Origin of the sequence: Paucibacter sp. DJ2R-2, from assembly GCF_025717675.1 — a bacterium.
Taxonomy (GTDB): Bacteria; Pseudomonadota; Gammaproteobacteria; order Burkholderiales; family Burkholderiaceae_C; genus Paucibacter_A.
Map to the genome: position 1 here is coordinate 57672 of NZ_JAJIRT010000013.1, position 104637 is coordinate 162308.

Annotated in this window: 80 protein-coding genes and 2 tRNA genes (1 of these 82 cut by a window edge); 42 read left to right on the plus strand and 40 right to left on the minus strand. The window is 64.9% G+C overall.

The window, feature by feature from the left end:
• The 3 genes from LNV28_RS22580 to LNV28_RS22590 all read right to left on the minus strand — a co-directional run.
• Positions 1 to 8348, minus strand: the 5' portion of a protein-coding gene (locus LNV28_RS22580; RefSeq protein ID WP_263519972.1) for a YDG domain-containing protein. The gene continues 460 nt to the left of window position 1, outside the view; the window shows 8348 of its 8808 coding nt (coding positions 1-8348); its start codon is at positions 8346 to 8348; its stop codon lies beyond the left edge, outside the window.
• Between the two features lie 29 nt (positions 8349 to 8377).
• Complete coding sequence (locus LNV28_RS22585) at positions 8378 to 10042, minus strand: ShlB/FhaC/HecB family hemolysin secretion/activation protein (protein WP_263519971.1); 1665 nt, start codon at positions 10040 to 10042, stop codon at positions 8378 to 8380.
• A 64-nt stretch (positions 10043 to 10106) separates the two neighbouring features.
• Entirely contained in the window at positions 10107 to 10601 is a 495-nt protein-coding gene (locus LNV28_RS22590; protein ID WP_263519970.1) for a hypothetical protein, read from the minus strand.
• 266 nt (positions 10602 to 10867) lie between these two features.
• On the opposite strand from LNV28_RS22590, the gene LNV28_RS22595 reads away from it, so the two are divergent.
• The 5 genes from LNV28_RS22595 (at position 10868) to clsB (ending at position 15801) form a co-directional block, all read left to right on the plus strand.
• Positions 10868 to 12274 (plus strand): CHASE2 domain-containing protein, encoded by a 1407-nt coding sequence (locus LNV28_RS22595; RefSeq protein WP_263519969.1) that lies wholly within the window; start codon positions 10868 to 10870, stop codon positions 12272 to 12274.
• A 242-nt stretch (positions 12275 to 12516) separates the two neighbouring features.
• The gene (locus tag LNV28_RS22600; RefSeq protein ID WP_263519968.1) at positions 12517 to 13041 is read left to right on the plus strand and encodes a hypothetical protein; all 525 of its coding nucleotides are present in this window, start codon (positions 12517 to 12519) and stop codon (positions 13039 to 13041) included.
• 122 nt (positions 13042 to 13163) lie between these two features.
• Positions 13164 to 13652: a dihydroneopterin triphosphate diphosphatase gene (gene nudB, locus LNV28_RS22605; RefSeq protein WP_263519967.1), complete on the plus strand. Its 489-nt coding sequence runs from the start codon at positions 13164 to 13166 to the stop codon at positions 13650 to 13652.
• Positions 13649 to 14467 (plus strand): endonuclease/exonuclease/phosphatase family protein, encoded by an 819-nt coding sequence (locus tag LNV28_RS22610; protein ID WP_411970015.1) that lies wholly within the window; start codon positions 13649 to 13651, stop codon positions 14465 to 14467. The genes nudB and LNV28_RS22610 overlap by 4 nt, the downstream gene beginning before the upstream one ends.
• The gene (clsB, locus tag LNV28_RS22615; protein WP_263519966.1) at positions 14464 to 15801 is read left to right on the plus strand and encodes a cardiolipin synthase ClsB; all 1338 of its coding nucleotides are present in this window, start codon (positions 14464 to 14466) and stop codon (positions 15799 to 15801) included. The genes LNV28_RS22610 and clsB overlap by 4 nt, the downstream gene beginning before the upstream one ends.
• Positions 15802 to 15841: 40 nt before the next feature.
• Here clsB and LNV28_RS22620 read toward each other — a convergent pair whose 3' ends face one another.
• From LNV28_RS22620 to LNV28_RS22655, 8 genes are all read right to left on the minus strand, one after another.
• Positions 15842 to 16960: an ABC transporter substrate-binding protein gene (locus LNV28_RS22620; protein ID WP_263519965.1), complete on the minus strand. Its 1119-nt coding sequence runs from the start codon at positions 16958 to 16960 to the stop codon at positions 15842 to 15844.
• A 102-nt stretch (positions 16961 to 17062) separates the two neighbouring features.
• Positions 17063 to 18106, minus strand: a complete 1044-nt coding sequence (locus LNV28_RS22625) for an ABC transporter ATP-binding protein (RefSeq protein WP_263519964.1) — start codon at positions 18104 to 18106, stop codon at positions 17063 to 17065.
• A complete protein-coding gene (locus LNV28_RS22630; protein WP_263519963.1) occupies positions 18103 to 19074 on the minus strand; it encodes a family 1 glycosylhydrolase in 972 nt (323 codons plus the stop codon). Before LNV28_RS22630 ends, LNV28_RS22625 begins: the two co-directional genes overlap by 4 nt.
• Positions 19075 to 19223: 149 nt before the next feature.
• On the minus strand, positions 19224 to 20141 hold the full coding sequence (locus LNV28_RS22635) for a glycoside hydrolase family 16 protein (RefSeq protein WP_263519962.1): 918 nt from the start codon (positions 20139 to 20141) through the stop codon (positions 19224 to 19226).
• A gap of 17 nt (positions 20142 to 20158) precedes the next feature.
• Positions 20159 to 21529 carry a GH1 family beta-glucosidase gene (locus tag LNV28_RS22640; protein WP_263519961.1) on the minus strand — a complete coding sequence of 457 codons (1371 nt, stop codon included), beginning with the start codon at positions 21527 to 21529 and terminating at the stop codon, positions 20159 to 20161.
• Positions 21529 to 22362 (minus strand): carbohydrate ABC transporter permease, encoded by an 834-nt coding sequence (locus tag LNV28_RS22645; RefSeq protein WP_263519960.1) that lies wholly within the window; start codon positions 22360 to 22362, stop codon positions 21529 to 21531. Before LNV28_RS22645 ends, LNV28_RS22640 begins: the two co-directional genes overlap by 1 nt.
• Positions 22359 to 23270: a carbohydrate ABC transporter permease gene (locus tag LNV28_RS22650; RefSeq protein ID WP_263519959.1), complete on the minus strand. Its 912-nt coding sequence runs from the start codon at positions 23268 to 23270 to the stop codon at positions 22359 to 22361. The genes LNV28_RS22645 and LNV28_RS22650 overlap by 4 nt, the downstream gene beginning before the upstream one ends.
• Complete coding sequence (locus LNV28_RS22655; RefSeq protein WP_263519958.1) at positions 23267 to 24553, minus strand: extracellular solute-binding protein; 1287 nt, start codon at positions 24551 to 24553, stop codon at positions 23267 to 23269. Before LNV28_RS22655 ends, LNV28_RS22650 begins: the two co-directional genes overlap by 4 nt.
• Positions 24554 to 24713: 160 nt before the next feature.
• On the opposite strand from LNV28_RS22655, the gene LNV28_RS22660 reads away from it, so the two are divergent.
• The 6 genes from LNV28_RS22660 to glk all read left to right on the plus strand — a co-directional run bounded on the left by LNV28_RS22660 (position 24714) and on the right by glk (position 33308).
• Positions 24714 to 25760, plus strand: coding sequence for a LacI family DNA-binding transcriptional regulator (locus LNV28_RS22660; protein WP_263519957.1), 1047 nt, complete (start codon positions 24714 to 24716; stop codon positions 25758 to 25760).
• Positions 25761 to 25974: 214 nt separating this feature from the next.
• Positions 25975 to 28962 carry a TonB-dependent receptor gene (locus LNV28_RS22665; protein WP_263519956.1) on the plus strand — a complete coding sequence of 996 codons (2988 nt, stop codon included), beginning with the start codon at positions 25975 to 25977 and terminating at the stop codon, positions 28960 to 28962.
• Positions 28963 to 28979: 17 nt separating this feature from the next.
• Positions 28980 to 29687, plus strand: a complete 708-nt coding sequence (locus LNV28_RS22670; protein ID WP_263519955.1) for a SapC family protein — start codon at positions 28980 to 28982, stop codon at positions 29685 to 29687.
• Positions 29680 to 30675 (plus strand): cupin-like domain-containing protein, encoded by a 996-nt coding sequence (locus tag LNV28_RS22675; protein WP_263569042.1) that lies wholly within the window; start codon positions 29680 to 29682, stop codon positions 30673 to 30675. Before LNV28_RS22670 ends, LNV28_RS22675 begins: the two co-directional genes overlap by 8 nt.
• A gap of 81 nt (positions 30676 to 30756) precedes the next feature.
• A complete protein-coding gene (locus LNV28_RS22680) occupies positions 30757 to 32289 on the plus strand; it encodes a tryptophan halogenase family protein (protein WP_263519953.1) in 1533 nt (510 codons plus the stop codon).
• 35 nt (positions 32290 to 32324) lie between these two features.
• Positions 32325 to 33308 (plus strand): glucokinase, encoded by a 984-nt coding sequence (glk, locus tag LNV28_RS22685; protein ID WP_263519952.1) that lies wholly within the window; start codon positions 32325 to 32327, stop codon positions 33306 to 33308.
• Positions 33309 to 33407: 99 nt separating this feature from the next.
• Here the strand turns inward: glk and hutH are convergent, their stop codons facing one another.
• Together hutH and hutU are read right to left on the minus strand one after the other, a co-directional pair.
• Positions 33408 to 34952, minus strand: a complete 1545-nt coding sequence (gene hutH / locus LNV28_RS22690; RefSeq protein WP_263519951.1) for a histidine ammonia-lyase — start codon at positions 34950 to 34952, stop codon at positions 33408 to 33410.
• Between the two features lie 122 nt (positions 34953 to 35074).
• Positions 35075 to 36787 carry a urocanate hydratase gene (gene hutU / locus LNV28_RS22695; protein ID WP_263519950.1) on the minus strand — a complete coding sequence of 571 codons (1713 nt, stop codon included), beginning with the start codon at positions 36785 to 36787 and terminating at the stop codon, positions 35075 to 35077.
• Between the two features lie 75 nt (positions 36788 to 36862).
• Between hutU and hutC the strand changes: the two genes are divergently transcribed.
• The 8 genes from hutC to LNV28_RS22740 all read left to right on the plus strand — a co-directional run bounded on the left by hutC (position 36863) and on the right by LNV28_RS22740 (position 46084).
• On the plus strand, positions 36863 to 37585 hold the full coding sequence (gene hutC, locus LNV28_RS22700; RefSeq protein WP_263519949.1) for a histidine utilization transcriptional repressor HutC: 723 nt from the start codon (positions 36863 to 36865) through the stop codon (positions 37583 to 37585).
• A 73-nt stretch (positions 37586 to 37658) separates the two neighbouring features.
• Positions 37659 to 38225 carry a HutD/Ves family protein gene (locus LNV28_RS22705; protein WP_263519948.1) on the plus strand — a complete coding sequence of 189 codons (567 nt, stop codon included), beginning with the start codon at positions 37659 to 37661 and terminating at the stop codon, positions 38223 to 38225.
• A 20-nt stretch (positions 38226 to 38245) separates the two neighbouring features.
• On the plus strand, positions 38246 to 39454 hold the full coding sequence (gene hutI, locus LNV28_RS22710) for an imidazolonepropionase (RefSeq protein ID WP_263519947.1): 1209 nt from the start codon (positions 38246 to 38248) through the stop codon (positions 39452 to 39454).
• A gap of 26 nt (positions 39455 to 39480) precedes the next feature.
• Complete coding sequence (gene hutG / locus LNV28_RS22715) at positions 39481 to 40290, plus strand: N-formylglutamate deformylase (protein ID WP_263519946.1); 810 nt, start codon at positions 39481 to 39483, stop codon at positions 40288 to 40290.
• Positions 40291 to 40292: 2 nt separating this feature from the next.
• Complete coding sequence (hutF, locus tag LNV28_RS22720; RefSeq protein ID WP_263519945.1) at positions 40293 to 41681, plus strand: formimidoylglutamate deiminase; 1389 nt, start codon at positions 40293 to 40295, stop codon at positions 41679 to 41681.
• 133 nt (positions 41682 to 41814) lie between these two features.
• On the plus strand, positions 41815 to 43368 hold the full coding sequence (locus LNV28_RS25120) for a methyl-accepting chemotaxis protein (protein WP_318013893.1): 1554 nt from the start codon (positions 41815 to 41817) through the stop codon (positions 43366 to 43368).
• 55 nt (positions 43369 to 43423) lie between these two features.
• A complete protein-coding gene (locus LNV28_RS22735) occupies positions 43424 to 44887 on the plus strand; it encodes a sensor histidine kinase (protein ID WP_263519944.1) in 1464 nt (487 codons plus the stop codon).
• 33 nt (positions 44888 to 44920) lie between these two features.
• The gene (locus LNV28_RS22740) at positions 44921 to 46084 is read left to right on the plus strand and encodes a DUF3369 domain-containing protein (protein WP_263519943.1); all 1164 of its coding nucleotides are present in this window, start codon (positions 44921 to 44923) and stop codon (positions 46082 to 46084) included.
• A gap of 15 nt (positions 46085 to 46099) precedes the next feature.
• Here the strand turns inward: LNV28_RS22740 and LNV28_RS22745 are convergent, their stop codons facing one another.
• Positions 46100 to 47644 carry a S10 family peptidase gene (locus LNV28_RS22745; protein ID WP_263569043.1) on the minus strand — a complete coding sequence of 515 codons (1545 nt, stop codon included), beginning with the start codon at positions 47642 to 47644 and terminating at the stop codon, positions 46100 to 46102.
• A gap of 37 nt (positions 47645 to 47681) precedes the next feature.
• Between LNV28_RS22745 and LNV28_RS22750 the strand changes: the two genes are divergently transcribed.
• Positions 47682 to 48518: a DUF429 domain-containing protein gene (locus LNV28_RS22750; protein ID WP_263519941.1), complete on the plus strand. Its 837-nt coding sequence runs from the start codon at positions 47682 to 47684 to the stop codon at positions 48516 to 48518.
• Positions 48519 to 48580: 62 nt separating this feature from the next.
• On the opposite strand, the gene rocF is transcribed toward LNV28_RS22750, so the two are convergent.
• The 5 genes from rocF to LNV28_RS22775 all read right to left on the minus strand — a co-directional run bounded on the left by rocF (position 48581) and on the right by LNV28_RS22775 (position 54250).
• Positions 48581 to 49501 (minus strand): arginase, encoded by a 921-nt coding sequence (gene rocF, locus LNV28_RS22755; RefSeq protein WP_263519940.1) that lies wholly within the window; start codon positions 49499 to 49501, stop codon positions 48581 to 48583.
• A 49-nt stretch (positions 49502 to 49550) separates the two neighbouring features.
• Positions 49551 to 50456 (minus strand): LOG family protein, encoded by a 906-nt coding sequence (locus LNV28_RS22760; protein WP_263519939.1) that lies wholly within the window; start codon positions 50454 to 50456, stop codon positions 49551 to 49553.
• A gap of 138 nt (positions 50457 to 50594) precedes the next feature.
• The gene (locus LNV28_RS22765) at positions 50595 to 51347 is read right to left on the minus strand and encodes a HesA/MoeB/ThiF family protein (protein WP_263519938.1); all 753 of its coding nucleotides are present in this window, start codon (positions 51345 to 51347) and stop codon (positions 50595 to 50597) included.
• Positions 51348 to 51431: 84 nt separating this feature from the next.
• Positions 51432 to 52868 carry a S41 family peptidase gene (locus LNV28_RS22770; protein ID WP_263519937.1) on the minus strand — a complete coding sequence of 479 codons (1437 nt, stop codon included), beginning with the start codon at positions 52866 to 52868 and terminating at the stop codon, positions 51432 to 51434.
• Between the two features lie 218 nt (positions 52869 to 53086).
• Positions 53087 to 54250 carry an ABC transporter ATP-binding protein gene (locus LNV28_RS22775; RefSeq protein ID WP_263519936.1) on the minus strand — a complete coding sequence of 388 codons (1164 nt, stop codon included), beginning with the start codon at positions 54248 to 54250 and terminating at the stop codon, positions 53087 to 53089.
• 188 nt (positions 54251 to 54438) lie between these two features.
• Here LNV28_RS22775 and LNV28_RS22780 point away from each other — a divergent pair, with 188 nt between their 5' ends.
• The 5 genes from LNV28_RS22780 (at position 54439) to LNV28_RS22800 (ending at position 60375) form a co-directional block, all read left to right on the plus strand.
• A complete protein-coding gene (locus tag LNV28_RS22780; RefSeq protein WP_263520022.1) occupies positions 54439 to 56070 on the plus strand; it encodes an ABC transporter permease in 1632 nt (543 codons plus the stop codon).
• Positions 56071 to 56329: 259 nt separating this feature from the next.
• The gene (locus tag LNV28_RS22785; RefSeq protein WP_263519935.1) at positions 56330 to 56701 is read left to right on the plus strand and encodes a hypothetical protein; all 372 of its coding nucleotides are present in this window, start codon (positions 56330 to 56332) and stop codon (positions 56699 to 56701) included.
• Between the two features lie 71 nt (positions 56702 to 56772).
• Positions 56773 to 57816: a TolB family protein gene (locus tag LNV28_RS22790; protein WP_263519934.1), complete on the plus strand. Its 1044-nt coding sequence runs from the start codon at positions 56773 to 56775 to the stop codon at positions 57814 to 57816.
• A gap of 63 nt (positions 57817 to 57879) precedes the next feature.
• Complete coding sequence (locus LNV28_RS22795; protein WP_263519933.1) at positions 57880 to 59649, plus strand: hypothetical protein; 1770 nt, start codon at positions 57880 to 57882, stop codon at positions 59647 to 59649.
• 60 nt (positions 59650 to 59709) lie between these two features.
• Positions 59710 to 60375 (plus strand): cohesin domain-containing protein, encoded by a 666-nt coding sequence (locus LNV28_RS22800; protein WP_263569044.1) that lies wholly within the window; start codon positions 59710 to 59712, stop codon positions 60373 to 60375.
• 191 nt (positions 60376 to 60566) lie between these two features.
• On the opposite strand, the gene LNV28_RS22805 is transcribed toward LNV28_RS22800, so the two are convergent.
• The 7 genes from LNV28_RS22805 to LNV28_RS22835 form a co-directional block, all read right to left on the minus strand.
• Positions 60567 to 60641 (minus strand) — tRNA-Arg (locus tag LNV28_RS22805).
• Positions 60642 to 60840: 199 nt separating this feature from the next.
• Complete coding sequence (locus LNV28_RS22810; RefSeq protein WP_263519931.1) at positions 60841 to 65271, minus strand: translocation/assembly module TamB domain-containing protein; 4431 nt, start codon at positions 65269 to 65271, stop codon at positions 60841 to 60843.
• Positions 65272 to 65311: 40 nt separating this feature from the next.
• Entirely contained in the window at positions 65312 to 67183 is a 1872-nt protein-coding gene (locus LNV28_RS22815; protein ID WP_263519930.1) for an autotransporter assembly complex protein TamA, read from the minus strand.
• The gene (locus tag LNV28_RS22820) at positions 67180 to 68361 is read right to left on the minus strand and encodes a vWA domain-containing protein (RefSeq protein ID WP_263519929.1); all 1182 of its coding nucleotides are present in this window, start codon (positions 68359 to 68361) and stop codon (positions 67180 to 67182) included. Before LNV28_RS22820 ends, LNV28_RS22815 begins: the two co-directional genes overlap by 4 nt.
• Before the next feature lie 64 nt (positions 68362 to 68425).
• On the minus strand, positions 68426 to 70489 hold the full coding sequence (locus tag LNV28_RS22825; RefSeq protein WP_263519928.1) for a S9 family peptidase: 2064 nt from the start codon (positions 70487 to 70489) through the stop codon (positions 68426 to 68428).
• A gap of 43 nt (positions 70490 to 70532) precedes the next feature.
• Entirely contained in the window at positions 70533 to 70769 is a 237-nt protein-coding gene (locus tag LNV28_RS22830; protein WP_263519927.1) for a hypothetical protein, read from the minus strand.
• 7 nt (positions 70770 to 70776) lie between these two features.
• Positions 70777 to 71631 (minus strand): AAA family ATPase, encoded by an 855-nt coding sequence (locus tag LNV28_RS22835; RefSeq protein WP_263519926.1) that lies wholly within the window; start codon positions 71629 to 71631, stop codon positions 70777 to 70779.
• Positions 71632 to 71719: 88 nt separating this feature from the next.
• Between LNV28_RS22835 and LNV28_RS22840 the strand changes: the two genes are divergently transcribed.
• From LNV28_RS22840 to LNV28_RS22855, 4 genes are all read left to right on the plus strand, one after another.
• Positions 71720 to 72379, plus strand: a complete 660-nt coding sequence (locus LNV28_RS22840) for a c-type cytochrome (RefSeq protein WP_263519925.1) — start codon at positions 71720 to 71722, stop codon at positions 72377 to 72379.
• Between the two features lie 141 nt (positions 72380 to 72520).
• Positions 72521 to 73768 (plus strand): HD-GYP domain-containing protein, encoded by a 1248-nt coding sequence (locus LNV28_RS22845; RefSeq protein WP_263519924.1) that lies wholly within the window; start codon positions 72521 to 72523, stop codon positions 73766 to 73768.
• 118 nt (positions 73769 to 73886) lie between these two features.
• On the plus strand, positions 73887 to 75473 hold the full coding sequence (locus LNV28_RS22850; RefSeq protein ID WP_263519923.1) for an ABC transporter substrate-binding protein: 1587 nt from the start codon (positions 73887 to 73889) through the stop codon (positions 75471 to 75473).
• A gap of 109 nt (positions 75474 to 75582) precedes the next feature.
• Positions 75583 to 77589 carry a hypothetical protein gene (locus LNV28_RS22855; protein WP_263519922.1) on the plus strand — a complete coding sequence of 669 codons (2007 nt, stop codon included), beginning with the start codon at positions 75583 to 75585 and terminating at the stop codon, positions 77587 to 77589.
• A 65-nt stretch (positions 77590 to 77654) separates the two neighbouring features.
• Here LNV28_RS22855 and LNV28_RS22860 read toward each other — a convergent pair.
• Together LNV28_RS22860 and LNV28_RS22865 are read right to left on the minus strand one after the other, a co-directional pair.
• Positions 77655 to 77744, minus strand: a tRNA-Ser gene (locus LNV28_RS22860).
• Positions 77745 to 77797: 53 nt separating this feature from the next.
• Positions 77798 to 78622: a symmetrical bis(5'-nucleosyl)-tetraphosphatase gene (locus LNV28_RS22865; protein WP_263519899.1), complete on the minus strand. Its 825-nt coding sequence runs from the start codon at positions 78620 to 78622 to the stop codon at positions 77798 to 77800.
• 105 nt (positions 78623 to 78727) lie between these two features.
• On the opposite strand from LNV28_RS22865, the gene LNV28_RS22870 reads away from it, so the two are divergent.
• The 4 genes from LNV28_RS22870 (at position 78728) to LNV28_RS22885 (ending at position 83343) form a co-directional block, all read left to right on the plus strand.
• On the plus strand, positions 78728 to 80026 hold the full coding sequence (locus tag LNV28_RS22870) for a hemolysin family protein (protein WP_263519898.1): 1299 nt from the start codon (positions 78728 to 78730) through the stop codon (positions 80024 to 80026).
• Positions 80027 to 80791 (plus strand): SapC family protein, encoded by a 765-nt coding sequence (locus LNV28_RS22875; protein ID WP_263519897.1) that lies wholly within the window; start codon positions 80027 to 80029, stop codon positions 80789 to 80791.
• A gap of 147 nt (positions 80792 to 80938) precedes the next feature.
• Positions 80939 to 82366 (plus strand): lyase family protein, encoded by a 1428-nt coding sequence (locus LNV28_RS22880; RefSeq protein WP_263519896.1) that lies wholly within the window; start codon positions 80939 to 80941, stop codon positions 82364 to 82366.
• 302 nt (positions 82367 to 82668) lie between these two features.
• Positions 82669 to 83343 (plus strand): N-acyl amino acid synthase FeeM domain-containing protein, encoded by a 675-nt coding sequence (locus tag LNV28_RS22885; RefSeq protein ID WP_263519895.1) that lies wholly within the window; start codon positions 82669 to 82671, stop codon positions 83341 to 83343.
• 26 nt (positions 83344 to 83369) lie between these two features.
• Here LNV28_RS22885 and LNV28_RS22890 read toward each other — a convergent pair whose 3' ends face one another.
• Positions 83370 to 84185 (minus strand): EAL domain-containing protein, encoded by an 816-nt coding sequence (locus tag LNV28_RS22890; protein ID WP_263519894.1) that lies wholly within the window; start codon positions 84183 to 84185, stop codon positions 83370 to 83372.
• Between the two features lie 58 nt (positions 84186 to 84243).
• Complete coding sequence (locus tag LNV28_RS22895; RefSeq protein WP_263519893.1) at positions 84244 to 85065, minus strand: IclR family transcriptional regulator; 822 nt, start codon at positions 85063 to 85065, stop codon at positions 84244 to 84246.
• Between the two features lie 821 nt (positions 85066 to 85886).
• Here LNV28_RS22895 and LNV28_RS22900 point away from each other — a divergent pair.
• The 6 genes from LNV28_RS22900 to LNV28_RS22925 all read left to right on the plus strand — a co-directional run bounded on the left by LNV28_RS22900 (position 85887) and on the right by LNV28_RS22925 (position 96073).
• Positions 85887 to 86873, plus strand: coding sequence for an MBL fold metallo-hydrolase (locus LNV28_RS22900; protein ID WP_263519892.1), 987 nt, complete (start codon positions 85887 to 85889; stop codon positions 86871 to 86873).
• A 22-nt stretch (positions 86874 to 86895) separates the two neighbouring features.
• Positions 86896 to 88800 carry an FAD-dependent monooxygenase gene (locus LNV28_RS22905; RefSeq protein WP_263519891.1) on the plus strand — a complete coding sequence of 635 codons (1905 nt, stop codon included), beginning with the start codon at positions 86896 to 86898 and terminating at the stop codon, positions 88798 to 88800.
• The gene (gene hmgA / locus LNV28_RS22910; protein ID WP_263519890.1) at positions 88797 to 90086 is read left to right on the plus strand and encodes a homogentisate 1,2-dioxygenase; all 1290 of its coding nucleotides are present in this window, start codon (positions 88797 to 88799) and stop codon (positions 90084 to 90086) included. Before LNV28_RS22905 ends, hmgA begins: the two co-directional genes overlap by 4 nt.
• Before the next feature lie 39 nt (positions 90087 to 90125).
• On the plus strand, positions 90126 to 91457 hold the full coding sequence (gene fahA, locus LNV28_RS22915) for a fumarylacetoacetase (protein ID WP_263519889.1): 1332 nt from the start codon (positions 90126 to 90128) through the stop codon (positions 91455 to 91457).
• A gap of 489 nt (positions 91458 to 91946) precedes the next feature.
• Positions 91947 to 94541, plus strand: coding sequence for a TonB-dependent receptor (locus tag LNV28_RS22920; protein ID WP_263519888.1), 2595 nt, complete (start codon positions 91947 to 91949; stop codon positions 94539 to 94541).
• Between the two features lie 182 nt (positions 94542 to 94723).
• Entirely contained in the window at positions 94724 to 96073 is a 1350-nt protein-coding gene (locus LNV28_RS22925) for a sugar MFS transporter (RefSeq protein ID WP_263519887.1), read from the plus strand.
• 78 nt (positions 96074 to 96151) lie between these two features.
• On the opposite strand, the gene LNV28_RS22930 is transcribed toward LNV28_RS22925, so the two are convergent.
• Positions 96152 to 96493 (minus strand): YciI family protein, encoded by a 342-nt coding sequence (locus LNV28_RS22930; RefSeq protein ID WP_263519885.1) that lies wholly within the window; start codon positions 96491 to 96493, stop codon positions 96152 to 96154.
• A gap of 378 nt (positions 96494 to 96871) precedes the next feature.
• On the opposite strand from LNV28_RS22930, the gene LNV28_RS22935 reads away from it, so the two are divergent.
• On the plus strand, positions 96872 to 97543 hold the full coding sequence (locus tag LNV28_RS22935; protein WP_263519883.1) for an EF-hand domain-containing protein: 672 nt from the start codon (positions 96872 to 96874) through the stop codon (positions 97541 to 97543).
• Here the strand turns inward: LNV28_RS22935 and LNV28_RS22940 are convergent.
• The 5 genes from LNV28_RS22940 to LNV28_RS22960 all read right to left on the minus strand — a co-directional run bounded on the left by LNV28_RS22940 (position 97540) and on the right by LNV28_RS22960 (position 100549).
• A complete protein-coding gene (locus LNV28_RS22940; RefSeq protein WP_263569045.1) occupies positions 97540 to 98190 on the minus strand; it encodes a LysE family translocator in 651 nt (216 codons plus the stop codon). The genes LNV28_RS22935 and LNV28_RS22940 overlap by 4 nt on opposite strands.
• Before the next feature lie 141 nt (positions 98191 to 98331).
• On the minus strand, positions 98332 to 98868 hold the full coding sequence (locus tag LNV28_RS22945; RefSeq protein WP_263519881.1) for a GNAT family N-acetyltransferase: 537 nt from the start codon (positions 98866 to 98868) through the stop codon (positions 98332 to 98334).
• Positions 98869 to 99049: 181 nt separating this feature from the next.
• A complete protein-coding gene (gene frp / locus LNV28_RS22950) occupies positions 99050 to 99367 on the minus strand; it encodes a fluorescence recovery protein (protein ID WP_263519880.1) in 318 nt (105 codons plus the stop codon).
• Between the two features lie 136 nt (positions 99368 to 99503).
• On the minus strand, positions 99504 to 99938 hold the full coding sequence (locus tag LNV28_RS22955) for a cupin domain-containing protein (protein WP_263519879.1): 435 nt from the start codon (positions 99936 to 99938) through the stop codon (positions 99504 to 99506).
• Positions 99939 to 100027: 89 nt separating this feature from the next.
• The gene (locus LNV28_RS22960; protein ID WP_263519878.1) at positions 100028 to 100549 is read right to left on the minus strand and encodes a DUF2867 domain-containing protein; all 522 of its coding nucleotides are present in this window, start codon (positions 100547 to 100549) and stop codon (positions 100028 to 100030) included.
• 428 nt (positions 100550 to 100977) lie between these two features.
• On the opposite strand from LNV28_RS22960, the gene LNV28_RS22965 reads away from it, so the two are divergent.
• Together LNV28_RS22965 and LNV28_RS22970 are read left to right on the plus strand one after the other, a co-directional pair.
• Complete coding sequence (locus LNV28_RS22965; RefSeq protein ID WP_263519876.1) at positions 100978 to 101640, plus strand: PEP-CTERM sorting domain-containing protein; 663 nt, start codon at positions 100978 to 100980, stop codon at positions 101638 to 101640.
• Positions 101641 to 101704: 64 nt separating this feature from the next.
• A complete protein-coding gene (locus LNV28_RS22970; RefSeq protein ID WP_263519874.1) occupies positions 101705 to 102496 on the plus strand; it encodes a right-handed parallel beta-helix repeat-containing protein in 792 nt (263 codons plus the stop codon).
• A 246-nt stretch (positions 102497 to 102742) separates the two neighbouring features.
• On the opposite strand, the gene LNV28_RS22975 is transcribed toward LNV28_RS22970, so the two are convergent.
• Genes LNV28_RS22975 through LNV28_RS22990 form a run of 4 tightly spaced genes read right to left on the minus strand, consistent with a single transcriptional unit; the run spans position 102743 to position 104544 of the window.
• On the minus strand, positions 102743 to 103168 hold the full coding sequence (locus LNV28_RS22975; RefSeq protein WP_263569046.1) for a GNAT family N-acetyltransferase: 426 nt from the start codon (positions 103166 to 103168) through the stop codon (positions 102743 to 102745).
• Positions 103169 to 103193: 25 nt separating this feature from the next.
• Positions 103194 to 103547 (minus strand): hypothetical protein, encoded by a 354-nt coding sequence (locus LNV28_RS22980; protein ID WP_263519871.1) that lies wholly within the window; start codon positions 103545 to 103547, stop codon positions 103194 to 103196.
• 16 nt (positions 103548 to 103563) lie between these two features.
• Positions 103564 to 104070, minus strand: a complete 507-nt coding sequence (locus LNV28_RS22985) for a DUF6714 family protein (protein ID WP_263519870.1) — start codon at positions 104068 to 104070, stop codon at positions 103564 to 103566.
• Positions 104071 to 104100: 30 nt separating this feature from the next.
• The gene (locus LNV28_RS22990; RefSeq protein ID WP_263519868.1) at positions 104101 to 104544 is read right to left on the minus strand and encodes a hypothetical protein; all 444 of its coding nucleotides are present in this window, start codon (positions 104542 to 104544) and stop codon (positions 104101 to 104103) included.
• Positions 104545 to 104637 lie beyond the last annotated feature (93 nt).

A 104637-nucleotide genomic window follows, 5' to 3' on the forward strand; every position in this document is an offset into this window, starting at 1 on the left:
CCCATGCCGCTCGTGGGCAGGACTTCGCCATGGCCGGCGTAGTAAATCATCACCGAGTCGTTGGGCCCCGCCTCCAGCGCGATCTTGTTAAGCGCTGTGATGATGCTTTGTTTGCTGGCGTTTTCCAGAACCACGGCCTCGTAGCCCAGCTGCTGCTCGATCAGCTCATGGATGGCGCGGGCATCCGGCACTGCGCTTTCCAGGCCGGGTACACGCTTGTCGCTGTAATCGTTGATACCGATCACCAGGGCCACCTTGCGCTCGATGGAGGGCAGTTCGGCCTGGCGCACCTTGCGTGCCTTGCTGCGCTGCAGGGATTCCAGCGCCTGCGCCGCGCGGATCTCGCGTTTGAGCGACTCGGTCAGCAAGCAATCGCCTGCACTCAACTCAGCGATATTGGCGCAGGCGCGCACATCAGCCAAGCTGGGATCGAGCTGCAGCTTATGCAGGGTGTCGGCAAACAGTTTCTTCTTATAGGCCGCCCGGGCGGCCAGCAGGGTGATGAGTTCGGCGCGACTCATGCTGCTGGTGTTGATGGAGCCGAACGAGGGCTTGCTCTCGTCCAGGCTATGTCCCAAAGCGGGGATGGCGTCCAGCACCCGACCCTCAAAGGGCGTGGACATGAGGGTGGGAATGCTGACGGCTTGTGTGGCCGAGTTCGTCACCACCTGGGTACTTTGGGTGGTAGGGTCCTGCGTGGCCGGAACGGACACGGTGAGGGCCGAGGTGTTCCCCGGGGCCTGGGCGAAGCGGTAGTTTTGGCTGCTCAGGCCGCTGCCGGTGATGGCGTAGCTGCCGGGCACGGCTGCGGCATTGGCGGGTGCAGACCACAGCAGCTGGCCGGTGCTGGCATTGGCCAGAGAGTCGCCGCCGAGCCAACCGCTGACGCTGCCGCTCAAGCCTGGCAGGGCCTGGCCGGCGACCATCTGGGCGGCATCGGCCACATAGAGCAGCTGGGCCGGGGTGATGCTGGCTCGGGTATTGCCCGGGGCGGCCCATACATAGTTGTGGGCGTCGACGCCGCTGAGCTGGGCGCTGACCGTCACGGCCTTGGCCTGGCCGACGTTCTTGTCTGCAAAGTTGCCGCTGAGGGTGGCGCTGACCTGGTCACCGGCAAAGGCTCCGCTGAGGCTGCCGGTAACGATGGCGGCGGTGCCGGCGTCGTACACCTTGCCCTGCGCCTGCACACCGCTCAGGTTCAGTGTGGCGGGGGTGATGCTGGCACTGCTGTTGCCGAGGGCGCTCAGCACATAGTTGCTGGCGTCGCTGCCGCCGAGCTGTGCGCTGACGGTCACGGGCTTGACCTGGCCGACGTTCTTGTCGGCAAAGCTGCCGCTGAGGGTGGCTCTGACCTGGTCACCGGCAAAGGCTCCGCTGAGGCTGCCGGTGACGATGGCGGCGGTGCCGCCGTTGTACACCTTGTCCTGCGCCTGCACACCGCTCAGGTTCAGCGTGGCGGGGGTGATGTCGGCTGTGAACACCGGGGCTTCGTAGCCAAACACGGGCTTGCCGGCGGCGTCAGAAACCTTGAACTGGCTGGCGGGGCTGAGTGTCACGGCCTTGTTCTGGCCCACGTTCTTGTCCGCTATGGTGGCGGTGGTGCTGCCGTTGAGCTGCAAGGTGTGGCCGCTGATCAGGCCCAGGGTGGTCCAGTTCAGCGGATCCAGCGTCAACGTGGTGCTGGCGTCGTAGACCTTGCTCTGGTGGCCCTGCAGCGCGGCGCCGCTGACCGAGGCCGCACTGGTCGTGAAGATCAGTCCATGGCCGGCGGCGGGGGTCAGGTAGTTGCCATTGCTGTCCTGCCCGATCGGGTGCTGACCCGCGTTGAAGACCGTGAAGTCCTGTGCCAAGCCACCGGGTTGGCTGCTCGCCCGGCTGTTGCTCATCACCAGCCAGCGGCCGTTCGGGGTCTGCAAGGCGTCGCTGCCGCTCTGGTTGACAAAGGCCTGCATGCCCGGAGCGCTGAAGCCTTTGAGCACGACAGCATCGCCACTGGCGGTGGACTGGATGCTGCCCTGGCTGCCCAGAGTGAGGGTGTCGATGGCGAATTCCAGCCGAGACGGGGCGGTGATGGCGCCGTCCACCACCACGGCATTGGTGCTGCCCAGTTTCAGAGATGTCACGGCCGTTGAGGGCATGCCCGCAATCACGGCACTGAAGTCCGCCGCCTCCGTTGCGGACACGGTGCCACCTGGATCGTTGCTGACTTCGAGCTGCAGCCGCTTGCCGGCCACATAGCTGGGAATGGGCAGCCCTTGCTGTGCATTCGTTGCTGTCAGGGTCAGGCCGTTTGTCGCGGTAATGGCAAGGGTGTCTCCTGCGCGCAGCTGCCAGTCACCGCCGGCCCGGAAGCCATCGACCAGATTGGTGGCATCCTGTCCTTCAATGTTGAGCGCAGTGCCCGCCTCGAGCTTGCCGCCCAGATCCTGCAGGATCACGCCGGACTCACCTCGGCCTGTGCCCTTGAGGGTGATGGTGTCGCCCTGCACGGTCATGCCCTGGCCCATGCGGATGCCGAAGGCCTTGCTCGGGTCGCTGCCGCCCAGCGCCGTCATGCTGACCGTGCTGCCGCCCAGGATCTGGGCCCGCTGGCTGTCGATCTGCTCGGCCGAGCTGATGCTGATGGTGGGGGCTTTGAGAATGAGGCCGCCGAACTCCAGTCCGCCGGCATCGGTGCTGATGCTCAGCTGGTTGCTGGCCTCCCAGGTGCCGGTGGAATAGAGGCTCATGCCCAGCGAGGCCACGTTCTCGGTGGCGTTGTAAGCAGCGCCCGTGCCCGACACGGTGATGTTGCGGGCTTTCATGTTCAGGGGGGTGAATGTGTTGGTGGCGAATTCACCGACCATGACGCCACTGGTCACAGAATTTGCCGGCATATCGGCATGCCGCTTGCCCTGGATATTGATAGCGTCCGCGAGCAGGGTGATCGGTGCAGCGCCACTGAATACCACGCCCCATGATCCTGATCCGACAAGGTCTAGGCGCCCCTGTCCGGCGTTGATGGAACTACCCCCATCCAGATAAAGCCCGCTCCCGCCGTTGAGTACGAGCGATGGATTCGGGTCGCTGCCATGGGTGCCAACGCCTTGTGCTTTGAAGTCGCCACCGCCCGTATTGATTTGGGCGTTATTCAAGCGTACGCGACCCAGCTGATTGCCGTCTGTATCGGCCAGGAAGGACACGGAGGTTCCTGTTCCCGTGCTGAAGTCAAACGTCGAGTTTTGAGAGCGCATCGAGTCGCCACTCGACATGGTCCAAGCCGAGGCGTCCCCACTGACGGTGGTGTTGCGCAGGAAAACACTGTCCCCGCTCACCGTCGAGGCCTTGTGGCCGGTCAGTTGGACGGTGGCCCCTTCTAGAAAATAGACACCCGCCTTGCGGTCTGATGTTGCCGCAGCATCGCTGCGCCCGTCCACGGTCAGCTGCTGTGTCGTGATGCGAGTGGGGGTGTTCAGCCCATCGGTCGAAGCGGCTGCAACCACGCCGAAGGCGTTGTAGACGTCACCGGCATCGGCCACGCCTTGGCCCGTGATCTGCACCGCGCCCGCCTGCAGCTGGGCGCCGTTCAGGGTCACGCCCACACCGCCATTGGCGCCTCCCTTGCCGTTGATGACGATCTGGCTACCGGTACCCGGCGCCTCTAGTACCGCGCCGTTACGCAGCCAAATTCCCGTGCCCTTGCCATCGCCTTGCGTGCCACGCTGGGCTGGCGCACCGTTCAGGCCTTCGAGTCGGATCTGGTCGCCCGCGCCACTGCTACGCAGTGCGGATTTCTCCAAATAGATCGCCTCCCAGCCAGATGTGCCCGCCTGAAGTGCAATACCGCCGACCGTGGAGATGCTGCTGTCGATCATCGACAGAGATGCGCTTTGCAGTTTGACCGGCGAGGCAATGCTGGAGCCGTAGTTGATCTGGCTGTTGCGGAAATCCAGCCAGCCCGAAATGTTCAGATCGAAACTGACCGGATCGCCCGTCATTTGGGTCCGGTCCATACTGATCGAACCACCGCGGATCGTTACATACCCCTGGCCCACGGTTTCAATTCCTGTACTTGAGTTGCCAGCAAAGGCAATTCCAGTGCGCCCCCCTTGTCCAAGCATCGCCAGATCGGTGCTCTTGATGCTCGTGGAGCTGCCATCCGAAAGCAAGATACCGTCCCCTGTCACGCTGCCCTGGCCTATCAAATCGACCGACCGTGCCACCAAGTTGGCGCCGGTGATGGACACGCCATCTCCACTGTTACCGGCCTTGCCCTCGATGACGATGCTTCCCGCGGCAGTAAGGTTGCTACCGCGCTTGATGAGCACGGCGGTGTCCGTGACACTGCGGCCGTCCAGATGGATGTCCTTCGCGGAACTCAGCGTGGAATCCTGAATGAACAAGCCGCGGCTGCTTTGGGCCGAGGCTGTATTGCTGCTCATGCCGAGGTTCAGGTGTCCGCTCGTGGTCCGGATGTCGCTGCCCTCAACAACGACACTCGCCATGGCACCGGCAGGGGTCGGTCCACCGCCGCTGGTGCCAGTGAAGTCCTGACTCACGAATCGGCTCTGGTAGAGGGACAGGCCGTCTGTGCCGCTCAGCAGGACATGCGGCGCGGTGATGTTCATCAAGCTAAAAGCCGCACGCGAGTCTTGCGCAGTGACTGTTAACTGGTCTGAAATCGTCCAGGCCGCTCCTGGCGACTCAATGTAGACACCTGCCCAATTCTGGGCTGCCGTATTGCTGGCCTTGCCGACAAAACTGACCTGGTCCGCCGTGATATTGAGCGGGGCGTTGGCGGCGGTGATGATCAGCAGACCATTGCCTTCATCACCTGCGGTTGCGTTGATATTGAACTGCTTAGCCTTGATGCTGCCGCCGTTGAAGAGCGGCATCGCCGAGACCGCAGCGTTGTTGCCAGTGCGCCCGTCTTTGGCGCCCTGGGCGTTGAACGTCACGGCGCCCTGGCCGGCATCCAGTGCGAAGTTCGAGATGACAATTCCCGAAGTAGAGTCCACCGAAGGGTTGTAGCTGCCGTCTGCACTGCCGTCAGGCTTGGTGCTGTAAATGCCCGTTGCCGCGCCGGCCCCGCCGGTCACGGTGAAGTCTCCACCACCGGTTTTTGCGGTCAGAGGAATCAAGCTGACACTCCCTTTGCCATTGGCGTCCGAGTCTGAAGTCAGTTTGATGTGCGTGCCACTGCCAGTGCTGAAGTCGAAACTGCTGCTGCGTGCCTGAATCGAGCCGGTCGTCGTGATGTTGAAATGGCTCGCATCGCCCGTCACCGAGGTACCGGTGAGTAGAGCGCTGTCGCCATTGATGTCCGCTGATCCGCGGCCATTTAATCCAATCGTCGTATCAGTGCGGAGGTTCACGCCCGTAAAGCCCGCACCGGCCGTGCTGGTGCCGCCGATTGAAAGATCGGTGGTCAGCAAAGTCGCACCTTGCTGAGTTTCAAATCCGTTGCCGACGCTGGATTTGGCGTCAAAAACTGCAGAGCCGGCTTTCAATCTTGCGTTGCCCCATAGCATGATGCCTCGTGCAGCATTGCTATTGCCCCGCATACTGATGGCGCCTGAACCAGCATCGAGTTCAGAGTTGTAGACATTCACGGCCGCTACTGAATCGTTAGCGACCAAGCCACTGCCGAGGTCGATCGCGCCCCCACCCGACTTCAGAGTCGACCCTGTAACGAAAACTCCCAGCGGATTGTTGCCGCTTGTAGTGGCCGTGATTGTGAGCGGATTGCTGCCATTGACCACTTGGCTCTGTTCCAGCCAGACGGCTTGTCCACTCATTCTTAAGGCGCCTGATGCACTCACTTGTGAGTTGAGAAGACTGACTTTTCCGACGCCCCCAACACCGAACGCACTCAATTGCAATGCCGCGCCATTTCCGGTGGGGCCCAGCACGCTGGCGGAACTCAATCGAATGGCGTTGCCTGTCCCTTGAACAGTGCCGAACACGTTGGCGGCCGTACTGCCCGATAGATCCAATGTCGGTGAGCCGAGAACTCCTGTGACACGCACGCCAGCCCGGTTGCCTGTCGCCGATGTACTGGTACCTGTAATGTTGACCGCATTGGAGTTCAATGTCAGCACTGGGCTCACTTGACCAGCCGCCGACTCGATCCAAACGCCGTCGCTGGCATTTCCATCCCCTCGAATGTTGACCTGGGTGGCGGGAGTCAGGCTGCTACCCACCAAAAAAGTGGAGCCGCCCGTAATGTGCAAGCCATAACCGCGCCCGAATGCCGAGATGTCGACCTTGTCAGAAATGCTGAAGCGGGACTGAGCGAAGACGTTGCCGCCACCATTGGGCGCGCCCACGCCGCCCGTGGCTGACGCCACCATTTCAAGGCTCTTTGCTTCAATGGTCGATCTCCTCACATCGACCCCGCCAAGCGGCCCTACACCGTACGCGGTCAATCGTCCGGAGCCCAGCCGCAACTGAGAGTCCACCACGATTACTCCAGCCGTGCCTATGTCCGGCATATTCATCCGAGGCAAGTCGGCGTTAGTTGCATCAAAGTCACGTGCAGCAGCGTAGGTGTTTGCCGTGAATCCGGAGCCCGGTATCGGCAACTGGATGGCGAGCGTTCCGCCAAGGAAGAGATCGCCGCCCAATGAATTGAAAGCTACGTTTGAAACGTTGACGGCGCCCTTGCCAGACCCCGCAGCCTGCAAGCTAAGGCTTAGCGGGGACCCGTTCGCGGTGATGGTGCTGTCGTGCAGCCAGATGTCCCGGTGGCCGCGCAAGGTCAAACTGACCGCTGAAGGTGGCGTGACAATCAGAGACATCGACGCATCAATGTCGCCTGCCTGGTTGCTCGTGCCGGCCACTCCCGTGCTGATCGTCACCGAGTTGCCTGCGTTGAGCGCAGCGGCAATGGTGGCAGTGTTGATGACCGAGTTGTCGTTGGTCGACGTGAACGTCGGCCCGGCGCTGATATTGGTGTCCGGAACACCATCACTGATGGTGATGTTGTTCGGATCCAGCAACCAGGTCCCCGCTCTGCCATTTGGGGCCTGCAGGCTCATGCCGGCCGGCCGGGCATCCAGCCAGCCGCCGGAGGTCTCCACCAGGCCGCCATCGCCTCCTTGGGCGCCGCCCTTGGCGCTGAAGCGGCCATAGGCGCGCGTGGCCTCGTTGGACCAGAGCACGATGTTGCCGCCCTGGCCCTGCTTGAGCGCATCGGCGCTCAGGCTGGCCTGCTCACCCACATAGACCGCACGGGCATTGGGCACGGAGGCGTCCTTGCCCTCGGCTCCGCCGCCCACCAGCAGCGTGCCGCCGCCGGACTGGCCGCTGACATTGAGTTGTGCGCCGTCCAGTACGCCGATTTGCTGGCCCAGCAGCTTGAGCTCACCGCCCTGGCCCTGGCTACCCTGGGCGCTGACTTGCCCCCGCACCCAGGCCGTGCCTTGGCTTGCATCGAGCTGGATGGTGCCGCCCGTGAGTCCGTCGGCACGGATCTGGCTGCTGTCCGCCAGATTCAGCACCTCGCTGGCCTTGAGCACGATACGGCCTTGTGCGTCCGTGCTCAAGGTGTCGGCCTTGACCAGGCCCTGCTGATTGACCGTGGCGGCATGCACATCGATGCGGCCCCCATGGGCCTGCAACTGCCCCAGGTTCAGCACCTCACCGGCCGGCACATCGACCTGCACCCGCAGGTTCGGCGCCCCTGTGTCCACCAGTTCCACCTGGCGCGCCGCGGCCAACGCCACCTGCCCCTGGGGTGCCTCGATGCTGCCCGCGTTCTCGACCCGGCTGCCCAGCAACACGACGTGGCCGCCCAGGCTGGAACGGATGACGCCCTCGTTGCGCAGCACGCCGGCATCACCGGTTTGGCTCTCAAAGCGGTAGCGACCCGCCAGGAAATCGTTGTCATTGATCCGCAGCGTGGAGGTGACCAGGCTGGCCACATCGACGCGGGCATCGCGGCCGAACAGCACGCCATTGGGGTTGAGCAGCCAGACCTGGCCGTTGGAGCTGAGCTGGCCCAGGATCTGCGAAGGGTCGTTGCCCAGCACGCGGTTGAGCACCTTGGAGCTGCTGTTGCTCTGGTCAAAGTAGACGCTGGCGCCGCTGCCGATCGAGAAGTTTTGCCAGTTCAGGATCGCACCCTGGCTGTTGCGCACCGTCATCTGATGGCCCTGGGTCATGACCGAGGCCTGGCCGTTTTGCACCTGCATGCCGCTGGGCAGGGTGTTGGCGTTGAGGGTAGGCCCAGCAAAGGCCGGCGTCAGAATGGCGCAGCCGAGCAGTGCTTGGGTGAGTCGGGTGATGCGCAGCCGGCGGCTGCGTACGCGCGAGGCCTGAGCGACATGCTGCGTATGGAGGTGCGAGCGAAGCGATTGGCTAGCCATGGTGAGGGATCTCCCGGCGGATGTTCTGATCAGAAGTTGTAGCTGAGGCCCAGGTGCAGGCGACTGTTGCCACGGTGCGTGCTGGTGGTGCTGTTGGCCGGTACGGCCCAGTCCAGGCGAAGCTGTGCGCCTTGCCATTCCACGCGCAGTCCGGCGCCGATCGAGCCCATACGGCAGGTGGTCTGACCTGGCTGGCAGGGCGCGCCGTCCACATTGCTGACATAACCGGCATCAGCAAACAGCAGCGGTACCAGGGCGGCTTGGCTGAGGCCCAGGGGTTCGGCCAGGTTGTTTCCCCAGAACTCGATCGAGCCTTGCATGCCGATGTCGCCCACCAGTTCGCGCTCTTCAAAGCCTCGCACGCTCATGGCGCCTCCCAGGCCGAAGGCCTCTCCGGCGACCAAGGGCTGCGTGGTGTGTTGACCCGCCAAGCGCACTTGCAAGCGGCCCAGGCTTCCCAGGGGAAGGCTGGCATTGGCATTGACCTTGAAAAGGTCATAGCGAGGCTTGGCGCTGCGGCGCAGGGCCTCGAAATCAGCTTTGCTGGCATGGTTGCCGCCCCAGCCGAAATTGTGGCTCCAGCCCAGGCTCAGACCGGTCCGGTACACACCTTCCGTCTGCACGGTGTAGTTGAGCGTGACGGGCTGAAGCCGGATGCTGGCACCGGCAGAGCCGCAGGCACCGGCAGGCAGGCCTTCGATGCGGCAACTGTTGAGGTAGTCGCGATGCTCCAGGCCGATGTGCAGGCGCTGGTCGACATTGCCGATGCGCTGCAGGTACTTGCTGACGCGCAGGCCCAGCACATGACCCTTGCCGGAAAATTCCAAGTCGCCGGCGGCGGTGCCGGACTTGCCGCCGTCAACGTTGGACCATGCTCCATAGGCGTCGATGCTCATGGCCCGGCCGTACAGAGGGACGCGGTAGTTGCCACTGAACACCAGCACCTGCGAGGGGTGCTCGGGGGCCGTTTGCAACTCGGTGTTGAGCACATGGTCCTGGCCCCAGAGGTTGGCATGTTGCCAGCCGGCTGCGGCGCGCCAGCGGCCGGTGCGTTCGCTGCCGGTGTTGTCGGCCCGGGCATACCAGCGTTGCACGGTTTGCTCCTTGATGCTGACCTTGGCGACGATACGGCCGGGCTCGCTGCCGGGTTGCAGCAAGACCTGCACATTCTTGGCCGGGTTTTCGTTGGCCATCTGAATTTGGGCGTCGATGAGGCGCACCTGCGGCGTCTGGCCGACTTGCAAAGTCGGTAGGCTGGCCAGCAGGTTGTCGCGGTCGAAATACTGGCCCGCCGTCACCTCGATGCGCTCGAGGCGGCCCTCGACGACACGGATCCGCAGCACCCCTTGGTCCAATGTCTGTTCAGGCAAGAAGGCAATCACGCCGCCATAGCCGCCCTTGCGATACAGGTCTTGCAAGGCCGCTGCGGCATCGCGCATGCGCTTGAGATCGGCCTCACCCTTGAAATCGATGAGGCGCTGCTCAATGAGTTCGCGCGGCAACAGGGTGTTGCCTTGCACCTCGAAACCTTGGATCGAGGCCCGAGAAGCAGCCGGTCTTTCAGCGGTGGGCGGCGTGGACGCTGCCGCTGTGGTCGCCTGCGCCGTGGCGGATGCGTGATGCAGGGCCAGCAGACAGGCGCAGGCTGTCAAGGTGTGCGACAAGGGCTTGTTGGGCATGGTCGGTGAGCTCATGGGTTTGAACCCGGCCCAAGCCTGCCAGCGGCAAGTGCGATGGGCCAACAGGTTAGGGCAGGACTTAACCGCGACGCTTGAAGCTGAGCTTCTTGATCTCGGAGCTGTTGACCTGCATGTCGGCATCGACGTTTTTGACCAGGTTTTTCTGGCGCATGTCCTTCCAAGCGGAGTAGACGGCGTCTGCCAAGGTGGCCAGCAAGGACAGGCTGCGCGTGCGGTTTTCGTTTTGCACATTGACATTGCCACCCTGCTCTTGCAGCGTGTTGAGCCAGCGGCCCAGGCGCGGGGGAATCGCGTTGGGGGACACGGGCGCGAGGAAGACAACCTCGACTTCTTCCGCACCGCTCGCCAGCGCCTGCTCCATGGATTTGTCAAAACTGTCCAGGTCGACGAAGGTGACTTGGCGTTTTTCGGTCATCGGCTTGGGCGTCTGATGCACGCGCGCATCGGGGCTTTCACCTGATTGGCCGGCAGTCGTGTTGGGTGCTTGAGGGATGTGGCTGCAGCCGCTCAGTAGAGCCAGGGCAGTCAGGGTGCTCAGTGTGGAGATGCGCATTGTGTGTAGATGGTCTTGTTGATATCTCGACACTGGAGCCTTGTGCTCGGCGCGGGAAGTTCAAACTTCGAACCACTGCGGCTCTTCGGTCGTACTGAAACAGCATGCCCAACTGGCTCATGCGACGCCGAGTGGATGCTTTGGAAAGTATATTGACTGAGATGTAAGGAAAAGTGTTTTGCTGGCACGGGGCGATTGAGCTTTTTACAACAGTCAGGTCGGTCGTGGAGGTGGGTTTGGCGAAATGGTGGACTGCTTTGAAGCAAATGCAGCTGGCACTGCTGAGGGCGGGGCTGCGTTCCATGCGTGCCTCGCTGGTGACGGGCGCGGCATTGACCTTGCTGGGCTCACTGGGGGTTGGCAAGTATCTGAACAGCAGCCTGCAGGCTGTCGATGTGCGGCGCGCAGCCGCACTGACGCCCGATACCCGCAAGGACGCGCGCGTGCTGGTCATCGGCATAGATGACCAGGCGTTTCAGGGCTTCTTCGATGGACAGTCGCCCTTGCGCCAGGATCACCTCGCAGACTTGCTGGAAACCGTGGCTGCCCATGCGGGCAAGGCGCGGCGAATTGTGGTCGATATCGATTTGGCGCCGACCCGGCAGTTGGCCCATGCGCAGCGGCTGGAGCAGGTGCTGAGTGCGGCGGGATCGCGCTGGGTTCTGGTCACTGCAGACGGGGCGACACAGGCTGACTCGTCCGCTCGCGCAGCCTGGCGCGCGCGGCTTTGTCGGCAAGGCGTGAGCTTTGCCTTGCCTGCTGTGTCCACGGAATTCGGCTATGTCAGGATGGACCATCAATATCGAAGCGCACTTGCGGATACCGCTTGGCGGCAGCAACAGCAATGTCTGGCGCCCGAAGCGCCGACCGAACTGCGCCGCATGGCTTTATCGCCTCACGAATTGGCCGAAGGCACGACGGTGCCATTCAGTGGCGATTTGGGCGCATTGGCTCAGATGATCGATGCGCTGGAACCGGAATGGGTGGTGATTGGTGGCATGTGGGGCAAGGACGACGTTTTCCAAACCCCGTTTGGCGACCGATTCGGCGTGCAGGTGCATGCGGCGGGCTTGGCGGGGCATGTGCGTGGAGAACGTGAGGCGCCTTACTTGTTGCAGACGGCCTTCGCCTGGGGTGTGGTGAGTGCGATGACGATGTTGGCCGCCGGCATCAGCATGCGGCTGCGGCGCGTCGCGCGAGGGGGCGCGACCGGGCTCTTGCCAGGGCACCGTTTTCTGGATCACGGCGTGCGTCCGCTGTTGCTGCTGCTCGTCGTTTGCGCCTGCATTGCGTGGGTCAGTTGGGCGCTGGGTGCCTTGTGGGCGTCAAGCGGCTATTGGATCCCCTCAAGTTCGGTGGTGGTCATCACCCTGGTGACGGTGGCATTGAGCTGGAATTGGGGGCGCGACGATATTCGTCGAGGGGCAAAGGACGGGGGCATGGCGCACGAGGTGGATGCCCTGCTGGTCACACCTTTGCCCTTGCAGGCGGAATGGCAGAGTGTCAAGCAATGCCTGCCATGGCGGGCGCAGGACTCAGTGCTTGCACCTTGGGCAGCACTTTCGGCGCGTCGACGATGGCTGGAGGGCGGCTTGTCGGCACTGGCGCTGCTGGTGCAATTCGGCTTGCCCTTGCTGTCCTTCGGGCTGTTGCTCAAGCAGCAGTTGTCATGAGTTCAATCACGGAGAGTGGAATGGTGTTCAGACATCTATCAAGAGCAATCGTGGTGTTTGGGGTGGCCGCTCTGGGTAGTCAGGTGGCGTGGTCCGCTTCGTGCCTGGTCCTGGGGGACCGTGACGCCAAGGTCATGAGCAGTGAAGGGGAGCGGTCCCCCGTGTTCAAAGCGCGAGACTGTGCGTCAGTCCGCTTGCTGTCGGGCAAGGCGCAAGCGAGTTGGCTGGGCAAGGATGGAAAGATGCACATCACGCCTATCGGCGAGCAAGGCGCTGTGGGTTTTCTGCAGGATCAGGCCGATGACCAGGCCCTGGGGACCGTCTGGAGCGAGTTGACCGGCAATCGGCAGGCCAAGCGGGCCGGCCATATGCGCGCCATCCTGCCCCAGGTCTATGTGCCCGCAGAGGGTTTGATGTTGGACGCGCGTGCAGGTACTGATGTCGAGCTGATCATCACTTGGCTGCAAAGCGACAGCCAGATGGAGTTGTCGCGCATCCAGGTTCGCGCTGGCAAGCCGGTGGTCGTCCCGCGCAAGCTGATGAAGGCGGGTGAGGCCTATCAGCTTGATCTGCATGGCGCCGAGCGACGCGAAAGCATGCGCTGGATGGTGGTCTCCGAGGACCAGGTCAGCGCACTGGACGGCAACCTGAAGGACATGGCCGCAGCCGGCTTGGAGGAGCAGCAGCGCTGGCTGTCTGAAGCAGTGCTGTATGAGCGACTGCGGCTGAGCACCAACCGGGAACTGGTGCTCAAACATCTGCGCTGAGTACTCGCCGATGGCTTGGGGCGGTGCTGGCAGATGGGAGCTTGCAAGCGCGGCAAACTGACGCTGCTCGCGTTCACCGAGACAGAGGGATGACGTCACAGTCCCTGGGCTATGCTTCAGCCATGAGCGCGACGACTCCAGCAGAACCACTTGCAACACGCCCCTACAAGATCCCGGAATCGGTGCTGGTGGTCATTCACACGCCCGATCTGCAGGTGCTGATGCTGGAGCGGGCCGACCGGCCCGGTTTCTGGCAATGCGTGACTGGCTCCAAGGATGCGCTGGACGAGCCGATTGCCGAGACTGCCCGCCGCGAGGTGCAGGAAGAAACCGGCATCGAGGCCAGCCAGGGCCTGTTGCGTGATTGGGGTCTGGCCAATGAGTACGAAATCTATCCCGTCTGGCGCCACCGTTATGCGCCCGGCGTGACACGCAACACCGAGCATGTCTTCGGTCTGACCGTGCCGGCCGGCACGGCCGTTCGCCTGGAACCGCGCGAGCATCTTCAGTACCGCTGGCTGCCGCTGCGCGAGGCGGCCGATTTGTGCTTTTCGCCCTCCAATGCCGAGGCGGTGCTGCAACTGCCGAACTTTGTGAGGATGCCGGCATGAAGGGCAATGCTTTCAGCAATTCGGTCCAACATGACAGCGCGGCCGCCAGTGCGCCGCCGCGCCTGCGTGTGGCCACCTACAACATCCACAAAGGCGTGCGCGGCATGGGCCCGCAGAAGCGCCTGGAGATCCACAACCTGGGCCTGGGCGTGGCTGCTCTCGATGCCGACCTGGTGTTCCTGCAAGAGGTACGCCATTTCCACCACCAGGAAGCCAAGGAGTTCCAGCGCACCTGGTTCGGCTGGCCCGATCAAGGGCAGGCCGAGTTTCTGGCGCCCGATGGCTATGAGGTCGCCTACCGCACCAATGCCGTGACCAAGCATGGCGAGCATGGCAATGCCTTGCTCTCGCGTTTTCCGCTCGGTGACATCGGCCATCACGATGTCTCCGACCACCGCTTCGAGCAGCGCGGTCTGCTCCATGTGCCGGTGCAGTGGCAGGGCCAGGAGATCCACACTGTGGTGGCGCATCTGGGCCTGATGCACAGCGGCCGCGTGCGCCAGGTGCAGCGTCTGGCGGAGTTCATCCAGCACCATGTGCCGGCCGATGCAGTGCTGCTGGTGGCCGGTGATTTCAACGACTGGGGTGAGCGTCTGGACGCACCCATGCGCGAGCGTGGCCTGCAGCGGGCCGTGGCGCCCCATGGGCGCTCGCGCTATGCCACCTTTCCCTCGCGCCTGCCCTTCTTTTCGCTCGACCGCATCTACACGCGCGGCCTGCGCTGCGTGAACATGCAGGTGCCCAAGGGCCCGGTCTGGGCGCGCATGTCCGACCACCTGCCCTTGTTGGCTGAGCTGGAGCTGGAGAAGGTGTGAGCGGGGCGGCCCAGGCCGACGATGTCGGCACCGAGCATGAATCCTTGCTGTCCTGGCACGCCCAGCCCAGCCCGGAGTTCAGCGGCGGCAACCAGCTCCAGCTGCTGCGCGGCGGCGATGCCTTGTTCCCCCTGCAGGCTGAGGCCATTGCCGCGGCCCGGCGTGAGGTCTGGTTGGCCACGTACATCTTTCATCACGACGAGGCCGGGCACGAGTTGGCCGCGGCCTTGCGTGCGGCGGCCGCGCGTCAGGTGCGGGTGCGGGTGGTGGTCGACGGATTCGGCAGCAAGGCCTCGCTGGACTGGCTGAACGCGCAGTTCGAGGGCAGCGGTGTGGCCCTGGCCGTGTTTCGGCCCATCGATCGCTGGTACAGCTGGCTGCAACCCGGGCAGCTGCGGCGCTTGCACCAGAAGCTCTGCGTGGTTGATGGTGAGCAGGGCTTTGTGGGCGGCATCAATGTCATCGGCGACCGCATGGATCTCAACCACGGCGCCACCGAACAGCCGCGCCTGGATTTTGCCGTGGCGCTGACCGGCCCGGCCGTGCTGCCCATGGAGCAGGCGGCGCGGGCGGTCTGGACGCGCGCTTGGCTGGGCCGCGATTTCGGCGAGGAGCTGCGCGCTCTGGTGCGCAGCCGCGAGCCGCTCTCGCGCCTGCGCCGCTTGGTGCAGGGCCTGCGCATGCCGCGTGCCCACTGGTTGCGCAGGCGTCAGCGCGCCGGCGCAGACGAGGCCTTGCGAGGGCAAGACCTGCCCCCCGTGTGCGCGGCCTTTGTGCTCCGCGACAACCTGCGTCAGCGCCGCACCATCGAGCGCGCCTACATTGATGCCATCCGTTCGGCCTCGACACGGGTGGACCTGATCACGCCCTACTTCTACCCCGGCCACGCTTTCCGCCGCGCCCTGCGTGACGCCGCCCGGCGTGGCGTGCGGGTGCGCCTGCTGCTGCAGGGCAAGGTGGACTATCTGCTCGCTGGCATGGCGGCCCAGGCGCTCTACACCGAGCTGCTGGGCCACGGCGTGGAAATCTACGAGTACACACCGGCTTTTTTGCACGCCAAGGTGGCCGTGGTGGACGAGAGCTGGGCGACCGTGGGCAGTTCCAACATCGACCCCCTGTCCCTGCTGCTCAATCTGGAAGCCAATGTGATCGTCCGTGATGCTGATTTCTCACGTGCGGTGGCGGCCGAGTTTGAGCAGGCTTTGCAGTGCTCGCATCAGGTGGACCGCGAGCACCGGGTCGGTCAGGGTCTGCGTGCGGTGCTGCGGCGGGCCCTGGTGGCCTGGGCCGCCTACGTCTACCTGCGCGTGGCAGGAGCGGCAGGGCGATACTAGATCGCGCTGCCGGGGCGATACCAGATCGCGCCGGGTGATCTCATGGCGCCGCAGCGCTACCGTCCAGCAAGCCTTGCGGGCCGAAGTTGTAGCGGCGCAGGCGCGGGTTGTGCAGCTTGCTGAAGCGGCGGAAGTCGAGCTCGGTCAGGCTGGGCCGGGCCAGAAAGCGCTGGGCCGCGGCGCTGTCAAAGCGCATGAACATGGGGCGCTCGAGCACCAGGCCTTCGTCGGCGAAATCGCGGCCGCGGTACAGGTCGTGCAACAGCACCATGGCAAAGGCGCCGGTCAGAAAGTGGCCGCCAGCCAGGGCGCTGAGGCGGCCGGCGATCACCGCCTGCATGGCCTCGTCCGAGGTGTTGATGGCCGAGAACAGCAGCTCCCGGCCGGGCGTCAGGCCGCGCGCTTCGGCGGCTTCCATGGCGCCGAAGGCCATCAGGTCGCTGCCCGTCCAGACCAGCTGGGGCGCATGGCTTCGCTGCAGCAGGCCTTGCATGCGTTCGCGCGCCAGGTCGCGGCGCCAGTCGGCGAAAGCCTGAGCGTCCAACTCCACTTTCGGGTGCTCGGCGAGGGCCTGGCGCAGGCCTTGGTTGCGCTGAATGGAACTCGGCGTTGAGCGGTCTCCGGCGATGGCGATCAGATGCAGGCGGCCATCGCTGCCGTGCATCTGACGCGCCAGGCCTTGTTCGATCAGGGCCTTGGCACTCAGATAGCCGGCGTCTTGCGCCCGAGGCTCCAGGCTGCCCATCAACAAAGGCAAGCCGTTGCGCGGGCTCCAGCGTTTCAGCTCCTGGGGCAGCAGGCCCGAGAACGCCGCAAAGCTCTTGATGCGGGCGGCGGCCAGATTCTGGGCGCACTCCACCAGCACACCTTTGTCATTGCTGAGGATCACATAGTCGGGGCGTTGCTCGCGCGGCCGCGCCGCCAGTTCGCGGCTCAGGGCCAGGGCGCGTTCAGGCTGGCGTTCGGCGTACAGCACCTCCAGCTTCATGCCCAGGCTGCGCGCCGCTGCTTCCATGGCCTGGCTGGCGCTGCGCCAGAAGGCCTCGTCCGCATGGCCCGGGTTGATAAAGCTGACCGTCTGGGCTTGCACGGGCGCCGCCAGGAGACCGCTCACAGCGGTGAAACAGGCCAGCAGGGCGGTTCGCAAGAGGCAGGGCATGGCGGGGCCGGGGTGGGTGGCGCGAAAGCTTGGACGGCCTGATTGTCTGTCCCTTTGCGGCCATCCGCCTGCCGCGACCTTCGTCGGCTGTTTCGACCGGCTTCAATCCACGCGCAAGCCCTGGGCGTCGAACCAATGCAGGCGGCGCGCGTCGAAACCAAAATGCTGGCGATCGCCGGCCTGCAGCGCGGGCTGGCCTGGCAGCACGGCGCAGATCAGGTGCTCGCCACTGCGCAACCAGAGCAGATGCTGGCTGCCCAGTGGCTCGATCAGCTCGACCTGACCCTCGAAGGGCTGGCCCGCGCCCAGCACCACGTCCTCGGGCCGCACGCCCAGGGTCAGCGGGCCGGCGCTGGCTGCGGTCGGCCCGGCCAGCTGCAGCGCACCGGTCTGGAACTGGCCACCGCTCAGCTGACCGGCGAGGCGGTTGATCGTCGGCGAGCCGACGAAGCTGGCCACGCGCAAGGTGCGCGGCCGCTCGTAGACCTCGGCCGGTGTGCCGATCTGCTGGATCGCGCCCTCGTGCATCACGACGATGCGGGTGGCCAGGGTCATGGCCTCCACCTGGTCGTGGGTCACATAAATCATGGTGTTGCCCAGGCGCGCATGCAGCTGCTTGAGCTCGCGGCGCAGCTCGGTGCGCAGCTTGGCGTCGAGGTTGGACAGCGGCTCGTCCAGCAGCAGCACGCTGGCCTCGCGCACCACGGCGCGGCCGATGGCCACGCGCTGGCGCTGGCCGCCGGAGAGCTGGGCCGGGCGGCGCTCCAGCAGCGTATCCAGCTGCAGCATGGCGGCGGCGCGCTTCACCCGGGCTTCGATCTCGGGCTTGGGCAGGCCGGCCATCTTGAGCGGGAAGGCCAGGTTGTCATGCACGCTCATATGCGGATAGAGCGCATAACTCTGAAACACCATGCCCACGCCGCGGGCGCTGGGCTCGGCCTGGCTCATGTCCTTGTCGCCGATCAGAATGCGGCCACCGCTGATCGGGTTGAGGCCGGCAATGCTGTGCAGCAGGGTCGATTTGCCGCAGCCCGAGGGGCCCAGCAGAACCAGGAACTCGCCGGACTGGACGTCGAGGTCGAGGTGACGGATGACCTCGTGACCGCCGAAGCGGATGTTGAGGCCTTGGATGCAGACGCGGCTCAAAACGAGACCCTTTCGGTGCGAGGGAAGGAGCGCGGCGAGGGGCCGCTGGGCATGAGGTGGGCCGAGGTCCGCGCTGGGCTTGGGGCCGAGGCCTCGGGGCTGATCAGATAGAGCGCTGGCGGCGTGTAATCGTGGTGCACGCGTTCCAGCAGCTCGAGGATGCGGGCCGCGTCGACTTCGGATTCAGGCCCGAAGGAGGCATGCTGTTCGTGGCGCTGGGGCCGGATGGCGAGAAAGTCGCAGGGGCTGGCCATGCTGCGCAGATCGCCGGGCAGCACGATGGGCGCGTCGACGCCCAGGGTCTGGAGCACATCCATGGGGTAGCCGCGGCCGAACAGCGGGTCCAGCCACCAGCGGTTGCGCAGGCCGTCTTGGCGCAGGGCCGTGGCCAGGTCGGCGGCTCGGTGGCTGGCCGGCCGAATCGCCTGCAGGCTCAGGATGAGGCCGACCTGCGCACCCGGGGCTGCGCTGCGCAGGGCACGCAGTGCTTCCCCATGGCTGATCAGGCGATGGTGGCTGTTCTGCAAGGCGCGGTGCAATGTTCGTGAGTCGACACCCGACGCGGCGTTCAAGTCCAGGGCTGCATGGCCCGCGTCGTCGTGAGTGATCCAATGCCGCACCCGATCACCCAGCTGTTCGCCCATCAGGCGGGCGAAGTCGGCAAAGGCGCCGATGGTTGAGCGCTTCAACCAGCCGCCTTGCTCCAGCAGGGCGGGCGGCAGCTGACCCCGGTGCAGGGTGGCCCAGGGCTGAAGGCCTTGCGCCAGCATGCGGTCGACCTCGCACGAGACCTCTCCCAAGCTGGCGGCATCGGCGCGGGCGCCCACGCCTTTGGGGTAGATGCGTGACCAGTCGATGGCGAAATGGCAGGCTGTGCCTTCCGGCTCCTGGCCCTGGCCGGCAGCGCGTGCGGACACGCCGCCGTGCGTGAGTACCGGCGTGAAGTCGTGGCTCAGCATGCGCAGCATGATCTGTTAGGTGCTTGTTTTTCGTCGCGAGCGGCCGTCAGGCTAGGCGGACGGAGCGCAGGAGCCGGAACGTACTGTGATGTACGTGAGGATTCCGGAGCGAGGGCCAAGGACGCATGGCGGCCGCGCAGTAGAAAAACGTTCACGCTTCAGTCCTCTTTGTAGATGCGTACCCAGTCGACCTGCATCTCTGCCGGGAAGGGCGTGCTGGCGTCGGGGTTGCCGGGCCAGTCGCCGCCGACGGCGAGATTGAGGATGACGAAGAAGGCGCGCTCGAACACCCAAGGCGCGCCGGCGGGCAGGCCGGCGGGCGTGAGGCGGTGGTACTCGACGCCGTCAATCAGCCAGACCAGCTCTTGCGGGCGTTTGATCAGGGTGAAGACATGGAAATCCTGGGAAATCGGCTGCGCGGCGCTGTACTTCTTGCCAATGCCCTGGGCGCCGGAGTAACCGGGACCATGGACGGTGCCGTAGACGTTGTTGGGCTCCTTGCCGATGTTCTCCAGCACGTCGATTTCGCCGGCTGCGGGCCAGGGCAGCTTGTCTTCGCCCAGGGTCCAGAAGGCCGGCCAGATGCCGGGGCCGCCGGGAATCTTGATGCGCGCTTCCAGCTTGCCGTAGCTGAAGCTGACCTTGCCGTCGCTGCGCAGGCGGCCCGAGCTGTACTCGCAGGGTTTGTCGTTCCAGCACGGGCCGGCGTTGGCTTGCTTCTCGGCCCGCAGCAGCAGATGGCCCTGGCCGTCGAGTGCGGCATTGCGGGCGGCAGCGGTGTAGTACTGCAGCTCGTGGTTGCCCCAGCCATTGCTTTCCTTGTTGCCGAGGTCGTAGTTCCAATGCTTGGCATTGGGCAGGGTGCCGGCGGCCCCTTCGAATTCATCGGACCAGACCAGGGTCCAGCGGTTTGACGGCGCTGGTGTTGGAGCGGGGGCGGGGGCTGGTGACGGTGCGGGCGCAGGCGCGGGCGCTGGGGACGGTGATGCCGTCGCACCACCGCCACCGCAAGCGACCAGCAAAGAGGCCAGGGCCGCCATCAGCGGCCGGCTGGGGTGCAGATTCTTGTGCATCATGAGGGCATCCTCCGGCTTCAACCTTGGGCGCGCCACTGGCGCAGCAGGTCTTGGTACCAGAGCGCGCTGGCCTTGAGCGTACGCACCTGGGTTTCGTAGTCGACATGGACGATGCCGAAGCGCTTGGAGTAGCCAAAGCCCCATTCGAAGTTGTCCATCAGGCTCCACACCATATAACCGTCCACCCGCACGCCACGGCGGCGGGCCTCGGCGGTGGCGGCGATGTGGGTGCGTAGGTAGTCGAGGCGGTCCAGGTCGTGCACATGGCCGTCGACCACGGTCTGGTCGGGGAAAGCGCCGCCGTTCTCGGTGATGTAGAGCGGCGGCATGTCGGGGTAATCCGCGTGCATGCGGCAGAGGATGTCGGTCAGGCCTTCGGGGTAGACCTCCCAGTCCATGTCCGAAGCGGGCAGGCCGTGCTCGCGCGCGACCCAGGGCTTGCCGTCGGCGTTGACCACATAGCGGGTGTAGTAGTTGATGCCCAGGTGGTCCATGGGCGCGCGCATGGCGGCCATGTCGCCGGCCTCGATCTTGGGGGCATCGGCGCCCAGGTCGGCCAGGGCTTCGGCCGGGTACTCGCCCTTGAACAGCGGGTCGCTGTACCAGCGGCGGCTCTTTGCGTCGGCCAGGCGGGCGGCGGCGATGTCGGCCGGGTGGGCAGTGGCGGGCACGCTGGGGCCCATGTTCAGCACGATGCCGAGGTTCTTGCAGCCGCCTTCGGCGCGCATGGCTTGCATGGCCAAGCCGTGGCTGAGCAGCAAGTGGTGCGAAACCTGAGCCGCCAGCGCGCGGTCGCGCAGGCCCGGCGCGTGCACGCCTTGATCATGGCCCAGGGTCGCGGTGCACCAGGGTTCGTTGTGGGTGGACAGGGCGTAGAGCCGGTCGCCCAGATGCTTTTGCACATGGCGGGCGTAGTCGACAAAGCGGTGCACCGTGTCGCGCGCAGCCCAGCCGCCTTGCTGGTCTTGCAGGGCTTGCGGCAAGTCCCAGTGGTAAAGCGTGGCGACCGGCTTGATGCCGCGCGCCAGCAGGCCGTCGACCAGGCGCTCGTAAAAGCCCAGGCCGGCGGCGTTCCACTCACCCCGGCCCGTGGGCTGGATGCGCGGCCAGGCCAGCGAGAAGCGGTAGCAGTTGACGCCCAGCGAGGCGATCAGGTCCAGGTCCTGCTCCAGGCGATCGAAATGCTCGCAGGCGATGTCGCCATTGCTGCCATCGGAGATGGCGCCGGGCTGGCGGCAGAAGCGGTCCCAGATCGATTCGCCGCGGCCGTCGACATGGGTCGCGCCTTCGATCTGAAAGCTGCTGGTGGCCACGCCGAACAGGAAGTCGGCCGGGAAGCTGGCGGGAACGTCAGCTGTGGAGGTGGGGGTGTGAGTTGCAGCGGACATTATTTGACGGCGCCAGCGGTCAGACCGGCGATCAGTTGGCGGGATGAAATGACGAAGAGGACGATCAGGGGCAGAGTCGCAATGGCCGAACCGGCCATGATGGCTCCCCACTCGGTGTTGACGGTGGCCTGCAGGCTGCGCAGGGCCAGGGGCAGGGTGTAGCTCTCGGCCTGGCGCAGCACCACCAGCGGGGCCATGAAGTTGTTCCAGGAAGCGATGAAGGTGATCAGGCCCAGGGTGCCCAGGGCCGGGCGCAGCAGGGGCAGGGCGATGCGCCAGTAGATGCCGAACTCGCTGCAGCCATCCATGCGCGCGGCCTTGAGCAGCTCCATGGGCACCGAGGCGGCCGCGAATTGCCGCACCAGGTAGATGCCGAAGGCGCCGGCCGCTCCGGGGATGTAGAGCGCGCGGTGGGTGTCCAGCCAGCCCAGGGCGTCCATGACCATGAAGTTGGGGATCATGGTCATGAAGGGGGGCACCAGCAGGGTGCCCATGACGAGCAGGAACAGCGGCTGCTTGAAGCGGAACTCCAGCATGGCAAAGGCATAGCCGGCCATGGAGCAGAACAGCAGGGTGAGAGCCGTGGACATCAGCGCCACATAGAGGCTCCAGCCCAGATTGCGCCAGAAAGGCAGGCGGGTGGTCAGGGTCTGCAGATTGCGGCCCAGTTCGCCGTCGAACCACAGCGGCGGCGGCACATTGAAGATGGCCGCGTTCGATTGGGTGGCGAACACAAACATGAAGTAGAAGGGCGCCAGCATCAGCAGGGCCCCACCACCCACCAGCAGGTAGGCGGCCCCGCGTGAGAGAGTTTTTGTCGTCAGGCGGCTCATGGCTTGCGGTCCTTGAAGGCTTTGTTGGTCAGCCAGGTCATGGTGGCCAGCAGGGCGAACAGCAGCCAGGAGATGGCGTTGGCGGCGCCGAAGTCGCTGAAGTCAAAGGCCAGGCGGTAGACGTAGATGGCCACCGTCATGGCGGCCTGGTCGGGGCCGCCGCGGCCGTTGGTCAGAATGAACGGTTCTTCGAAAAGCTGCATGCCACCGATGATGCTCAGGGTTATTCCAAACAACATCATGGGCTTGAGCGCCGGCAGGGTGATGTAGCGGAAGCAGGACCAGGAGCCCGCGCCGTCCAGCTTGGCGGCTTGGTAGAGCTCGCGCGGAATGGTCTGCAGGGCGGCCAGGTAGAGCACCAGGTTGAAACCCACATAGCGCCAGAACACCACCATGGCCACGGCCGGCTTGAGGGTCTGCGGCTGCCACAGCCAGTTGATCGCCTCCATGCCAAAGGCCCACTTGAGCATGGCATTGATCAGGCCGTAGTCGGTGGACAGCAGGGACGTGAACATCATGGCGATGGCCACCGTCGAGGTGATGTAGGGCAGGAAGTAGGCGGCCGCGACGCTGTGGCCGTGGCGCCCGAAAGCGCGGTTGATGAAGACGGCCAGCGGCAGGGCCACCAGATGCTGGGGCAGGCCCGAGAACACGGCCAGCCAGAGCGTGTTGCCCAGGGCTTTCCAGAACCAGGCGTCGCCGAGCACGAAGATGAAGTTCTCCAAGCCGGTGAAGCGCATGGCCTCCAGCCCGGCCGTGGGTTCCCAGCTCTGGAAGGCCATCCACAGCGAGAACAGCAGCGGGAACAGGCCGAAGACTGCGAACAGGCTCAGGAAAGGGCTGAGCAGCAGATAGGGCACCCAGGCGCGGGGCAGGCGAAATGACGGACTCGTCTTGTTCATCATCATCGTGTGGCCCTGTGAACCAGCAAGGCCTGGGCATCGGCCAGGGCCTTGGGAATGGACTTGCCGTAGATCAGCACGTTGTCGAGCTCGCCATTGACCACCTCTTCGGCGAACTTGTTCTGCCGGTGCAGGGGGCGGGCGGGGATGCGGCGGGCTGCCTCGCGCCACAACTGGCGTGCGCGTTGGCCGCCGAGGAAATCGACCGGTTCGTCGAAGAAGGGGTCATCCTGGGCGCTGAGCAGGGCGGGGAAGGCGTCCTGGTTCTTGAAGGCGCTGAGCTGCAGCTCGCGGCTCAGGGTCAGGTGCTGGATCAGCGACCAGGCCAGGGCTTTGCGGCTGGAGTCGGACCGGCGCGGGATGGCGTAGTAGCTGCCGCCCCAGCCGCCGAAGCTGCCGCCGGGCAGCTGGGCTGCGCGCCACAGGCCATGGGTGTTGGGCGCCACCGATTTGGCCATCTGGCTGGCCATCCATGCGCCCGAGAGCTCGGTTGCCAGCTTGCCGCGGCGCAGGTGTTCGCTCCAGTCATTGCGCCAGGTGTCGACGATGGCGTCCAGACCCAGGCGCCGCACCTTCTGCGCCAGCTCGAAGGCGCGCTGGAACAGCGGGCTGCTGATGCTGGGCCGGCCCTGAGCATCGAAGTAAATGCTCTGGCCGGCCGGGGTGCTGGAGAACAGCACGATGTCCTTCAGATAGCGTGCATGGGCCAGCAGGTAGGCGCCGGTGCGGGCCTTGATCTGCACGCCGGCTTGCACGTAAGCCTCCCAGCTTTCGCTCAGGTCCTTCAGGCCCAGGCCGGCGCGCTCCAGCACATCGGCGCGGTAGAACATCGAGCCCGGGCCGATGTCGGCGGGAATCGCCACCACCGCGCCTTCGCGGTTGCGCGCCTGCTCGAAGGCGAAGGGCACGAAACGCTCGCGCAGGCCTTCGGCCAGATAGGGTGGGCCAGACAGGTCCTGCAGTCCGGCGCCCAGCGAGAAGCGGCCCATATACATGGTCTCCAGCGCGATCACATCGGGCAGATGGCTGGCGCTGGCCGAAGACAGGGCCGTGGTCATGGCCGTGTGGTGGTCGTCGTACTGGCGGCTGATCACTTCGACCTGCACACCGCCATGCGCCTGGCTCCAGGCGGGCAGGGCCTGCTTGATGACCTGGTCCAGCAGCGGAAAGGCCGCCACAACCAGGCGCGGCGGTTCGCTCTGAGCCGGCGCGCTGTGGGTCAGAGGCGCGAGCGCCGCTGCAGCCAGCAACTGGCGCCGACGCGTGTCGGGGGACTTGTCTCGTGTCATTGTTTTTTGTTTGTTGACGCTTTGAAAGCGCTTTCACGATTCTGTGCCGGCCAGCTCGGCGCACCAAGCCGCGTAAACCCTAGTGGGGCAAGCGCGGAGCCGGTGTTGGGTCGCGCTTGGGGCCGCCTACACTGTCCAGCCCCCGTGTCAAGGACCCTCAGTGCAAGCCAAACCCGCAGCCAAGAAAGCGCCGTCAAGCCGTGCCGAGGGCGTCGTCACGCTCGAGCAGGTGGCGGCCCGGGCCGGCGTCTCGCCCAGCACCGTGTCGCGCATCCTCAATGGCACGGCCACGGTCAGCGCGCTTAAGCGGGCGGCGGTGGACGAAGCCATCAGCAGCCTCGGCTTCCGCCCCAACCCGGTGGCGCGCGGCCTGGCGGGCGGCCGCACCATGAGCATCGGCGTGGTCACCCAGCGCATCAGCAGCCCCTTTTATGGCGAGGCACTCAGCGGTATTGAGGTGGAGCTGGAAGCGGCCGGCTATGTGCCCTTGTTCGTCAGCGGCAACTGGAACGAGGCCGATGAGCGCAAGGCCATTGAGACCCTGTTGTCGCGCCGCGTGGACGGCGTCATCGTGCTGGCCGGCCGCCTAGACAACCAGGAGCTGGAGGCCCTGTCCGACAGCGTGCCCATGGTGGTGGTGGGGCGGCAGGTGACGGGCGAACGCCTGTTCAGCTTCAGCTTTGACAACCGCGCCGGCGCCCGCCTGGCCACCGAGCATTTGATCTCGCTGGGCCACCGGCGCATCGCCCTTTTGCTCGGCGATCAAGTCCATGACGACGCCATCGACCGCCAGAACGGCTACCTGGATGCCTTGGCAGCCGCCGGCATTCCGGTCGAGCCCGAGCTGATTGTGCAGAGCGATTACACCGAGGCCGGCGGCATGTTGTCGATCAGCCGCTTGATGGAGCGTGATGTGGCCTTCAGCGCCATCTTCAGCTCCAACGACCAGATGGCCTACGGCGCCATCCTGGGCCTGGCGCGGCGCAATCTGCGTGTGCCGGACGATGTCTCCATCGTCGGTTTTGACGACCTGATCATGTCGCGCTACACCATGCCGCCATTGAGCACGGTGCGCCATTCCGTCTATGAGACGGGCGCGCAGGCGGCGGGTGCCATGCTCAGCCTGCTGCGTGGCGAAGCGCCTGCAGTGCGGCTGGCGGCGCCGGAATTGGTGTTGCGCGAATCGGTCCGCCGGGCGATTCGTTGAGGCGGCGGCGGGCTTGCGGCCGAGCCGGCGCGTGAACATGCGCTGAAACCGATTGCAGGCTGGTCAAGCTAGGGGATTGGCGTTGCGGCTAGGGGGCAACCTAGGGTGTTGCCTAATTTGAAAGCGCTTGCAAATGCGCGATTCTTGATGGCAATGAAAGCGCTTTCAAGCGTTTCATTGGGCAGACCTTCAAAAAATACCCGGAGACAAGTTCATGAGAAATCCTCGACCCGTCATTCGTTTGTCCCGTTCGGCAAGCGCGGTGGGCCTGCTGGTGGCCAGTCTCGCCGCGCATGCGCAGCAAGCGAACAACCCTCCTGCAGACGCCAACAAGGCCCAGCTCGACGCCGTTGTCGTGACCGGCATCCGCCAGAGCCTGGAGTCCTCCCTCAACCTCAAACGCAACGCACGCGGCTTGGTGGATGGCATCGTGGCCGAGGACATCGGCAAGTTCCCGGACACCAACCTGGCCGAATCGATGCAGCGCATCGCCGGCGTGTCCATCGACCGCTCGCTCGGTGAGGGGTCCAAGGTCACCGTGCGCGGGGTCGGCCCCGACTTCAATCTGGTGCTGCTGAATGGCCGCCAGATGCCCGCCTCCAGCCTCGGCAGCACCTTTGCCTCCAACTCGCGCTCTTTCGACTTCGCCAATCTGGCCTCGGAAGGCGTGGCTGCCCTGGAGGTCTACAAGACCAGCCGGGCCGACTCGCCAACCGGCGGCATCGGTGCCACCATCAACATCAAGACCGCCCGCCCGCTGGACAACAAGCAGCGCGTGGCCAACGTCGGCGTCAAGTTGGTCAGCGACGATTCCAACAAGCGTCTACCCGACAGCCTGAACGGCAGCCAGATGACGCCCGAGGTGTCCGGCATCTACAGCGATGTCTCGGCCGATGGCCGCTTCGGCATCGCCTTGATCGGCAGCATCCAGAAGCGCAACGGCGGCTACAACCAAGCCGCGGTGGATGCCGGCTGGCGCACCTTCAAGGGCGACGAGCAGAACTGGGGCACCATCCCGCTGCCGGGCCAGGCGGGTGCCGACAAGATCACCAATCGCCCCAAGCCGACCGACCTCTATGTCGTGCCGCAGGAGATGCGCTACAGCCTGAACTCCTTCGAGCGCACCCGCACCAACGGCCAGCTGGTCTTGCAGTTCCGCCCGGTGCAGGACGTGACCACGACCTTGGACCACACCTACTCGGAAAACAAGATCCATTCCAAGCGCAGCGAGCTCTCGGCTTGGTTCAACTTCGGCCCGTCTTCGTCCAGCTGGACCAATGGCCCGATCGCCGCGCCGCTGACCTATACCGAAACCTATGACCCCAAGGCCCCGGCCGACGTGGCCATGGCCGGCAGCATCTTCGGCACCAAGAACAAGAACCAGTCGACCGGCCTGAACGTGGCCTGGAAGGCCTCGAATGCGCTGACCCTGGAGCTCGACGCCCACCACTCGACCGCCACCTCGGGCGCCGACAGCCCCTTCGGCAGCAACTCCACGCTCGGCGTGTCCATGTACAACCGCGCCAGCGCCACGGCCGACTTCTCGCAGAAGTTCCCGGTGCTGAGCATTGGCTTGGCCGGTGATCCGGCCGCCAGCCCCAGCCTGCTGCAAGTGACGGGTTCGTCCTTCCGCAACAGCTATATGCGCAACCAGATCGACCAGGCGCAGTTCAAGGGCAAGTACGTGCTGAACGAGAGCTCGGGTCTGGACTTCGGTGTCGGCATGAGCAAGGTCAAGAACCGCACCGCCTTCGCCAATGTTCAGCAGGACGATTGGGGTGGCCACAACAAGCCGAGCGATTACCCCGACAACCTGTTCCAGGCCGGCCAGTTGCAGAACTACTTTGCCCACTCCATGGGCAGCAATGGCGGCAATCTGTTCAACAACTTCTACCTGTGGGACTTCCAGGCCGTGCGCGCGGCGGCAATCAAGGCAGACGGCAGCGACAAGTGGTTCGTGCCTTCGTCCAACTTCACCGACGACCGCCGCACCCAGGAAAAGTCCACCAGCGCCTATGTGCAATATGGCAAGGACTGGGTTTGGGGCGTGCCCATGAGCGCCAATATCGGCCTGCGCTACGAGCGCACCAAGGTCGACTCCCAAGCCCTGGTGCCCATCGTCACCGGCATCAACTGGGTGTCAGCCAATGAGTTCGCCCTGGTTCGCGGCGCCTCGGACTTCACCGCGCTGTCGGGCAGCTACAAGTACCTGCTGCCCAGCATCGACTGGGAAGCTGAGCTCAGCGACAAGGTCAAGGTGCGCGCCAGCTACGGCGAAACCATCGGCCGGCCCGGCTGGGGTGCGATCCAGGGTGGCGTGACGCTGTCAGACTTCCGCGTCAACGGCGGCTCCGGCAGCCAGGGCAACCCAGGCCTGAAGCCGCTGCTGTCCAAGAACTTCGACCTCTCGGCCGAGTACTACTACGCCAAGTCGAGCTACGCCGCGCTGGGCCTGTTCCGCAAGAACATCAGCAACTTCATCGGCAGCAGCACCTTGCAGTCGACACCGGCCGGTTTGACCTCGCCGATTGGCGGCGCGCTCTACAACGAAGCCGTCAGCAAGAACTGCCCGACCAAGGACGCGATGTGCATCCGCGGTTACATCCTCAACACCTACAACGGGACCAAGGGCGTGATTCGCACCGGCTTCGATGGCAACGGCAATCCGCTGGGCACCATCGCCGGACAGACCGGTGACCCGGTGGCTGCCTTCACCATCACAGCGCCGACCAACCAGCGCAGCGACTCCATCAAGGGCATGGAGCTGAACTTGCAGCATGCCTTCGGCAAGACGGGATTCGGCGTGGCCGCCAACTACACCTGGGTCAAGTCCGGGCTGAAGTACGACAACCTGAACCTGACTGAGCAGAACGCCTTGCTGGGCATGAGCAACTCGTCCAACTTGGTGGGTTTCTACGAGGATGACAAGTACAGCGCCCGCGTGGCCTACAACTGGCGCGATGAGTTCCTGAGCAGCACCAGCGCCGACGTCTTCGGCAGTGCCGGTCCGGCTTATACCGAGGCTTACGGTCAATGGGACCTCAGCTTAGGCTATAAGTTCAGCAAGAAGCTCAGCGTGAACTTCGAGGCTCTGAACCTGAACGACGGCGTCCAGCGCGTTCACGGCCGGGCCAAGGAGGAAACGCTGTACTTCACCCAGACTGGTCGCCGCTACATGCTGAGCGCCCGCTACGCCTTCTGACCCTTGGAGCTGTTCTGATGCGCCCCGTTCTGCTTGATAACGTCAACCATGCCGATCTGCGTCTGCAAACGCGGCTCGATGCCAGCTGGGGTGATGCCGCCAGCGCCGTGCCCACGGTGCCTGCGGAGTTCAGGCAGATGCAGGCGCATTTCCCCATCGTGTTCCAGGAGAGCGCCGGTGGCGCGGCTCGCTTCCAGCCCGTGGCCTTGCTGGGCTTGTTCGAGTCGCACAACCAGTTCCTCGGCCCGCAGGGCTGGCAGGCCGGGCATCTGCCCTGGGCCCTGGAGCGCCAGCCTTTTCTGGTCGGGCGCGATGGGGAGGAGTGGGTGGTTCATGTCGACCTGGACAGCCCACGCCTGAGCCGCAGCGAGGGTGAGCCGCTGTTCCTGCCGCAAGGTGGTCAGTCGGCTGTGCTCGAGCATCGCCTGTCCGTCTTGCAGGCACTGCATCTGGGCATGCTGGCGCTGCCCGAGTTCATCGATGCGCTCTTGCAGCACCAGCTGCTGGAGCCGATGAGCCTGGATGTCGAGCAAGCCTCCGGCCAGGTGCGGCGCCTGGCCGGCTATTTCGTGATCGATGAAGACCGCCTGGCGGCTTTGCCGGGCGCGGCGGTCGCGCAGCTGCACGAGCAGGGACATTGGCTGCCGATTGCCATGGCACTGGCTTCCTTGTCGCACCTGCCGGAACTGATTGCTCGTGAACAGCAACGCGAGCGCCATGCTTGAACTGAAGGTCCAGCGCCCCGGGCACCTTCCGCCCGAGGTCTTGTCGCTGGATGTGCCTTGCGTGCTGCGCGGCCTGGCGGCGCACTGGCCGGTCGTCCGGGCGGCAGCCCAGGGCGCGGGGGCTGTGGCCGCCTGCCTGCAAAGCAAATGGCAGGGCGCCACAGTGGGTGTGTTCCAGATGGCTCCCGAGAGCGCCGGTCGGATCGCCTACACCGAGGATTTCAGCGGCTTCAACTTCAGCCGCCAGATCCTGCCTTTTGACCAGGTGCTGGCCCAGCTGCTGGCTTGGCAAGACCTGACCCCCAGCCCTTATCTCTACATGGGCTCGACCACGGTCGAGACCTGCTTGCCCGGTTTCGCAGCCGAACACAGTCTGGCTTTGGATACGCCCGAGGCGCCTTTGGCCAGCCTCTGGATGGGCAATCGCATCACCGTGCCCGCGCACCAGGATTGGCCGTCCAACCTCGCCTGCTGTGCCGCCGGTCGCCGGCGCTTCACCCTGTTCCCGCCCGATGCGGTCGGTGATCTTTATGTCGGCCCACTGGACCTCACGCCCGCCGGCCAACCCATCAGCCTGGCCAACCCCTCGGCGCCCGATTTGCAGCGCTTTCCGCGCTTTGCGAATGCTCTGGCGCGCGCCCAGGTGGTCGAGTTGGAGCCCGGAGATGCGATCTACATCCCCAGCCTCTGGTGGCACCAGGTCGAGGGGCTCGACGCCCTCAATGTGTTGGTGAACTACTGGTGGCGGCGCAGCCCGGCATGGTCTGACTCCCCCAACACCGCGCTATGGTTGGCCCTGGCCACGGTCCGTGATCTGCCGCCCGCCGAGCGGGCCGCCTGGCGAGCACTGTTTGACCATTATGTTTTCGAAGCCGATGCGCAGACGGCGGCCCATATTCCGGCGCCAGCGCGTAGCCTGCTGGCGCCCTTCAACGAGGCAGGCATGCGCCGCATGAGGGCCTGGCTGCTGAAGAAGCTGAACCGCTGAGGACAGCGATTCTCAGCGGATGCAAACAAGAAAAAGACCAACAAGAAACGAACGTCGAGACAAGAAGGAAAGGTCCTCACCATGAAGGTCCAAGCGATTCACCCCGAGACCCCCTCATCCACCAAGCCGGTGCGCCGCGTCGTCATCGCTGGCGGCGGCACCGCCGGCTGGATGGTGGCCGCTCTGATGGGCAAGCTGATGGGCAAGCTGCTCGACATTCGCCTGGTCGAATCCGAGGAGATCGGCACCATCGGCGTCGGCGAAGCCACCATCCCGGCTCTGCACACCTTCCACGAACTGCTGGGCCTGAACGAGGCGGAGTTCATGGCCGCCACGCAGGCGACCTTCAAGCTCGGCATCAAGTTTGAAGGCTGGAAGGTGCCGGGTGAGGACTACATCCACTCTTTCGGCCTGACAGGCAAAGACCACTGGAGCGCCGGCTTCCAGCATTTCTGGCTCAAGGGCCGCGAGCGCGGTCTGGCGGCGCCCTACGGCGAGTACTGCCTGGAGCTGCGCGCCGCTGAAGAGCAGCGCTTTGCCCACCTGCCGAACAACGGCATGAACTATGCCTACCACCTGGATGCCACGCGCTATGCCCGCTTTCTGCGCGGCCTGGCCGAGGCCCATGGCGTGCGCCGCATCGAGGGCAAGATCGCCGCCGTGCTGCGCGAGCAGCCGGGTGAGGGCGATCTGACGGCCCTGCAAATGGAAGACGGCAGCCGCATAGAGGGCGATCTCTTCGTCGACTGCACCGGCTTCCGCGCTTTGCTGCTGGGCCAGACCTTGGGCGTCGGCTATGAAGACTGGAGCCATTGGCTGCCCTGCGACCGCGCGGTGGCGGTGCAGACGGCGGCGGTGCGCGAGGCGCCGCCCTACACCCGCTCGATCGCTCATCCCTTCGGCTGGCAGTGGCGCATCCCCTTGCAACACCGCGTGGGCAACGGCCTGGTCTACAGCAGCCGCGAGCTCTCGGACGCCGATGCGCCCGACATGCTGCGCCGCCATGTCGAGGGCGAGCTGATCACCGAACCGCGCCTCTTGCGCTTCCAGCCGGGCCAGCGCCACGAGGTCTGGCACCGCAACTGCGTGGCCATGGGCCTGGCCAGCGGCTTCATCGAGCCGCTGGAATCCACCAGCATCCATCTGGTGCAGCGCGCGGCCATCCGGCTGATGCGCTTGTTCCCCGCCGGTGGCATCCGCGAGGTGGACGTGCGCGAGTTCAACCAGCAGACCACGCAGGACCTGCAGCACATCCGTGACTTCATCATCCTGCACTACCACGTGACCGAGCGCGACGACTCGGCCCTGTGGCGCCATGTGCGCACGATGGCCGTGCCCGAGACCCTGCGCCACCGCATCGAGTTGTTCCGTGAGACCGCGCGCGTGTTCCGCCCGCTGGACGAGCTGTTTGCCGAAAACTCCTGGATCCAGGTCATGATGGGTCAGGGCATCACTCCCCAGCACCACCACCCGGTGGCCGATCTGATGGGGGACGACGAGCTCTCGCACTTCCTCGCCAGCATCCGCACGCAGGTCAGCCGCCAGCTGGCCGGCCTGCCGCCCCACCAAGCCTATGTCGAGCGCCTGTGTGCGCCGTACCGCGCGGCGGCCTGAGCGCCATCGTTCCCATTGCCTACTGACCACCTGCCATGTTGACTCCTGTTCCTAGCCCGGACACCTTTCCCCGCCTGCTGGCCGATATCGGCGGCACCAATGCCCGCTTTGCCTGGGTCGATGCACCCGGCGCCCCGCTGCGCGCCTGCGCCAACTACCGCGGCGCCGAGCATGTGTCGCTGGCCGCGGCCGTCGAGGCCTATCTGGAAAGCCAGGCCCTGCCGCGCCCGCAAGCCCTGGCCATCGGCATTGCCTATCCGATCAGCGGTGATGAGGTGCGCATGACCAATGGCGCCTGGTCCTTTTCGATCAGCGGCCTTCAGCGCGAGCTGGGCCTCAAGCGCCTGACCGTGATCAATGACTTTGCGGCCCTGGCCTTGGGCATCCCGGATCTGAAGGCGGCGCAGCTGCATGCGCTGGGCCCCGGCGAGGCCGTGGCCGGTGCGCCGCTGGCCGTGATCGGCGCCGGCACCGGCCTCGGCGTGGCCGGCCTGATGCCGCTGCCCGGCGGCGGCTGGTGGCCGGTGTCGGGCGAGGGCGGCCATGCCACCCTGGCCGGCCTCGATGATTTCGAAGATGCCGTGATCGCCCGCCTGCGCCGGCGCTTCGGCCATGTTTCCGCCGAACGCGCGCTCTCGGGTCCGGGCCTGGTCAATCTCTACCAAGCCTGCACCGAGCTGAACGGCCAGCCGGTCCTCAGCCTGGAGCCCGCCGAGGTACTCGGCCGCTCCGAGGCCGGCGACGCCACCGCCGCCCAGGCCATCGCCTTGTTCTGCGGCTTCCTCGGCAGCATGGCCGGTAACGTCACCCTGACCCTGGGCGCCCGCGGCGGCGTCTACATCGGCGGCGGCATCGCCCCGCGCCTCTTGAAAGAGCTGCGCAGCTCCACCTTCCGCAGCCGCTTCGAAGGCAAGGGTCGGCTGTCCGGCTTCCTTGCGCCGATTCCCTGCCACGTCATCGACGCGGCGGTGTCGCCCGCACTGGAGGGGGCCTCGCGGGCGCTGGATTTGGGTTTGTGAGCGCGAGCTCAGCGCCGGCCAGTCGCCCTTGGCGCGGCACTCCCCGTCGCCCAAGAAAAAAGCCGGCCTCAGGCCGGCTTTGCTGTTCTCAAAGCACCATCACGGCAGCACCACGATGCCGCCATCCCGTTCCACCAGGGCTGCCAGTTCGCCCGAGGACACCAGGGCGGTGGCGGCTTCGATGCTGGGGGCCAGGTAGTGGTCGGTGGGCATGGCCGGGCTGGTCTTGCGCACCAGGGCGTGCACCTCTTCCAGCGCCGCCGAGCTCTTCAGCGGGCGCAGGAACTCGATGCCTTGGGCGGCGGCCAGCAGCTCGATGCCGATGATGTGGGCGGTGTTGTCCAGCATATTGCCCAGGCGGCGCGCGCCGAAAGTGGCCATGGAGACATGGTCTTCCTGATTGGCGCTGGTGGGCAGGCTGTCCACGCTGGCCGGGTGGGCCAGGCTCTTGTTCTCGCTGGCCAGGGCGGCGGCGGTGACGTGGGCGATCATGAAGCCCGAGTTCAGGCCGGCGTTCTCGGTCAGGAAGGGCGGCAGGCGCGAGACGCTGGCGTCGATCAGCATGGCAATGCGGCGCTCGGCGATGGCACCGACTTCGGCAATCGCGCAGGCCAGCGCGTCGGCGGCCAGGGCCACCGGCTCGGCGTGGAAATTGCCGCCGCTGACCATATAGTTGCTGCCGTCTTCACCAGCAAACACCAGCGGGTTGTCGGTCACGGCATTGGCTTCGCGGATCAGCACATCGCGGACATAACGCGCCTGGTCCAGGCATGCGCCCATGACCTGCGGCTGGCAGCGCAGGCAATACGGGTCTTGCACGCGCTCGTCGCCTTCCTTGTGCGACTCGCGGATGGCGCTGCCGGCCAGGATCTGGCGGTAGGCGCGGGCGGCCTCGATCTGGCCGGGCTGGCCGCGCACCTCGTGGATGCGCGGGTCAAACGGGCCGTCGCTGCCGCGTGCGGCGTCCAGGCTCAGCGCGCCCGAGACGAGGGCCGAGGCATACACCTGCTCGAAACGGATCAGGCCTTCCAGCGCCAGGGCGGTGCTGGTCTGGGTGCCGTTGATCAGGGCCAGGCCTTCCTTGGCTTGCAGCACCAAAGGCGCGATGCCGTGCTTTTTCAGCTCGGGCAGGGCGGGGACGCGTTTGCCGTCGACCAGCATTTCGCCTTCGCCCAGCAGGGCCAGGGTCATGTGCGAGAGCGGGGCCAGATCGCCAGAGGCGCCGACCGATCCCTGCGCCGGCACGTACGGCACGAGGCCGGCATTGAAGACGTCGAGCAGGCTTTGCACCACCTCCGGGCGCACGCCCGAGTGACCACGGGCCAGGGACGCGGCCTTGGTGGCCAGCATCAGGCGCACGACTTCGGGCTGCAGCGGTGCGCCGACACCGACGCAGTGCGAGCGGATCAGGTTGAACTGCAGCGTGGCCAGCTCCTCCTTGCTGATGCGCTTGGAGGCCAGCTTGCCGAAGCCGGTGTTGACGCCGTAGACGGGCGCGTCGCCGGCCGCTGCGGCCTGCACCACGGCCGCGCTGCGGCGGATGATGGCATCGGCACTGGCGTGCAGGCTCAGGGTGATGCCGCCGCTGCGGATCTGGCGCAGCTGGGCCAGGGTCAGCTGGCCAGGGGTGATTTCGATGTTCATGTGTTGGGGTGTGAGCTAGACGTTGGGACGCAGAGGTCGCGAAGATTCGCAGAGCTCGCAGAGACGAAAACGGCAAAGACTCTGCGGCCCTTGCGTTTCTCTGCGAACTCTGCGTCCGGGTATCAGTTTGGGTCCAGCATGGGCATGTTCAGACCACGCTCACGCGCCGTGGTCTTGGCGATTTCATAGCCGGCATCGGCATGGCGCATGACGCCGGTGCCGGGGTCGTTGTAGAGCACCCGCGAGAGGCGCTGGGCGGCGGCATCCGTGCCGTCGGCCACGATGACCACGCCGCTGTGCTGGCTGAAGCCCATGCCGACACCGCCGCCGTGGTGCAGTGACACCCAGGTGGCGCCGCCGGCGGTGTTCAAGAGTGCGTTCAGCAGTGGCCAGTCGGACACGGCGTCCGAGCCGTCGGCCATGCTCTCGGTCTCGCGGTTGGGGCTGGCGACCGAGCCGCTGTCCAGGTGGTCGCGGCCGATGACGATGGGGGCCTTGAGCTCACCGTTCTTCACCATCTCATTGAAGGCCAGGCCGGCGATGTGACGCTCGCCCAGGCCCAGCCAGCAGATGCGCGCCGGCAGGCCCTGGAAGGCAATGCGTTCCTTGGCCATGTCCAGCCAGCGATGCACCTGGGCGTGGTGGGGGAAGAGCTCCTTGATCTTGGCGTCGGTCTTGTAGATGTCTTCCGGGTCGCCGGACAGCGCCACCCAGCGGAAGGGGCCGCGACCTTCGCAGAACTGCGGGCGCACGTACGCAGGCACGAAGCCGGGGAAGTCAAAGGCGTTCTTGACGCCTTGCTCCAGCGCCACTTGGCGGATGTTGTTGCCGTAGTCCACGGTCGGGATGCCCATGGCCTGGAAGTCCAGCATGGCTTGCACGTGGACGGCGCAGCCGCGCGCGGCGGCGGCCTTGAGGTCAGCATGCTGGGCCGGGTCGGCGGCCGCAGCCTTCCATTGCTCCACGGTCCAGCCAGCCGGCAGATAGCCGTTGATCAGGTCATGGGCCGAGGTTTGGTCGGTCACCAGATCGGGCTTGATGGCGGTGCCGGCCTTGGCGCGCTTGACCAGCTCGGGCAGCACTTCGGCCGCATTGCCCAGCAGGGCGATGGAGATGGCTTTGCCCTCGGCCGTGTACTTGGCGATGCGGGCCAGGGCGTCGTCGAGGTCGGTCGCTTGCTCGTCGACATAGCGGGTCTTCAAGCGGAAGTCGATGCGCGATTGCTGGCACTCGATGTTCAGCGAGCAGGCGCCGGCAAAAGTGGCGGCCAGGGGCTGGGCGCCGCCCATGCCGCCCAGGCCAGCCGTTAGCACCCAGCGGCCGGTCAGCGAGCCGCCGTAGTGCTGGCGGCCGGCTTCGGCGAAGGTTTCATACGTGCCCTGCACGATGCCTTGCGTGCCGATATAGATCCAGCTGCCGGCCGTCATCTGGCCGTACATCATCAGGCCCTTGCGGTCGAGCTCGTTGAAGTGCTCCCAGTTGGCCCAGTGCGGCACCAGATTGGAGTTGGCGATCAACACGCGCGGAGCGTCCGGGTGCGTCTTGAACACGCCGACCGGCTTGCCCGACTGCACCAGCAGGGTCTCGTCAGCTTCCAGTTCTTTGAGCGAGCTCAGGATGGCTTCGAAGCAGTCCCAGTTGCGGGCGGCCTTGCCGATGCCGCCGTAGACAACCAGGGCGTCGGGGTTCTCGGCGACCACCGGGTCCAGATTGTTCTGGATCATTCGGAAGGCGGCCTCGGTCAGCCAGCTCTTGCAGCTGAGCTGGGTGCCGGTGGGGGCGCGCACGACGCGCGGCTGGGCAGAGGTCTTGGGCGTGGTCGACGGTGAGGACATGACGGGCTCCTGTGAGGCTGCGGAATGTGGCGAACTCTAGTTGTCTATACAAGTAAAGTCAACTACGATCCGGCCATGGTCAGAAAATCGCCAGCGAGCCCGGAACCGCAGTACATCAAGGTGCAGAACCATCTGCGCGAACGCATCGCCTCGGGCCACTGGGTGGCCGGTGATCTGCTGCCCTCCGAGGCCGAACTGGTGCAGACCTTTGGCGTCAGCCGCATGACGGTGAACCGGGCCCTGCGCGAATTGCATCAGGAAGGTCTGATCGAGCGGGTGCAAGGCGTGGGCACCTTTGTGGCCCAGCTGCACCGCATCTCTTCGACCCTGACCGTGCGCGATGTGCACGACGAAATCGCCGAGCGCGGCCACCGCCACGAGGCCGTGCTGCACCGTCTGGAGACGCTGCGCGCCACGGCCGAGCAGGCGGCCGAGTTCGAGCTGCCGGCCGGATCTGAGCTCTTCCACAGCGTCATCGTGCACCTGGAAAACGGCGTGGCGATTCAGTGCGAGGACCGCTTGGTCAACCCGGCCAGTGCGCCCGATTACATGGGCCTGGACTTCAGCCAGACCACGCCGACCCACTACTTGTTACAAGTTGCCCCCCTCAGCGAGGCCCGCTACACCATCGAATCGACGCTTCCGAGCGAATCCGAGGCTAAGCTTCTGGGCATTTCGCGGCGCGACCCCTGTTTGGTGGTCAAGCGCAGCACCCTGAGCCGCGGGCGCATCGTCACCACCGTCCGTTTGACCCACCCCGGCTCGCGTTATCTATTGCAGGGGAGTTTTCAAGCATGAGCACAATGATCGGCCGCCCGGAATTGGGCGAACATCCGCTTGGCGGGTCGGAGCGCAGCGACGGGGTGCACCAATGAGTTGGAGTGTGATTTCGGCCGAAGACTTGGCGCCGCAGCCATGGAAAAACGGCGGCGGGCAGACCCGTGAGCTGCTGGCCTGGCCGAATCCCAGCGACTGGATCGTGCGCCTGAGCGTGGCCGATATCGAGCGCGACGGGCCCTTCTCGGCCTTCGAGGGCATTCAGCGCTGGTTCGCGGTGCTGCGCGGCGACGGTGTGCGCTTGTATGAATACGAGCTGCGCGTCGGTGATGAACTGTTGAGCTTTGACGGCGCCTTGGCGCCTGATTGCGAGCTGATCGGCGGCGCCACCCGCGATTTCAATTTGATGCACCGGCGCAGCCGCGGCCGCTTGATCGTTCAGCCGGCCGACCATCCTTTTCTGCCCGAAGCCGGCAACAGCCGCTGGCTCGGTTTGTTCACCGCCGGCGGCGGCCTGCTCAGCCACGGTGCACGCGCCATGCCGCTGCGCCCCTTGAGCCTGGCCTGGTGCGAAAGTCCGGCGCGGCAGAGCTGCATTTTTGACGGCGAAGGCGCCGCCTGGTGGATGGCCTGGAGCGAGGCCGAAAGTTTGGGCGACTGACACGAAGGAGCTTGACGCGCATGAAGACACAGCTGTGGACCGGTGGCCGTTTGGCCACACTCAGTGGCGAAACCGCCTGGGGCTGGGTGGAGCAGGGCGCTTTGCTGACCCAAGGCGAGCACATCGTCTGGGCCGGCGCGGCCGCCGACCTGACGCCCGAGCTGCGCGCCGATGTGGCCCAGACGCATGATCTCGGCGGCGCGGTCGTGACGCCGGGCCTGATCGATTGCCACACCCATCTGGTCTACGGCGGCCAGCGGGCGCGCGAGTTCGAGCTGCGCCTGCAGGGTGCCAGTTATGAAGAGATCGCCAAGGCGGGAGGCGGTATCCGCTCCAGCGTGAGCGCCACGCGGCAGGCGACCGAGCATCAGCTGTACGCGCAAGCGGCTTACCGCTTGCTGAACCTGATGAAGGAAGGCGTCACGACCATCGAAGTGAAATCGGGCTACGGCCTGAGCCAGGCTTCGGAAGCCAAGATGCTGCGCGTGGCGCGGCGCCTTGGCGGCCTCGGCGTCGATGTGCGCACGAGCTACCTCGGCGCCCATGCCGTGCCGGCCGAGTTCGAGGGCCGGGCGGACGACTATGTGCAGGCGGTCTGTGACTGGCTGCCCCTGCTGCAGCGTGAGGGTCTGATCGATGCGGTCGATGCCTTCTGCGAGGGCATCGGTTTCTCGCCGGCGCAGACGCGCAAGATCTTCGAGGCCGCGCGTGCCGCCGGCCTGCCGGTCAAGCTCCATGCCGAGCAGCTCAGCGACCAGGGCGGCAGCCAGCTGGCGGCCGAGTTCAAGGCTTTGTCTTGCGATCACCTGGAATACCTGAGCGCCGAGGGTGTCGCCGCCATGGCCGAGGCCGGCACCGTGGCCGTGCTGTTGCCGGGCGCCTACTACTTCTTGCGCGAGACCAAGCTGCCTCCCGTGCAGGCCTTGCGCGACGCCGGCGTGCCCATCGCCATCTCCACCGATCACAACCCCGGCACCTCGCCCACTTTGTCTTTGCTGCTGATGCTGAACATGGCCTGCACCCTCTTCCGTCTGACGCCGGAAGAGGCGCTGCGCGGCGTGACCATCAACGCCGCACGCGCCCTGGGCCTGGCGGACCGCGGCCAGCTGGCCCCGGGCCAGCGCGCCGATTTCTGCCTCTGGGATGTGGAACATCCGAATGAACTGGCCTATTACTTTGGCCGCAATCCGCTGCGCCAGGTGGTGCGCGGTGCCAAGTTGCGCGCATGAATGAACCCGAGACTGTTTGCACGATCATGAGTCCTGTTTTCCAGCTGCGGCAGGGCCGCACGCCTTTGCTGATCAGCATGCCCCATGTGGGTCATCTGATTCCTGATGACCAGCGCGCGCGCTACCAGCCGCGTGCGCTGGCCAGCGAGGACACCGATTGGCATTTGGAGCGCCTCTACGGCGGCATCGCCGAAGAACTCGGCGCCAGCCTGATCGTGCCGAGCTACTCGCGTTACCTGATCGACCTGAACCGCCCGCCCGAGGACACGCCTATGTATGCGGGGGCCTCCAACACCGAGCTCTGCCCGACCCGCTTCTTCACCGGCGAGCCGCTCTACTTGGCCGGCCAGGAGCCCGACGAGGCCGAGAAGCTGCGCCGCCGCCAGCTCTACTGGCTGCCTTATCACCGTGCGCTCAATGCCGAGCTGCAGCGGCTGAAGAACCTGTTTGGCTATGCCTTGCTGTTCGACGCGCACAGCATCCGCTCCGAGCTGCCTTGGTTGTTTGAGGGCCGCTTGCCCGATCTGAACCTGGGCACGGTCGAGGGTCGCTCCTGCGCGCCCGAAATCACCGCCGCCCTGGGCCAGGTCCAGGCCAGCCAGAGCGCGTACACCCAGGTGGTCAATGGCCGCTTCAAGGGCGGCTACATCACCCGCCACTACGGCCAGCCGGCCGAGCAGGTCCATGCCGTGCAGCTGGAAATGTGCCAGCGCTGCTATATGAGCGAACAGCCGCCTTACGCCTACGACGCCGAGCTGGCGGCGCAGGTGCAGCCCTTGATTCGCCAGCTGCTGAGCAGCTTGCTGCAGTGGCAGCTCAAAAATCCCCAGGCTTGAACATGAACGAGCACAAGAAGCAGAAGTTCTGGGCGGCACAAGCCTGGGTCGAAGGTCGCTGGCAGCGCGATGTGCTGCTGGAAGTCGGCCCCGATGGCCACTGGCTGCACGTGCAGGCTGGCCAGCCCTGCGCGGAAGGCGTCACGCGCTTGGATGGGCCGGTTATCCCCAGCCTGGTCGACACCCACAGCCATGCCTTCCAGCGCGCGTTTGCCGGCCTGGCCGAACGGCGCGAGGCGGGCGACGACGATTTCTGGTCCTGGCGCGACCGCATGTACGGCCTGGCGCTGCGCGTCACGCCCGAACAGCTGCGCGACATCGGCGCCCAGCTCTACCTGGAGCTGCTGCAGGGCGGCTACACGCAAGTCTGCGAGTTCCACTACCTGCAGCATCAGGAAGACGGCAGCGCCTACCCCGACGAGCTGGCCATGAGTTGGGCCTTGGCCGACGCAGCCGCCGAGGTGGGCCTGGGCCTGACCTTGCTGCCGGTGCTGTATGCCCATGCCGGCTTTGCCGAGCCGGCTCTGCGCCGCGATCAGCGCCGCTTCGCCACCGATGCGGCCTGGGTCTGGCGCGCCAGCGAACGCATCCGCGCCGCCGGCCGGCCGCTGCTCAATGCCGGCGTGGCCCTGCATTCCCTGCGTGCCGCCCATGCCGGCGACATCCAGGAGCTGCAAGCCCTGGTTGGCGATGCCGACATCCCGATTCACATCCACATTTCAGAGCAGCAGCAGGAGGTGCGCGACTGCCTGGCCGCCACCGGCCAGCGGCCCATGCAGCTGCTGTGCAACGACTTCCTGCCCGACCGGCGTTGGCATCTGGTTCATGCCACCCACAGCACGCCCGAGGAGATCGCTCAGGTGGCGGCTGCGGGTGCCTCGGTGGTGATCTGCCCCGGCACCGAGGGCAATCTCGGTGACGGCCTCTGCGATCTTTCGGGCTGGCTGGAGGCCGGTGTGCCCATCAGCATTGCCTCGGACAGCCATGTCACTCGCAACTGGGTGGAGGAGCTGCGCTGGCTGGAGTACGGCCAGCGCCTGGGCCTGCAGCAGCGCAATGTGGCGGCGGCCCCAGGCCGCGAGCCCAGCACGGCTGCGCGCCTGTTCGAAGCGGCGCGCAAGGGCAGCGCGGCACCGGCCGGATTCAAGCAATGGGGCCTGGAGAAGGGAGCCCGGGCTGACTTTTTGGTCCTGGACCCTTTGGCCAGCGGCGTCGCCGGTTTGCCGGCCGATTCGGTCTTGGACGGCCTGGTCTTTGCGTCCCAGGGTCAGGTCTTGCGTGAAGTCTATGTGGCGGGCTGCCTGCGTTGGCAGCCGACGCATCCCTTGGCGCCATCGGGCCAGAGCGCCGTGACCGAGCGGTTCATCCGTACCATGCGAGCGCTTGTTTGATCCAGGGCTGAGCCGCCCCCGGCTCTTGCTCATGTTGCAATTTGGGAGATTTCACCCTTGCTTTTAACTTCTGTGCGAACAGCGTTTCGAATATATTGAGTGCTCAAGGGGGCTGTCACCCCAGGAGCCGACGATGCTGAATCTGCAGGATTTCACGGTGCGCGCCCGCTTGTATGCCTTGGCCGGCATTTCGATGTTGATGTTGATGGTTGTCGGGGGCACAGGGCTTTACAGCCTGAATGCATCCACCGACGCATTCAAGCACTTTGTCGACAACGACAACCAGTCTTTGGTCTATGTCTCGACCATGCGCGCCGAAGCCGGCAATTTGCGCCGCTACGAGAAGGACATGGTCATCAATCTTGAAGATTCTGCGGCCATTGAGAAGTACCGGGTCGATTGGCGCAAGGCTTATGACCGCTTCGTCAAGGCCGAGCAAGAACTCGCGAAATTGGAACTTCCTCCGGCCGAGCAGCAACTGAACAAGGCTATCGACGAGGGCTTGAGAGCTTACAAGTCCGAGATGGACCTCTTCATGGGCAAAGTGGGTGAAAAGGCTTTCGCTGACCCGGCTTCTGCAAACAAGGCCTTGGGCGCCGCGAAGAAGGCAATTCGCCCGATGGAAGAGAAATTGGCCGAGTTGGTGGCCGCCATTGACAAGGATGCCGATGAAGGGGTGGTTGAGATTGCCGCCCATGAAAAACGCATTCGGATGAGCTTGATCTTCATTTCGCTGGGTAGCTTGGCCTTGATTGGCTTTTATACGGCGTTCAATATCCGTTCCATTCTTCAGCCTTTGAGCGAGGTGCAGCAGTCGGCGGAGCGAATTGCAGGGCAAGACTTGAGCGAGGATATCCGCCCGCACGGACAGTGCGAAACCGGTGACTTGATGCGCGGCGTCAAGGCCATGCAGGATTCGCTGCGAGAGGTGGTCGGCAATGTGCGCAATGCCACCGACAGCATCGCTACCGCAGCGGCCGAGGTGTCGGCCGGTGGGCATGATCTCAGCCACCGCACCGAGCAGGCCGCCTCCAATCTGGAGGAGACCGCTTCGGCAATGGAAGAGCTGACGGCGAGCGTCAAACATAACGCTGATTCGGCGCGGCAGGCGAATCAACTCGCCACCGAGGCCGCCGGTGTTGCTCAGCGTGGTGGCGAGGTGGTGGGCGAGGTGGTCAGCACCATGAGCCGCATCAGCGCTTCATCCAACAAGATCAGCGACATCATCTCCACCATCGACGGCATTGCCTTCCAGACCAATATCCTGGCGCTGAATGCTGCAGTGGAAGCTGCGCGGGCCGGTGAACAAGGCCGAGGCTTCGCAGTGGTGGCCAGTGAGGTGCGCTCTTTGGCGCAGCGCTCGGCCGAGGCCGCCAAAGAGATCAAGGGCTTGATCACCGCCAGCAGCGAAAGCGTGGAGGCCGGTGCGGCCCTGGTCGAGCGTGCCGGCGGCACCATGCAGGAGGTGATTGCCTCGATCAGCCGGGTCAGCAATATCGTGGCCGAAATCAGCCATTCGACGGCCGAGCAGAGCACCGGCATCGGGCAGATCGGCCAGGCCATCAACCAACTCGACACCATGACGCAGCAAAACGCGGCCCTGGTAGAGCAATCGGCGGCGGCAGCCCAAAGCTTGCAGACCCAGGCCGATGAGTTGGCCAAATCGGTCGCCGTGTTCAAGCTTTGAGGCTAGGCCCTCGGGGCAAGTACTCCCTGCGGCCTGAGCCGAGCAAAGCCCGGCCATGAGCCAAGCCGCCAAACAGATCTTCCGGAACCTGTTGCTGATCGCCGCGCTGGCGTTTGGCTTGATTGGCGGCGCCACCTTGTATGGTGGCCATGGGCTTTGGAAGGCGCTGGAGCGCTTCAGCCAGGAAGCCTTGCCGGATCACGACCGTGCCGAGCGGGCGCTGGATGTGGCCATCGAGTTCAAGTGGCAGGTGCAGGAGTGGAAGAACCTGCTCTTGCGCAGCAGCGATGCAGCCAGTTCGGCCGAGCACTGGCAGGCGGTGCTGGCGCGTCAACAAGCGGTGCAGTCTGGCTTGCAGGCGCTGCGTGCCGCCGCAGCGGAAGCGGACCGCAGTGCCATCGACGCGGCGATCCAATCGCATCTGGCGCTGAGCCAGGTGTATGCCCAGGCCCGCGTGCGGTTTGAGGCCGATGGTTTTCGGCCGCAACAAACCGACGCGTCGATCCGAGGGGCTGATCGACCATTGCTGGCAGCACTGGAGCTCATTTCTGACCGTGCTGCCGAGCGCGCCAAACGTACCGATGCCGAAGCCGAGGCGAGCGCAAAGCGCGCCATCACGCTGGCCTTGCTCGGCCTGGCGGCGGGCTTGCTGGGCGGCATGACGACGTTTTTCGTGATGATTCGTCGCGCTGTGCTGCGCCCCACCGAAAGAGTGTTCACGCAGTTGGCCGCCACCTCGGAGTTGCTGGTGCAGTCCGAACGCATGGCCAGTCTGGGCGGCATGGTGGCCGGCGTGGCCCATGAGATCAACACACCGGTGGGCATCAGCCTGACCTGTGCGACCACCTTGCAGCAAGCGACCCAAGACGTCAGCAACCAGATGGCGGCAGGGACGATCAAAAAGCAGGCCTTGCAGGACTATCTGAAATTGGCGGGCGAATGCACCGATTTGCTGGCCTCCAATGCGAACCGGGTGGCCAAGCTGGTCCGCAGTTTCAAGCAGGTGGCGGTGGATCAGACCAGCGAAGCGCGCCGCAGGTTCCTCTTGCGGGCCTATATCCTGGAGGTGATTCAAAGCCTGCAGGGCGAGCTCAAGCGCAGCGCCCTGCAGATTGAAGTTCACTGCCCAGATGGCATTGAAATGGACAGCTACCCCGGCGCATTGGCTCAGGTTCTGACCAATTTGCTGCTGAACGTCCAACGCCATGCCTTTGACGAAGGCCAAGCGGGTTCGGTTTCGATCGAGATCTTGCAGGTCGGCGAACAGCTGGAGTTGGTGTTCACCGATACGGGGCGCGGCATTGCGCCCGAGCATTTGGACAAGGTTTTCGATCCCTTCTTCACCACCCAGCGTCATGCCGGTGGCAGCGGCTTGGGTCTGAATATCGTCTACAACCTGTTGACCAACACGCTCGCAGGCCAGGTGCGTTTGCGCAGCCAATTGGGCCAGGGCACGCAGTTTTTGATCAGCCTGCCGCGGGTGACGCCCGAGGCAGCAAAGCGGCCTGCCGGCACCTGACCCTTCGAACCCACTGGAAGAGCTCACAGCATCATGACAACAGCGCCCCCCGCTCCATCCGATGACGAGGTTTGGCTGCTGGATGATGATCCGGCAGCGGCAGCAAGCCGGGCGCTGGAGCTGGCTCCATGGCGGGTGCTGATCGTCGATGATGAACCCGACATCCACGCGGCGACCCGGCTGGCCTTGAGCCAGGTGATGTACAAGGGCCGAGGCTTGCAGATGCTCTCGGCGTACTCGGCACGGGAGGGCGTGATGACCATGCGGCGAGAGGCCGATATCGCGCTGGTGCTGCTGGACGTGGTGATGGAAACCGACGACGCCGGTCTGCGAATGGCGAGGCAGATCCGCGATGAATTGGGCAATACCTTGTCGCGCATCGTGCTGCGCACCGGCCAGCCGGGTCAGGCGCCTGAGACCGATGTGATCGTGCAGTACGACATCAACGACTACAAGTGCAAGACCGATCTGAGCCAGCAAAAGCTCTTCACCACGGTCATTGCTTCACTCCGGACCTATGAGAGCTTGGTGATGATCGAGCGCAACCGGCGCGGCTTGGAGCGCATTCTGGATGCCTCAACCGATCTGTATCACGTGCGCTCCTTGCGAGAGTTCGCCTCCGGCGTGTTGAACCAGGTCAGCGCGATCTTGGATGTAGGGGCGGACGGGGTGCTCTGCCTACGTCGCGGCAGTGCGGCGGATGAGCCCGCCATTGTGGTGATGGCCTCGACCGGCAGCTACGCGGCCCTGAGCAGCATGGGCGAGGTGGCGGCAAACGCACCCTTGGATGCGGCCATCCAGCGGGCCTTCAAGGAGCGCAGCAGCCGCTTTGAACACCCCTTGGATGTGCTCTATGTGGGCACGCCCGAGGGACATGACTTTGTGATCTTGGTATCGCCGCCCTGGCCTTTGGCGGAGCCGCAGCGCAGCTTGTTGGAATTGTTTTGCGGCAAGATCGCCTGGGCCTTTGACAATCTGCAGCAGTTCGAATCGGTGCAGCAGGCGCAGCTCGAATTCATCCGTGCTGTCTTGGAATTGTTCGAGGCCATGCAGGCCCGCAACAGCTCTGCAGTGGCTGCGCCTTTGAGTCGGGTGCTGCCACATCTGTCGGCGCAGAGCGGCCGCTCCTTTGACACGGCCGCCTTGACCCAGGCCCTGCAACAAGGCGCTGAACGGAGCAGCGCCGGGCCAGTCTGACTGTTTGCGCTTCAGTCAACGCGGGCTGGCGCGCACAAAGTCGCGCAGCTCGGCCGCCATGCGCTCCAGCGAAGGCCGGTGGATGTACATCATGTGCCCGGCCTCGAAATAGCTGACCTGCACATTGTTCTGCAAGCTGCCGTGCAGGCCCAGGTGGCTGAGCGTGTAGTCGCCGGCGGCGTGCGGTGTGGCCAGGTCGTAGTAGCCGCTGGCCACATAGATGCGCATGTCCGGGTTGGCGTGCATGGCGCGGCGCAGGCTGTCGCCGACATTGACGTACTTGCCCTCGAAGCCCTTCCAGGCCCAGGTGTTCCAGAGGGGCGCGATCACCAGATAGGGCGCGTCGCTCTCGTACTTCAGCTTCTCGCGCAGCACGCGGTTGATGCCCACGGCATAGGCGCCGACCAGATTGTTCATGCCAGCGTCGTCTTCTGGGTGCTCGCCGGCGTCGTCGCGGTCCAGGCCCAGGAAGCGGCTGTCCAGTCGGCCCACGGTCTGGCCTCGTTCGCGCAGCAGTTCCTTGAAAAAGCGGAATTCCGTCGGCCGCAGGTCGCAGCGCAGCAAATAGGCCACGCTCAGGCCGCTGTAGCTGGACAGCGTTTCGGCCACCTTCTGGCGGCGCTCTGCGCTCAGCCGTGAACCCTGCATCAGGGCCAGCCAGTACTCGCCGTTGGCGAATTCTTCAGCTTCGCTGACGACTTGCTTCAGCGGCTTCTTTTGCTGGGCAGGTTTCAAGGCCTTGTGGTACCAGGCTGTGGCCGCATAGGTGGGCAGGAAGAGCGGGAAGGGCAGTTCATTGCCGTGGTCGAAGCCCAGGGTTTGGAAGTCCACGGCCATGGACACCAGCATCAGGCCATTGAGGTGGATGTTGTGCTTGTCCTGGAGGTGGCGCGAGAGCCCGGCCGCGCGGGTGGTGCCATAGCTTTCGCCGATCAGGTACTTGGGGCTGGCCCAGCGACCGTAGCGGTTCAGGTAGAGGCGGATGAACTCGCCCACGGCGTCGAGGTCGCGTTGGTACTCGTGGTACTCGGCCAGCTTCTCGCCCTCTGCCACCAGCGAGTGGCCGGTGCCCACCGGGTCGATGAAGACCAGGTCGGAGTCGGTCAACAGGGTGAACTCGTTGTCGCTCAAGGCATAGGGCGGTGCGCCGCACTGGCCCATGTCATCGGTCGGTACACGCTGCGGTCCCAGCAGGCCCAGGTGCAGCCAGACGCTCGAAGAGCCCGGCCCACCGTTGAAACTGAAGGTCAGGGGCCGAGTTTCGGCCGTCGCCGATTTTTTGCCCGAAGCCTTGAGCGTGTAGGCCACAAAGAACACGCTGGCCCGGGTTTTCTTGCCTTTGAACTGGCCCTTGTGGGCGCCCTCGGCCTCGCTGTGCACTTCTTGCAGCAGCAAGGTGCCGCAGGTGGCGGTGTATTCCAGCGTGCGCTTGCCGAGCACCAGCTTGTGCTCGGTGACGACCAGATGTTCAACCGGCGGCTTGTGCACCGTGTCGCTGCTGGAGGCAGCGTTCTTGCCGTCCGACGGGGCTTTGGAAGAGGGGTGATCGGCCGAGGACATGGCTTTCCTTTGCGTGATGTGCTCTAGAGTGCGATGCATGCACTCTAGCCTGTCCACACCCGCCACCGACTCCCCCTTGCTGGGGCTTGATTTCAGCAGCGCACCGACGCGCCGCAAGCCCATCACCGTGGCCCAAGGCCGGCGTCAGGGTCAGGTCTTGCGCCTGGAGGGCTTGCTGGCTTTTGAAAGCTTGGAGTCGCTTGCGGATTTCCTGCGCCGGCCCGAGCCCTGGTTGGGTGGTTTTGATTTCCCCTTCGGCCTGCCGCGGGAGCTGGTGCAGGCTCTCGGCTGGCCGCAAGATTGGGCGGCGCTGATGGCGCACTACTGCGGCTTGAGCCGTGCCGAGATCCGCGCCACCTTTGCGGCCTTCTGCGATGCCCGGCCTGCCGGTGGAAAGTTCGCCCACCGGGCCTGCGACCTGCCAGCCGGTTCATCGCCGAGCATGAAGTGGGTGAACCCACCGGTGGCCTACATGCTCCACGCAGGCGTGCCCTTGCTGCTGAAGGCCGGCGTGCATCTGCCTGGCTTGCACGCGGGCGACCCCGAGCGCGTTGCACTCGAGGCCTACCCCGGCCTGCTGGCGCGAGAGTGTTTGGGCCGGCGCAGCTACAAGAGCGACGACCGCGCCAAGCAGACTCCAGATCGCCTGATCGCCCGCAAGGACCTGATCGATGCCCTGGAGCAGGGCCGCAGCCGCCTGGGCTTGCGCCTCAAGCTCAGCCACGGGCAGCGCGAGGCCCTGATCGACGACGCCAGTGGTGACCGTCTCGATGCCGTGTTATGCCTGATGCAGGCCGGCTGGGCGCAGACCCAGGCGGGCTACGGGTTGCCGGCCAATTTTGATCCGCTGGAGGGCTGGATCGTCAGCGCCTGAGCCTGGGCGCTGCTTACTTGCGCATCAGGGTGGACTTGCCTTCTGCCGCAGGCAGGGCAAACTTACTTCCTCATCAAGGTCGATTTGCCAAACAAAGACTCGATCAAGTCCACCGCCACCTTGGCCGTCTTGTTCTGCAGGTCCAGGGCCGGGTTCAGCTCCATGACATCCAGCGAGGCCATGAAGCCGGTGTCGGCAATCATTTCCATGCAGAGCTGGGCTTCGCGGTAGGTCGGGCCGCCGGGCACGGTGGTGCCAACGCCGGGTGCAATGTCGGGGTCGAGGAAGTCGACGTCAAAGCTGACGTGCAAGTGGGTGTTGGCGTCCAGCGTGGCCAGGGCCAGCTCCATGGTGTGGCGCATGCCCATCTCGTCGATGTAGCGCATGTCGAAGACTTCCAGCTCCTGCTCGTTGACGAAGCGCTTTTCGCCTGCGTCGACGCTGCGGATGCCGATCTGGCGCACCCACTTAGGGCTGATGGCCGGCACCTTGCCGCCGATCTCGATCAGCTGCTGCGGGCCGAAGCCGCACAGGCAAGCGACCGGCATGCCGTGGATATTGCCCGACGGGGTGAGGGCGCTGGTGTTGAAGTCGGCATGGGCGTCCAGCCAGAGCACGCGCAGCTTCTTGCCGACATCGCGGCAGTGGCGAGCCACGGCGCTGATCGAGCCCAGGCCCAGGCAGTGGTCACCGCCGAGCAGGATGGGCATGCGGCCGGTCTTGAGCTCGGCGTAGACCGCGTCGTGCACGGTCTGGTTCCAGGTCGTGACTTCGTTCAGGTGGCGGTAGCCATCGACCGGCGGCAGCCAGGGGTTGGACGGGCCGCTGAGGTTGCCACGGTCCAGCACATCGACGCCGTGGCTCTGCAGCGCTGCGGCCAGGTCGGCCACGCGCAGCGCTTCCGGGCCCATGCTGGCGCCGCGGGCGCCGGCACCGATGTCGGTGGGCGCGCCGATCAGGGAGACGGATCGAAGTGTGGTCATGTCAGTGGTCCTGTGTTGTTATGGGTTGAAGCAGGGCGGGAGGGGGAATTCAGTCGGCGGCGTCGCAGTCCAGCGCGCCGGGGTTCATGTCGTATTCCGATTCGAGCAGGGCCCAGGCTTCCTCGGCGCTCTCAACGAAATGGAAGAGCTTTTCGTCGCCGGGGCTGATCATGCCGGTTTCGACCAGCCAGTCGAAGTTGATCAAGCGGGTCCAGAACTCGCGGCCGAACATCAGGATGGGTCGGCGCCGGCTCTTGCCCGTCTGGATCAGCGTCATGGTCTCGAACAGCTCGTCCAGGGTGCCAAAGCCCCCGGGGAAGCAGACCAAGGCCACAGAGCGCATCAGGAAATGCATCTTGCGCAGGGCGAAGTAGTGAAAGCGGAAGCACAGCTCCGGCGTGATGTAGGGGTTGGGATGCTGCTCATGCGGCAGCACGATGTTCAGGCCTATGCTCTTGCCGCCCACCTCGTAGGCGCCGCGGTTGCCCGCTTCCATGATGCCGGGTCCACCGCCCGTGACCACATAGATGGGGTTGTGGCGCTGCGTGGAGACGGTGGTGACCAGTGCTGCAAAACGCCGCGCTTCCTCGTAGTAATGGCTCATGGAGAGCTGCATCTCGGCGCGCTTGAGCGCTTCGGCGTCGCCGCTCTGCAGGGCCTGTTCGACCTTTTGCTCGGCCACCTCACGGGGCAGGATGCGGGCGCTGCCGAACATGACGATGGTGGACTTGATGCCCAGTTCCTGCTGCACCAGCTCGGGCTTGAGCAACTCCAGCTGCATGCGCACCGGCCGCAGCTCCTCGCGCAGCAGGAACTCGCTGTCGTCGAAAGCCAAGCGATAGGCGCTGCCGGGCTGGTCGTAATTGGGCTGCGGAATGCCGCGCCGCGCTTCTTGCACCTCTTCCTTGGCGCTGGGGAAATTGCGGGCGATCAGGGGTTTGCGCTTTTGGCTCATGTCAGGGTCCTGACCTCAGGCCTGCGGGCCGTCGGTCGTTTCAGTTGCGGAGTCAGCCGCTGGGCGCAGCTTACGAGAAGCTGCGGAGAATTTTGTTTCGTAAAAAACTGAAAAACAGAGGTTTGGTGTGTGCATGGCTCAGATTGTTTGCTTGCAAACGCTGCAGCCAGGGTCTTTCTGCACGAGTATTTCGCTCCACTCCATGCGCTTGCCGTCCAGCATCAGCAGGCGCCCGGCCAGAGTTTCACCGGCGCCCAGCAAGGCTTTCAGTGCCTCGGCAGCCTGCATGCTGCCGATGATGCCCACCAGGGGCGCCAGCACGCCCATCAGGGCGCAATGGGCCTCCTCGAAGCGGCTGTCGGGCGGGAACAGGCATGCGTAGCAGGGCGCCAGGGCCTGGCGGCTGTCATAGACGCTGATCTGGCCATGCCAGCCGGTGGCGGCGCCGGAGATCAGGGGCTTGGCGTGTTTGACGCAGGCCCGGTTGACCGCCTGGCGGGTGGCGAAGTTGTCGCAGCAGTCCAGCACCACATCAACCTCGCGCACGAGTTCATCCAGCAGCGCCGCATCGGCGCGCGCTTGCACCGTGCGCAGCGTCGGGTCGGGGTTGATGGCCGCCATCGCCTGGGCAGCCGACTCGACCTTGGGGCTGCCAATGCGCGCCTGGGTGTGGGCGATCTGGCGCTGCAGATTGGTCAGCTCGACTGCATCGTCGTCGACTAGGGTGATGTGACCGACACCGGCTGAGGCGAGGTAGAGCGCGGCCGGAGAACCCAGGCCGCCCGCGCCGATGATCAGGGCCCGCGATTGCAGCAGGCGCTGTTGACCCTCGATGCCGATTTCGTCCAGCAGGATGTGGCGCGAGTAGCGCAGCAACTGTTCGTCATTCATGGCGCCAGCATAGCCTGCAGCGCCCATGAAAAAGGCCCGCTGAGAAGCGGGCCTTACCTTGGCTTGCTGCCGGTAAGCCGTGGCTTACTCGCCAGTCTTGGCTTCGGCCTTGCGTTCCACCGCAGTCTTGGACACCAGCACCGGCTGGCCTTTGAGTTGGTTCAGTGCTTGCGCCAGTTGGAAGTCCTCGGCACTGCCGAACTCGGGCAGGGGCTTGGGCGGCTCATTCTTCTTGGCGTACTCGGCTTCCAGCTTCTGGCGCGCTTCCTCGCGGGCCTTCTCGCGGGCTTCGTCCTTCACTTCGTCTTTGCCGCCCAGATGTTTTTCCAGATCGGCTTCGCGGGTGCGCAGGGCGGCGAAGACATTGCCTTCGGCGGTTTCGTCCAACTGGATGTCGGGCACGATGCCGGTGGCCTGGATGGAGCGGCCGCTCGGCGTGTAGTAGCGCGCGGTGGTGATCTTGAGCGCGGTGTCCGGGCTCAGCTGGCGAACGGTCTGCACCGAGCCCTTGCCGAAGGTCTGGGCGCCCATGATCAGCGCGCGCTTGTGGTCCTGGAGGGCGCCGGCGACGATCTCGCTGGCCGAAGCCGAGCCTTCGTTGACCAGCACGATCATCGGCACTTTTTTGAGCGCTGCCGGCAGTTTCTTCAGCGGGTCGTTGCCGCCGCGGCGCAGGTAGTAATCAGGGCTGGCCTTGAAGCTGGCCTTGGAGTCGGCGATCTGGCCGTTGGTGCTGACCACCTCGACGTCGCGACTCAGGAAGGCCGAGGAAATCGCCACCGAGGCTTCCAGCAGGCCGCCCGGGTCATTGCGCAGGTCCAGCACCAGGCCCTTGAGATTGGGCTCCTGCTTATAGATCTCTTCCAGCTTCTTGGCGAAGTCTTCCACCGTGCGGTCTTGGAACTGGCTCACGCGCAGCCAGGCATAGCCGGGCTCGACCACCTTGCCGCGCACGCTCTGGGCGCGGATTTCTTCGCGCACGATGGTGACGGGGAAGCTGCGGTTTTCGCTCTTGCGGTAGATGGTCAGCTGAACCTTGGTGTTGAGCTCGCCGCGCATGCGCTTGACGGCCTGGTCGAGGCCGAGGCCGCGCACCAGGGTGTCGTCGATCTTGCTGATCAGGTCGCCGCTCTTGAGGCCGGCGCGGAAGGCGGGCGAGCCCTCGATCGGCGAGACGATCTTGACCAAGCCGTCTTCCATGCCGATTTCGATGCCGACACCGACGAATTTGCCGGTCGTGCCTTCGCGGAACTCCTTGAAGTTCTTCTTGTCGAAGAACTGAGAGTGCGGGTCCAGGCCGGAGACCATGCCGGCGATCGCGTCATTGATCAGTTTTTTCTCATCGACGGGTTCGACGTAATCGGACTTGACCATGCCGAACACGGCAGCCAGCTGTTGCAGCTCTTCCAGTGGCAGCGGCGAGAGGCTGCTGCGGGCGTTGGCCTGCAATTGCATCGTGGTCAATGCGCCTGCAACGGCGCCCAGAGCGAGCCAGCCGGCAACTTTCAATTTGGCACTCATGATGCGAGCCTGTCCTGTCGGTGAAATACAGCAATGTCGTGGTGGGCGAAGCGTAGCAGTCGCAGGAAAACCACGCCTTCAGTATATGCCCGCAGGGCTTTCGCTTGGCGGGCAGACAGCTGCATTTGCCCCTCCAAATCGCTGGATTCAAGTGCACAAACAGACGAAACGCAGGGCTTTACGCCAGCTTTACGTTTTCGGTGACTTTCGGCACCCGGTCAGAGCGGGCTCTCCGTACGGGCCGTGTCGCCGCTCAGCGCGGGGAATGTCACGACGTGGTCGACATGGGCTCGTATGCCGATCCATTCGCCCAGATGGTGGTCGTGGTGCGAAGGCACATGGGCCTTGAGGCGGTCGCCGGTGGCCAGACGCAAGGTGTAGAGAAAGTCCGCGCCGCGAAAGATCTTGCGTTCGATTTGCGCTTTCACCGGCGCCGCGTCGTCATGAATGATGTCATCGGCCCGCAGCAGCACATCGCAGGCACCGTCCGGGTAGGCGCTGGCCATGGCGCAGGCTTCGGCATCCACCAGCGCACCCACAGGGGTCAGCACCTCGGGGCCGTCAGCCCCGGCGACGATGCGGCCCGGTGCGAAGACGCTGTGGCCGATGAAGTCGGCCACAAAGCGTGTGGCAGGGCGGTGGTAGACGGTGTACGGCGCATCCCATTGCTCCAGCCGGCCCTTGTTCATGACACCGACGACATCGCCGATGGCAAAGGCTTCGGACTGGTCATGGGTCACGAACAACGCGGTGGTGGCGCTGGCATGCAGGATGGCGCGCAACTCTTGGGACAGGTGCTCGCGCAGGTCGACGTCGAGGCTGGAGAAGGGCTCATCCAGCAAGAGCAGTCGCGGTGCCGGTGCCAAGGCCCGGGCCAGGGCGACACGCTGCTGCTGGCCGCCGGAAAGCTGGTGCGGCGCACGCTTGGCCGCATGGGCCAGGCCGACCAGATCGAGCATCTCGCCAATGCGACGGTCGCGGTCGCTGCGGCTCTGGTGGCGCAGGCCGAAGGCGATGTTCTCGGCCACGGACAGATGCGGGAACAGGGCGTAGTCCTGGAAGACCATGCCGATGCGGCGCGCCTCGGGCGCCAGGTGCAGGCCGAGGCTGGCGTCGGCCAGCGCTTCCCCTTCGATCAGGATTCGGCCGCTGTTCAAACGCTCCAGGCCGGCGATGCAGCGCAGCAAGGAGGTCTTGCCGCAACCCGAGGGTCCGATCAGCACGCCGATCTGCCCCCGCGCCAGACCCAGGGTGACGCCATCAACGGCGCCGGGGCGGACCTTGTTGCTGGTTGCCGTGGGTGGGTGCTGCAAGGAAGGCTGTGCCGGGCCCAGGTTGGCGCCGGGGTAGCGCAGGCCGATCTGGTCGAGTGCAAGAAACATGGCCTTTATGATAGCGGGCCGCCTCGCGTGTTTCGAATGCGGATCGTTCGCATTTGCTTGATTCAGGTCAAGAGCGCGCTGTCCGGGGTCGTGGGCACCAAGCTGGCTGTGGCGCGCCGTGGCCAGCTTTTGCGCCATATTTGAGCTACCGACGCCTCCTTGGCCCCTCCTTGTTGTTTGTCGCCTGCATGCTGCGTCTGATCACTGTTGTTTGCCTCTTGCTGGCCGTGCCCGTGTTCGGCGTGCTGGGTTCCTGGTTGAGTCTGGACGCACAGAGCTTGGCGCTGCTGCGCCACCAACTGGAAACGGTGCTGCCGGCCTATGCCGCTTCATCTCTGGTGTTGTCGGTGGCAGTGGCGCTTGGCGTGGCTTTGCTGGGTGGCGCGACGGCTGCGGCGGTCAGCCTCTTTGATTTCCCCGGTCGGCGCTGGTTCGAATGGGGCTTGTTGCTGCCCATGGCCATGCCCGCCTATGTAGCGGCCTATGCCTACACCGATGCGCTGCAGTACAGCGGCGCTTTGCAGACCTGGCTGCGCGGTTTACTGGGCACAAGCCGGCCGCTCTGGTCCGATGTACGCAGCTTGCCAGGCGCGGTGCTGCTCTTTGTGCTGTGTCTCTACCCGTATGTTTATCTGCTGACCCGTACGGCGCTCAGCGAACGCGGTGTCACCTTGATGGAAACCGCTCGCATCCTCGGTGCGGGCACCTTGCGCCGGGTGCGCGAGGTGGCTCTGCCCCTGGCCCGACCGGCACTGGCAGCCGGCGTGGCGCTGGCCTTGATGGAGACCCTGGCCGATTACGGGGTCGGAGCCTACTTCGGCCTCAACACCCTGACCACCGGCATCTACAAGGCCTGGCTGGTGATGAACGACCGCATGGCAGCCGCCCAGTTGGCCTCGGTGCTTTTGCTGGCCGTGGCCGGCCTGCTCTGGTTGGAGCGGAGGGCGCAGGCTCGGCTGCGCTTTTCCAGCAGTCGAGTAGGGGCTCAGCATGCGGCCGAAGCCCGCCCCCTGCGGCTGCACGGCCTGGCTGCATTCCTGGCTGTTGCGCTTTGCTCCGTGCCCATCTTGCTGGGCTTTGTATTGCCGGTTCTGGCCTTGCTCAAGCTGATGTGGCTGGAAGCGCGCTACGGCGAATTCGGCCTTCCACTTGCCCGCTTTGCTCAGTGGGCGTGGACGAGCTTGCAATTGGCTGGCTTGTCCGCCGCACTGGCCGTCGCAATGGCCTTGGTGCTGGCTTATGCCGGCCGTATGGGGCACAGCGCCGGCGCGGCGCGCGGACCCGGCGCCGGCTTGTTGCGCCTGTCCACCCGCGTGGTGTCGCTCGGCTATGCCGTACCTGGCGCGGTGATCGCCGTGGGCATCCTGTTGCCCTTGGGCTGGCTGCAGGAACATGCGCCACAGCTGGGCCTGACAGGCCTTGTGACCGGCACCATCAGCGGCCTGATTTACGCCTACCTGGTGCGCTTTTCGGGCGTGGCCCTGCAGTCGGTCGAGGCGGGCTATGCCCGCATTTCGCCCAATGTGGATGAAACGGCTCGCCTGCTGGGCGCCAGTCGCTCTCGGGTGTTTTGGGAGCTGCATGCCCCACTGCTGGCCCGCTCCAGCCTGGCAGCGGCCTTGCTGGTGTTTGTTGATGTGATGAAGGAGCTGCCTGCCACTTTGGTGCTGCGCCCCTTCAACAGCGACACCCTGGCCGTGGTGGCCTATCAAATGGCCCGAGACGAGCGGCTCGGCGAAGCGGCGCTGCCCTCGCTGGCCATTGTGCTGGTGGGCTTGGTGCCGGTGCTGATGTTGTCGAGGGCGATGCGTCAGCGCTGAAGGTGCACGCTGGCGACGAATGCCCGTTTCAACTTGCTCCAAAGCGGCAGGTTTCCGTCTGGCCGCCAAAGGTTGAATGCGAACGCCTAGCATTTCAGCGGTTTGAGTTAGGGGGAGGCTTGTGTGTACCCCCGTGACTGAGGGGGGTATTGAGGGCGCTCGTGAACTTTGTGCGATTGCCAGAGCATTTTTGTAGGCGGACTATGCGTTCACAGCAGTCGCGGTCGCGGCTGTGCTTCGAGAAACGCAGGAGTTCGCAATGGAATTTCACCTCGTCCGAACGCTGAGTCGGCGCGCCCGTGAGGCAATGCTGCTGACGCTGGTCTGCTTGCCGCTGCTGAGCGCAGCGCAGGCCACCGCCAAGGCCGCTGCGCCCAGCTTGGCCGGTCCTTCCTTGGTGCAAGCCAGCAAAGGCGCCGTCTTTGAGGGGCGAGGCTACAAGCCAAATACCTCGGTTTCGATTGCCTTGGTGGCGCCCAATGGCGTTGAAACGCAGCTGACGGTGATGGTCAACGCTGAAGGCAATGTCAGCTACCGCTTGCCCGGTGGCGCGGCAGGGCAGTACAAGCTCAGCGTCTTGGACAGTTCGGGCAAGGCACTGGCCAGTACCAATTTCATGGTTGTCCAGTGAGGCTGATGATGAGTCATCAGCAAGCAAAAAAACTGGCTTGGAATCGTTTGGCCTGCGCTTTGGCTGCCACGATGCTGCCCTTCGCGGCACCCATGGTCCGCGCGGCAGGCCCAACGGCCGGTATGGCTGCCACGCCGTCCTTGGCCAGCTTGGCCTATGTGTCTTTGCGCAGCGGCGATCCTCAGATATGGGTTCGTGACAGCCAGGGCCATGAGCAAGCCTTGACCAGCGGGCGGGGTGTCTACGCCCAGCCAGCGTTGTCGGCTGATGGTCGAATCGCTTTTGTGGCGCGCGAGGCCGGGCGCCCTGTGGTTCAGGTCATGAGCGCCGATGGCTCCGGACCTCAGCGGGTGTCGACCGGGGCAGATGCCGAAATGGCGCCAAGCTGGGCGCCTGACGGCCGCACTCTGGCGTTCTATGCCATGGACCTGAGCAGTGGTACCACGGTGCTTCGCATCGTCGATGTGCAAAGCCGTGCAGTGACAACGATCAAGGTGCCAGGCAAGTCCATGGGGCCTGCTGCGGCAAGTTGGTCAGCTGACGGGAAGCGACTTTGCTTTTTGGCCCAAGACGAGAAGGCCCGCAACCAAGCTTTTGTCGTGCAGCAGGACGGCAGCGGCTTGAAGGAACTGAGCAGCAAGTTCGCACCTCGGGGCGCGGCTTGGGCGGAGCTTTCTCCCGATGGCACGAAAGTGGTGTGGGTGGCTGACCTTCGTGAGAAGCGTTCGCACCTGATCATCACCGAGGTGGAGAGCGGCAAGTCGGTGGACCTGACCGCGGATGTGTTGGCGTCGCATGAGTCACCCCGTTGGTCGGCCGACAGCCAGTACATCGCCTTCTCCAGCACTCGCGATGACCCAGACGGTGCTCGTACCGATGTCTTCAGCATGAAATCTGATGGCAGCGAGCTGCGCAATCTCAGCCAGCATCCGTCCGAGGACTTCGACCCCAAATGGAGCAGCGACGGCCGCCATGTGATTTTTGTCAGCCTGCGCAGTGGCACTTCATTGCTCTATCAGGTGAACGTGCAGAGCGGCAAGACCGAAGTGCTCGCCCAGCATGCTTCGCACGACATGGATCACTCGGTACGGCCTGTGGCCATGCTGGCTCGCTGAGCCCTCATCAACCAAGATCGGGCGTCGCCGGTGTGCGGCCCCAAGCCAATCAAGGATGTCACCATGAACACCCAATTCAAGCCGCTGCATCGTGCAGCAAGCTCAGCCCGCAGTGCTTTGAGCCTCTTCGCCGCTTTGACGCTGGCGGGGGGGGCGCTTGCCGGCTCCAAGACCTACACCTTCGATGCCGATTTCGACCTGGGCTTGCTCTCTGGCGTCAATCATGCGGCGCCCAATAACAACCAGCTTCAGCTGAATACCGTGGGCACAACTTTCCCAGTGATGTGGATTGCCAATGCCGGTGAAGACACGGTGAGTAAGTTCGATACCAATTCCAACGTCGAACTCGCCCGCTATCGCACCTGGTTTGGTCCTGCTGGACAAGCGGGCCATGTCAACCATCTGGGCAACGCCTACGCGGGACCTGCCCCTTCGCGCACGTCGGTGGATATCAATGGCAATGCCTATGTGTTGAATCGGTGGTTTGAGAACCGCAAGCCGGTGCTGTTGAAATTGCTTGCAGAAGGCTTCATCGATCGCAATGGCAATGGTGTCATGGACACATCGAACGGTTCGACACCCTTGCCCATGGCCGACACCAATGGCAACGGGCAGATCGACGACAACGAGATCACGGACGAACGCGTGGCTTGGGCCGTCCAAGTCGGTGATCAGAACGGTCTGGGCCGAGCGCTTTGCATCGGCACCGATGGCAATCTCTGGGTGGGCATGTTCAACACCCAGCGCTACTACAAATACAGCTCGAATGATGGCAGCTTGCTGGCCGGCCCGGTGGCCACCACGCCGACCGCAGGTCAGCCGAGTTCTGGCAGCTGGCAGCCCTATGGTTGCCTGATCGACAAGAACGGAGTGCTCTGGAGTGCCTCACTGGGTGGCCCTCTGGGCAAGATCACCAACACGGCCAGCAACACTGGTCCCTACACCGTGGCCTCCTTCCCCGGCGGCATGTATGGCATTGCCTTGGGCAACGACAAGGTCTACACCGGCAGCAACAACCGGGTCTTTGATCCCGCCACCAACACCTCGGCCGCCATCGGGGGCCTGAGCGTGAGTTCTGCGGGCATTGTGGTGGACGGTTCGGGCAATATCATCGCGGGCACCAATACGGTCCAGAAAGTGTCGCCTTCGGGGGTGACGCTGTGGACGGCGCCTTTGCAAGCCGGTGGCGCCTACTCGGTGGGTATTCAGGTGGATGCCAACAACGACATCTTCCAGATCGGCTATGGCTCCAACCGGGTCCACAAGTACCGCGGCACCGACGGTGCGCCCATGGGCACCTTCCCGGTGGGCAGCGTGCCTTACACCTACAGCGATGCTGCTGGTTTTGCCGCGCGGAATTCCACCACGCCTACCGGTACCTGGACCGTCACCTACGACAGCGGCGCCGCTGGCACAGCCTGGGACCGCATCAACTGGACGGATTCTGTCCCCGCAGGCGCGGCCATCGTCGTCCAGTACCGCACAGCCGATGTGGCGGCAAATCTGGCCGCCCAGGCCTATCAGACCGTCAGCAAGAACGTGCCCTTCACGGCCAGCGGCAAGTTCATCCAGGTGTTGACGCGTCTGAATGCCAGCACCACCAACGCCTCGCCTGTGCTGTTTGACCTGACCATCAAAACCAAGGTGACCGCCTGTGATGTGGACTTGGACGGCGATGTCGACACAGCGGACATGGCGTTGATCCGTGCTGGCATTGGCCAGGTGCCTGCTGCTGGCGATCCGCGCGATGGCAATGGCGATGGCGTCATTGATGCCCGCGATGTGCGCGCCTGCACTTTGAAGTGCACACGCAGCAACTGCGCGACGAACTGAAGTCTCTCTGACACAACCCTCCAATCCGGATTTGCTCGTAGTAACCCCCAGGAGTTCAAAATGAAAATGAAGCTACTTGCCACAGCCGCCAGTGCACTGGCGCTGGCCATGTCCTCGGCACACGCGGCCCCAGTGGTCAGCCTCAGCCCCAGCAATTCGTCGCAGGTGATCGGCGGAACTTTCTCTTTGGATGTCAAGATTTCGGGCCTCGGCTCGGAGATCGTCTCGGTCTTCGATTTGAATATCTACTTCAACCCGGCACAGCTGAAGGCCGTCAGCTACAGCCTGGGCTCAGGCTTGGGTGGGGCTTGGACGGATCTGGGGCTGGATCCGGCGGCCCCCGGTTCACCGACCAACTACTTGGATCTCTTCGCCTATTCGAATCTGGTGGTGCCCGGTGACCCCGGCACCGACGATTTGCTCGCCGCCGCGCAGGATGACGACAGCTTTGTCATGATGACCTTGAACTTCGAGGCAGTGGGCGCCGGAGTTTCACAGGTCTGGTTCGGGACCGGTCCTAACGAGCGCGATCTTGTGGGCCGAAGCGATGCTCTTCTGAGCGGTGTGCAGTTCCAGAGCGCTTGTGTGGCTGTCAACAGTCCGACGGGCGGCAACAACGAATGCCGACAGGTTCCCGAGCCCTCGAGCTACGCCTTGCTGGGGCTGAGTCTGTTCGCGGCTTTCGTGCCGGGGGCCGTCAAGCGCCGCAAGTCTTTGGCTTCCTGAACCCGGCTGTTGAGATCGAAGAACCGCGCCATGGGCGCGGTTTTTTTGTTTATGCCAGTTCGGCTTGGATATCCGCGTAAGACTGGCAAAGACTGCAGCCATACCGCGCGTTACGGCTGGCGCTTGATGTGTGAAGGCTCCAACGCTGCCGTGCTTGAATCGCAAGGGTTTGGCTTGGACCGCGTCGCGGTTGGTCCCTCCGACAGGAATCGAACCTGTATTTGCCGCTTAGGAGGCGGCCGTTCTATCCATTGAACTACGGAGAGACTGCTCGGTGGCCCGGGCGGCGCGAATTCTCGCATGAAAGGTTGCAGCACCTCGGCGACCCGAGAATCGCGCGCCCAAAGCTCCAGCGCAAAAACGTGTTAGCCCTGAGCCCCCCCCGACTCACGACTCACGATTCACGATTCACGATTCACCCATTCACCCATTCACCCATTCACCCATTCACCCATTCACCCGCCCTCATTCCCACTTCCACTGCCAGATCAGGTCAAGCGCGTTTTCATCGCCGGCCTGGCCGCGCAGGGTGAAGCGCTGGGCGATGCGGTAAATCAGCTGCCAGCTGCCTTGCGTGGCGTTGAGGCCGCGCTCAAAAGCCACATACCAGCGCTTGGACAGTTGCTTGCCCACGCGCACCACGGTGCCGCGCACTTCGCCATTGCCTTCGCTGACCGAGAGCTCGTCCAGGCCGATGGACTTGATCACCTTGCCCGTGCGGCTCTCGCCACCGCCGTTGAGCAGGGCCATGGCAGCCTTTTGCAGCAGGGCGGTGTCGCTGCGTTCGAGGTTGTCGGGAGCACGACCCAGCAGCAGCCAGGAGAGCTTGGCCGTGTCGGCCATATCGGGGTCGGAAAAGAGCTTGATGCGCGGCGACTGAGCGCTGCCGCCGATGGTCACGCCCACGCGCACCTCTTCTTCGCCGGGGCGTATGGCCAGAATGTCCAGGCGCGGGTTGTCCATCACCCCGCTGAAGGTGACCTGGCCTTTTTCGATCGTGAGCTTTTGGCCGTAGGCATCGACACTGCCGTTGACGGTGCGAATGTTGCCGTTCAGTTGCGGCCGGCCCTGGGCTTGGGTCATCTGCAGCTCGCCGGCCAGCAAAGTGTCCACGCCATGGCCGCGTACGCGCAGCTTCTGGCCCAGGTCGATGTCCAGCTTTAGCTTGATCTGTCGCCGGGCTGCGGCTGATTCCACCGGTGCAGCTGGCGCCTGCGCCACGCGCCGCACCTCTACGTCGTCGTCCAGTTGGGGCGCGTTGCCGCGCGAGAAATCAAACAGGCCGTCTTCCACATCGAGCTTGCCCTGCAGATCCAGGGTTTCGGCGTCCATGTGCAGGCGCAGCTGGCCGTTCACGGCCAGGCGGCGGTCGACCCGGCGCAGCAGGGCGAACTTGCTGGCCTGGGCCTGGATGTCGGCCTGCGGCTTGGCGCCCAGCTGCAGCTGTCCCTTGGCATTGAGCTCGCCGTCGCCGGCGCGCAGGCGCAGTTGCTGCAGTTCGGCATGGCTGCCCTTGAGCTGCAGGGCGAAGCTGCCGTCTTGCACATCGATGCCCAGCAGCGGGTTCCGCAGGCCCAGCTTGCTGCCCTGGATCTGGCCCACCACCTGCGGGTCGTTGAGCTTGCCGGCAAAGCTGGCGCTGGCGGCCAGGCCGCCGGCCACGCGCCAGCCCGAGGGCACCCAGGCGCCCCAGGTGCTGAGGTTGTCCACCCGCGCTTCCAGCACGCCCTCCAGGCGCGATTGGGCCGAGGGCCAGGGGCTGGCGTCGCCCGCTTCGTTGCGCGCCGTCACGGCGCCGGCCAGCACGCCGATATTGCTGCCGGCAAAAGCCTGGGTCAGGTGCCAGCGGCCGGGCGCGCCGATCACGCCCAGGCGCAGCTCGCTCAGACCCAAAGTCTGTGTGCCGCCGTCATCGGTGACCTTGAGGTCGCCGCTGCGGCGCTGCAGGGACAGCTCCACGGCCAGCTGGGGCAGGGTGTGGATGCGGACGCTGCCGTCCAACACCAGATCGCCGCCCCAGCCGAAGTCGGGCTGCCAGCGTGCCATCAGGGGCGCGACGGCTAAGGGTTCGAGGGCCAGGTCGAGCTGCAGCTGATCGGGCCCCTCGGCGGCTTTCCAGGCCAGCTGCTGCCAGTGCAGGCCGGCGCCCAGCAACTCCAGCTGCCCGGGCTCGAACTGCGCGCCGCTGAGCTGGCCTTGCGGGCCGCTGTCCACGCGCAAGGCCAGGTCTTGTGCTTGCAGCCAGGGGGCGGGGGCTTTGTCGGCCGGTTTGGCAGTTTTGCTGGCCGCGGTGGAGGCAGGCACGCGCGCATCGAGCTTGAGGCCGGTGGCGCGCCACTGGCCGCCCAGGGCCCAAAGCAGGGCCAGTTCGCTCGCTGCAGGGCTGGCGGTTCCGGCCGTGCCCAGGCTGCCCTTGAGGCCGATCTGGAACTGGCTGCGTGAGGGCTGGTCGGCCGGCTGGTGCGCGGGGCGAAGGGCGGCGGGCAGCAAGGCCGTGCCCAGGCCGCTGAGCTGCAGCTGGTGCTGAGCCCAGCTGCCGCTGACTTGCAGCTGAGCCTGGGGCAGCTGGGCTTCGGGGCTCTTGAGTTGCTCCAGATCGAGCTGCATGGCCAGTGGCGCGCTCAGGGCACTGGCGAGCTTGGCGTTCAGCCGGGCCTTGTCCAGGCTCAGCTGGTCGAGCTTGAGCGCCTGGCCTTGCAGCTCGGCCTGGCTTTGCCAGCTCCAGCGCGGGCTGCTGCCTCTGGCGTTCTTGCCACTGGTCTTGTCCGCTTCGGCTCGGCCCTGCCAGGCCAGCTGTCCGCTCAAACTGCCGGCCAGCTGATGGGCCGGCTCGCCCTTGGCCAGGGCGGGAGCCAGGGCTTGCCAGAGCGGCTGAAGCGCTTGCAGTTGCGGCGCTTGCAGCTGCAGCTGGCCCTCCAGGCTGTGATCGGCCAGCAGCTGGGCGCGGCCTTGCAGCTGGTTGCCGCCGGCCTGCAGATCGGCGCGCAGGGTGGGCACTTGCTGATCGTTGGCTCGCTCGTAGCTGAGGTCGGCGGCCAGGTCCATGCCGGCCTGGCTGCCGGGCAGCAGGCGCAGCCGGGCCTGGCCGCGTGGGGCTTGGGCGAGCAGGCCTGCGTTGCTCTGCTGGGCCGGGGCCTGCAGGTCGGCGCTGAGGTCCAGATCCAGGCGGGCGCTGGGGCCCGGCGCTTGGGGCCAGAGGCGGCGCAGCTCCGGCACCATGCCGCGTGCATTGGCTTGCAGCTGCCAGCCGCCGGCCAGGCTGCCGGGGCGGCTCAAGCCCAGCTTGGCGCTGCCTTTGAGCTGGGCTTCACCGGCCTGCATCAGCAGCTCTTGCAGATCCAGGCCTTGCATCGAGGCAATGGCGCTGGCTTGCAAGCGCACTGGGCTGTGGGCATTGAGCGGGGCGTTCTGCGGGCTGGTGGCTGCCGGCGCGGCCAGCTGGGCCTGTGCCGCAGCTGGTGTCACCGGGCCAGGGGCCAGCCAGCGGCCTTGCAGATCGGTCTTGATGTGCAGTTGCAGCGGCGGCGTAGGGGCGGTCTCGACATTTTTAAGGTCGGCGCTGTCATGGCTCGTTGGGACCAGCCCTTGAGATGTGCTGAGCTCGACCGTGCCAGCGGCCAGCAGGCCTGCAGCGCGCGCATCCAGTCCCTCGCTGCGCAGGTTCTCCAGGTTCAGCGTGAGCTGGCTGCCACCGGTGCTGCTGCTCTTGCCGCTGCCGCGCAGGCGGCCGGCGGGCAAGGCGCTGCTGCCCAGCAGCACGTCGAAGGCGCGCAGCTGGATCTGGCTGGGGTCCTGGGCCGAGGCTTCGGCGTCCAGGCTCAGCTGGCGCACCGGCAGGCGCTGTTCGTTCCACAGGCCGGCCGCGTGGTTGGCGAGCTGGGCCTTGATCAGCAGGGCGGGCTGCTTCGAACTTTTCTTGCCGGCCGCACTGTTGTTGGCTGCGCTGTTGTCGGCTTGCAGGCTCACATGCCCGCTCAGCGCCGTTCTGGGCAATCCCGACATCAGGGCCGAGAGATCCAGCTGTTGCGTGTCCAGCTGCAGCTGGGGCAGGGGCCAGGAGGCGAAAGGCCGCAGCTGGGCTTGGGCCTGCAGCTGCTGGTGCTGGGCACTCAGCGCGGCCTTGAGCTGAAGCTGGGCCAGCGGGCCATGCAGTTCCAGCTGTGCGCCCCAGGCTGGCAGATCGGCCTGGGCGGCTGACTTCAGGCCCAGGCTGGCCTGCAGGGGCAGACCGCTGCCGGCGCCCAGCGTGGCGCTGCCGCTGAGCTGCAACTGATCCCAGGCCAGCTGCTGGATCTGCAGGCGGTGCTCGGCGCCGGGGCTGTTGTCGGACACATTGCTCAGGTCCACCCGGGCTTGCAGCCCGCGCACCGGCAACTGGCTCAGCGTGGGCAGGGACAGGCTGTCGACTTGCAGCTGCGCGATATGCACGCCCAAGGGGATGGGCAACTCCTCGGGCACCGGGCTGGGCTCGGCGCTAGGGGCCAGATGCACGGTCACCTGGCGGGCACTGAGGCGCTCGACCATCAGGTCGCCCCAGAGCAGGGGTGAGCGGTTCCAGGCAAGACTCAGGCCGGTCCAGCGCAGATCGTCGATCTCGATGCGATCCTGGCCGCCGGGGATGGTGAGGTTCAGGCGCTTGGCCGAGAAGTCGCCGATCAGGCTGCCTTGCGGCGCCTCGACCTGCAGGCCGGGCAGTTGCTGCAGCAGCCAGCGGCTGCCGGCCTCGCTGCCCAGGCCCCACCAGACACCCAGGCCAGCGCTGCCGGCCAGCACCGGCAGGGTCATCAGGCCCAGCAGCAGGCCGCGGCCGCGGCGGGCTTGGGCGGGCTTGGGCGCAGGGCTGCTGTCGCCCGCGGGGGCGGCGGGCGTGCCAGGTTTGGATTCGGGTTCGCTCATGGGGCCGGGTCGGGGTTCGCGGCGTTGGCGCTAATCATCATCAAAGCGCGATGCCAACGCTGAAATGCATGCGCCATTTCTGGGTCTCCTGGCCGCGGGCCAGGTCCAGGCGCAAGGTGCCCAGGGGGCTGCGGTAGCGCAGGCCAAAGCCGTAGCCGATGCTGGGCTTGAGCTCGCGCCAGTGTTGGGCCGCCTGGCCGGCGTCCACGAACACGGCGCCGAGCAGGGCGGGCATGCTGGCGGTCAGCCCATGGGCCAGTTCGACGCTGCCGTTCCACAAGATACGGCCGCCGGTGGCATTGCCATCGGCATCGCGCGGGCCCAGGTCATTGAGGCCGTAGCCGCGCACGGTGTCATCGCCGCCGGTGCGAAAGCGCAGCTTTTCCGGCAGGCCGACCTCCTGCGAAGCGAAGACCTGACCCCACTCGCTGCGGGCGCTGCCGAACCAGCCGCCGGGCAGGGGCTGGTAGGCCTGCAGGCGCAGATGGCTGCGCAGGAATCCGCCGTTACGGGCTTCGGAGCTGTCGGCCCGGCCCACGCCCAGCAGCAGGCTGGCGCTGTAGCCCCGGGTCGGCGTGAGCGGGCTGTCGAGCCGGCGGTGGATCCATTGCACATTGGCCGAGGCAGCGCCAGCGCTGATGGTGCCTTGCGGGTCGGTCTCGCGGGCGCGCAGCAGTTCCAGGTAGTAGGTGCGGTCCTGCCGTTCGGTCTCGCGGGTACGGCCGACGCGGGCGCGCAGATTGACCGTGGTCTTGTTGTCGTCGACCTTGCGCTCCAGGAACAGAGCACCGACATTGCGCTGCATATCGGGCTGAGGGTGCGAGCTCAGCTCCAGATCGTAGGAGCTGTTCTTCTGGCTGAGCTTGAGCTTGCTGCGCGCACGCAGGTCCAGGCCGAAGGGGCGGCGGTGGATGTAATCGGCGCCCAGGCGCGGGCCGCTGCCGGTGTCGTAGCCGATGCTGGCGGTCAGCTGCTGGCGCGGGGCCTCGCGCAGCTTGATGTGCACGGGCGCGGCCTCGGGTGGATCGCTGAGCGGCTGGATGTCGACATTGACGCTGTCGAACAAGGTGGTGCGGACCAAGCGCTCTTGGAAGTCCAGCAGCAACTGCTCGGTGTAGGGCTGGCCGACGCTGAAGCCGGCCAGGCGCTCGACGCTGCTGCGCGGCTGGTGTTTCAGGCCTTCGATCTGCAGCTCGCCGAGGCGGAACAGCGGGCCGCTGTCCAGCTTCAGGTCCAGCTCGGCGCTTTGGGTCTCGGCATCGATGCGGGCGCTGTGGGTGTCCAGTGTGGCGAGCGGAAACCCACGCGCGCGGGCCGTGGCCAGCAGTTCGTTCTTGGCCTGCGACCAGCGCGGCTGCGAGAAGCCCTGGCCCAAGCCCAGCGACCACTGACCCTGCAGCCGCTCGCGCAGGGCGGCCAGATCGGCGCCTGCCACCGGGGGCTGGTCCGGGGCCAGGGCACCGGCGAACTCGATCTGCAGCGCCTTGACCCGGGTCTGCGGGCCAGGTTCGACCTTCACCGTCACCACCACCGGGCTGCCTTCATTGCGGCTGACCTGCACCTGTGCGTTGAAGAAGCCCTCGGTCTCCAGCAAGGCCTGGGCCTGCTGGGGCGCGGCCTGGATCAGACGGCCGAGTTCTTGGCGGCTCAGCCTTTGGTCTTCGGGGGCGCTGCGAAAGCGGGCGAGGTCCAGGTGTTCCTGCAGCAGATCGCGCAGCGCGCTGGGCGCTTCGACCACCAGCTCGTATTCGGCCACCAGGCGCACCGCTGCGCCATCGGCGGCCGAGCCCGCAGCGGTGCTGGCCGGCGGTGGCTCGTTCTTCCAGAGGCTGCTGATCGAGGCGCAGCCGGACAGGCCCGCCGCCGCGAACAGCAGGGCGCCGCGCAGCAGCCGGGGCAGGGTCTGGCTCATTGGCTGAGCAAACGCATCGCGCCTTCCAGGCCTTGCAGGGACAGGGGGAACATGCGTTGCTGCATCAGGTTCTGGATCAGGGACACGCTCTGACGGTACTGCCAGACGCCTTGCGGCTCCGGGTTGATCCAGGCGTACTTGGGGAAGGCGTGGGTCAGGCGTTGCAACCATTCGGCGCCGGGCTCTTCATTGTTGTATTCGACACTGCCGCCGGGCTGCAGGATCTCGTAAGGGCTCATCGTGGCATCGCCGACAAAGATCAGCTTGTAGTCACGGTTGTATTTGCGGATCAGGTCCCAGGTCGGGGTCTTCTCGGCGAAGCGGCGGCGGTTGTTCTTCCAGACAAAGTCGTAGACGCAGTTGTGGAAGTAGAAGAACTCCAGGTGCTTGAACTCCGTCTTGGCGGCCGAGAACAGCTCTTCGACGCGGTGCACATGCTCGTCCATGGTGCCGCCCACATCCATCAGCAGCAGCACCTTCACCTTGTTGTGGCGCTCGGGCACCATGCGGATGTCCAGCATGCCAGCGTTGGCGGCGGTCTTGCTGATGGTGTCGCCCAGGTCCAGCTCCAGATCCGAGCCCTCGCGGGCAAAGCGGCGCAGGCGGCGCAGGGCGACCTTGATATTGCGCGTGCCCAGTTCCAACTGGTCGTCGTAGTCCTTGTAGGCGCGCTGCTCCCAGACCTTGACGGCGCTCTTGTTCTTGCCGGCGCCGCCGATGCGTATGCCTTGCGGGTTGTAGCCGCTGTTCCCGAACGGGCTGGTGCCGCCCGTGCCGATCCATTTGTTGCCGCCCTCGTGGCGCTCTTTCTGCTCCTCGAAGCGCTTTTTGAGCGTCTCCATCAGCTCGTTCCAGCCCATCTTCTCGATGGCGGCTTTTTGCTCGTCGCTCAGTTCCAGCTGCAGGTGCTGGCGCAGCCATTCCAGCGGCACCTCCTGGCTGAAATCGCTGAGCAGCTCCACGCCCTTGAAATAGGCGGCAAAGGCGCGATCGAACTTGTCGAACTGCGTCTCGTCCTTGATCAGGGTGGTGCGGGCGAGGAAGTAGAAATCGTCGATGGAGGCGGCGCCCTCGCTGCCGATCACGCCTTTCTCCAGGCCTTCAAGCAGGCTGAGGAATTCCCGCACCGACACCGGCAGCTTGGCCGCCCGCAGGGTGTAGAAGAATTTGATCAGCATGTGAGGGGCAAGAAAGTTGGCTGTGCGCGCCGCACGGGGAATGTCTCGATTATCCGCGCCCAGCTCATCGCTTCTTGGTCGCCTTGGCCAGCTTGGCGCCCGGGTCATGGCGACCCAACCAAGCAAAGAATTCCCCGTACCACTGGCGGCTGTTGCGTGGTTTGAGGATCCAGTGGTTCTCGTCAGGGAACCAGAGCAGGCGGCTGTCCACGCCGCGCGCCTTGAGGGTGTTGTAGTAGGCCAGACCCTGGGCATCGGGCACGCGGTAGTCCATGGCGCCGTGGATCACCAGGGTGGGCGTGTTCATGTGCTGGGCAAAGCTGTGCGGGCTTTGCGAGGCAATCTTGGCCGGGTCGTCCCAGTACCAGCTGCCCAGTTCCTTGGCATGCCAGGTGTAGGCGTCATCGGCAAACATGGCCTGCCAGTCGAAGCAGCCGGCGTGGCACACATAAGCCTGGTAGCGGCCGGCCGGCACATGGCCGTTCATCCAGGCCACCATGTATCCGCCGTAGCTGCCACCGGTGGCGAACACGCGTTTCGCATCGGCCCAGGGCTGGGCCAGCAGCCAGTCGGTGCCGGCCTCGATGTCCTGCAGCTCCAGCTCGCCCCAGCGGTGGGTGATGGAGTCGAGGAAGGCGTGGCCGAAGCTGGACGAGCCGTGGTAGTTCACGCAGGCCACCACATAGCCTTGCGCGGCAAACACCTGGTGGTTCCAGCGCCAGTGCCAGCTGTCGCCGAAGGCGGTGTGCGGGCCGCCGTGGATGACATGCATCACCGGGTAGGCCTTCTTTTTCTTGGAGTTGAAGCCGGGCGGGTAGATCAGCCACATCTGGACCTCGTCGCCCTGGCCGCCCTTGAGCATCACTTCCTGATGCTGGCCGAAGTCGTGACGTTTCAAATGCTCGGTGCTGAAGCGCTCGATGCGGGCGCTGCTGCCGTCTTCCAGCAGGCGCGAAAGCCGCGGCGGAAACTGCACGCTGTCATGGTTCAGCACCACGGTGCCGGCGGCCAGCGCGAAGCTGCCCACATGGCCGCCTTCGAACACGATCTCGGCCTGGCAGCGCTTCAGCTCGAAGCGCCAGAGGTGGCGGCGGCCGGCCTGTTCAGCGGCCAGCAGGATGGAGAGGTCGTCTTCGTCCCAGACCAGGGGCGCGCTGACTTCATGGTCCCAGTCGGCCGACATCACGGCCCAGTGGCCGGCCGTGTCCAGCACGGCCAGCTGGCCCGGCATGGTGTGCTTCAAGCCCTGGTGGCTGGCGACGAAAGCCAGGTGCTGGCCGGCGTGGCTGTGGCGCGGCGCGCGGAAATCCCAGCCCTCCACCTGCAAGAGCACGCGGTGCTGGGCGCTCTTGACCTCGACTTCGCCGAGGGCCAGGTCATGGTCCAGGCGCTTGTCTGCCGCGGGGTCGAAGGCGTAGACGATGCGGCGGCCATCGGGCGAGACATCGAAGCTGTGTTCGTCGGGGTCGGCCAGGCTCAGGGCCAGGTCCGTGCCCTCGAAGAGATCGCGCACCTTGCCGCTGTCCACATCGACGACCAGCAGATGCGGCACCCGGCCCATGGGCACATGGTGGTCCCAGTAGCGGTAGACGGCGTCTGCGGTGACGTAGCCGCTTTCCTTGCGGTCCTTGAAGTCCTTGAGCGTCTGCGCTTGGGCGGCCTGGCCTTTCAGCTCGGGCCAGACCCAGGAGATGAAGGCGATGCGCCTGCCATCGGGGAACCACTTGAAGGCTTGCACGCCGGTGGCGACGCCGACGTGGGCCAAGCCCACGCGGCGGGCCTCGCCGCCATCGGGGGCGATGACGTAGAGCTGCGGCTCGCTGTCCTTGGCGCCTTCCTGCTCGCGCCGGGCGATGAAGGCGATGCGGTCGCCGCGCGGGCTCCACTGCGGCGCGCCGTCCTTGCTGTCGGGGCTGCCAGCCTGGGTCAGCTGGCGCGGCTCGCCGCCCAGGGTGGACAGCAGGTAGAGGTGGGACTCGGTCTTGTTGCTCGCCATGTCGCAACGGCTGACGCTGGCCACGGCTTGAGCGCCGTCGGGCGAGAGGCTGGGCGCGCCGACGCGTGCCAGGGCCCAGAGGGCTTCCACATCAAAAGTTTCGGGCTTTGCTGCGCGTGGGGATGCCGCCATGGTCGGTTCTCGAAAGAAGAGGAGAGGTGAGAGAGAGGGGGGGCTACTTGCGGTTCAGGCCATCCAGCTGGGCCAGCAAGGCGCGGGCCGCCCAGCGCCCAATACCGCAACCGCCCAGAATGAAGCCCAGGCCCAGCAGCTGGGGCAGCTGCCACTCGGTGCTGCCGATGAAATCAAAGCCAAGCGCGCGGCCCAGCTCCCAGCCGGCGAGGGCGCCCAGCACAAAGCCGCAGGCATCGGCCAGGCCTTGCTTCAGGCCTTGTTGGAGGTTTTTGTCCATGGCCGCCTCAGCGATGTTGGCGTTGCATGAAGACCAGCTTCTCGAACAGGGTCAGGTCTTGCTCGTTCTTCAGCAGTGCGCCCACCAGGGGCGGGATCAGGTGCTCGGCGCCCGGCTGGCTCAGGGTCTCGGGCGGCATGTCTTCGGCCACCAGCAGCTTGAGCCAGTCCAGCAGCTCCGAGGTGCTGGGCTTCTTCTTCAGGCCGGGCAGATTGCGCACTTCGAAGAAGGTCTTGAGGGCTGCGGCCAGCAGCTCTTTCTTGAGGCCGGGGAAATGCACGTCGACGATGGCCTGCATGGTCACCGGGTCAGGGAACTTGATGTAGTGGAAGAAGCAGCGGCGCAGGAAAGCGTCGGGCAGCTCTTTCTCGTTGTTCGAAGTGATGAAGACCAGGGGGCGGTGCTTGGCCTTGATCAGCTGGCGCGTCTCGTAGCAGTAGAACTCCATGCGGTCGATTTCACGCAGCAGGTCGTTCGGGAACTCGATGTCGGCCTTGTCAATCTCGTCGATCAGCAGGGCGACAGGCTGATCGGCCTCGAAGGCCTGCCAGAGCACGCCCTTGATGATGTAGTTCTCGATCTTGCTGACCTTGTCCACGCCCTCGATGCCGGAGAGCTGGCTGTCGCGCAGGCGGCTGACTGCGTCGTACTCATACAGGCCTTGCTGGGCCTTGGTGGTCGACTTGATGTGCCACTGCAACAGTGGCAGCCCCAGGCTGCGCGCCACTTCTTCGGCCAGCATGGTCTTGCCGGTGCCGGGCTCGCCCTTGAGCAGCAGGGGCCGCTGCAGGGTGGCGGCGGCGTTGACGGCCAGCTTCAAGTCATCGGTGGCGATGTAGTGCTCGGAACCTGCAAATTTCATGGTGTGGATCAAAGTCCTGAAGGTGACGATTCAGTATAAGTGGCCCCCTATAATGCCCGTCGGTACAAGATCTAGACACCCCGGGACCATGAAAAAACTGCTGCAGATCTCGCTCGCTCTGGCCACGTTGTTCGGCGCCAGCGCCTCCGTTCTCGCCAAGGACGCCGCTCCCGCGGCGACCATCGGTCAGGACAAGATCGCCATGTGCATTGGCTGCCATGGCATCCCGGGCTACCAAGCCAGCTTTCCTGAAGTGCACAAAGTGCCCATGATCGCCGGGCAGAACGCCAAGTACATCGCCACGGCCCTGACGGCCTACGCCAAGGGCGAGCGCAAGCACCCGACCATGCGCGGCATTGCTCAGTCGCTGAGCGAGCAGGACATCGCCGACATTTCGGCCTTCTACGAGAAGCAGGCTCCGGCTCAGGCGCTGCCTGAAACTGCGGCGGCTCCCTCGGCTCAAGTGGCCGAACTGCTGACCAAGGGCGCCTGCGTCTCTTGCCACGGTGCCAATTTCAACAAGCCCATCGACGGCAGCTATCCCAAGATCGCTGGCCAGCATGCCGACTATCTGAATGTGGCCCTGAAGTCCTACCAGACCGAAGGCAATGCCGTGGTCGGCCGCAGCAACGCCATCATGGCCGGCCAAGTCAAGCAGTTCAGCCACGCCGAACTCAAAGCGATCGCCAAGTACCTGGCCTCGCTGCCGGGCGAGTTGCGTACCGTGCCGCAGAGCAAGCTCCGCTGAACCAGGCAGACGCAGCAAGCGTCAAACAGTTCACAAAAGGCCGCCGAAAGGGCGGCTTTTTTGTGTCTGATCCAAGGCTGCCCTGGGCCTCTCCGGCCCCATACTGACGCGGTTGCGTCCCCCGGGTTTGCGTTCAGGCTCATGCTCAAGAAGATTCCCATCCAACAGGTTCAGTTGGGCATGTATCTCCAGTCCATGGAGGGTTCATGGCTGTCGCATCCATTTTGGAAGACCAAGTTCGTCCTTCGTGAAGCGGCCGATCTGGAGGCTTTGCTGACCAGCGGTGTGCCGGCGGTGTGGATCGACATCAGCAAGGGCGCCGATGTGCAGACGGCTCCGGCGCCGGACAGCTTGGTCCAGGACTTGATGGACGAGCCTCAGCCCGCTCCTCCACCTCCCGCTTCCACTCCAGCTCCCGCACCGGCGGCTGCGCTCGCTCGGCCTGAGCGTGTCAGCTTGGGTTCCGAGATGGGGCGCGCGGTGCAGACCATCAACCGCTCGCGCCAGGCCGTCACCGCCCTGTTCGGCGAGGCCCGCATGGGCAAGGCGGTCGATGCCGAGATGTGCATGCCCCTGGTTGAGGAAGTGGCCGAGTCGGTTTCGCGCAACCCCTCGGCCCTGATCAGCCTGGCCCGGCTCAAGACCAAGGACGACTACACCTATATGCACTCGGTTGCGGTGTGCGCGCTGATGGTGTCGCTGAGCCGTCAACTGGGCCTGGATGACACACAGACCCGCGAGGCCGGTATGGCCGGCCTTTTGCACGACATCGGCAAGATGATGATGCCGCTCGATGTACTGAACAAGCCGGGGCAGCTGACCGAGGCGGAGTTCGACATCATGCGGTCGCACCCGATGCGCGGCTACATGATGCTCAAGGAGGGTGGCGCCGTGCCCGAGTCGGCGCTGGATGTCTGCCTCCACCACCACGAGAAAATGGACGGCAGCGGCTACCCGCAAGGTCTCAAGGGTGAGGAGATCAGCCTGCTGGCCCGCATGGGCGCGGTCTGCGACGTCTATGACGCCATCACCTCGACCCGGCCCTACAAGGCGGCCTGGGATCCGGCCGGCTCCATACAGCGCATGGCGCAGTGGACCGGGCAGTTCGACCCGGTGGTCTTCAAGGCCTTTGTGAAGAGCGTGGGCATCTATCCCGTGGGCAGCTTGGTGCGCCTGGACTCGGGCCGGCTGGCGGTGGTCATCGATTTGAATCCGCAGAACTTGGCCGCGCCCCATGTGCGGGTGTTCTATTCCACCAAGTCCAAGCTGCCCATCCCGGTTCAGCAACTGGACCTGTCCAACCCGGCCGTCGGAGACCGTGTCGTCGGACGCGAGTCGCCGCAGGATTGGGGCTTCACCCACCTCGACGACATCTGGCGCAAGACCTGACCCCCGTGGTGTGCGCCGCCGCGGCGCCGCACCTGACTTGCCCTGAAGGTTTACCCCATGCGGCAGGGCAGTGCCGTCTCCCTACACTCGGCCGTCGATACGGTTTGAGGGTGTGGTGATGAAAACTCTGTCTTCTCTGGTGATGGGCTTGGCGCTGTGCAGCTTGGTGCCCATGGGCACGGCCCAGGCGCAGACCTTGAGATGGGCCAGCCAGGGCGACCCCCAGACCATGGACCCGCACTCGCAGAATGAGAGCATGACCAATATGGTCAATGGCCAGGTCTATGAGCGCCTGACCCGGCGTGACCGCAATCTCAATATCGTGCCCGGACTGGCCACCGAATGCAGCCAGGTCAGCCCGCTGCTATGGCGCATGAAGCTGCGTCAGGGCGTCAAGTTCCACGACGGCCAGCCTTTCACGGCCGACGATGTCGTCTATTCCATCCAGCGCGCCAAGGAGAGCACGTCGCAGCTGTCCATCTATGCCAATGCCGTCGGTGTGGCGCGCAAGGTTGATGAGCAGACGGTGGAGTTCGTGCTGTCCGCCTTCAACCCGATCTTCCTCCAGCACCTGGACACGCTGTGGATCATGAGCAAACCCTGGTCCGAGGCCCATCGCTCCACGCGCCCCTTGGACTTCAAGAACAAGGAAGAGGGCTTCACCAGCATGAATGCCAACGGCACCGGCCCTTATATGCTGGTCAGCCGTCAACCAGGCATCAAGACCGTCTACAAGCGCAACCCTAATTGGTGGGGCAAGTTCGAGGGCAATGTGCAGGACATCGTCATGACCCCGATCTCCAATGACGCCACGCGTCTGGCGGCCCTGGTCTCGGGTGAGTTGGATTTCGTGCTCGACCCGGCGCCGCGCGACGTCTTGCGCTTGCGCAACACTCAGGGCGTCAAGGTCATCGACGGCCCCGAGAACCGCATCATCTTCATCGGTATGGACCAGGGCCGGGACAAGCTGCTCTACGGCAATGTGCCGGGCGACAAGAACCCCTTCAAGGACCTGCGTGTGCGCCGCGCGCTCTACCAGGCTGTCGACGTCGAGACCCTGCGGGTCAAGTTGATGAACGGCCTGAGCGTGCCCACCGGCGGCCTCACCCCGGCTTCGGTGGCGGCTTACGACGACCCCAAGATCGAGGCGCGCTATCCCTTCGACATGGCAGCCGCGCGCAAGCTCATGGCCGAGGCCGGTTATGCCGACGGCTTTGAGGTCACCCTGGACTGCCCGAACAACCGCTACGTCAATGACGAGGAGATCTGCCAGGCTCTGGCCGCCATGTGGGCGCAGCTCAAGATCAAGGTGCGCGTCTCGGCCATGCCGCGGGTGCTGTTCTTCCCCAAGGTGGAAAAGCTCGACACCAGTCTTTATCTGTACGGCTGGGGTGGTGCCATCACCGATGCGGAGTCCATCTTTGGCCCGGTGTTCCGCAACCGCGGCGAGCGCGGCATAGGCGCCTACAACTACGGCAACTGGCGCAACGACAAGTTCGACAGCCTGGCCGCGCAGTCCAGCGTCGAGGTCGACCCCAAGAAACGCGAGCAATTGATCAAGTCGGCCCTGACCGAGCTCAAGGACCAATTCCAGGTGCTGCCCCTGCACCGTCAGATGATTCCCTGGGCGGCGCGCAGCAATGTCTCGGTGGTGCACCGGGCCGACAACTGGTTCGAGGTGTCCTGGGTGACGCTGGGGAAGTAGCCGGGCAGGGGATGAATAACGCGCCGAAAGCGCGTGCTTCTTCGGCGCTTGCCGGCGCAGCTTGAGGCCTAAGATGAAGGGAATAGCAGCCCGAACGAGCCTCAACTTCATGCATCCCCAATCCCATTCCGCCGCGGCTTTGCCTGGTCTGAAGGCCGGCCTGATCCTGCTGTCCAGCCTGACTCTGGGCCTGGTGCTCAGCGCTTGCGGAGGTGGCGGAGGTGGCAGCAGCGGCACGGATTCCGGCGGCACCGGGGAATCTGCAGCCGGTGTCACCACCTTTGCCGTGACGCCCACGCTCAGCGGTGTGGCTGCGGTCGGGGCGCCGCTCAGCAATGCCCAGATCAAGGTGATCGACGCCGCCGGCGCGGCCGTGGGCTCGGCCACGACCCAGCCCAGCGACGGCAGCTACAGCCTGAGCCTGAGCAGCAAGAGCCTGAAGGGCCCGCTGCTGATCCAAACCTCGGGCCTGGACTCGAGTGGCAACCCGCAGGTCCTGCACTCCATCGTGCCCATTCTGGATGCGGCCAAGCCGGCCATGGTGGCCCATGTCACACCGCTGAGCCAGGCCATCGTTGCCCTGTCCCTGGGCAGCGAGCCGCAGGCTGTGTTTGCTTCCGCTGCGGCCAGTGCCGCCCTGATTGCGCCGGCCGCCTCCGCGGCCAGTGCGGCCGGCGAGTTCGTCAAGACCTTGATCAAGACCCAGCTGACCGATCTCAAAATCACCAACACCGCCACCCTGAATCTTCTGTCTGACCCTGGATTCGTGGCCAACAAGAGCGCCCAAGATTTGCTGCTCGAGGTCCTGCGCGTGCAGGTGGCCCGCAACAACAAGGGCGTGGATCAGCTCCTGATCAGCAACAAGCTGCAGCCCACGGCCGTGCCTGAGGTGGTGGTCGGCCTGGCCGCGGCCCAGATCGAACTGGTCAAGGCCACCGGCGGCTTGCCGGCCAATGCCATCAGCTCAAGCCTCAAGCTGGCCTCCACGTCCAAGGCCACGCTGGACAATCTGGCCAGCCTCGACGAGCTGAGCGCCGGCCTCAACAACCTGATCGCCCAGGGCAAACTGGCCGCCGATTTCAGCGCCTCGGCCTTGCTGGGTACCTATGAAAGCCACAACGCCGGCAGCAAGGCCGATCTGGCCGCTCGCCTGGCCGCCTATGCCGCCAACAAGCGCCAGCTGGGCCGGCTGATGGTGCTCGGTTGTGCCGATGACGTCTTGACGGGCGGCTTGTGCAAGCGCGTGATGGTGGCCGCAACCGTCAGCGATTCCAGCGGCGCCGTGCTCGAGTATTTCAGTGACGCCGCCACCTTCACCAAGGCCGCCGCGCCGGCCACCACCGGCGGCAAATGGAGTCTGATCGGCAATGCCCGCAAGCTGGACATCAATGTCTATCCGGTCAGCGTGCTCGATCTGGCGGCCGATGGCGCGGTCAACAGCGCCACCAAGCCCAATCCCTGGGTCGGCATCCAGGTCGAGATGCAGGCGCAGACCAGCGCCGCCACACCGGTCAAGCTGCTGGACACCGCCACCGTGCAGATGCCCAGCGGCTACAGCATTCCCTTTGCCTACTGCAGCCGGCCCCTGCTGTGCATTTCCTACACCCCCGGGGCGACCCGGGTAACACCGATCGGCAGCATTGCCGACAGTGCCCTGCAGCAGTCCGCCATCGGCTGGCTGGGCAGCGCTGAAAGCCAGCGCGGTGCCAAGTTCGTGGCCGCCTACACCTCGGGCGGCGCGGCAGAAACTCGCTCAGTCTTCCTGCCGGCCGATGTGCCCGCCGACACGGCGCGCAGCCGCTTCCCCAGCCTGGACGCGATCACGGCCACAGCGCCGCTCAAGGCCGCTGCTTTGCGAGACGGCTTCACCATCAACTACGCCACCTGGGCGGCCGCCAACCCGGACATGCGCTTGATCAGCGTGCGCACCTTGTTGACGGGCGGTTTCGTGCCCTTGCTGGTCGACAACGCGCCACCCTTGCCCCCCAAGACCGCCTTGGCGCTGCCGGGCCTGAGCTTGCCCAATCCTCTGACCTTGTCGGCCGAAATCTGGCTGGGCGCTCAGGACATGCAGGGGCGGCGTTTTTACACGAGGTATGCGCTGCAGGCCGAGTGATCGGTAGGCTGCCAGGTCCACGATAAAGAAAAACGGCCTGCTTGAAAAAGCAGGCCGTTTTCATGTGGCGGAAGCTGTGAGATTCGAACTCACGGAGGGGATAAACCCTCGCCGGTTTTCAAGACCGGTGCCTTAAACCGCTCGGCCAAGCTTCCAGATACCTTGGGCGTTCGTCGCGGCGGATTCGCATTCTAGCTGCAAGCTTGCATCAACCCGGCTTCTGCGCCTGCTCGCACTGCACCTGGATGACTTCCAGGCAGCGGCCCTGTTCGACGCGGGCTGCGCTCAGTTGGCCACCCCAGATGCAGCCGGTGTCCAGGGCCAGCAGGTCGGGGCGCTGCAGCAGGCCGAGGGTCGACCAATGGCCGAAAGCGATCGGCTGGCCGGCGCTGCGGCGGCCGGGCGCGTCGAACCAGGGCTGCCAGCCGGGTGGGGCGCTGGCGCTGTCGCCCTTGGTTTTGAGGTCCATGCGGCCCGCTGCGTCGCAAAAGCGCAGACGGGTGAGGGCGTTGATGACCAGGCGCAGGCGATCGGGGCCGCGCAGGTCCTCGCTCCAGCGATCGGGTTCATTGCCATACATCTGCGGCAGGAACTCGGCCAGGTCCGGGCCGCGCAGCACGGCCTCCACTTCGCCAGCCAGGCTCAAGGTCTGAGCCACGCTCCAGTCCGGCAGCACCCCGGCGTGCACCATCAGCCAGCCCTGGGCCAGGCAGGCCATGCGTTGCTGGCGCAACCAGTCGAGCAGGGCGGCTCGGTCGGGTGCGTCGAGGATGTCGCTCAGCGTGTCACCCTTGGAGGCCTTGCGTGCGCCGTGGGCCACGGCCAGCAGGTGCAGGTCGTGGTTGCCCAGCAAGCAGGTGGCCGCCGCGCCCAGGCCGCTCAATCTGCGCAGCGTGGCCAGCGAGGCCGGACCGCGGTTGACGAGGTCTCCGAGGAAGTAGAGCTGGTCGCGCGAAGGCGAGAACGCGATTTTCTTCAGCAGGCGTTCGAGCGCATCGCAACAGCCCTGCAGGTCACCGACAAGATAGTTCATTGCGGGATTGTGCTGCCTTCGCTGTCAAGCGCTTCTGCTACGCTTGCGGCCTCTTGCAATCGCCCGCGCTCAATCTGGGGTTAACCCTCGGTAGTGGCGCTCTCAATGGATACCGCGCTCGTTCTCTTTCTGATTCTGCTCAACGGCTTGTTTGCGATGTCGGAGATGGCTTTGACGGCCAGCCGCAAGGCACGTTTGCAGGTCATGGTCGAGAGCGGCGAGGGTGGTGCGCAAGCGGCCATGGACTTGCATGAGAACCCGACCAAGTTCTTGTCCACCGTGCAGATCGGCATCACTTCGATCGGTGTGCTGAACGGCATCGTCGGCGACGCCGCCTTCTCCGGCCCCCTGGCCGCCTGGTTGACCCTGACCTTTGAGCTCCATGCCAAGGCAGCCGAGATCACGGCGACCGGCCTGGTGGTGGTGATCCTGACCGTGCTGACCATTGTGTTCGGCGAGCTGGTGCCCAAGCGTGTCGGCCAGATCTACCCCGAAACCGTGGCCCGCCTGGTGGCGCCGCCCATGGAGCTGCTGTCCCTGGCGGTGCGCCCCTTGGTGCGCTTGCTGACCTTTTTCACCGAGACCACCCTGGGCCTGATCGGCCTGCGTGGCCGTGCCCAGCGCGGCGTGACCGAAGAGGAAATTGCCGCCAGCCTGGAAGAAGGCTTGGACGCCGGCGTGATCGAGGAGCATGAGCACCAGATGGTGCGCAATGTCTTCCGCCTTGATGAGCGCGAGATCGGCTCGATGATGATTCCGCGTGCCGAGATCGCCTGGCTCGACGCCGACGACACGCCCGAGCAGGTGCTGACCGTGCTGCGCGCCCACGGTTACAGCCGCTACCCGGTCTGCCGTGGCGACCTGAGCGAGGTGCTGGGCGTGGTCTCGGCCCAGGCGCTGCTGCAGCGTGCGCTCAGCGGCGAGGAGCTGGCCCTGGTGCAGGACCTGGAGCAACCGGTGTTCGTGCCGGAGACGCTCTCGGGTATGGAATTGCTGGAACACTTCCGGGCCTCGGATGCGCCCCTGGTGTTTGTGGTGGATGAATACGGCGAAGTGCAGGGCGTGATCTCTGTGCGCGACGTGCTGGAAGCGATCGCGGGCGAGTTCAATGCGCCCGGTGATGGAGATGCCTGGGCGGTACAACGCGAGGATGGGAGCTGGCTGCTGGACGGCCTGATTCCCGTGCCCGAGCTGAAGGACCGCCTGGAGCTGAAGGAACTGCCCGAAGAAGACCGTGGGCGCTACAACACCTTGGCCGGCATGATCATGCTGCTGCTGGGGCGTTTGCCGCGCACGGCCGATGTGGTGGAGTGGAACGCCTGGAGATTCGAGGTCGTGGACCTCGATGGCAAGCGTGTGGACAAAGTGCTGGTCAGTCGACTGGCCGTAGATGGAGAAGAGTAAATGAGTACACCCCCGCTGTATGGCAATTTGGTGCCCCTGGACCGCGAGGCCCACAAGAAGCTGCGTCTGAAGACGGAGCTGTCCACCGTGGACCGCGTGGTCGGCCAGAACTCGCTGTTCTTGGCAGCGGTCGAGTTCGCCGAAGCCTGCAAGGAATACCCGATCGTGTTCGTGCGCGTCGGCGAAACCCCGACGGACGGCTCCAAGCAAGCTGTGGCCCCGCTGGCCGTGTTGGGCCTCAAGCCCGGCAGCAATCTGTTCGTCAAGGATGGCAAGTGGACCGGCAACTATGTGCCCGCCTTCATGCGCCGCTACCCCTTCGCCATGGCCCGTCTGGACCAGAACGAAGACCAGGTGGCCGTCTGCTTCGACAGCGAATGGCCTGGCTTCTCCGAGACCGAGGGCAGCTCCCTGTTCGCCGATGACGGCCAGCCGACCGAGTTCTTGCTGAACGCCAAGAACTTCCTGGAGAGCTTCGAGCAGGAATCCGAGCGCACCCGCGCCATCTGCAACCACCTGGTGGAACTGGACCTGCTGCGCGATATGCGCTTCGAGGCCACCATGGGCAATGGCGAGAAGATCGACGTCGAAGGCTTCCTGGCCGTGGACGAGCAGAAGTTGGCCGAGCTGGCCGACGACAAGGTCGTGCAGCTGCACCGCAACGGCCTGCTGGCCTTGCTGGAAATGCACCGCGTGTCCATGGGCAATATGAGCCGTTTGGCCATGCAGCACACCAACGCCGCTGCCGCTGTTGCCGCCGCCTGAGCGACGCTGACCATGCCCTGACGGCCTGCTTGCACTGACAGGCGGCCGATGCAGCTCCTGACAAACCCGCTGCGGGTTTGCAGGAGCTGTTTTCTTTGGGGTCGCTGGCTACCATGCGGCCACAAAAACCTTCTGGGCGTGTAGTTGATGTCGGTCTTGGTGTTTGAAGGCTTTTTGTCCACCCCGGAGATGCTGGCGCTGTTGGAGCCGGCCTCGGTGGTGCAGACCATGATGGACTTCGAGGCCGCGCTGGCGCGTGCCCAGGGCCGCTGCGGCGTGATCCCGCAGCCGGCGGCGCAGGCGATCGCCAGCTTGTGTCGGGTCGAGCTTTACGATCTGCCGGCCTTGGTCGAGGCCAGCGGGCCGGCCGGCAGTCTGGCCATTCCGGTGTTGCAGAAGCTGGCCGATACAGTTGCCCTGTTCGACCCCGTGGCCGCGGGTTATGTGCATTGGGGCAGCTCCAGTCAGGACATGGTGGACACCACCTTGGTGTTGCTGCTGCGCCGCAGCCTGCGCCTGATCGAGGACGATTTGCTGACCTTGCTCGGCCATTTGCTCGAGCTGGCCGAACAGCAGCCCGGCGTGCCCGTGCTGGCGCGCACCCTGATGCAGCCAGCCCAGATCAGCAGCCTGCGCAGCCGGGTGCTCAACTGGGCTCTGCCACTGCTGCGCAGCGCCCAGGCCCTGCGCGATGCCGCCGACGGCGCTCTGCAACTGCAGTTTGGCGGCGCCGTGGGCACGCTGGCCAGCCTGGGCGAACAGGCCGATGCCGTCAGTGCGGCCCTGGCTGCCGAGCTGCAGCTGCCCGAGCCCGCCATGCCTTGGCACACCCAGCGCGACCGCATGGTGCGCCTGGGCGCTGAGCTGGGCATTCTGTGCGGTGGCCTGGGCAAGCTGGCGCGCGACCTGGCCTGGCTGTGCCAGCCGGAAGTGGGCGAGCTGGCCCTGCGCGAGGCCGTTACACGTGATGCCGAGCGCGGCTTCAAGCGCGGCTCTTGCAGCGTCATGCCGCACAAGAACAATCCGGTGGCCTTTCTGCGCGCCCTGGCTGCGGCCGAGCGGGCGCCGCAGCGCGTGGCCGCCTTGCTGGCCTGCATGCCGCAGGAGCTGGAGCGCGGCCTCGGTGGCTGGCAGGCCGAGCTGGCGGAAATGGCCGGTCTGCTGCTGCATGCCCATGGCTCGGTGCGCGCCTTGTCCGAGGGCCTGGCCGGTCTGCGGGTGTTCCCGGCACGCATGCGCGAGCAGATCGATGCGCAGCGCGGCCTGGTGTTTGCCGAGGCGCTGAATCTGCTCATGTGTCCGCTGCTGGGGCGCGAGGCGGCCCATGCCTGGGTGGAGCAGCTGTGCCGGCAGATTGAGTCCGACAGAGGCGCAGCCGGCTCGGCAGACCTGCTCGCGCTGGCCCAGCAGGCCGCCACGCGGCAAGCTCTGATGCCTGAGCGACTGGACCCGGCTGCCCTGGCTCGGGTGTTCGATGTCGAGGTCGCGACCGCACATGCCGACCGCCGCGTGGCTGCTGTGCTGCAGACGGCGCGCCGGCAATGGGCCGAACTCTCGGACCGGCCGCATTGGTGAGTGCTGCCGTTTGGCGCTTGCTGCAAGCTTGCATGTGGCGCGCCAGATGTAAGTGCGCGAAGCCGGGAACTGGCCGCTTGCAAGCGCCTTGTTCCGACGACTGAGAGTGCCCGCGACCTGTGCGCCCAGCACTGGCGCGGCCTGTAGGGCAGGCCCCGGCTGTGCCTGGCACGTGTCCGGATGTAAGTGCCGCGGCACCGTGTAAGTCACGTGTTTGGCCCCGATTTCCAGGGTGTTCTGTCCCTAGACTGGCCTCCGACTTCGCTCAGATTCGAGCCTGGACGCCAACCCGAGAGCAGTACATGAAACCCGTCGCACCATGCTTTGAAGCCCAGGATCTACCCTCGGGGCTGGCCTTTCGCACCGCTCAAAGCGAGAGCCGCATGGACGCCTACAGCCTGCTCGCCAGGCGCTATGCCGAGCGCGGCTACCTCTGCCAGGAGCTCAGCACGCACAGCGAGGGTTCGGTGACCATCTGCTCGGCCTTTCTGGGGCAGGCGACCGTGGCCACCATTGCCGTGCGCTTCGATGGGGCCCAGGGCTTGGCGGCCGATGCCTTGTTTCCGGGAGAGCTGGCGGCCTTGCGCGCCAGCGGCCTGAGCCTGTGCGAATTTGGCCGCCTGGCGCTGGATCACGATGTCAGCGACAACAAGTCCTTGCTGGCCCGGCTCTTCCACCTGGCTTTTCTCCATGCGCACCGGCTGGCCGGCTGCGAGCTGCTGGTGATCGAGGTCAACCCGCGTCATGTGCCCTTCTACAAGCGCATGCTGGGCTTCGAGCAGCGCTCCGAGGTGCAGCTGAACCCACGCGTGCAGGCGCCGGCCGTGCTGATGGTGCTGAACCTCGTTCATGGGCGTGAGCGGATCGCCAACTGGGGTGGCCGGGCTGCCGAGTTGGGCGCCGCAAGCCGCACGCTCTTTCCGTACTTTTATGGCCCCGACGAGGAAGCGGCGCTGCTGCTCAAGCTGCGGAACTGAGGGGCGCTCCGCCCGCCAACAGCGTTTCAGCTCTTGAGGGCCTCGATCTGCTCGGCCGCCACCAGGCCCTGGAAGGCCGGCCGTGCGAACAGATAGCCTTGCATCAGATGCGCGCCTTGGCTCCACAGCCAGTCGCGTTCGGCGCGGGTCTCCACGCCTTCGGCAATAACCCGGATCCCCATTTCGCGGCACAGGCCCAGCACGGCCTTGATGATCAGCTGGCGCGGGCCATGGCTGTCGATGTCGCGCAGCAAGCCCATGTCCAGCTTGATCAGGTCGGGCTGGAAGTCGGCCAGCAAGGCCAGGCCCGCATAGCCGGCGCCAAAGTCATCGATTGCATTGAGAAAGCCGATGCGCCGGTATTCGGTCATCACCTCGGCGTACCAGCGGCCGTCGCCGACGCGCTCGCCTTCGGTGGTTTCGAAAATGATGCGCTCCAGCGGCAGCCCATGGTGGCTCGCCGCTGCCAGGGTGGTGCGTATGCAGGCCTCCGGTCGGTAGACCGCATTGGGCAGGAAGTTGATCGACAGCCGCGTGCCAGGCAGGGCGGCCAGGCCCAGGCTCACCGCGTCCTTGATGGCCTTGACGCGGCAGGCTTGGTCGAATCGGTAGCGGTTGTCGTCGTTGATCAAGGCCAGCACGCTTGCCGCTGATTCGCCCTGGGGGCCGCGAACCAAGGCTTCATGGGCGTAGATGCTGCCGTCGCGCAGGTCGACGATGGGCTGGAAGGCGTAGCTGAACTCGAATCCGAGGCGCTCTTCGCCTTGGCAGCCCGGGCAGCCGGACTCGTCCAGTTCGCCAAAGTGCGTTGCAGAAATCGGGATGTGCTGCGCTGGGTTCATTCCTGCCTCATGGAAAACAAGCGTTGGGGTGTTCGCGCGGAGGCCAGCTGGCTTGGCGTCAGGGTTGGGGATGCGGCCGCCAGCCCAGTTGGCTGGAGACTTCCTCGGCCGCGCGCCTGAGGCTGCGTGCGGGCAGCCCGCTGGCCGCCAGGCTGAAGCCGCGACTGGGGCCGATGGCGGTCAGGCTCAGCACCATGCGGCCCTGGTCGTCAAAGACCGGCGCGGCCAGGGCACTGACGCCGGCGACCACGCCGTCCTCGGCGCTGGCCAAGCCGACCGTGCGAATTTGGGCCAGCGTCTCGCGCAGGGTTTCCCAGTCCGGGTCGTTCAGGCGGTCGGGTTCAGAGTTGAGGGCGGCCTGCACTGTGCTAGCGGGCAGATGGGCCGCGAACAGCCGGCCCGAGGCCGTGCCGCGCAAGCTCATCACCGTGCCATGTCGCATGCTGATGTGCACCGGGCTGGGCGCCTCGGCCACGCGCACGATGGTCGGGCCGCGGTTGCCCCAGACGGCGATGGCCACGGTCAGGCCCAGGGTCTGGGCCAGCTCCTCGATGCGCGGCGTGGCCAGTCGCACCGGGTCGTATTGCTGCAGGCTGATCAGGCCCAGTTGCAGGGCCAGTGGCCCCAGGCCGTAGCGGCCGCTGACCGCCTCCTGCTCAACCAAACCCAGCTTGATGAAGCTGACCAGATAGGGGTGGGCTTTGGCCGGCGCCATCTCGGCCTCGCGGGCCAGGTCTTTCAGTGCCAGTGGGCGGCCGTGGTGGGCCAGGGCGGTCAGCAACTGGCCACCGACCTCGATGCTCTGGATCCCGCGCGGGCTGCGCTCGGGGCTGGCCTCGGCGGCGTTGCTTGCGTCAGCAGTGTCTGGAGGTTGGGCCATGGCTGCAGATTAGAACCGAAGCGCAGGTGAGCGAGCCTCGATTCAAATGACCTTGCGACGGCACTGGCTCAGCCGGAGGCTGCAATCGGCGCAAAGCAGCCTTCTTGTTCTCCCTCGTGAGGCCCTGCAGTCCGGGCCGCCGCCGGGCTCATGGTTCCGGGGTCGGCCCTGCCGGGCCGACTGCCTTGCGCTGCTCGCGCCTCGGGGCTGGCGCATAACTCTCTTCACTCACTGCGTTCGTTTCGTTCAGACAGACGCGCCAAGTCAGAGCTTGAAGCGCGCGGGTACGCGCGCGCCCCGAGCCGCTGCGCTGCTCAGCCCTTCACAAATCGCCCAGCGGCGGCCCGAACTGCAGGGCGCTTGCATCGCGATCGATGTGCCCTTCGACGGTGGAACACGCCACATTCGAAGGTGGCTCGGCCCGCCGACGGGCGATTTGTGCGCGGCCGAGAGCGCAGCGGAGCGGCTCGGGCGAGCGTACTCGCGCGCTTCAAGCACTGACTCGGCGCCACTGTTTGACCGCAGTGAGCGCAGCGAACGGAGGGAGTTTGGCGCCGCTGAGCCGCGCAGTGAGCACCGAGGGGAGTCGGCTCGAAGAGCCGACCCGGGCACCATGAGCACGGCGGCGGGCCGAGCCACCGCAGCGAAGAAACCAGGCCATCGAACTTCAGCTCCGTGCCGATTCCAGCCGACCATTTCGCGGTATTCGTGTTGGACGAATTTGTTAAATATAGACAAACTCATTTGACTTTGGTTAAATCGGGCCCTGCCGCTTTGTGCTGTTCCGGCGCCCGCGATTGCCCCTCACCGAGAGCTTTGCCATGAGCAACCCGACCCCGACGAGCCCCAAGACTTTCGCTTCGCAAGCCGATCTGGAGGTCAAGAAGGTCAGTTTTGACCAGCTGTCGCCCCATGCCTACGCCTACACGGCCGAGGGCGACCCGAACACCGGCATCGTGATCGGCGACGACGCGGTCATGGTGATCGACACCCAGGCCACACCGGTGATGGCGCAGGACGTGATCCGCCGCATCCGCGAGGTGACGGACAAGCCCATCAAGTACGTGCTGCTCAGCCACTACCACGCAGTTCGGGTGCTCGGCGCCAGCGCCTACCGGGCCGAGGGCTGCGAGCAGGTCATTGCCAGCCAGGACACCTACGACCTCATCGTCGAGCGCGGCGAGCAGGACAAGGCCAGCGAGATCGGCCGCTTTCCGCGCCTCTTCAATGCCGTGGAATCGGTGCCGCCGGGCCTGACCTGGCCGACCCTGACCTTCACCGGCAAGATGACGCTCTGGCTGGGCAAGCTGGAAGTGCAGATCCTGCAGCTCGGCCGTGGCCACACCAAGGGCGACACGGTGGTCTGGCTGCCGCAGGACCGGGTGCTGTTCTCGGGCGATCTGGTCGAGTTCGACGCCACGCCCTACGCCGGCGACGCCTACTTCCAGGATTGGCCCGCCACCCTCGACCGCCTGGCTGCGCTCAACCCGGCCAAGCTGGTGCCGGGCCGCGGCGCGGCGCTGCAAACGCCCGAGCAAGTGCAGGCCGGCCTGAACGGCACGCGCGCCTTTGTCAGCGAGCTCTACGAGAACGTCAAGGCCGGCGCCGCCGCGGGCCTGGATCTCAACGCGGTCTACCGCGAGACCTATGCCCGCTTGGCTGAGCGCTATGGCCATTGGGTGATCTTTGCGCATTGCATGCCCTTCGATGTGACCCGGGCTTACGACGAGGCCAGCGGCCACGCGGACCCGCGCATCTGGACGGCCGAGCGCGATGTCGCCATGTGGAAGGCACTCGAAAACGTTTGATGGATGTGCTGAGCCTGCCGCCATGAATCACCGTTACGTCTACCCGCAGTACGAGGCGCCCACCAGCGCCGACCAGTTGCATTGGCGCGCCACCGGCGAGGCGGTACGCCGCCCGGTGGTGATCGTCGGCGCCGGGCCGGTGGGGCTGAGCTTGGCCCTGGACTGTGCAGCGCGCGGGCTGGCCGTCGTGCTGCTGGACGACAACAACAGCGTCAGCATCGGCTCGCGTGCGGTCTGCTATGCCAAGCGCACGCTGGAGATCTGGTCGCGTCTGGGCCTGGCGCAGGATCTGGTGAATCAAGGCGTGAGCTGGCGCCTGGGCCGGGTCTTCCATGGCGAGGGTCTGGCCTACGAGTTCGACTTGCTGCCTCAGGCCGGCCATGAGCAGCCGGCCATGATCAATCTGCAGCAGTACCACCTGGAAGAGCGACTGGTGGTCGCCTGCATGGCCGAGCCGCTGATCGATCTGCGCTGGAAGCACAAGCTGCTGGCACTGGCCGACGACGTTGGCGAGGAGGGCGGCCCGCTGCGCCTGCGCATCGAATCGCCTGAGGGGGAGTTCGAGCTGCTCGCCGATTGGCTCTTGTCCTGTGACGGCGCCAGCAGCGATGTCCGCCGCATGGTGGGCTCGGAGTTCAGCGGCAAGGCCTTCCAGGACCGTTTCCTGATCGCCGATGTGCACATCCCCGAGGCCCTGGGCTTCCCGACCGAGCGGCGCTTCTGGTTCGACCCACCATTCCACCCCGGCCAATCGGTGCTGCTGCACCGCCAGAGCCGCAACATCTGGCGCATCGATTTCCAGCTCGGCTGGCAGGCCGACCCCGAGCAGGCACGTCAGCCCGAGAACGTGCAGCGCCTGGTACGTGCCATGCTGGGCCCAGAGCTGCCGTTCGAACTGGAATGGGTCTCGGTCTACCAATTCGCTTGCCGCCGCATTGACCGCTTCCGCCATGGCCGCGTGCTCTTCGCCGGCGATGCCGCGCACCAGGTCTCGCCCTTCGGCGCACGCGGTGCCAACAGCGGCGTGCAAGATGCCGACAACATGGCCTGGAAGCTGGCCGCCGTGTTGCAAGGCCGCGCGCCCGAGGCCTTGCTGGACAGCTACCACTTCGAGCGCGCCGCCGCCGCCGACGACAACCTGCGCCAGTCCACCCGCTCGACCGATTTCATCACCCCCAAGACGGCCACTTCGCTGCAGCTGCGCAATGCCGTGCTGGAGCTGGCCCGGCGCGAGCCCTTGGCCCGTCCGCTCGTCAACAGCGGCCGCCTGTCCATGCCCACGGCCTACCGCGATTCGCCGCTGAACACGGCCGATGCGCCGGGGGCGTTCGAAGCCGGGCCGGCCCCCGGTGAGCCCGTGCCCGATGCGCCGGTGCACTGCGCCGGCCAAGCCAGCTGGCTGCTGCGCGAACTGCACCGTTCGGGGGCAGGCTTTGTGCTCTTGAGCTTCGGCGCGGTGGCCGCGTCAGAGCTGCCGGCTGAGTGTCATGCGCTCGTGGTGGGCGAAGACTTGATCGATGCCGAGGGCCTGCTGGCCGCTCGACTGGATGCCCGACCCGGCAGCGTCTACCTGATCCGCCCCGACCAGGTGGTGGCGGCACGCTGGCGCGCCTTCGACGCGGCGGCTGTGGCTCAGGCCCTGGACCGTGCGCTGGCGCGCAGCCCGGTAGCCTCGACTGCTCCCGCCGTTGCCCCCGCGAGCGCCGCTCTGAAACGCGAACCCAATCTGCAAGACCCCGACGGTTTTTACGAACACCTGATCGCCGCCCAGAGCGATCTGGACGAGGGCCAGGCCCAGCGCTTTTTGGCCAAACTGAGCCTGATTCTGGCCAACCATATCGGTGACAGCGCGCTGCTGCGCGAGGCGATCGACCTGGCCCGCGAACCTGAAACATCGACTTTGACTTCCAACGAATCTGCACCATGAGTGAAGCCCTGAATTACCAAGCCGGTTTCGGCAACCAGCATGTCACCGAGGCCGTGGCCGGCAGCCTGCCGGTGGGCCGGAACAGCCCGCAGCAGGTGGCCCATGGCCTCTATGCCGAGCTGCTTTCGGGCGCGGCCTTCACCGCGCCGCGTGCCGAGAACCTGCGCACCTGGATGTACCGCCGCCAGCCCTCCGTCGTGGTGGGTAGTTATCAGCCCCTGAGCCATGCCTTCCTCAAGACCGGCGCGGCTGAGGGCCAGGCCGCTCCGCCGGACCCGCTGCGCTGGGCGCCGACCGCCATCCCCGAGGCTCGCAGCGATTTCGTTGCCGGCCTGCGCACCCTGGTCGTCAACGGCGACCCCGATGCGCAACTGGGCATGGCCGCGCACATTTACCTGGCCAATGCCTCGATGGAGCGCAGCGCCTTCGTCAACGCCGACGGCGAGCTGCTGATCGTGCCGCAGCAGGGCGCCCTGCGCATCACCACCGAGCTCGGCCGCCTGGACGTGAAGCCGGGCGAGATTGCGCTGATTCCGCGTGGCCTGGCCTTCAAGGTGGCGGTGGATGGCCCCTCGCGCGGCTACATCTGCGAGAACTACGGCGCACCCTTCCGCCTGCCGGAGTTGGGTCCCATCGGCTCCAACGGCCTGGCCAATCCACGCGACTTCCTGGCTCCGGTGGCGCATTTCGAAACCGAGGCCGGCGCCTACGAAATCATCAAGAAGTTTGGCGGCAAGCTCTGGCGCGCCGAGCAGGGGCACACGCCCTTCAATGTGGTGGCCTGGCATGGCAATCTGACGCCCTACAAGTACGACACGGCGCATTTCATGACCATCGGCTCGATCAGCTTCGACCACCCGGACCCGAGCATCTTCACCGTGCTGACCTCGCCCAGCGACACCGCCGGCTGGGCCAATGTGGACTTCGTGATCTTCCCGCCGCGCTGGATGGTGGCCGAAGACACTTTCCGCCCGCCCTGGTACCACCGCAATGTGATGAGCGAGTTAATGGGCCTGGTCCTGGGCCAGTACGACGCCAAGCCCGAGGGCTTCAAGCCCGGTGGCTCCAGCCTGCACAATGCCTACGTGCCGCACGGCCCGGACACCGAAGCCTTCGCCAAGGCCAGCAGCGTGGACCTGGCGCCGCACAAGCTGGACCACACCCTGGCCTTCATGTTCGAGACACGCTGGCGCTTGCTGCCCACCGAGTTCGCCATGAACGGTGGCGCGCTGGAAACCCGTTATGCCCAGTGCTGGAGCGGCTTGCAAGACCGCTTCAGCGCCTGAATCGACTTCAGCAATATTGACCGATAGTTTGAGAATCCCATGAGCTTGATCGACCACACCCACAGCCCCAGCGCCCAGTCCTGGGTGAACAGCGCCAACGCGGCCGACACCGACTTTCCCATCCAGAACCTGCCCTACGGCTTGTTCCGTCGCGCCGGCAGTAATGAGAGCGCTCGTGTCGGGGTGGCCATCGGTGAGCAGATCCTCGATCTGCGCCTGGCCGCCGCTGCTGGCAAATGGAGCAGCAGCGTGCAGGTGCTGCTGCAGCCCCTGGCCGATGGCAATCTGAACGCCTTCATGGGCCAGCCCTCGGCGGCGCGCCTGGAACTGCGCCATGCCTTGTTCGATGCGTTGCTGGCCGGCTCCAAGCAAGAGGCCGCTTTGCGCGCCTGCCTGCTGGCCCAGGCCGAGGCGCAGATGGCCGTGCCCTGCCGCATCGGCGACTACACCGACTTCTACACCGGCATCCACCACGCCACCACGGTCGGCAAGCTGTTCCGCCCGGACAACCCGCTGCTGCCCAATTACAAGTGGGTGCCCATCGGCTACCACGGCCGCAGCTCGTCCATCGGCGTCAGCGGCGGCACGGTGCGCCGCCCGCTGGGCCAGCTGAAAAGCCCCGACGCCGAAGTGCCGGTGTTGGCCGCTTGCAAGCGCCTGGATTATGAGTTGGAGCTGGGCGTCTTTGTGGCCAGCGGCAATGAGCTGGGCACCCCGATTCCGATGGAGCAGGCCGATGAGCATCTGTTCGGTGTGACCCTGCTCAATGACTGGTCGGCCCGCGATGTGCAGGCTTGGGAGTACCAGCCGCTTGGCCCCTTCCTGGCCAAGAACTTCGCCACCACCATCTCGCCTTGGATCGTCACCATGGAGGCGCTGGAACCTTTCCGCGTGCCGTTCTCTCACCCGGCCGAAGATCCCCAGCCCTTGGCCTACATCGATTCGCCGCGCAACCGCAGCGAAGGCGGCTATGCGATCGAACTCGAAGTTTGGATCCAAACCGAGAAGATGCGTGCCGCCGGCCAGCCGGCCACGCGCCTGATGCGCTCCAACTTCAAGCACGCCTACTGGACCTTGGCCCAGATGCTGACCCACCACGCCAGCAATGGCTGCAATCTGCAGCCGGGCGACTTGATGGGCACGGGCACCCAGTCTGGCCCCGATGCGGCCGAAGGCGGCTCGCTGCTGGAGCTCTCGCTGGGCGGCAAGCAAGCCCTGACCTTGCCCAATGGCGAGACACGCACCTTCTTGCAAGACGGCGACAGCATCAGCCTACGCGGCTCTGCCGAAACCAGCAGCCTGGCCGGCGGTGCCCGTCGCATCGGCTTCGGCGACTGCAGCGCCACCATCGTGCCTGCGCCGCAGCTCTGAGCCTTTGAAGCTCAATCCGGGAGGGCGGTGTCGCGAGGCGCCGCCCTCTTTTTATTGCAGGTGGGGAAGTTCAGCGTTTGGCTTGCCGGTTTTGGCACGGAGCCGTCGTTCGCGGAGAAGTTTCAGCACGCAGAGTTCGCGGAGGACCGCAGAGGACGCTGAGAACACAATCCTCGCTCTTCTTCTCTCTCTGCGACCTCTGCGAACCTCAGCGCACTCTGCGTTCGTATTCAAATCTCAGCGAACGACGGTTCTGTGCCGCTTCCCGCCCTTCAATCCGCGGGTATCCCCGCGCTTCCGTCTTGCATCAGCCCCTGCTTTGTAAGACCGATGCAATGAAGTCCTGCAAAACGCAACGTGCTGATCTGGCGCCGCTGCCTGCCGCTAAATTGCCGAGGTCGAAGCATGGGCCTGCCCGGCTTGCTGCCTGCGCTGTGGCAGCGGACCCCTCATCAAGCAAGACGCAAAAAACTCTCGGAGACCTGTTCCATGAACCAGCCCCTGTCGTTCCAGAAAAAAGTTCTGCCCCAACTGATCAGCGCCGTCATCGGCTCGCTGGCCCTGCACGCAGCCCATGCGGCCGACGAGCCGGCCAAGACCAATGAACTCGACAAGGTCGAGGTCCGCGGCATTCGCGCCACCCTGAACAAGAACCTGGTCGAGAAGCGCGAGAACTCCAGCATCGTCGATTCGATCTCGGCCGAAGACGTGGGCAAGTTCCCCGACAAGAACGTGGCCGATTCGCTGCAGCGCGTGCCTGGCATCTCCGTGGACCGGAGCTGGGGTGAAGGCCGTGACATCTTCGTGCGCGGCACCGACAAGAACCTCAACATGACCCAGTTGAACGGCCAGGCGGTGGCCTCGGCCTACTGGTGGAAGAACGACTCGCAGAGCCGCGGCTTCAACTACGACATCCTGCCGTCTGAAATCGTCGGCAGCCTCGACGTGTTCAAGAGCCCCTCCGCCGACCTGGACGAAGGCAGCATTGGCGGCCTGGTGAACGTCAAGACACGCAAGCCGCTGGACTTCAAGAACCAGCTCAGCGCCGTGGGCTCCGTCGAAGCCACGTACAGCAAACTGCCCAAGGCCACGGACCCGCAATTGGCCGGCCTCGTCAACTGGAAGAGCGAGGACAAGACCTTTGGCGTGCTGCTGGCCATCAGCCAGCAAAAGCGCACCATGCGTCGTGATGGCCTGGAGAACTTCACCGACGCGACCAAGTACGACATCGTCGACCAAAAGGGCGTGTCGACCCCGGCGTACGCCTCCTGGGGTGGTGGCTCGGCCATCTTCCGCCAAGACCGCGAACGCACCACCGGCAATCTGGCTCTGCAGTTCCGCCCCAACCAGGCCACGGACATCGTTCTGAATTACATGAATTCAGACATGAGCATGAACAACAACAACCAGAACTACCTGTGGCAGGCAGGGGGTGTGGCCAAGGCCGGCAAGATCGCCGTGACCGACCCGAAGTTCATCACCACCAGCGACGGCACCAAGGCACTGGTTGGCGGCACGCTGGACGGCGGCGTGTCCTTTGAGCCCATTTATCGCGAGGCCTACATCAAGTCCAAGGTCCTGGACCTGGAAGGCACGTACAACGCCGACAACTGGCACGCCCATGGCCAGGTCGGCACGACCTCTGGCTCCGGCGGCAGCAAGCACGATCGCAACTTCTGGTTCGAAGGCAAGGGCCAGACGCAAATCGACTTGGCCAAGGACCAGTACAACGTCAAGTACATCGGCATGAGCCCGCTCGACCCCAAGGCACTGACGCTGATGGGCACGCGCGACTGGATCCGCAAGATGGAGAGCACCGAGAATTATGCGCAAGGTGACCTGACCTTCGATCTCAACGGCTCCTTCATCACCGACATCAAGGTCGGCCTGAAATTGCGTGACAACACGGTGCAGAACCACCGCACCATCCTGACCAACGGCCCCGGCGGCACCGGCTGGCAAGTCCTGACCCTCGCCGATCTGTCCACTGGCGCCTCGCCCCTGCTCAGCCAGGCCGCCGCCACCTCGGGCTCCCTGACCCAGTACGCCTGGGTGGATGATGGCCTGGCTGTCAGCAAGGGCTTCGCCATGTTCGACAAGGGCATGAAGGGCGGCGAGGCCAAGGGTGAGTACTACAAGATCAAGGAAAAGATCACCGCAACGTATGTGAAGGCGGATTTCGCTGCCAACCAGTGGCGCGGAGACTTCGGCGTGCGCCTGGTCAAGACCCGGCAGACTTCGGAGGCCAACCAGGGCAATGACGCAGCCGGCTGGTCGGTGGTCAGCACCACCCGCAGCTACACCGATGTCCTGCCCAACCTCAACGCGGTGTACGAGCTGAACAAAGAATGGTTGATCCGCGGTGCGCTGTCGCGTGTGATGGCACGCAACACCTTCAGCAATCTGAGCGCCAGCACCGAGCTGAGCGGCACGACCAGCTCCGCTTCGGCCGGCAATCCCAATCTGAAGCCCTACCACGCCAACCAGGCTGAAATTGGCGCCGAGTGGTACTTCGCCGAAGCCTCGATGTTGTCGGCCACCTTGTTCACCAAGCGCCTCGACACCTTCGTCTATGACACCACTTTGCCCGAGACCATCGGCGGTGTGGTGCGCTCGGTGACCCGCCCGAACAATGCCGACAACGGCGCCACGATCAACGGTGTCGAAGTGCAATGGCAGCAGCCTTTCGGCAAGACGGGCTTTGGCACCGTGGTGAACTACACCTACTCCGACGCCAAAGCCGGTGCAGTGGCCGGTCAGCCACGCCTGGGTGTGGTGGGCAATTCCAAGCATCAGTTCAACGCCAGCGTGTTCTATGAAAAGAACGGCCTGAACGCCCGTCTGTCCTACAACTACCGCTCCGCCTACTTCGGTGGCCTGGACATGGGCGGCCAGGACCAGACCAGCGCCTATGGCCAGCTGGACGCCACCCTCGGCTACGATTTGACCGACAAGATCACGGTGTACGGCTCAGCCGTGAACCTGAACAACGCGGTCAATCGCATCAACACCACCGATGGCATCCCGGTCGGCGTGTACGAGAACGGCCCGCGTTACACCATCGGCCTGCGCGCCAAGTTCTGACGCCCCAGACCGCCGCAGCGCATGCCAAGCGCCCGGCCGCTGATCATTCAGCGGCCGGCGACTCGGCCCGCTGTTGCGGTCCGACAGGCCGCCTTTCATGCAGGGCGGCCTGTTGTGTGTTTCGATGCTGTTCGCCAGATGGACGGCCGGTCATTTCTTGCTCCTTGTGGGTACGCTCTCTCATGAACAAAGCTTCCGAACTCCGTTCCGGCTCGAAAGGAGGCGTGGTCCTGGCCATGATCTTCATCGGCCTGATGTTCTTCATCCTCGGCTTCGTCACCTGGCTGAATGGCTCCTTGATCCCCTTTCTCAAGGTGGTGTGTGAGCTCAATAACTTCCAGGCGCTCTGGGTCACCTTTGCCTTCTACATCGCCTATACGGTGATGGCGCTGCCCTCGGCCGCCATCTTGGCGCGCAGCGGCTACAAGCGCGGCATGACGCTGAGCCTGGCGGTCATGGCCTTGGGGGCCTTGCTCTTCATTCCGGCCGCCAAGGTCGGGCATTACGGCCTTTTCCTGCTGGCCCTGTTCACCCTGGCCTCAGGCATGACGCTGATGCAGACGGCCATCAACCCCTACATCGTCTGCATCGGTGCGCGTGAAAGCGCGGCCATGCGCATCAGCATCATGGGCTTGTTCAACAAGGGCGCCGGCATCGTCGTGCCATTGGTGTTCTCGGCCTTGATCTTGTCCGGCTTTGACCAGAAGGCCGCCGTCGACCTGGCTGCGCTGGAGCCTGCCGCGCGCGCTCTGGCTCGTGCCGAGTTGGCTTCGCGCCTGATCACGCCTTATCTGGTCATGGCCGGCGTGCTGCTGGTCTTCACCGCCGTCATCCACTTCTCCTCGCTGGCCGAGCCCGACCTGGATGATGCGGGCGACAACGCTCCCGTGCGCATCGGCGAGGTCTTCCGCTTTCCCCAGGTGGTGCTGGGCGCGCTGAGCCTGTTCGTCTATGTGGGCGTGGAGGTGATCGCCGGCGACACCATTGGCCTTTACGGCCAGCAGCTGGGCGTGGCGAACTACGCCGTGCTCACCAGCTACACCATGGGCGGCATGGTGCTTGGCTATCTGGCCGGTGTGCTCTTGATCCCGCGCCTGCTTTCGCAGAAGACCGCGCTGCAGGCCTCGGCCGTGCTGGGCGTGCTGCTGTCTGCCGCCGTGGCCCTGAGCTCCAGCCAGGACAGCGGCATCTCGCAGCTTCTGCTCGGCTGGGCCGGTGTGCCGGCCGTGCCCAACACCGTGTTCTGCCTGGCCGCCCTCGGCTTGGCCAATGCCCTGGTCTGGCCGGCTGTCTGGCCCTTGGCCCTGCAAGACCTCGGCCGCCACACCGCCAGCGGTTCGGCTCTGCTCATCATGGGCATCGCCGGTGGCGCCTTGCTGCCCATGGTTTACGGTCGCTTGGCTGATGCCGGCGGCCCGCAAAGCGCCTACTGGGTCATGCTGCCCTGCTACCTGATCATCTTGTTCTACGCCACGGTGGGCCACAAGCTGCGCCACTGGGGCGCGGGGCAGGGGAGCTTGAAGCAGGCTTGAGCGAAGCAGGCGGCAGGGCGCCGTGGTGGCCTGAGCGCCTGACAGCCTTCCTGCCGTCCTGAGTGATGGCCCGTCTGTTCAGGACTCCGCGTCGAACATGAACACGCGCAGCTCCTGGCCACAGCGGCAGGCCCGAGCCAAGCGAGCGGCCCAGGCGATGGCTTCCCCGCGCGAGGCCAGTTCCAGCACGGTGAAGCCGCCATTCAGCGCCGGCGCCCAGGGGTAGCCGCCTTCGCTGACGGACCCATCGGCCATCACCAGCAGCGGCGCCACCGCTTCGTCGATGCCGCCGCCGAACACATAGACCCCGGCCGCCTTGGCCGCGGCGATCACCGCATGGGCGTCGCGGCTGACCGCCGGCAACTCGCCCTCCGGCACGACCATCGCGGCGCTGGGGAAGGAGATCAGGTACTTGGACATGGTGGGCGAGGCTCCGTGCTGAATGGATGGGGCCACGGCGGACCGGGCCGTCACTGGTGGCCCCCGAAGTTTGCCAAACACAGAGCAAGACAAGGCAAGGATGGGCCGGCGATGGCAAGGCGTGGCTTGGATCAATTCTTTACACAGGGCGCAAGGTAAAGAAGGCCAAGTTCGAGCCTGGTGGCGCCGACAAACTTCATCAAGGCGCCGACGCTTCTGATGCAGTCAAGCAGTCAAGCAAGCAAGCAAGCAAGCAAGCAAGCAAGCAAGCAAGCAAGCAAGCAAGCAAGCAAGCAAGCAAGCAAGTAAGTAGGGGGCTTGTCGGCCACCACCCGGTTCATTCAAGCAGCGAGGCTCACCGTCATGATCGCAAGCTCCATGTCCATTGTCAGCTCCCCCATGGCCAGCACCCGTGCCGCGGCGCCACCGCGCCCGCCCAAGGCTGAGGACGTCTTCAAACAGATCGACGCCGAGGGCAAGGGCTCCGTGACGGCCTCCGATGCCGCCGCCTATTTGGTGAAGATCTCGCCAGAAGGCGCACGCAAGGCCGATGCCGCCGCCTCTGCCCGGCTGCAGCAAGACATCGCGCAGTCTCTCAGCCAAGCCGATGTGGACGGCAATGGCCAGCTCAGTCAAAGCGAGTTCAAGCAAGCCTTGTCGCAAGGCCCTGCGGGTGCTCGACCAGCAGGCGGCGATGGCGATGATGTCACGGACGGGGCCGCCGGCCCAGGCCGCAGCCAGGCTGGGGGCCGTGCGTCAGGTCCGCCGCCCGGCGCACATGGAGGGGCAGGCGGTGCAAAGCCCGCCGCTGCAAGCGCATCGGGCGGCACCTCCAGCAGTTCCTCATCGACCAGCTTTGAGAACGAGGATGCCAACCGCGACGGCAAGGTCACCGAGCCCGAGCGCCAAGCCTATGCAGCCCAGCATCCGAAGCAAGGCGTCAATGAGGCGGGAGCCCAGCAGAAGACCGCGGCGGCGGCCGCTTCCGTGCGTGCCGCGAGCGAACTGGCGCTGCAGCGCTATCAAGAAGTGGCGGGCAGCGTGGGCTAACCGGCCCGTGAGCGGAACTCCAGTGCGGTGCTGATCAGCAGCCGCAGGCCGAAGGCGCCGACCACGAGGGACGAGAGCTGATTCAGGCGCCGGAAATTGCGAAGGTAGGCGCGCTGAACCATGGGCTGGGACAGAACAAGCGCCAGCGAGCCATGCCAGACCACCGAGTTGGCGAACACCAGCAAGACGGCGGAGGCGGACAGCATCAGCGAGGGCTGAGCCGGCATGGCCGTGGCGAAGACGCTGCCGTAGAAGAGGGCGATCTTTGGGTTGAGGATGCTGGTCATGAAGCCGGCGCGGAATGCGCCGGCGTGTGAGAGAAGCCGCTCGCCCTCACTGCGCGGCTGGTGGCGCGAACCCCAGAGCTTGTAGGCCAGTTGCAGCAGGTAGAGGCCGCCTGCCAGCTGCGCCACTTGGCGCAGTGCCGGGTGCGCCGCAAAGATGACGCCGACCCCCATGACGGCAAGAAGCGCCCAAGCCAGCGTGGCGCTGGTCATGCCGGCCACGGCAGCGAGTGCCTTGGACCGGGTATCGCCGGCCGCCAGCTGCCCAATCAGGATGAAGTTGAAACCGGGAACCAAGAGGACGGCCCAGTGCAAGAGCGCGATAGGAAGCAGGGTGGCGAGCATGTGGATGGAGAAGCGCAAGGCTATGACTGAGTGCGCCGCTTGGGCGCGAAGACGCGAGGGCAGCCTGAAAACAGGTGGATTCTGGCAGTCCCGCTGAGGCGTGCATCATTGTGCCCCGAGGGCTACGCGCTGGATGGCTGGTGGACTGAACATCAACGATCAGTCGCCACAGCCGCCCAGGCTCGCCGTGGGTGAGGGCTGTGCAGGCGAGGTGCGGGCGCGCGCCGCCTCGTACGCGCTGCGTTGCAGCGACATGGACACCTGGTCGATCCCGGCACCAAAACCGTCGATGACATGCTGGCTCGTGCGGAACCCGTGGCGAGCAAAGAAGCCCGCCGTGTGCTGGCTGGTGTCGATGGCGATCTCGTCGATCTCGGGCCGCAGGAACAGCCGATCCATGCGCCAAACCAGCAGCTGAGTTCCAAGGGCGCTGCCGTGATGCTCACGCGCCACCATGCCCCAGCTGAGTCGGCCGACGCCTTCGCGAACATAGCAGCCGCCACAGGCCACCAGGGGCGCTCCGAGCGCCACGACGAAATACTCTCCACTGGGTTTATCGAGGAAGGCTTCGAACTCGGGCAGTTCCGAGGGGTCGAAGTAGCGAGGCAGGTTGCTGCGAAAGATCGCCAGGCAGGCCTCTTGGTCCGCTGCGACATAGGGCCGGATTTGCGTGCTGGGGCTGGCGTGGAGGGTCATTGCGGGGCAGGTTCCAAGTGGAGGCGGGCGCGCCTGTCTAGGTGCTGGGCCGTGGCAAACCGCCTCGATATTGCGGCCCTTCGGGCCAATCAGGAAGGCAGCGAGACCGTTCGGCTGCTACTGCGGGCGCAGTACCGGCGCGCCAGGGGCTTTGCCGCCGTAACTGCTGGCGTCAGAGCCCTCAAAATGCAGCGATTCTCAAGATGACACTCATCTTGCTTTCCGAAAGACCCGACAGGTCCTGTTCAGAGATTCGCCCCTCGCGCAGCAGCCGGCCAAAGACAAGGTCCAGCTGCGAATACCTGTAGTCGTACTTGCTGTCTATGGCCCACCTCGATTTGGACAAGAATTCTTCCGTAGACCACATGCCTTCCGGATCGCTCGCGCGCTCTGCCATGGCTTTGAAGGTTTGCAGGACTTCAGTAAGTTCTTGATGCAGCGCCGCATCAAAGACGCGGCGAGCAATCTTCTTCTCCGAGCTGCTCCACTCATCGGTCATGACGGTCTCCTGATGAAGTCCAGGATTCAAGACAAGCTGGGCTCAACAGACGGGTTCGGCGGGCGTAGCTGATCATGCATTGCAATGTCGCGCCGGCTTAGGGCTCGCATGTTTCTTTACCCGCTCGCCTTCTGGGTTAGGCTCCGCTGGGTAGCTCTGGGACGAGCCCGTACCGAGCCATGACTTGAGCGATCAGGGCTGGATTGGGTGGGCCTGAGACCCCCAAGATCTGCGCGATGTCCCGGAAGTACTGCGGACCGAGATCTGGGTACTGCGTGACGAGTGCCTTCGTGTACACAGTCCCAGGATTCGAGAAGGCATGAACCTTGCCTCGGGGGCTGACCATCGCCTGGCCTGGATGCAGCTCTCGAACTTCATCACCCACCCGATAGCGCAGGACGCCTTCGAGCACATAGATGTACTCATCGTTGTTGTCGTGGCTGTGGGGCGGCGGCACACGAGCACCGGGCGGTACGCCCAGCTCGAACAGGCCCGGTTTTCCGGTTGACGACCCGTCAACGAGGTAGCGAATGCTGAGTTGTCCGACCTGTATGGGCGCGTCGTCTTTCATTTGCGGAGTTCCTCTCGGAAGAAGGAAGGTTGGAATCGTAGCGCCAAGTGGCGGTCTTCACAGGGGCAGTCTGCCCTCGGCCAAGCCGCTCACAGCCGTCCTCCGATGAGCGCTCTCGACAGCAGTTGTTGCATGCCCCAGCGATGAAACGGAACGATGAAGAACAGGTAGACCTTGCCGAAGCGGTTGTGCACGGTGCAAATCGTCGAGACGACGACGCTGCTGTGTTCGCCCCTGACTTCCTTCAGCACCGACAGCCTGAAGTCCAGGTGCTTGTTGTTGCGTCCAGCGACGAGTTCCTTGGGCGTGAGCGCAAAGATGGGCCACACGCCGATCTTCTCGCCCACGACGTAGCTGCTCTTGACCTCTGGATTCATGATCTCCGACTGCGTGGGCGCCTCGAGACCACAGAAGGTGGCGATGCGGTTCCTGACGATCAGGGAATACTTCAGCCATCTTGGAAGCTGCCCAAAGATGGCGAAAAAGATCGCGGCCATGCCGGCCTGCTCTTGGCGCAAGGGAACGCGGTAGGCGTCGCGAAAGTAGGCAGCGTCGATCACGCGGCGTTCCAGGATGCTGGAGGAGGGGACTTCACATTCCACGACGGCCATAAGTTCTCCGGAGTGCGCTGATCTTTCTGCCTGACGATGCTGTGCGGCAAATCGAAATCCAGAGCCAAGCGTCTCAGCTGACCGCGGACGCGCAGGTCGGACTTGAATCTCACGGGCAGCTCGCCAAGCATGGTCGTTAGTGTGACTCAACATCAGCTTCGATCGCTTCAGCGCTGAGAGGATCGGACGGCCAGTTCGGAGTCAGCCAGCGCTCCGTTGCCTAGCGCACAGACCGCAAGCGCCGGCACAAAGAGGATTGTGCCCACTCGTTCTCGCGCGCTCGCTCGATCGATCGATCTGAGCAGCGGGAGCTTGGCGTTCGACGCACCCGTCGTGGTTTGGCTGCGCGAGCTCGCGCACTCGAGGGCTACCCATCACGATCGCTCACCAAAGAAAGGGCTGAAATGATCCTCCCAAGACTGGAAAGAATGGCTGTCGTCGTTGGTGTTTTGGCCGTGCTGGCCACGCCAGGTGGCTTTGCAGTGGCGGACCCCATCACCCTGCATTACTCTGGGGTGGTCACACAAGCATCGTTCGACCCATACAACCCATGGCAAGGGGCGGTGTCGGTTGGCTCGGCCTTTGGCGCCGGACTCCACTTCGACACGAGCGCGGTTGACGCAGCGGCATCATCCAGCCTGGGCTCTTACACGCTCAGTGGCCTTACGTACAGCTTTGCGCCAAAGCTGGGGCTGAGCGAACTGCACGCCATGAGTACGGTCAACATTTCCATCGTCGATGGTGTGGGGGGCGGACCAGACCAATACACGGTGTTCGCGTCGGAGGGTGTGGCCGATGGGCTGGAGGCTTACTACACGATGGCAATCGTGCTGGACGACGCTTCGGGTACCGCCTTCAACAGCGACGCATTGCTCGCAGGGTTGCCCGATTTCACTCAGTTCTCCGTGCGGACCTTCGCCTTGACGGGGCGGTACTTCGACCCTCAAGACCGGCTCATTCAGTACGAGATCCAGGGTGACTTGACCGTGCCAGAGCCGGGCACGGCGCTTCTCGGGGCACTAGCCCTTCTCGGCTGCACAGCGGCCACGCGCAGGCAAAAGACCATTGCCTTGCGCGCTGCAGCGGCTTGATGTACGCACCCGCGCCATCGTTCTCTTGCTTTCCCCGCCTCTTCCATCACCGGAGTCCTACACCATGAAGAACTGCAGCCTCATCCGCGCCCTGGCCCACATGGCCTTAGCCGTTCTCGCGGCAAGCCCGATCGCGGCGCATGCCGTTGACGGTGTGGTGCTGATCGATGCCGCCCGTGTCAACGCGGCCGGTGGATTCCCCTACCGAATCAGTCAGTCGGGCAGCTACCGTTTGGCCAGCAACCTCAACGTCGGTCTCTTCTCGCCTGTCAACGCCATCGAAGTCGGGGCCGTGGGTGTCAATCTATCAGTGACTATCGACTTCAACGGCTTCACCGTCGTCGGCTCCCCAGTCTGCGATTTCAATGCACAAGGCGATGTGATGTGCAACGCGCCAGGCGCCGGTAGTGGTGTTTACGTCCAGGCCAATGCCGCCGTCACGGTGGTCAATGGAACTGTGCGCGGCATGGGCAACCAAGGCATCGCCTGCATGGGATCTTGCCGTGTAGAAAACATGACCTTGGCCAACAACGGTGGATATGCTGTGTCCATGGGCAAGGGCGGAGTTCTTAAGCACAGCACCGTGCTCCTGAATCGATTCGGCGTCGCTGCCACCGGTGCCTTGCTGCAGGGCAATGTGCTGCAGTTCAATCAGGGCAACGCGATCAATGCCAGCACCAGCAACGTTCTGGGCAATGTCGTCTCAGGCAATGGCGGATTCGGTCTTGCTGGCTCGAGCAACGGCTATGCCAACAATCTGTTCAGTCTGAACAACGGCGGCAATGCTTCGCCACAAGTATCTTCCGGAAACGTGCAGACGGGTGGCAATGTCTGCGGCACAGGCTCATGTCAGTGAACAGTGGAGACGTCTTCCATGACTTGATCTGACCCAGGCTCCTGCCCTCATAGACGCGAGTTTCGGTGCGCCTCATCACTTCCTGATCAGACGCAAATGTTCGGCGGCATCCATTCGCGCATTAGGGCCCCCACCAGGGCTTGCATCAGGTGGTGTCGCTGGGCAGATCGATTCACATCGCCCGAAGGTCATGATGAAGAAATCAAATCGACGCTGTTGAACCGGAGGCAAGTCTCAGTACAGACCCTAGGCCGATAGCAAGCGCACAAAGCGCTTTCTCTTCTCAGAGAAGCCGTTCTTCTCATAGAAGGCATGGGCCTCTTTCCTGGACTCATTGCTGGACAGCTCCATCTGAGTACAGCCCAGCCGCCGCGCGTGCAACTCAATATGTGCAAGCAGTGCCGCACCGACACCTTGGCCGCGAACAGACTCATTGACCACGAGTGCCGAAACTACGCCCCATTTGCCAGGCTCGTGAATGGGGAGCAGTGTGTTGAAGACAATGACTCCAACGACACCTTCGCCGACTTCGGCAACAAAGATCTCGTTGTGGCCGTCGACTCTGCTCTCCAGGCGCTCAATCAACTCTGAAGGCAAGCAAGCGTAGCCCAGCTGCTCAAAGAGCTTGGCGAGATCCTCTGCATCCTTGACTTGAGCAGTTCGAATATTCATTGCGCAAGAACGCTTGAGTAGATAGTTATGTTCGATGGTGGAGTGTTTTGACAACGAACTCTCCGATGCGACGCATTGCTGCTTCAGCGGGCAGCTTGCCTTGCACGATAAGCAGCTGGCGCTGCGGCGCAAGCACTGCCCGCAGCGCAAAGGACCACGCGAACGCCAGCAGCACCAGCAGCAGGAGTAGCACGACAAGGTATGCGAAGCCGAAGCTGGCATAGAACACGAAGAATCGCGCGGAAGGAAAGACTGGCAAGACGAGATCCCGAACGTACGAGGGCGGAAACAACTGAATAACGATCAGCGTTTCGATAACCCATGCAAGCAGGAGCAGCTGTGACCACACCACCTTTGCGAGGCGCTCGAACCAGTGCATTTGAAGCAACTAAGGTTCAAACGCGGCGTTCGGCGAAGCCGTCCGCTGCAGCGAAGGGCTGAACTGCATCCGGCCACAATTCAGCCGCGCGATCAAGTTCACCCTCATGCGCTACGTATAGCTGACGATGCCGAACTTCGGCGAAGAACGCTGCGATTGCAGCCCTCTGTGCCGAGTCGAATCGGCCGAAACGATTGCTGAAATACTCGGGCCTTGCATCAAGGCTCCCTTTGCGTGGCGTCAGGTGAATCACGGCGAACTCCAAGGCGCAGCTGTCCGGGTTCTCCAGCGCGTAGGCAAGGAATGCCGGCAAGTAGTAGTGCAACCCCTCCGGCCCCAACAGGGCTAGATCGCCGAAATGGGCGTCAAGGCGTTCGCCGGGAATTCCACGGAATGAGTACGGCAACAGGTCCATTGCGAGTTCGTCGCATTCGGGGCATTCGTGGGGAGTGACTGATCGAGCGTTCGCTGGCTTTGCCACGTTCGAAAAGGCGCTATCGATGATCTTGACGGTGCTGCTCATGCGGTTCAACGATTTAAACAAGCGGCGGCACTAGGCATCTACTTGATTGAAGGGTTGGTCATCCAAGCCGCCATGTCCAATGCGCTCCCATGCTTCCTTGAACTGAGGCTGCTCATAACTAGTGGGTTGAAGCCAGTAAGAAACCCTACCGTCTTTCTCGCCTCGCTTGGCGAGCGCCTTTACTTCGGCTGGAGTAAGAACGAATGCCTGTGGAGACTCACTGGCGACTTTGTTTATGACAACCCAGAAATCACCCATGCACTTTTCCAAGGACTGCCCTAAAGGAACTGGATTCCGCTTGCTGAGTGCTTTGACTTGAATACCTTTGAAATGAGAGGCGTCATTACTGTAGGCAATGATGTCTACGCCGCGCGCATTTCTGGCCGTGGGCATGACATTCCAGCCAAGCAGAGAGAGTTTGTAGCAGCAGTAGTACAGGCCGAGGTTCCCAGTGATTTGCGGATTGAGGTTCATGTAGTTTTTGGCGCCCAACGAGGCTGTCCAATAACCCGATATCCCCAACCACCCGCACTACTCTGGGCGTGTGAATGTCGGCGAAGGCGAGTT

Excerpts from the sequence above, each read along its gene's own strand:
- LNV28_RS22585 (WP_263519971.1), bottom strand. The coding sequence starts at position 10,042 with ATGAGCTCACCGACCATGCCCAACAAGCCCTTGTCGCACACCTTGACA.
- LNV28_RS22590 (WP_263519970.1), bottom strand. The coding sequence starts at position 10,601 with ATGCGCATCTCCACACTGAGCACCCTGACTGCCCTGGCTCTACTGAGC.
- LNV28_RS22595 (WP_263519969.1), top strand. The coding sequence starts at position 10,868 with ATGCAGCTGGCACTGCTGAGGGCGGGGCTGCGTTCCATGCGTGCCTCG.
- LNV28_RS22600 (WP_263519968.1), top strand. The coding sequence starts at position 12,517 with ATGCACATCACGCCTATCGGCGAGCAAGGCGCTGTGGGTTTTCTGCAG.
- nudB (WP_263519967.1), top strand. The coding sequence starts at position 13,164 with ATGAGCGCGACGACTCCAGCAGAACCACTTGCAACACGCCCCTACAAG.
- LNV28_RS22610 (WP_411970015.1), top strand. The coding sequence starts at position 13,649 with ATGAAGGGCAATGCTTTCAGCAATTCGGTCCAACATGACAGCGCGGCC.
- LNV28_RS22620 (WP_263519965.1), bottom strand. The coding sequence starts at position 16,960 with ATGCCCTGCCTCTTGCGAACCGCCCTGCTGGCCTGTTTCACCGCTGTG.
- LNV28_RS22630 (WP_263519963.1), bottom strand. The coding sequence starts at position 19,074 with ATGCTGCGCATGCTGAGCCACGACTTCACGCCGGTACTCACGCACGGC.
- LNV28_RS22635 (WP_263519962.1), bottom strand. The coding sequence starts at position 20,141 with ATGATGCACAAGAATCTGCACCCCAGCCGGCCGCTGATGGCGGCCCTG.
- LNV28_RS22640 (WP_263519961.1), bottom strand. The coding sequence starts at position 21,529 with ATGTCCGCTGCAACTCACACCCCCACCTCCACAGCTGACGTTCCCGCC.
- LNV28_RS22645 (WP_263519960.1), bottom strand. The coding sequence starts at position 22,362 with ATGAGCCGCCTGACGACAAAAACTCTCTCACGCGGGGCCGCCTACCTG.
- LNV28_RS22650 (WP_263519959.1), bottom strand. The coding sequence starts at position 23,270 with ATGATGATGAACAAGACGAGTCCGTCATTTCGCCTGCCCCGCGCCTGG.
- LNV28_RS22655 (WP_263519958.1), bottom strand. The coding sequence starts at position 24,553 with ATGACACGAGACAAGTCCCCCGACACGCGTCGGCGCCAGTTGCTGGCT.
- LNV28_RS22665 (WP_263519956.1), top strand. The coding sequence starts at position 25,975 with ATGAGAAATCCTCGACCCGTCATTCGTTTGTCCCGTTCGGCAAGCGCG.
- LNV28_RS22670 (WP_263519955.1), top strand. The coding sequence starts at position 28,980 with ATGCGCCCCGTTCTGCTTGATAACGTCAACCATGCCGATCTGCGTCTG.
- LNV28_RS22675 (WP_263569042.1), top strand. The coding sequence starts at position 29,680 with ATGCTTGAACTGAAGGTCCAGCGCCCCGGGCACCTTCCGCCCGAGGTC.
- LNV28_RS22680 (WP_263519953.1), top strand. The coding sequence starts at position 30,757 with ATGAAGGTCCAAGCGATTCACCCCGAGACCCCCTCATCCACCAAGCCG.
- glk (WP_263519952.1), top strand. The coding sequence starts at position 32,325 with ATGTTGACTCCTGTTCCTAGCCCGGACACCTTTCCCCGCCTGCTGGCC.
- hutH (WP_263519951.1), bottom strand. The coding sequence starts at position 34,952 with ATGAACATCGAAATCACCCCTGGCCAGCTGACCCTGGCCCAGCTGCGC.
- hutU (WP_263519950.1), bottom strand. The coding sequence starts at position 36,787 with ATGTCCTCACCGTCGACCACGCCCAAGACCTCTGCCCAGCCGCGCGTC.
- hutC (WP_263519949.1), top strand. The coding sequence starts at position 36,863 with ATGGTCAGAAAATCGCCAGCGAGCCCGGAACCGCAGTACATCAAGGTG.
- LNV28_RS22705 (WP_263519948.1), top strand. The coding sequence starts at position 37,659 with ATGAGTTGGAGTGTGATTTCGGCCGAAGACTTGGCGCCGCAGCCATGG.
- hutI (WP_263519947.1), top strand. The coding sequence starts at position 38,246 with ATGAAGACACAGCTGTGGACCGGTGGCCGTTTGGCCACACTCAGTGGC.
- hutG (WP_263519946.1), top strand. The coding sequence starts at position 39,481 with ATGAGTCCTGTTTTCCAGCTGCGGCAGGGCCGCACGCCTTTGCTGATC.
- hutF (WP_263519945.1), top strand. The coding sequence starts at position 40,293 with ATGAACGAGCACAAGAAGCAGAAGTTCTGGGCGGCACAAGCCTGGGTC.
- LNV28_RS25120 (WP_318013893.1), top strand. The coding sequence starts at position 41,815 with ATGCTGAATCTGCAGGATTTCACGGTGCGCGCCCGCTTGTATGCCTTG.
- LNV28_RS22735 (WP_263519944.1), top strand. The coding sequence starts at position 43,424 with ATGAGCCAAGCCGCCAAACAGATCTTCCGGAACCTGTTGCTGATCGCC.
- LNV28_RS22740 (WP_263519943.1), top strand. The coding sequence starts at position 44,921 with ATGACAACAGCGCCCCCCGCTCCATCCGATGACGAGGTTTGGCTGCTG.
- LNV28_RS22745 (WP_263569043.1), bottom strand. The coding sequence starts at position 47,644 with ATGTCCTCGGCCGATCACCCCTCTTCCAAAGCCCCGTCGGACGGCAAG.
- LNV28_RS22750 (WP_263519941.1), top strand. The coding sequence starts at position 47,682 with ATGCACTCTAGCCTGTCCACACCCGCCACCGACTCCCCCTTGCTGGGG.
- rocF (WP_263519940.1), bottom strand. The coding sequence starts at position 49,501 with ATGACCACACTTCGATCCGTCTCCCTGATCGGCGCGCCCACCGACATC.
- LNV28_RS22760 (WP_263519939.1), bottom strand. The coding sequence starts at position 50,456 with ATGAGCCAAAAGCGCAAACCCCTGATCGCCCGCAATTTCCCCAGCGCC.
- LNV28_RS22765 (WP_263519938.1), bottom strand. The coding sequence starts at position 51,347 with ATGAATGACGAACAGTTGCTGCGCTACTCGCGCCACATCCTGCTGGAC.
- LNV28_RS22770 (WP_263519937.1), bottom strand. The coding sequence starts at position 52,868 with ATGAGTGCCAAATTGAAAGTTGCCGGCTGGCTCGCTCTGGGCGCCGTT.
- LNV28_RS22775 (WP_263519936.1), bottom strand. The coding sequence starts at position 54,250 with ATGTTTCTTGCACTCGACCAGATCGGCCTGCGCTACCCCGGCGCCAAC.
- LNV28_RS22780 (WP_263520022.1), top strand. The coding sequence starts at position 54,439 with ATGCTGCGTCTGATCACTGTTGTTTGCCTCTTGCTGGCCGTGCCCGTG.
- LNV28_RS22785 (WP_263519935.1), top strand. The coding sequence starts at position 56,330 with ATGGAATTTCACCTCGTCCGAACGCTGAGTCGGCGCGCCCGTGAGGCA.
- LNV28_RS22790 (WP_263519934.1), top strand. The coding sequence starts at position 56,773 with ATGCTGCCCTTCGCGGCACCCATGGTCCGCGCGGCAGGCCCAACGGCC.
- LNV28_RS22795 (WP_263519933.1), top strand. The coding sequence starts at position 57,880 with ATGAACACCCAATTCAAGCCGCTGCATCGTGCAGCAAGCTCAGCCCGC.
- LNV28_RS22800 (WP_263569044.1), top strand. The coding sequence starts at position 59,710 with ATGAAAATGAAGCTACTTGCCACAGCCGCCAGTGCACTGGCGCTGGCC.
- LNV28_RS22810 (WP_263519931.1), bottom strand. The coding sequence starts at position 65,271 with ATGAGCGAACCCGAATCCAAACCTGGCACGCCCGCCGCCCCCGCGGGC.
- LNV28_RS22815 (WP_263519930.1), bottom strand. The coding sequence starts at position 67,183 with ATGAGCCAGACCCTGCCCCGGCTGCTGCGCGGCGCCCTGCTGTTCGCG.
- LNV28_RS22820 (WP_263519929.1), bottom strand. The coding sequence starts at position 68,361 with ATGCTGATCAAATTCTTCTACACCCTGCGGGCGGCCAAGCTGCCGGTG.
- LNV28_RS22825 (WP_263519928.1), bottom strand. The coding sequence starts at position 70,489 with ATGGCGGCATCCCCACGCGCAGCAAAGCCCGAAACTTTTGATGTGGAA.
- LNV28_RS22830 (WP_263519927.1), bottom strand. The coding sequence starts at position 70,769 with ATGGACAAAAACCTCCAACAAGGCCTGAAGCAAGGCCTGGCCGATGCC.
- LNV28_RS22835 (WP_263519926.1), bottom strand. The coding sequence starts at position 71,631 with ATGAAATTTGCAGGTTCCGAGCACTACATCGCCACCGATGACTTGAAG.
- LNV28_RS22840 (WP_263519925.1), top strand. The coding sequence starts at position 71,720 with ATGAAAAAACTGCTGCAGATCTCGCTCGCTCTGGCCACGTTGTTCGGC.
- LNV28_RS22845 (WP_263519924.1), top strand. The coding sequence starts at position 72,521 with ATGCTCAAGAAGATTCCCATCCAACAGGTTCAGTTGGGCATGTATCTC.
- LNV28_RS22850 (WP_263519923.1), top strand. The coding sequence starts at position 73,887 with ATGAAAACTCTGTCTTCTCTGGTGATGGGCTTGGCGCTGTGCAGCTTG.
- LNV28_RS22855 (WP_263519922.1), top strand. The coding sequence starts at position 75,583 with ATGCATCCCCAATCCCATTCCGCCGCGGCTTTGCCTGGTCTGAAGGCC.
- LNV28_RS22865 (WP_263519899.1), bottom strand. The coding sequence starts at position 78,622 with ATGAACTATCTTGTCGGTGACCTGCAGGGCTGTTGCGATGCGCTCGAA.
- LNV28_RS22870 (WP_263519898.1), top strand. The coding sequence starts at position 78,728 with ATGGATACCGCGCTCGTTCTCTTTCTGATTCTGCTCAACGGCTTGTTT.
- LNV28_RS22875 (WP_263519897.1), top strand. The coding sequence starts at position 80,027 with ATGAGTACACCCCCGCTGTATGGCAATTTGGTGCCCCTGGACCGCGAG.
- LNV28_RS22880 (WP_263519896.1), top strand. The coding sequence starts at position 80,939 with ATGTCGGTCTTGGTGTTTGAAGGCTTTTTGTCCACCCCGGAGATGCTG.
- LNV28_RS22885 (WP_263519895.1), top strand. The coding sequence starts at position 82,669 with ATGAAACCCGTCGCACCATGCTTTGAAGCCCAGGATCTACCCTCGGGG.
- LNV28_RS22890 (WP_263519894.1), bottom strand. The coding sequence starts at position 84,185 with ATGAACCCAGCGCAGCACATCCCGATTTCTGCAACGCACTTTGGCGAA.
- LNV28_RS22895 (WP_263519893.1), bottom strand. The coding sequence starts at position 85,065 with ATGGCCCAACCTCCAGACACTGCTGACGCAAGCAACGCCGCCGAGGCC.
- LNV28_RS22900 (WP_263519892.1), top strand. The coding sequence starts at position 85,887 with ATGAGCAACCCGACCCCGACGAGCCCCAAGACTTTCGCTTCGCAAGCC.
- LNV28_RS22905 (WP_263519891.1), top strand. The coding sequence starts at position 86,896 with ATGAATCACCGTTACGTCTACCCGCAGTACGAGGCGCCCACCAGCGCC.
- hmgA (WP_263519890.1), top strand. The coding sequence starts at position 88,797 with ATGAGTGAAGCCCTGAATTACCAAGCCGGTTTCGGCAACCAGCATGTC.
- fahA (WP_263519889.1), top strand. The coding sequence starts at position 90,126 with ATGAGCTTGATCGACCACACCCACAGCCCCAGCGCCCAGTCCTGGGTG.
- LNV28_RS22920 (WP_263519888.1), top strand. The coding sequence starts at position 91,947 with ATGAACCAGCCCCTGTCGTTCCAGAAAAAAGTTCTGCCCCAACTGATC.
- LNV28_RS22925 (WP_263519887.1), top strand. The coding sequence starts at position 94,724 with ATGAACAAAGCTTCCGAACTCCGTTCCGGCTCGAAAGGAGGCGTGGTC.
- LNV28_RS22930 (WP_263519885.1), bottom strand. The coding sequence starts at position 96,493 with ATGTCCAAGTACCTGATCTCCTTCCCCAGCGCCGCGATGGTCGTGCCG.
- LNV28_RS22935 (WP_263519883.1), top strand. The coding sequence starts at position 96,872 with ATGTCCATTGTCAGCTCCCCCATGGCCAGCACCCGTGCCGCGGCGCCA.
- LNV28_RS22945 (WP_263519881.1), bottom strand. The coding sequence starts at position 98,868 with ATGACCCTCCACGCCAGCCCCAGCACGCAAATCCGGCCCTATGTCGCA.
- frp (WP_263519880.1), bottom strand. The coding sequence starts at position 99,367 with ATGACCGATGAGTGGAGCAGCTCGGAGAAGAAGATTGCTCGCCGCGTC.
- LNV28_RS22955 (WP_263519879.1), bottom strand. The coding sequence starts at position 99,938 with ATGAAAGACGACGCGCCCATACAGGTCGGACAACTCAGCATTCGCTAC.
- LNV28_RS22960 (WP_263519878.1), bottom strand. The coding sequence starts at position 100,549 with ATGGCCGTCGTGGAATGTGAAGTCCCCTCCTCCAGCATCCTGGAACGC.
- LNV28_RS22965 (WP_263519876.1), top strand. The coding sequence starts at position 100,978 with ATGGCTGTCGTCGTTGGTGTTTTGGCCGTGCTGGCCACGCCAGGTGGC.
- LNV28_RS22970 (WP_263519874.1), top strand. The coding sequence starts at position 101,705 with ATGAAGAACTGCAGCCTCATCCGCGCCCTGGCCCACATGGCCTTAGCC.
- LNV28_RS22975 (WP_263569046.1), bottom strand. The coding sequence starts at position 103,168 with ATGAATATTCGAACTGCTCAAGTCAAGGATGCAGAGGATCTCGCCAAG.
- LNV28_RS22980 (WP_263519871.1), bottom strand. The coding sequence starts at position 103,547 with ATGCACTGGTTCGAGCGCCTCGCAAAGGTGGTGTGGTCACAGCTGCTC.
- LNV28_RS22985 (WP_263519870.1), bottom strand. The coding sequence starts at position 104,070 with ATGAGCAGCACCGTCAAGATCATCGATAGCGCCTTTTCGAACGTGGCA.
- LNV28_RS22990 (WP_263519868.1), bottom strand. The coding sequence starts at position 104,544 with ATGAACCTCAATCCGCAAATCACTGGGAACCTCGGCCTGTACTACTGC.